At 56.0% G+C, this 115,343-nt stretch carries 95 protein-coding genes and 1 tRNA gene (2 of these 96 only partly in view); 47 read left to right on the top strand and 49 right to left on the bottom strand.

Going from position 1 to position 115,343, the window contains the following annotated elements; translation table 11 throughout:
* The 3 genes in view from gpmI to AC2FLG_RS04095 are tightly spaced (at most 6 nt apart) and all read left to right on the top strand, a layout consistent with a single transcriptional unit that may run on beyond the window.
* A protein-coding gene (gpmI, locus tag AC2FLG_RS04085; RefSeq protein ID WP_496705084.1) for a 2,3-bisphosphoglycerate-independent phosphoglycerate mutase crosses the window boundary here: on the top strand, positions 1–602 show its 3' end. It extends 916 nt beyond the left edge of the window; 602 of the gene's 1,518 nt are visible here — the last part of the coding sequence; its start codon lies off the left edge, out of view; the stop codon is at positions 600–602.
* The gene (locus tag AC2FLG_RS04090; RefSeq protein ID WP_281995101.1) at positions 599–1,729 is read left to right on the top strand and encodes a murein hydrolase activator EnvC family protein; all 1,131 of its coding nucleotides are present in this window, start codon (positions 599–601) and stop codon (positions 1,727–1,729) included. Before gpmI ends, AC2FLG_RS04090 begins: the two co-directional genes overlap by 4 nt.
* A gap of 6 nt (positions 1,730–1,735) precedes the next feature.
* Entirely contained in the window at positions 1,736–3,076 is a 1,341-nt protein-coding gene (locus AC2FLG_RS04095) for a S41 family peptidase (protein ID WP_496705086.1), read from the top strand.
* A gap of 125 nt (positions 3,077–3,201) precedes the next feature.
* Here the strand turns inward: AC2FLG_RS04095 and AC2FLG_RS04100 are convergent, their stop codons facing one another.
* The gene (locus tag AC2FLG_RS04100) at positions 3,202–3,558 is read right to left on the bottom strand and encodes a VOC family protein (protein ID WP_496691585.1); all 357 of its coding nucleotides are present in this window, start codon (positions 3,556–3,558) and stop codon (positions 3,202–3,204) included.
* A gap of 133 nt (positions 3,559–3,691) precedes the next feature.
* Between AC2FLG_RS04100 and AC2FLG_RS04105 the strand changes: the two genes are divergently transcribed.
* The gene (locus AC2FLG_RS04105; protein WP_496705088.1) at positions 3,692–4,390 is read left to right on the top strand and encodes a helix-turn-helix transcriptional regulator; all 699 of its coding nucleotides are present in this window, start codon (positions 3,692–3,694) and stop codon (positions 4,388–4,390) included.
* A 74-nt stretch (positions 4,391–4,464) separates the two neighbouring features.
* Here AC2FLG_RS04105 and AC2FLG_RS04110 read toward each other — a convergent pair whose 3' ends face one another.
* Positions 4,465–4,812 carry a hypothetical protein gene (locus tag AC2FLG_RS04110; RefSeq protein ID WP_496705090.1) on the bottom strand — a complete coding sequence of 116 codons (348 nt, stop codon included), beginning with the start codon at positions 4,810–4,812 and terminating at the stop codon, positions 4,465–4,467.
* A 10-nt stretch (positions 4,813–4,822) separates the two neighbouring features.
* Positions 4,823–5,584: a DUF6478 family protein gene (locus tag AC2FLG_RS04115; protein WP_496705092.1), complete on the bottom strand. Its 762-nt coding sequence runs from the start codon at positions 5,582–5,584 to the stop codon at positions 4,823–4,825.
* Positions 5,585–5,830: 246 nt separating this feature from the next.
* Here AC2FLG_RS04115 and AC2FLG_RS04120 point away from each other — a divergent pair, with 246 nt between their 5' ends.
* The 4 genes from AC2FLG_RS04120 to AC2FLG_RS04135 are packed head-to-tail and all read left to right on the top strand — an operon-like array spanning position 5,831 to position 12,066.
* Positions 5,831–8,929, top strand: a complete 3,099-nt coding sequence (locus AC2FLG_RS04120) for an ABC transporter transmembrane domain-containing protein (protein ID WP_142636344.1) — start codon at positions 5,831–5,833, stop codon at positions 8,927–8,929.
* Positions 8,922–9,818 carry a CPBP family intramembrane glutamic endopeptidase gene (locus AC2FLG_RS04125; protein WP_142636342.1) on the top strand — a complete coding sequence of 299 codons (897 nt, stop codon included), beginning with the start codon at positions 8,922–8,924 and terminating at the stop codon, positions 9,816–9,818. Before AC2FLG_RS04120 ends, AC2FLG_RS04125 begins: the two co-directional genes overlap by 8 nt.
* Positions 9,819–9,877: 59 nt before the next feature.
* The gene (accD, locus tag AC2FLG_RS04130) at positions 9,878–10,795 is read left to right on the top strand and encodes an acetyl-CoA carboxylase, carboxyltransferase subunit beta (protein WP_142636339.1); all 918 of its coding nucleotides are present in this window, start codon (positions 9,878–9,880) and stop codon (positions 10,793–10,795) included.
* A complete protein-coding gene (locus AC2FLG_RS04135; protein ID WP_496705094.1) occupies positions 10,792–12,066 on the top strand; it encodes a bifunctional folylpolyglutamate synthase/dihydrofolate synthase in 1,275 nt (424 codons plus the stop codon). Before accD ends, AC2FLG_RS04135 begins: the two co-directional genes overlap by 4 nt.
* 59 nt (positions 12,067–12,125) lie before the next feature.
* Here the strand turns inward: AC2FLG_RS04135 and zapE are convergent, their stop codons facing one another.
* The gene (zapE, locus tag AC2FLG_RS04140; protein ID WP_496693759.1) at positions 12,126–13,184 is read right to left on the bottom strand and encodes a cell division protein ZapE; all 1,059 of its coding nucleotides are present in this window, start codon (positions 13,182–13,184) and stop codon (positions 12,126–12,128) included.
* 146 nt (positions 13,185–13,330) lie between these two features.
* Here zapE and AC2FLG_RS04145 point away from each other — a divergent pair, with 146 nt between their 5' ends.
* Entirely contained in the window at positions 13,331–14,569 is a 1,239-nt protein-coding gene (locus AC2FLG_RS04145; RefSeq protein WP_496705096.1) for an MFS transporter, read from the top strand.
* Between the two features lies 1 nt (position 14,570).
* On the opposite strand, the gene AC2FLG_RS04150 is transcribed toward AC2FLG_RS04145, so the two are convergent.
* The 5 genes from AC2FLG_RS04150 to AC2FLG_RS04170 form a co-directional block, all read right to left on the bottom strand.
* Positions 14,571–15,191 carry an HAD family hydrolase gene (locus AC2FLG_RS04150; protein WP_496703206.1) on the bottom strand — a complete coding sequence of 207 codons (621 nt, stop codon included), beginning with the start codon at positions 15,189–15,191 and terminating at the stop codon, positions 14,571–14,573.
* 142 nt (positions 15,192–15,333) lie between these two features.
* Positions 15,334–15,789 (bottom strand): YaiI/YqxD family protein, encoded by a 456-nt coding sequence (locus AC2FLG_RS04155; RefSeq protein ID WP_281972917.1) that lies wholly within the window; start codon positions 15,787–15,789, stop codon positions 15,334–15,336.
* On the bottom strand, positions 15,786–17,234 hold the full coding sequence (sthA, locus tag AC2FLG_RS04160; protein ID WP_142636327.1) for a Si-specific NAD(P)(+) transhydrogenase: 1,449 nt from the start codon (positions 17,232–17,234) through the stop codon (positions 15,786–15,788). Before sthA ends, AC2FLG_RS04155 begins: the two co-directional genes overlap by 4 nt.
* Before the next feature lie 3 nt (positions 17,235–17,237).
* The gene (fghA, locus tag AC2FLG_RS04165; RefSeq protein WP_496705098.1) at positions 17,238–18,071 is read right to left on the bottom strand and encodes an S-formylglutathione hydrolase; all 834 of its coding nucleotides are present in this window, start codon (positions 18,069–18,071) and stop codon (positions 17,238–17,240) included.
* Positions 18,072–18,174: 103 nt separating this feature from the next.
* Positions 18,175–19,104 carry an AEC family transporter gene (locus tag AC2FLG_RS04170; protein ID WP_496705100.1) on the bottom strand — a complete coding sequence of 310 codons (930 nt, stop codon included), beginning with the start codon at positions 19,102–19,104 and terminating at the stop codon, positions 18,175–18,177.
* Between the two features lie 193 nt (positions 19,105–19,297).
* On the opposite strand from AC2FLG_RS04170, the gene AC2FLG_RS04175 reads away from it, so the two are divergent.
* From AC2FLG_RS04175 to AC2FLG_RS04205, 7 genes are all read left to right on the top strand, one after another.
* A complete protein-coding gene (locus AC2FLG_RS04175; protein WP_142636321.1) occupies positions 19,298–19,915 on the top strand; it encodes a TetR/AcrR family transcriptional regulator in 618 nt (205 codons plus the stop codon).
* Between the two features lie 368 nt (positions 19,916–20,283).
* On the top strand, positions 20,284–21,867 hold the full coding sequence (locus AC2FLG_RS04180; RefSeq protein ID WP_142636319.1) for an ABC transporter substrate-binding protein: 1,584 nt from the start codon (positions 20,284–20,286) through the stop codon (positions 21,865–21,867).
* Between the two features lie 65 nt (positions 21,868–21,932).
* Complete coding sequence (locus AC2FLG_RS04185; RefSeq protein ID WP_496705102.1) at positions 21,933–23,027, top strand: M24 family metallopeptidase; 1,095 nt, start codon at positions 21,933–21,935, stop codon at positions 23,025–23,027.
* Positions 23,027–24,034, top strand: coding sequence for an ABC transporter permease subunit (locus AC2FLG_RS04190; protein WP_142636316.1), 1,008 nt, complete (start codon positions 23,027–23,029; stop codon positions 24,032–24,034). Before AC2FLG_RS04185 ends, AC2FLG_RS04190 begins: the two co-directional genes overlap by 1 nt.
* A complete protein-coding gene (locus AC2FLG_RS04195) occupies positions 24,034–24,936 on the top strand; it encodes an ABC transporter permease subunit (RefSeq protein WP_185956667.1) in 903 nt (300 codons plus the stop codon). The genes AC2FLG_RS04190 and AC2FLG_RS04195 overlap by 1 nt, the downstream gene beginning before the upstream one ends.
* Before the next feature lie 4 nt (positions 24,937–24,940).
* A complete protein-coding gene (locus AC2FLG_RS04200; RefSeq protein ID WP_142636312.1) occupies positions 24,941–25,918 on the top strand; it encodes an ABC transporter ATP-binding protein in 978 nt (325 codons plus the stop codon).
* Positions 25,915–26,871: an ABC transporter ATP-binding protein gene (locus AC2FLG_RS04205; RefSeq protein ID WP_496697000.1), complete on the top strand. Its 957-nt coding sequence runs from the start codon at positions 25,915–25,917 to the stop codon at positions 26,869–26,871. Before AC2FLG_RS04200 ends, AC2FLG_RS04205 begins: the two co-directional genes overlap by 4 nt.
* Position 26,872: 1 nt before the next feature.
* Here AC2FLG_RS04205 and AC2FLG_RS04210 read toward each other — a convergent pair whose 3' ends face one another.
* The gene (locus AC2FLG_RS04210; RefSeq protein WP_271948861.1) at positions 26,873–27,550 is read right to left on the bottom strand and encodes a GntR family transcriptional regulator; all 678 of its coding nucleotides are present in this window, start codon (positions 27,548–27,550) and stop codon (positions 26,873–26,875) included.
* Positions 27,551–27,707: 157 nt separating this feature from the next.
* Between AC2FLG_RS04210 and AC2FLG_RS04215 the strand changes: the two genes are divergently transcribed.
* Positions 27,708–28,745: a GlxA family transcriptional regulator gene (locus tag AC2FLG_RS04215; protein WP_246097212.1), complete on the top strand. Its 1,038-nt coding sequence runs from the start codon at positions 27,708–27,710 to the stop codon at positions 28,743–28,745.
* Between the two features lie 32 nt (positions 28,746–28,777).
* Here AC2FLG_RS04215 and AC2FLG_RS04220 read toward each other — a convergent pair whose 3' ends face one another.
* The 6 genes from AC2FLG_RS04220 to AC2FLG_RS04245 all read right to left on the bottom strand — a co-directional run bounded on the left by AC2FLG_RS04220 (position 28,778) and on the right by AC2FLG_RS04245 (position 33,513).
* The gene (locus AC2FLG_RS04220) at positions 28,778–29,620 is read right to left on the bottom strand and encodes a fumarylacetoacetate hydrolase family protein (protein ID WP_496705105.1); all 843 of its coding nucleotides are present in this window, start codon (positions 29,618–29,620) and stop codon (positions 28,778–28,780) included.
* A 19-nt stretch (positions 29,621–29,639) separates the two neighbouring features.
* Positions 29,640–30,395, bottom strand: a complete 756-nt coding sequence (locus AC2FLG_RS04225; RefSeq protein WP_496705107.1) for an SDR family oxidoreductase — start codon at positions 30,393–30,395, stop codon at positions 29,640–29,642.
* A gap of 86 nt (positions 30,396–30,481) precedes the next feature.
* Positions 30,482–31,312 carry an amidohydrolase family protein gene (locus AC2FLG_RS04230; protein WP_496705109.1) on the bottom strand — a complete coding sequence of 277 codons (831 nt, stop codon included), beginning with the start codon at positions 31,310–31,312 and terminating at the stop codon, positions 30,482–30,484.
* Entirely contained in the window at positions 31,309–31,737 is a 429-nt protein-coding gene (locus tag AC2FLG_RS04235) for an RbsD/FucU family protein (RefSeq protein ID WP_496705111.1), read from the bottom strand. The genes AC2FLG_RS04230 and AC2FLG_RS04235 overlap by 4 nt, the downstream gene beginning before the upstream one ends.
* Entirely contained in the window at positions 31,727–32,779 is a 1,053-nt protein-coding gene (locus AC2FLG_RS04240; RefSeq protein ID WP_496691606.1) for an aldo/keto reductase, read from the bottom strand. Before AC2FLG_RS04240 ends, AC2FLG_RS04235 begins: the two co-directional genes overlap by 11 nt.
* Complete coding sequence (locus tag AC2FLG_RS04245; RefSeq protein WP_496705113.1) at positions 32,776–33,513, bottom strand: GntR family transcriptional regulator; 738 nt, start codon at positions 33,511–33,513, stop codon at positions 32,776–32,778. The genes AC2FLG_RS04240 and AC2FLG_RS04245 overlap by 4 nt, the downstream gene beginning before the upstream one ends.
* A gap of 83 nt (positions 33,514–33,596) precedes the next feature.
* Between AC2FLG_RS04245 and AC2FLG_RS04250 the strand changes: the two genes are divergently transcribed.
* The 6 genes from AC2FLG_RS04250 to AC2FLG_RS04275 all read left to right on the top strand — a co-directional run bounded on the left by AC2FLG_RS04250 (position 33,597) and on the right by AC2FLG_RS04275 (position 41,370).
* Positions 33,597–35,150: a UxaA family hydrolase gene (locus AC2FLG_RS04250; protein ID WP_496705361.1), complete on the top strand. Its 1,554-nt coding sequence runs from the start codon at positions 33,597–33,599 to the stop codon at positions 35,148–35,150.
* 40 nt (positions 35,151–35,190) lie between these two features.
* Entirely contained in the window at positions 35,191–36,717 is a 1,527-nt protein-coding gene (locus AC2FLG_RS04255; RefSeq protein ID WP_496705115.1) for a sugar ABC transporter ATP-binding protein, read from the top strand.
* On the top strand, positions 36,714–37,721 hold the full coding sequence (locus AC2FLG_RS04260; RefSeq protein WP_496705117.1) for an ABC transporter permease: 1,008 nt from the start codon (positions 36,714–36,716) through the stop codon (positions 37,719–37,721). Before AC2FLG_RS04255 ends, AC2FLG_RS04260 begins: the two co-directional genes overlap by 4 nt.
* A gap of 48 nt (positions 37,722–37,769) precedes the next feature.
* Positions 37,770–38,714, top strand: coding sequence for an ABC transporter substrate-binding protein (locus AC2FLG_RS04265; protein ID WP_142636294.1), 945 nt, complete (start codon positions 37,770–37,772; stop codon positions 38,712–38,714).
* Positions 38,715–38,867: 153 nt separating this feature from the next.
* Positions 38,868–39,515, top strand: coding sequence for a GNAT family N-acetyltransferase (locus AC2FLG_RS04270; protein WP_246097210.1), 648 nt, complete (start codon positions 38,868–38,870; stop codon positions 39,513–39,515).
* An 85-nt stretch (positions 39,516–39,600) separates the two neighbouring features.
* Positions 39,601–41,370, top strand: coding sequence for an adenylate/guanylate cyclase domain-containing protein (locus AC2FLG_RS04275; protein ID WP_281286267.1), 1,770 nt, complete (start codon positions 39,601–39,603; stop codon positions 41,368–41,370).
* 52 nt (positions 41,371–41,422) lie between these two features.
* On the opposite strand, the gene AC2FLG_RS04280 is transcribed toward AC2FLG_RS04275, so the two are convergent.
* The 5 genes from AC2FLG_RS04280 to AC2FLG_RS04300 form a co-directional block, all read right to left on the bottom strand.
* A complete protein-coding gene (locus tag AC2FLG_RS04280) occupies positions 41,423–42,028 on the bottom strand; it encodes a pentapeptide repeat-containing protein (protein ID WP_246097208.1) in 606 nt (201 codons plus the stop codon).
* A 113-nt stretch (positions 42,029–42,141) separates the two neighbouring features.
* Positions 42,142–43,437: a gluzincin family metallopeptidase gene (locus AC2FLG_RS04285; RefSeq protein WP_281972927.1), complete on the bottom strand. Its 1,296-nt coding sequence runs from the start codon at positions 43,435–43,437 to the stop codon at positions 42,142–42,144.
* Positions 43,438–43,481: 44 nt separating this feature from the next.
* Positions 43,482–44,804, bottom strand: a complete 1,323-nt coding sequence (locus AC2FLG_RS04290; RefSeq protein ID WP_496705120.1) for a TfuA-like protein — start codon at positions 44,802–44,804, stop codon at positions 43,482–43,484.
* Positions 44,801–46,006 carry a YcaO-like family protein gene (locus AC2FLG_RS04295; protein WP_496705122.1) on the bottom strand — a complete coding sequence of 402 codons (1,206 nt, stop codon included), beginning with the start codon at positions 46,004–46,006 and terminating at the stop codon, positions 44,801–44,803. Before AC2FLG_RS04295 ends, AC2FLG_RS04290 begins: the two co-directional genes overlap by 4 nt.
* Positions 46,007–46,410: 404 nt before the next feature.
* Positions 46,411–46,495, bottom strand: a tRNA-Leu gene (locus tag AC2FLG_RS04300).
* A 740-nt stretch (positions 46,496–47,235) separates the two neighbouring features.
* Between AC2FLG_RS04300 and AC2FLG_RS04305 the strand changes: the two genes are divergently transcribed.
* The 16 genes from AC2FLG_RS04305 to AC2FLG_RS04380 all read left to right on the top strand — a co-directional run bounded on the left by AC2FLG_RS04305 (position 47,236) and on the right by AC2FLG_RS04380 (position 69,862).
* Positions 47,236–47,640, top strand: a complete 405-nt coding sequence (locus AC2FLG_RS04305; RefSeq protein ID WP_496677113.1) for a hypothetical protein — start codon at positions 47,236–47,238, stop codon at positions 47,638–47,640.
* A gap of 2 nt (positions 47,641–47,642) precedes the next feature.
* Positions 47,643–49,655, top strand: coding sequence for a dynamin family protein (locus tag AC2FLG_RS04310; protein WP_142636261.1), 2,013 nt, complete (start codon positions 47,643–47,645; stop codon positions 49,653–49,655).
* Positions 49,656–49,663: 8 nt separating this feature from the next.
* Positions 49,664–51,379: a dynamin family protein gene (locus AC2FLG_RS04315; protein ID WP_496705124.1), complete on the top strand. Its 1,716-nt coding sequence runs from the start codon at positions 49,664–49,666 to the stop codon at positions 51,377–51,379.
* Between the two features lie 30 nt (positions 51,380–51,409).
* On the top strand, positions 51,410–51,811 hold the full coding sequence (locus tag AC2FLG_RS04320; protein ID WP_496691615.1) for a hypothetical protein: 402 nt from the start codon (positions 51,410–51,412) through the stop codon (positions 51,809–51,811).
* A gap of 22 nt (positions 51,812–51,833) precedes the next feature.
* Positions 51,834–52,706 (top strand): hypothetical protein, encoded by an 873-nt coding sequence (locus AC2FLG_RS04325; RefSeq protein ID WP_496703186.1) that lies wholly within the window; start codon positions 51,834–51,836, stop codon positions 52,704–52,706.
* A 67-nt stretch (positions 52,707–52,773) separates the two neighbouring features.
* Entirely contained in the window at positions 52,774–54,816 is a 2,043-nt protein-coding gene (locus tag AC2FLG_RS04330; RefSeq protein ID WP_496701886.1) for a dynamin family protein, read from the top strand.
* Positions 54,813–56,099 carry a dynamin family protein gene (locus tag AC2FLG_RS04335; protein ID WP_271948831.1) on the top strand — a complete coding sequence of 429 codons (1,287 nt, stop codon included), beginning with the start codon at positions 54,813–54,815 and terminating at the stop codon, positions 56,097–56,099. Before AC2FLG_RS04330 ends, AC2FLG_RS04335 begins: the two co-directional genes overlap by 4 nt.
* A gap of 334 nt (positions 56,100–56,433) precedes the next feature.
* Positions 56,434–58,593 (top strand): serine/threonine protein kinase, encoded by a 2,160-nt coding sequence (locus tag AC2FLG_RS04340; RefSeq protein WP_496705126.1) that lies wholly within the window; start codon positions 56,434–56,436, stop codon positions 58,591–58,593.
* A gap of 202 nt (positions 58,594–58,795) precedes the next feature.
* Entirely contained in the window at positions 58,796–59,767 is a 972-nt protein-coding gene (locus AC2FLG_RS04345) for an FHA domain-containing protein (RefSeq protein WP_496705128.1), read from the top strand.
* A gap of 3 nt (positions 59,768–59,770) precedes the next feature.
* Positions 59,771–60,559, top strand: coding sequence for a PP2C family protein-serine/threonine phosphatase (locus AC2FLG_RS04350; RefSeq protein WP_281995081.1), 789 nt, complete (start codon positions 59,771–59,773; stop codon positions 60,557–60,559).
* Between the two features lie 19 nt (positions 60,560–60,578).
* Complete coding sequence (locus AC2FLG_RS04355; protein ID WP_142636243.1) at positions 60,579–61,820, top strand: transporter substrate-binding domain-containing protein; 1,242 nt, start codon at positions 60,579–60,581, stop codon at positions 61,818–61,820.
* A 44-nt stretch (positions 61,821–61,864) separates the two neighbouring features.
* Entirely contained in the window at positions 61,865–62,971 is a 1,107-nt protein-coding gene (locus AC2FLG_RS04360) for a transporter substrate-binding domain-containing protein (RefSeq protein WP_142636241.1), read from the top strand.
* 258 nt (positions 62,972–63,229) lie between these two features.
* Positions 63,230–64,708: a Y-family DNA polymerase gene (locus AC2FLG_RS04365; RefSeq protein ID WP_496691622.1), complete on the top strand. Its 1,479-nt coding sequence runs from the start codon at positions 63,230–63,232 to the stop codon at positions 64,706–64,708.
* Positions 64,705–68,079 carry an error-prone DNA polymerase gene (locus AC2FLG_RS04370; protein ID WP_496705130.1) on the top strand — a complete coding sequence of 1,125 codons (3,375 nt, stop codon included), beginning with the start codon at positions 64,705–64,707 and terminating at the stop codon, positions 68,077–68,079. The genes AC2FLG_RS04365 and AC2FLG_RS04370 overlap by 4 nt, the downstream gene beginning before the upstream one ends.
* A gap of 155 nt (positions 68,080–68,234) precedes the next feature.
* The gene (locus AC2FLG_RS04375; protein WP_496705131.1) at positions 68,235–69,206 is read left to right on the top strand and encodes an ATP-grasp domain-containing protein; all 972 of its coding nucleotides are present in this window, start codon (positions 68,235–68,237) and stop codon (positions 69,204–69,206) included.
* Positions 69,206–69,862 carry an HAD family hydrolase gene (locus AC2FLG_RS04380; RefSeq protein ID WP_496705133.1) on the top strand — a complete coding sequence of 219 codons (657 nt, stop codon included), beginning with the start codon at positions 69,206–69,208 and terminating at the stop codon, positions 69,860–69,862. Before AC2FLG_RS04375 ends, AC2FLG_RS04380 begins: the two co-directional genes overlap by 1 nt.
* Here AC2FLG_RS04380 and AC2FLG_RS04385 read toward each other — a convergent pair.
* From AC2FLG_RS04385 to AC2FLG_RS04430, 10 genes are all read right to left on the bottom strand, one after another.
* Complete coding sequence (locus AC2FLG_RS04385) at positions 69,837–70,955, bottom strand: glycosyltransferase family 4 protein (RefSeq protein WP_496691626.1); 1,119 nt, start codon at positions 70,953–70,955, stop codon at positions 69,837–69,839. The genes AC2FLG_RS04380 and AC2FLG_RS04385 overlap by 26 nt on opposite strands.
* A 3-nt stretch (positions 70,956–70,958) precedes the next feature.
* A complete protein-coding gene (locus AC2FLG_RS04390) occupies positions 70,959–71,978 on the bottom strand; it encodes a glycosyltransferase family 2 protein (RefSeq protein WP_185956666.1) in 1,020 nt (339 codons plus the stop codon).
* Positions 71,939–72,886 (bottom strand): NAD-dependent epimerase/dehydratase family protein, encoded by a 948-nt coding sequence (locus AC2FLG_RS04395; RefSeq protein ID WP_496705135.1) that lies wholly within the window; start codon positions 72,884–72,886, stop codon positions 71,939–71,941. The genes AC2FLG_RS04390 and AC2FLG_RS04395 overlap by 40 nt, the downstream gene beginning before the upstream one ends.
* Positions 72,887–72,896: 10 nt before the next feature.
* Positions 72,897–74,141 carry a class I SAM-dependent methyltransferase gene (locus AC2FLG_RS04400; protein ID WP_496705137.1) on the bottom strand — a complete coding sequence of 415 codons (1,245 nt, stop codon included), beginning with the start codon at positions 74,139–74,141 and terminating at the stop codon, positions 72,897–72,899.
* Positions 74,141–75,343: a DegT/DnrJ/EryC1/StrS family aminotransferase gene (locus tag AC2FLG_RS04405; RefSeq protein WP_142636227.1), complete on the bottom strand. Its 1,203-nt coding sequence runs from the start codon at positions 75,341–75,343 to the stop codon at positions 74,141–74,143. Before AC2FLG_RS04405 ends, AC2FLG_RS04400 begins: the two co-directional genes overlap by 1 nt.
* Before the next feature lie 24 nt (positions 75,344–75,367).
* On the bottom strand, positions 75,368–76,501 hold the full coding sequence (gene rfbG, locus AC2FLG_RS04410; protein WP_496705139.1) for a CDP-glucose 4,6-dehydratase: 1,134 nt from the start codon (positions 76,499–76,501) through the stop codon (positions 75,368–75,370).
* 8 nt (positions 76,502–76,509) lie between these two features.
* The gene (gene rfbF, locus AC2FLG_RS04415; protein WP_142636222.1) at positions 76,510–77,319 is read right to left on the bottom strand and encodes a glucose-1-phosphate cytidylyltransferase; all 810 of its coding nucleotides are present in this window, start codon (positions 77,317–77,319) and stop codon (positions 76,510–76,512) included.
* Between the two features lie 96 nt (positions 77,320–77,415).
* Positions 77,416–79,050 (bottom strand): glycosyltransferase family protein, encoded by a 1,635-nt coding sequence (locus AC2FLG_RS04420; RefSeq protein WP_496705141.1) that lies wholly within the window; start codon positions 79,048–79,050, stop codon positions 77,416–77,418.
* Between the two features lies 1 nt (position 79,051).
* The gene (locus AC2FLG_RS04425) at positions 79,052–79,474 is read right to left on the bottom strand and encodes a GtrA family protein (protein ID WP_496691638.1); all 423 of its coding nucleotides are present in this window, start codon (positions 79,472–79,474) and stop codon (positions 79,052–79,054) included.
* A gap of 84 nt (positions 79,475–79,558) precedes the next feature.
* Positions 79,559–81,493 carry a polysaccharide biosynthesis protein gene (locus tag AC2FLG_RS04430; RefSeq protein ID WP_185956665.1) on the bottom strand — a complete coding sequence of 645 codons (1,935 nt, stop codon included), beginning with the start codon at positions 81,491–81,493 and terminating at the stop codon, positions 79,559–79,561.
* A 1,020-nt stretch (positions 81,494–82,513) separates the two neighbouring features.
* On the opposite strand from AC2FLG_RS04430, the gene AC2FLG_RS04435 reads away from it, so the two are divergent.
* The 3 genes from AC2FLG_RS04435 to AC2FLG_RS04445 are packed head-to-tail and all read left to right on the top strand — an operon-like array spanning position 82,514 to position 84,722.
* On the top strand, positions 82,514–83,119 hold the full coding sequence (locus tag AC2FLG_RS04435; protein WP_142636214.1) for a sugar transferase: 606 nt from the start codon (positions 82,514–82,516) through the stop codon (positions 83,117–83,119).
* On the top strand, positions 83,116–84,030 hold the full coding sequence (locus AC2FLG_RS04440) for a methionyl-tRNA formyltransferase (RefSeq protein ID WP_496701909.1): 915 nt from the start codon (positions 83,116–83,118) through the stop codon (positions 84,028–84,030). Before AC2FLG_RS04435 ends, AC2FLG_RS04440 begins: the two co-directional genes overlap by 4 nt.
* Positions 84,027–84,722 carry a PIG-L deacetylase family protein gene (locus AC2FLG_RS04445; RefSeq protein ID WP_142636210.1) on the top strand — a complete coding sequence of 232 codons (696 nt, stop codon included), beginning with the start codon at positions 84,027–84,029 and terminating at the stop codon, positions 84,720–84,722. The genes AC2FLG_RS04440 and AC2FLG_RS04445 overlap by 4 nt, the downstream gene beginning before the upstream one ends.
* 31 nt (positions 84,723–84,753) lie before the next feature.
* On the opposite strand, the gene asnB is transcribed toward AC2FLG_RS04445, so the two are convergent.
* From asnB to AC2FLG_RS04460, 3 genes are all read right to left on the bottom strand, one after another.
* On the bottom strand, positions 84,754–86,703 hold the full coding sequence (gene asnB, locus AC2FLG_RS04450; RefSeq protein ID WP_496705144.1) for an asparagine synthase (glutamine-hydrolyzing): 1,950 nt from the start codon (positions 86,701–86,703) through the stop codon (positions 84,754–84,756).
* A gap of 3 nt (positions 86,704–86,706) precedes the next feature.
* The gene (locus tag AC2FLG_RS04455) at positions 86,707–87,831 is read right to left on the bottom strand and encodes a glycosyltransferase (protein WP_496705145.1); all 1,125 of its coding nucleotides are present in this window, start codon (positions 87,829–87,831) and stop codon (positions 86,707–86,709) included.
* A gap of 81 nt (positions 87,832–87,912) precedes the next feature.
* Positions 87,913–89,076: a DegT/DnrJ/EryC1/StrS family aminotransferase gene (locus tag AC2FLG_RS04460; protein WP_496705147.1), complete on the bottom strand. Its 1,164-nt coding sequence runs from the start codon at positions 89,074–89,076 to the stop codon at positions 87,913–87,915.
* Between the two features lie 424 nt (positions 89,077–89,500).
* Between AC2FLG_RS04460 and AC2FLG_RS04465 the strand changes: the two genes are divergently transcribed.
* Positions 89,501–90,733 (top strand): glycosyltransferase family 4 protein, encoded by a 1,233-nt coding sequence (locus AC2FLG_RS04465; RefSeq protein ID WP_496691349.1) that lies wholly within the window; start codon positions 89,501–89,503, stop codon positions 90,731–90,733.
* Positions 90,734–90,757: 24 nt separating this feature from the next.
* On the opposite strand, the gene AC2FLG_RS04470 is transcribed toward AC2FLG_RS04465, so the two are convergent.
* The 15 genes from AC2FLG_RS04470 to AC2FLG_RS04540 form a co-directional block, all read right to left on the bottom strand.
* Positions 90,758–91,594 (bottom strand): sulfotransferase family protein, encoded by an 837-nt coding sequence (locus AC2FLG_RS04470; RefSeq protein ID WP_496705149.1) that lies wholly within the window; start codon positions 91,592–91,594, stop codon positions 90,758–90,760.
* Positions 91,595–91,627: 33 nt separating this feature from the next.
* A complete protein-coding gene (locus AC2FLG_RS04475) occupies positions 91,628–92,791 on the bottom strand; it encodes a glycosyltransferase family 4 protein (RefSeq protein WP_496705150.1) in 1,164 nt (387 codons plus the stop codon).
* Between the two features lie 75 nt (positions 92,792–92,866).
* The gene (locus AC2FLG_RS04480) at positions 92,867–94,078 is read right to left on the bottom strand and encodes a polysaccharide biosynthesis/export family protein (protein ID WP_496705152.1); all 1,212 of its coding nucleotides are present in this window, start codon (positions 94,076–94,078) and stop codon (positions 92,867–92,869) included.
* Entirely contained in the window at positions 94,075–95,352 is a 1,278-nt protein-coding gene (locus AC2FLG_RS04485; protein WP_496705153.1) for an O-antigen ligase family protein, read from the bottom strand. Before AC2FLG_RS04485 ends, AC2FLG_RS04480 begins: the two co-directional genes overlap by 4 nt.
* Entirely contained in the window at positions 95,349–96,695 is a 1,347-nt protein-coding gene (locus AC2FLG_RS04490; RefSeq protein ID WP_496705155.1) for a lipopolysaccharide biosynthesis protein, read from the bottom strand. Before AC2FLG_RS04490 ends, AC2FLG_RS04485 begins: the two co-directional genes overlap by 4 nt.
* A gap of 173 nt (positions 96,696–96,868) precedes the next feature.
* Positions 96,869–98,725: a GumC family protein gene (locus AC2FLG_RS04495; RefSeq protein WP_271948779.1), complete on the bottom strand. Its 1,857-nt coding sequence runs from the start codon at positions 98,723–98,725 to the stop codon at positions 96,869–96,871.
* A 290-nt stretch (positions 98,726–99,015) separates the two neighbouring features.
* Positions 99,016–100,581, bottom strand: a complete 1,566-nt coding sequence (locus AC2FLG_RS04500; protein WP_496689396.1) for a carbamoyltransferase C-terminal domain-containing protein — start codon at positions 100,579–100,581, stop codon at positions 99,016–99,018.
* A gap of 54 nt (positions 100,582–100,635) precedes the next feature.
* Positions 100,636–101,958, bottom strand: a complete 1,323-nt coding sequence (locus AC2FLG_RS04505; protein ID WP_496691356.1) for an alginate O-acetyltransferase AlgX-related protein — start codon at positions 101,956–101,958, stop codon at positions 100,636–100,638.
* Between the two features lie 603 nt (positions 101,959–102,561).
* Positions 102,562–104,778, bottom strand: coding sequence for an NADP-dependent isocitrate dehydrogenase (locus AC2FLG_RS04510; RefSeq protein ID WP_496705157.1), 2,217 nt, complete (start codon positions 104,776–104,778; stop codon positions 102,562–102,564).
* Positions 104,779–104,997: 219 nt separating this feature from the next.
* Entirely contained in the window at positions 104,998–106,023 is a 1,026-nt protein-coding gene (locus AC2FLG_RS04515) for a trans-3-hydroxy-L-proline dehydratase (protein ID WP_496705159.1), read from the bottom strand.
* 11 nt (positions 106,024–106,034) lie between these two features.
* Positions 106,035–107,273 carry an NAD(P)/FAD-dependent oxidoreductase gene (locus AC2FLG_RS04520; protein WP_496705161.1) on the bottom strand — a complete coding sequence of 413 codons (1,239 nt, stop codon included), beginning with the start codon at positions 107,271–107,273 and terminating at the stop codon, positions 106,035–106,037.
* Positions 107,270–108,202, bottom strand: a complete 933-nt coding sequence (locus tag AC2FLG_RS04525) for a 4-hydroxyproline epimerase (RefSeq protein ID WP_496677183.1) — start codon at positions 108,200–108,202, stop codon at positions 107,270–107,272. Before AC2FLG_RS04525 ends, AC2FLG_RS04520 begins: the two co-directional genes overlap by 4 nt.
* Complete coding sequence (locus tag AC2FLG_RS04530) at positions 108,193–109,152, bottom strand: dihydrodipicolinate synthase family protein (protein WP_496705162.1); 960 nt, start codon at positions 109,150–109,152, stop codon at positions 108,193–108,195. The genes AC2FLG_RS04525 and AC2FLG_RS04530 overlap by 10 nt, the downstream gene beginning before the upstream one ends.
* Positions 109,153–109,311: 159 nt before the next feature.
* A complete protein-coding gene (locus tag AC2FLG_RS04535) occupies positions 109,312–110,370 on the bottom strand; it encodes an ABC transporter ATP-binding protein (RefSeq protein ID WP_496705164.1) in 1,059 nt (352 codons plus the stop codon).
* A complete protein-coding gene (locus AC2FLG_RS04540) occupies positions 110,367–111,173 on the bottom strand; it encodes an IclR family transcriptional regulator (RefSeq protein ID WP_496705165.1) in 807 nt (268 codons plus the stop codon). The genes AC2FLG_RS04535 and AC2FLG_RS04540 overlap by 4 nt, the downstream gene beginning before the upstream one ends.
* A gap of 140 nt (positions 111,174–111,313) precedes the next feature.
* On the opposite strand from AC2FLG_RS04540, the gene AC2FLG_RS04545 reads away from it, so the two are divergent.
* From AC2FLG_RS04545 to AC2FLG_RS04560, 4 genes are all read left to right on the top strand, one after another.
* On the top strand, positions 111,314–112,573 hold the full coding sequence (locus AC2FLG_RS04545) for an ABC transporter substrate-binding protein (protein WP_142636170.1): 1,260 nt from the start codon (positions 111,314–111,316) through the stop codon (positions 112,571–112,573).
* Between the two features lie 94 nt (positions 112,574–112,667).
* Complete coding sequence (locus tag AC2FLG_RS04550; protein WP_142636168.1) at positions 112,668–113,591, top strand: carbohydrate ABC transporter permease; 924 nt, start codon at positions 112,668–112,670, stop codon at positions 113,589–113,591.
* A gap of 1 nt (position 113,592) precedes the next feature.
* On the top strand, positions 113,593–114,441 hold the full coding sequence (locus AC2FLG_RS04555; RefSeq protein ID WP_142636166.1) for a carbohydrate ABC transporter permease: 849 nt from the start codon (positions 113,593–113,595) through the stop codon (positions 114,439–114,441).
* Positions 114,442–114,463: 22 nt separating this feature from the next.
* A protein-coding gene (locus tag AC2FLG_RS04560) for an alpha-glucosidase/alpha-galactosidase (RefSeq protein ID WP_496705167.1) crosses the window boundary here: on the top strand, positions 114,464–115,343 show its 5' portion. 461 nt of this gene lie beyond the right edge of the window; 880 of the gene's 1,341 nt are visible here — the first part of the coding sequence; it begins with the start codon at positions 114,464–114,466; the stop codon falls past the right edge of the window.

Consider the following 115,343-nt stretch of genomic DNA (forward strand, 5'->3'; position numbering starts at 1 on the left):
AAATCGTGAATACCCTGGGTGAATGGGTGGCGAAACATGGGCTCAGCCAATTCCGTCTGGCCGAGACCGAGAAATACCCGCATGTGACCTTCTTCCTCAATGGCGGCAAGGAAACGCCCGAGGCGCACGAAGACCGCTTTATGCCGAAATCGCCAAAAGTGGCGACCTACGACCTGCAACCCGAGATGTCATCGGCCGAAGTGACCGCAAAATTCGTCGAAGCCATCGGGGCGGGCTATGATCTGATCATAACCAATTATGCCAATCCGGATATGGTTGGGCATACCGGCGACCTGCAAGCGGCAATCCGCGCCTGTGAGGCTGTGGATCAAGGGCTGGCGCAAGTCGTCGCCGCGTTAGAAAAAGTGGGGGGCGCAATGATTGTAACGGCCGATCATGGAAATTGCGAGATGATGGTCGATCCCGAAACCGGTGGGCCGCATACAGCCCATACGCTGAATCCCGTGCCTGTGGCGTTGGTCGGGGGACCAGCAGGGGTGTCCTTGCGGGATGGTCGCCTGTCCGATCTGGCGCCCACACTGCTGGAACTGATGGCGTTGGATCAGCCCCCTGAAATGACTGGAAAGAGCCTGCTTTCATGACGCTTCGTGCGCTGCTTCTGGCGATTTTCTTTGCATCCAGGGCGGTTGCCCAGACCGACCCCGCGACCGCTGCATTAAATGCAGCGCAGATGCTTGAGCAGGCATCAGTATCGTTGACCGAGGCCGAAAGCGCCCGCGACCGGGTCCGTGCCCTGACCGAAACCATACAGGCTTATGAGGCTGGTCTGTCGGCCATGCGGGATGGCCTACGACGGGCGGCAACACGCGAAGCCCAGCTAACAGCCGAATTGCGCAGTCGGGAAAAGGATGTGGCACAGCTGTTGGGCGTATTGCAAACGATCGAAACCACGGCGCCTCCGGTTCTGATGTTGCACCCGTCGGGGCCGTTGGGCTCGGCCCGGGCCGGTATGATGTTGTCCGAGGTCACACCGGGCCTGAACGCAAAAGCGCAGTCCCTCGCGCGTGATCTTCAGGAAGTACGCACATTGCGACTGCTGCAGCAAAGCGCCTCGGAAACCCTGGTCGAGGGGCTGACCGGCGTACAGAACGCCCGCACCCAGCTCAGCACCGCCATCGCAGACCGAACGGATTTGCCGCGGCGCTTTGTCGAGGACCCGATCCGCACTGCTATCCTGATCTCATCGACTGAAACGCTTGACGGTTTTGCCAGCGGGCTTTCCCAGATCTCCGAAGGGCAAATCGCCGAAACGGATGCGGATATATCAAGTATCAAGGGTCAGATTGCGCTGCCGACGCAGGGCATCATCCTGCACCGGGCAAATGAAACTGATGCGGCCGGTGTCAAACGCCCTGGTATCGTATTGGGCACCCGACCGCGCGCAATAGTCACCTCGCCAACGGCGGCCACGATACGGTATCGCGGGCCACTACTGGAGTTGGGGAATCTGGTGATCCTCGAGCCGCAACCGGGGCTTCTATTTGTCTTTTCCGGGCTACAAGAGGTCTACGGAGAAGCCGGTCAGGTGATTCCCCGGGGGACGCCAGTCGGATTGATGCCTGCAGAATCGAAGGAAATCGGCGCAATTTTGTCAACAAGCGGTGATGGCACTGGAACTGACCGATCAGAAACGCTCTATATAGAGGTAAGACAGGATAACAGCCCCGTGGACCCGGAATCGTGGTTTCGGACCGACAAGGATGGATAAACGAGTATGAAGAAATTTGTGATGGCCGGTTTGGCTGGAACTATAGCAGGCCTGATTGTAACGACGCAGATCGCCGGTCCGTTGCTTGCCCAAGAAGCCGAAAACAAGGCCAGTGTCTATGAACAGCTGGATCTGTTTGGCGATATTTTCGAACGCATCCGCGCGCAATATGTCGAAGAGGTTGAGCCCGAAGACCTGATTGAGGCGGCCATTGACGGTATGCTGACCTCGCTGGATCCGCATTCCAGCTATCTGTCCCCGGATGATGCCGAACAGATGCGGGTCCAGACCCGTGGCGAGTTTGGCGGTCTGGGTATCGAAGTCACGCAGGAAGAGGGCTTTGTCAAAGTTGTCTCGCCGATCGATGATACGCCTGCGGATGAGGCCGGGATCGAAGCCGGAGATTTCATCACCCATGTCGATGGCGAAAGCATACTGGGCCTGACCCTGGACAAGGCGGTCGATCTGATGCGCGGGCCGGTGGGCTCGGAAATCGTGATCACCGTTGTCCGCGAGGGTGAACAGGAACCTTTTGACGTGCCTATCATCCGCGACACGATCAAACTGACGGCAGTACGCGCGCGCACCGAAGGGACCAGTGTGGTTCTGCGTGTGACCACCTTTAACGACCAAACCTATCCCAACTTGCAGGAAGGCCTGGCCGAGCAGATCGAAGAGGCCGGAGGGATCGACAAGGTGAATGGTGTCGTTCTGGACCTGCGCAACAATCCCGGTGGTCTGCTGACACAGGCAATCAAGGTTTCGGACGCATTCTTAAACGAGGGTGAGATCGTATCAACCCGTGGCCGCGATCCAAGCGATGGTGAGCGTTTCAACGCAACTGTGGGTGATCTGGCAGAAGGAAAGCCGATTGTGGTGCTGATCAATGGCGGGTCCGCCTCAGCATCCGAGATTGTAGCCGGCGCGCTGCAGGATCATCGCCGCGCAATCGTTGTGGGAACCAAAAGTTTCGGCAAAGGCTCGGTCCAGACTGTCATGCCACTGCGGAGCGATGGCGCGATGCGTTTGACCACGTCGCGCTACTACACGCCGTCGGGCCGGTCTATTCAGGCGCTTGGTGTCAGCCCCGACATCATCGTTGAACAGCCCCGCCCAGCCCCGGAGACCGAGGAAGGAGAGGCCAATGGGAACACCCGTTCCGAGGCTGATCTGCGTGGCAGTCTGAACAATGACAGCCTGAGCGAGGATGAAATCCGCCAGATCGAAGAAGATAGGGCCAAGGCCGAAGCCACCGCCGAATTGCGGGAAGAGGATTACCAGCTGGCCTATGCCATCGACATCCTCAAGGGGCTGTCAGCCTTCAACCCGGACGGGCCATCGCAATAAAGAAACCGGGCCGCCTAACAGGCGGCCCTTTTCCTGATGGGGCCGCTGCCGATCGAGATAGGGTGGCTGTTTAGAGCCCGATGCCACCTATGTTGTCTCCCAACCAACGTCCGCTCTGTGAAAAGCTAGTCAGAAAAACACATCTTGTTTCCATCCAGGTCTCGAACATATGCAGAGAACTTTGGCCCGCGTTGGTTGGGGGCTCCCTCACAATCACCCCCGAGATCTGTGGCTAAAGCGTGCAGCCTTCTGACTTCTGCGTGGCCACCAACGCAAAATCCAACCATCGTTCCATTACCGTAAGTGGCCGGCAACGTGTCGAAGGGCTTGGCCACGGCGAAGGCAAAATCCTTTCCAAGCCAGTAAGTCATTCTTTCTGAAGGCGACATGCTTTGGAGACCCGATTGCGAAAACAGTGTGTCGTAGAAGGTTCTTGCAGCTGCCATGTCATTCGTTCCGACAACAAAGTAATTCATTTTCATCGATTTAGCTCCTGCAAGTGAGTGGCCTGCGTCAGGCATTGGTTTCAGTGATCCAAGCTATATCGACTAATGTGCCATTTTATGTCTTATTTGATTCATGGCACGGGCTAATACACACAACAGACTGAGGCGATTGGAATTGCTTGCGGTTCAACTCAAGCAAGATGCCCATTGTACGGTTAGAGACTTGGCGCAACAGCATGGTGTCAGTATGCGCACGATAGCCCGCGACCTTGTGCTTATGCGGGACCAAGGCATGCAGATAGACGCTGATCGCGGTCGTGGAGGAGGTGTGCGCCTCGACCGCAACTGGGGCGTTGGTCGCATGAACCTGACATACGCTGAGGCGGTCGATCTGCTAATCAGCATTGCTGTCGCAGAGCAGATGAAATCACCAATGTTGCTTGCGAACTTGGCTTCGGTAAGGCGGCAGCTTGTGGCCTCGTTTTCACCCGAGAAACGCAACAAGGTGAACCAGCTCAAGTCCCGTATTATCATAGGCGTCACGGCTTCGACTTATGTTCAAGCCAGCGCGAGCGCCCCACCAAAAAGGATTGTGCAAGCGGTTCATCAGGCTTTCGTCGATCAGAAGGTCTTGGAGCTGCTATATCAAAGAGAAGACGGTGTTATTTCCAACCGGCAAATTGAGCCTCAGTATCTCTTGTTGAAGTATCCCATTTGGTACGTCGTTGCGATCGACCGTCTGAGAAACGAACCAAGGACATTTCGGTGCGACCGGATGCTTGGGGCCTCAATGGGCGAAACGCGCTTCAAGCTCCTGCCGAAAGAAAAATTTCAACCCTCATTGGTAATTGATGATTCTTCGATGTGATCGGGTCATGGCCAACCGTATGCGGACAATGACGCCTGAATTATAGGCACGCACTTCGTCCGCACTTCTACCGCCTACTGAGACCGGCGAAAGACTCGTTTTAGCATATCAAGCTCTGCCCGCATCAGGTCCAGTTCGGCGCGCAGGTCATCGGCGGCGGCGTTTCCTGCAATGATCGAGAACCCGCCCAGTTTAAACCCTGAAACGGAATCTGAGATTACAAAACTGTGGACCCCGTCAGACAGGGCCACATCAGGCACCTGTACACGAAGCTCCCACCCGGTGTCTGCTGGCGACAGGTAAACCTCATCCAGCGCGTCACCACGGTAGGACACGCTGATCTCGGGCTGCGTATCGGCCTGCAGGTGGCCCATCCAGGTGCCATTTTCCAGGCCCAGTGATGTGAGTATCAGATCGGTCATGGCAAGGTTCTCATAAATCGGCGCGATGGTGGCGACAGACGGTCAGGTCCTGCAACACTATCCGGTTCATCCGAGGATTATCCAGAATGATATCCAGCCAGACTTTGTCCATGCGGCGTTCATTCAGTTGTAAATGTGCAAGATCAAAATCCACGCTGTTAGAAGGACCAGTGGAATCAAGTTTGCGCAGAACCTGTTCGGCGTTTGGGCCGTGTCGAATATTGAGCCGCGCGAACAATTCCTGTGGGCGTTCGGCCTCAATATGGCAATCGACTCGGATCAGATGCTGCCGCGTCAGCTCTTGCACAGCCTCTTGTGGAAGCTCGATAGAGAGAGAGAGAAATGATCCCTCGAACCCAAAAACCTCGACCGCCAAGCTGAACGGTGACAGATCATGCTTGCGCGTGTTCCTGATCTGGCGCGTGCTGATTTCCTGGCGTGGACAGTCGTGAAACAGCGTTGCCTCATCATTGATACGAGCCTTACGCGGGGCCGAGGCGACACCGGGGCGGGGCTGAGGATAGCGCCACAGCTCGGGCCTCCAGCTCCAGTCGGTGCCCAACGGTTTCGGGAAATGGGTTGATCCCGCCACAGGCCGTGTAAGGCGGCTGTTGGCCTGAAGGATCAGCGCATCCAGCTCGGATCGCAAGCGACGTGCATCATCACGCTGCAGCCGCAATTCAGAAAGCACAGCCTCGGGCGCTGCCCGGGCGTCCCGCTGCCAGCGCGTCAGTGCTTTGCGGTGAATATAGCGATCCAGTAGCTTGCCCATGATCCCAATCTATTGCTCCACACATCTTTTGTCGGATATCCACCCGAGGATAAAGCCGATTTGCATCATAGCGTCGGTAAATTACCGAAAATGTGAACACGCTTTTGGCTAGGCAGCAAAGTTGTGACCTGTTACGGAGGGCGCCGTTCTTGCAATCGACCCGGTCAGTGCGTACCGTCTGACACCTGATTGCAGTGGACCATCCGTTACAACCCTATAGCAATATTTCCGAGGCAAAGACGGGGCATGGAACCCACTCTATTCGCATTCATCTGGAAGCATTCCAAGAAACAGCAACTGGTTTTGTTGCTGCTGACATTGTTTTCTTTTCCCTTCCTCTATGCATCACTGGAGCTGCCCAAGCAGATCATTAACGATGCGATTGGTGCACCAGGCAGCTCGGTAACTTTCTTAGGAGTTACGGTGACGCAGGTGCAGTATTTGTTGATTCTGTGTCTGGCCTTTCTGGCGACGGTCATCGCCAGCGGTCTGATGAAAATGCGGATCAACACCATGAAAGGTGTGTTGGCCGAACGCATGTTACGCCGACTGAGGTACACGCTGATCCACCGAACTCTGCGGTTCCCGAAATCCTATTTTGCCACCACCAGTCAGGGCGAGTTGGTGTCGATGATCACGTCCGAAGCTGAACCGATGGGCGGCCTGATGGGGGATGCGATCGCACAACCCGTATTCCAGTTTGGTCAGATGATGACCATTGTGACGTTTCTGTTCATGCAAAGCGTGTGGTTTGGTCTTGCAAGTATTGCGCTGATCCCGCTGCAGGCTTGGTTGATTCCAAAATTGCAGCGCCAGATCAACCTGTTGAACAAAGACCGAATTCAAGAAGTTAGGCGCTTGAGCTCAGAAATCGGCGAAAGCGCAGCCGGGATCAGTGATCTGCGCACCAACGGAGGCTGGCGGCACAGATTGGCCCAGTTCAGCCATCGTTTGGGAACTTTGTTCGAGATCCGATTCAAGATCTATAACAAAAAGTTCTTCATGAAGTTTCTCAACAATCTGATCACTCAGATGACCCCGTTTCTGTTTTATTCGGTGGGCGGATACCTGGCGATCACGGGCGAGGTAACAGTGGGCGCGCTGGTGGCGGCACTGGGAGCATATAAGGATCTTAGCGGACCTTGGAAGGATCTGCTGACCTATTACAATCAGGTTCAGGACATGTCGTTGCGGTGGGAAATCGTGACCGAACGCTTCGCACCCGACAACATGGTGCCCGAAGAGCTGTTCGAGGGCGAGCCTGATTCCATTCCGCATCTGACTGGCGAGATCAAGCTGCAGAATATTACCGTTCGGGATAACGATGGGAAAACTGTTCTCGAGGATATAGACCTCGTCATACCCAAAGGGGCCCGCGTGGCCATCAAATCCTCGAATGCGGCCGAAAGAGGGGCATTGGCTCAGCTGCTGACCCGCGAATTGCTGCCGGTTCAGGGCGACGTCACGATTGCCGGACATGACATCCAATCTTTGCACCAATCCGTCATCGCGGCGCGGATCGGATATGCCTATTCTCGACCATATCTGTTTGATGGGTCGATTGGGGACAACCTGATGATGCCCCTGAAAACACGCCCTCAGCATGAAGCCGACGCCGCCAGGGCCCCTAGCCGCCGCCAGATCGAGGCCGCGCGAGCGGGGAACTCGGTGGATTCGCTGTCAGATGAATGGATTGATCCCGGTCTGGCCGGGCTCAACAACACTGACGACATCCAGGATTGGTGGTTCAAGCTGGTCGAGGCGATGGGAACGGATGAATTCATGTTCCGCCGCACCCTGCGCAGCCAGTTGAATCCGGATCAGCATCCCGAGTTTGTGCAAAATATCATCGACCTCCGTGGCCCCATCCATGACAAGTTGGTGGAAAAAGATCTGGACCGCTTTGTCTACCGGTTCGATCCGGACAGGTTCAACCCAACTGTGCCTTTGGGCGGCAACCTTCTTTATGCGGCACCATCGCAGGAAATCTCGCCGGACATTCTGGCCGGCGATAATCGGTTCATGCAGATGCTGCGTACACATGAGCTTGATGACGACGCTCTGAGTATCTCAAGCGCTGTTCTGGAAACGCTGAACCATGCGTTTGGGCGGGACGGAACCGACCATCCGCTTTTTCTGCGCCTGGGCTTGAGCAAGGATATGTTCCACCGGCTGCTGGCGATCGAAGACAAGCGCAAGGCAAAAGGAGTTGACGAGCTATCGCAGCGCGAACACGCCTTTCTTCTGACTGTTCCGTTCCTGCTGACCGCCGAACAGATTGGCCCTGATTTCCCGGATGAATACAAACAGAAGATTCTGAAAATCCGCACTGAACAGGGCGAAAGGTTACGTGGAAGCCTGCAGGAGATATTTGTACCGGTCACACCGGACACATACATCGCGCGTATGACGGTTATGGAAAATGCGCTTTTCGGGCGGGTGTCTGTGACGGCTGGAGCTCATGCTGACGAGATAGAGGATGTGGTTGCCGAAGTGATCAATGCCGCTGGTCTGCGCAGACAGGCAGCGGCCATCGTCTATGATCTGTCCGCAGGGCTGGGTGGGAACAATCTGACAACCGTCTTTCAGGAACGAATTGCCTTCTCGCGCGCCGGGATTAAACGGCCGGATTTGCTAATCCTGGATAAAGCGTTGGCCAGCCATGACTCTGAGAGCCGTTTACGCACCCGGTTGAAACTGCGCGAACTGCTGCCCGATTCCATCATGATTTTCATGGAGGACAGTTTCGCCCATCCCGAGGCCTATGATCTGTTTGTTGAAATCAAGGATGGCCGCATTGACGGTGTCTCGAAAACGCAGCTCGAACAAGAATCCGGCACCACCGCTGACCTCAGCCGCAAGCTGAAGATTATCTCGTCAACTCCGCTTTTTGCCAATATCGACGGTCGCAACCAGAGATTGCTGGCGTTTTCGGCGCAGTGGTATGATGCTGCCGCTGGTCAGGTCATTTTCTCTCGTGGGCAGGCGCCGGATGCGGCCTATCTGTGCATTTCGGGTCATGCGAAGCTGATGTGGCACGAAGAGGACGGTTCGACCCGGTCCATATCTGTCATTGAACCCGGGCGCCTGATCGGTGACCTGTCTGTTATCACCGGTGAGACCAGGCAGTTGGATCTTGTGGCAGGCGAAAACTGTTCATTCCTGCGGATTGGTGCAGTGGAACTGCGCGCGGTGATCGAAAGCGATGCAAGCGTTGCGGTTCAGTTGCTTGAAACAGTTGCCGGATACCTGACAACCATTTCGGAAAAGATCAACGCCACCAAAGCATCGACCTTGTTCTTCGATGATGAGGACCAGACCGAAAGTTCCCACCAGAATGTCTGAAATCCGCGCGCCCTCTTACGCCCCGCATGAGCAACTGGTCGCCGACGCACGCGACAAACCACAGCTGTGGCGCCTGCTGGCCGGCCTGGCAACAATCGTAGTCGTTGCAACCGTCTTCAATCTGATCCTGTTTGCAGTCGTAACCGTGGCCGGACCGCAGGAATGGGCCAGCGGGTTGATGAACGGCTCGACCCCGATCTCGATGGTGATCCTGCTGTCAAGCTTTGGGTTTGTCACATTTGGTGTGTGGACCGCAGCGCGACAGTTTCAGAAACGGTCCCTGGGTTCTATTTTAGGGACTCGGGGCAAAGCGGCCAGACAGTTCTGGCTTGTGCTGCGCGCCCTGATGGTGCTTGGCGTGGTTATCGTAACCGTGCCGCACGTCATTATGGACGCGCCGCTTGTTCAAAACCTGTCCTTTTCGGTTTGGCTGGTATTCCTGCCTCTGTCGCTATTGGCTGTGTTTGTCCAAATCAGTGCAGAGGAGCTGCTTTTCCGCGGATATATGCAGCAAAGCCTGGCGGCGCGATTCCGTTCTCCGATCATCTGGATGGGGGTACCGTCGCTTCTATTCGCGGTGGGGCACTATTCGCCCGATGCGGCGGGCGGCAATGCAGAGTTGCTGGTGCTGTGGACTGGTCTGTTTGGACTTTTGGCTGCGGATTTGACCGCGCGGGCGGGAACCCTGGGCCCGGCCATAGCGCTGCATTTTTTCAACAATGTCATAGCGCTCTTGTTTGTCTCGCTACCTGACACCCTCAGCGGTCTTGCCTTATTTGTACTGCCCTTTGATATGACCGATACTCTGACATTGCGGCAATGGTTATATGTGGATTTTGCCGTGATGATTGTCAGCTGGTTTATCGCGCGCCTTGCGCTCAGGCGCTGATTGCAATTCTTTCCGTAGCGTCTTATGTGACGTCAACGCCGTACTAGCAAGGTTCCGACATGAACTGGATCACAAACTACGTCCGTCCCCGGATTAATTCGATCTTCTCACGCCGGGAAGTCCCCGAAAACCTTTGGCACAAGTGTGACGAATGCGGCACGATGCTGTTCCACCGCGAATTGGCGGAAAACCAGAATGTCTGCACCCAATGTGATCATCATATGGCGATCACTCCGCGCGACCGGTTCGGGCACCTGTTTGACGGTGGTATATTTACCGAGGTCGATGTTCCCGCTCCCAAAGATGATCCGCTGCAGTTCCGGGACCAGAAGAGATACCCCGACCGAATGAAAGCAGCGCAGAAGAAAACTGGCGAGCAAGAGGCGATGCTGGTCGCCAAAGGTGATATCGGACGTACGCCGATCGTGGCAGCGGCCCAGGATTTCTCGTTCATGGGCGGCTCGATGGGTATGTATGTCGGCAATGCCATCATTGCGGCCGCGCAAGAGGCAGTTAAGTTGAAACGCCCGCTGATCCTGTTCTCGGCAGCGGGTGGCGCTCGGATGCAGGAAGGCATCCTGAGCTTGATGCAGATGCCGCGAACCACCGTGGCGGTTGAGATGCTGAAAGAGGCAAAACTGCCCTATATCGTTGTACTCACCCATCCTACCACCGGAGGCGTGACCGCTTCTTATGCGATGCTGGGCGACGTCCATATCTCGGAACCCAATGCGCTAATCTGCTTTGCAGGCCCGCGCGTGATCGAACAGACCATTCGGGAAAAGCTGCCCGAAGGATTTCAGCGCGCAGAATACCTGCTGGACCACGGAATGCTGGACCGGGTAACGAAGCGTACCGAAATGCGTGACGAATTGATCACGATTACCCGCATGCTGATGAATCAGCCTCCTGCGGTCAAAGGTGATTTGCCCGCGCCCACCCCCGAAGCCCCAGAGAAAGACGCGGATCAGGAATGACTTCGCCATCGTCAGACGTCATCCTTGATCGGATGATGGCGCTGCATCCCAAGATCATTGACCTGACGCTGGATCGGGTGTGGCGTTTGCTTGCCGCACTGGAAAGCCCTCAGACCAAATTGCCTCCGGTCGTTCATATCGCAGGGACAAATGGCAAGGGGTCTACGCAGGCTATGATCCGCGCCGGTATGGAAGGGGCGGGGAAAACGGTTCACGCCTATACCTCTCCGCATCTTGCCCGGTTTCACGAGCGTATTCGGCTGGCAGGTGAGTTGATTTCGGAAGCCGAACTGACAAACGTCCTTGATGAGTGCTATGCCGCCAATGGTGGTGAGAACATCACCTATTTCGAGATTACGACCTGTGCGGCCCTCCTGGCCTTTGCCCGCAAACAGGCTGATTATACCTTGCTTGAGGTCGGCCTTGGCGGGCGCCTGGATGCAACAAACGTGGTGCACGAACCCGCCGTGACGGTTATCACGCCGGTTTCCATCGACCATGAACAGTTTCTAGGCGACACGTTGGGCAAGATCGCTGCCGAAAAAGCCGGGATCATCAAGCCGGGCGTCCCTTGTATCGTCGGCCCACAGCAGGACGAAGCGCTTGAGGTCATCGAATATACAGCGGCCCGTCTGGGCGCCCCATTGCTGGTACACGGTCAGCACTGGCATGTGACCGAGGAAAACGGACGTCTTGTGTATCAGGACGAAATCGGGCTGCGGGATCTGCCGCTGCCCAACCTGCTTGGCGCACATCAAATTCAGAATGCGGGTGCGGCAATAGCGGTATTGCGCCATCTCGAACTTGGTGATCAGGCCTATGAGGCCGCCGTTACCAAGGCCGAGTGGCCAGCACGGATGCAGCGTCTGAAATCCGGCCCGCTTGTTGAACAGGCCGCACAGGCCGAGCTGTGGCTGGATGGTGGGCACAATGCCGCCGCGGGAATTGCGCTTGCTGAAGTGCTGAAAAAATTACCGCAATCTCCGACACATTTGATCTGCGGAATGCTCAACACCAAAGATGTCGCTGGCTATCTTGCACCGCTTGCCACGCAGGCTCAAAGCCTGACCGCAGTGTCGATACCGGGTGAGGCCGCGACGCTTAGCGCTGAAGATACGGCGCAGGCTGCTGACCAGGTTGGCTTGAAAGCCGACACTGCAGAGAGTGTATCCGCGGCCCTGCAGAAAATCACAGACCAAGACCCTCAGGCCCGTATCCTGATTTGCGGGTCACTCTATTTGGCGGGCAACATCCTACGCGAAAATGGATAGGTCTTCACCTGGCCGAAATACCTTGAGGGAGGCGCGCAAAACGTGACAGGGCAGCGCCCCTATGCCCCCCAATCTTCGGCTTGCATCTCGCGCAGTCGCGAGGCAGTGCGTTCGAACTCGAACGTCCCTTCACCCTCGACATACAACATCTCGGGCTCTGCGGCCGCCGAACAGATCAGGCGAACCCGCGCCTCATACAAGGCGTCAATCAACGTCACAAAACGCTTGGCCTCATTGAAATTATTCCGGGACAGGCGCGGGATGTCCTCCAGAACCAGAACTTTGACCGCCTCGGCAACGGCCAGATAATCTGCAGGGCCCAGCATCCGTCCGCACAGATCATAGAAGCTTGCTCGGGCTATCCCGTTCCGAAAGGCCGGCAATTCGACAGCACGGCCATTTACCTGCAACACCAGCGGTTCCGCCGCGCCGCCCGCGAGATCGTTCCAGACGGATCGGATATTCTGTCGAGCCTCGGGGCCGATCGGCGTGAAATAGACTGGCGCACCTTCAAGACGGTTCTGTCGGTAATCAGTGGGCGAGACCAGCTCCCATATCTGAAGCTGTTCCTTGATATGCGCGATGAATGGCAAAAAGAGCTGGCGGTTCAAGCCGTTCTTGTACAATTCGTCCGGGTGCCGGTTGGATGTGGTGATGACCACGACCCCGCCAGCATGCAAAAGATCAAACAGCCGCCCGACGATCATCGCATCGGTGATATCGGTGATCTGCATCTCGTCAAATGCCAGCAGTTTTACGGATTTAACAACCGAGTCCGCGACCGGTGCAAGCGCATCCTCAACTCCGTCCTTACGAGCTTTATGCATTCCCGCGTGGATTTCCTGCATGAAAGCATGAAAATGGACGCGACGGGCGGGGATGTCGCCAAGCGCGTCGACAAACATATCCATCAACATCGACTTGCCACGACCAACTCCGCCCCACAGATAAAGTCCCTGGGGCGGCGGGGGTGTCTTGCGAAAGAAACCACGCTTGACCGGGGTAGCCAAGGCCGCGCGAATGCGTTCGAAATGCGGAAGGACAGCCTCTTGCGCATCGTCCCGCGTCAAAGTGCCATCGGCGATGCGTGTCTCGTAAAGCGATATCAAATCTGACATATCCCGAGGGATACCTTCACCTCTGGGCGTTGAAAAGCAGGCATTTGGAAGATGCATCAATTTTGCTTATCCGCGGCGTCAAAACTCCTGAATTGACCACGGTACAAATTTGGGTACCGTCGCGGCTCGGCCATTCCGAGGATTCAATGCCCCAACACGCGCGCCTGCTAAATCCGATCTTGATCGTCGGCTGCATCATTATCGCAGTCAGTTTTGCAGTGCGGGCATCCTTTGGCGTATTCCAGATCCCCATTGCGACTGAATTCGGCTGGCTGCGCTCCGATTTTTCGATGGCGATTGCGATCCAGAACCTCGCTTGGGGAATTGGACAACCCATTTTTGCCGCCATCGCCGAGAAGGTGGGGGATCGCCGTGCGATTGTGCTCGGGGCATTGACCTATGCATCGGGCATGGTGTTGTCGGCGTGGTCCGTTACCCCTTTCGAGCATCAGATGTACGCCTGGCTTGTGGGCTTTGGGATTGCCGGCACGGGGTTTGGTGTCGTGCTTGCCGTAGTTGGACGGGCGTCCTCTGATCATAACCGCTCTATGTCTCTGGCCGTCGTGACAGCGGCAGGAAGCTTTGGCCAGGTTTTGGGTGCTCCAACGGCGGAATGGCTTTTGTCTTTTATGCCCTGGCAACAGGTTTTCATCGTGTTTGCCGTTGCCATCCTGGCACTGGTCATGACTCTGCCCTTCATGCGCGCGCCCCAAGCCGCAACCAAAGCCGAAATCGAAGAAAGCATGGGGCAAATTCTGGGCAAGGCCTTCCGGGACCCGTCTTATACCCTGATTTTCCTGGGATTTTTCAGCTGTGGTTATCAGCTTGGCTTTATCACAGCGCATTTTCCCGCTTTCGTTACCGAAATGTGCGGCCCGATTCAGCCGGGTGGAATACTGGATTCCATTGGTATAACGACAACTTCCGCATTAGGGGCTGTGTCGATTTCATTGATCGGGTTGGCCAATATCGGAGGGACATTGCTGGCGGGGTGGGCCGGAATGCACTTTCCCAAGAAATACCTTCTGGCCTCTATTTATGCCGCCCGCACGCTTACAGCGGCGGCTTTCATAATCCTGCCGATCACGCCAATCACGGTCGTTGTATTCTCATTGGTCATGGGTTCGCTCTGGCTTGCAACGGTTCCACTGACCTCGGGGCTCGTCGCACATTTGTATGGGTTGCGCTACATGGGTACGCTTTACGGCATCATCTTCTTCAGCCATCAGGTCGGCAGTTTTCTTGGCGTCTGGCTTGGCGGCCGCATGTATGACCAGTACGGAGATTACACCTTTGTCTGGTGGATCGGCGTGGCCATCGGCGCCTTCAGCGCCATCGTTCACCTTCCCATCCGCGAGAACCGGCCGCTACCCGTCGCAGCCTAATCTAGCGGGCCTCTTCGCGGGTCAAAAGCCCCTCTGCCACCAACCGGTCTGCCCATCCTAGCGGGCCCTCAAAATGATGCGTTTGCCAGCCTCGCGCCTGCGCCGTTTCGATATTGTCGATCCGGTCGTCGGTGAACAACAACGTCTCGGGCGCCAGACCACAATCGGCTTCGACCATCTCGTAAATCGGGACATGCGGTTTCACTGTCTGCATGCGACCTGAAACATACAGCCGGTCAAACTCGTTGAGGAATGGATAGACCGTGGTTGCATACTCAAAATTCTGCACCCCGAAATTTGTGAGCGCAAAGACCGAGATGCCTTTGGCCCGCAGCGCACGTTGCAGTCGTACCGAGTGGGGAATTTCGGGCGTGGCCAATTCGATCCATTTGTCGTGCCACATCCGGATTTCATCCCGCCATTGGGGATATTTATCAGCCCAGCCATAGATGGTGTCCGTGAAGTGATGCCCCTGATCAACCAGATCATTCATTCCATGCAGGTCAACCTCGGCAAACATGGCCCGGCGACGGTCTTCACCAATAACCGCATCGTAGTAGCGTTCTGGCTGCCATTCTATCAGGACATTCCCGATGTCGAAAACCACCGCTTCTATTGGCATGAATAATCCTTCTTAGAATCTCTGCTGGGGCTGACTGAATCAATCCTTGCTGCGCTTTTCAAGACAGAAACTGCAGCGCGCAGCGCTGCCCGGCCCAACCGGAGGGGACGCATCTCTAATGCGTCTGTGACGGGCGGGAGGGTCACGCCCTTAGTGCCGCCCGCAATTCCCGTTCCAACGCATCCAAAAACCGGGACCTATCGGCCTTGCCAAAAGGCTTGCCACCGCCCCCTGCGCCCAGAGGGTTTGCCGAACGCAGGTCTGCCATCAGGTCCCGCATCGCCAGTTGCTGGCCAATATTGGCGGCGGTAAAGGCCTCGCCGTTGTGACGTAATACACGCGCACCTGCTTCAACACATTTCGCGGCTAAAGGAATGTCAGAGGTCACAACCACGTCCCCTGTACCACAACGCTCTGCGATCCATTTATCGGCCTCATCCGCACCTGCGGACACGATCACAACCTGTACCAGAGGATTGGCCGAAGGCCTCAGGCCACCGTTCGATACCAGAGCCATCGGAATCTTATGTCGGGTCGCTACACGCTCGGCCTCGGCCTTCACTGGACAGGCATCTGCGTCTATGTACAGGGTTGTCACGCTTTCTTTGCCTGTTTCTCGGCAGGCTTCTTCTTGACTTTGAATTCCTCGGGGATGGGCATCCGGTTGAACGCATCCAGACCAGCGATCTTATAAGCCTCGGCCAAGGTCGGGTAGTTGAATGTGTTTTGAACGAAATAATCCACTGTGCCTTTCAGGTTCAATACAGCCTGTGCGATATGGATCAGCTCAGTCGCGCCTTCGCCTACGATCTGCACACCAAGAACCCGGCGGGTTTTCAGCGAAAACAGCATCTTCAACATGCCATGTTCCAACCCCATGATATGCCCGCGAGAAGTTTCGCGGAATCGCGCGACGCCAACCTCGTAAGGGATATCGCGCTCCTGTAACTCTTCTTCGGACATGCCGCAGGTGGATATCTCGGGCACCGAATAGATGCCGTAAGGGTACCAGGGGCTTTCCGGCAGGGTCGGGGTCTCCAACGCGTGACATGCCGCCACGCGCCCCTGCTGCAGCGAGGTTGATGCCAGCGAGGGATGTCCGATTACATCTCCGGTCGCATAGATATGCGGTACCGCTGTCTGATAGGTCTTGCGATCGACCTCAATCCGGTTGCGGTGATCGGTTGTCAGCCCGACCGCATCCAGATTCAAGGCCGAGGTCGCGCCCATCCGCCCGGCGGCAAACAGCAACATCTCGGCCCGGACATGTCGTCCATTCTCGAGCGTCACTTCTACGTGGCTACCTCCATCTTCGATCTTTTCAACGGCAGAGCCCAGTCGCAAATCCACACCGTTTTCGCGGATTTGGTGGGTAAAGTCGTGGATCAGCCGGCTGTCGATGAAATCCAGAAAGGTCTCGCGGGGTTCAATCAGGGTGACACGTACATCAAGCGCGGAAAACATCGTGGCATATTCCACACCGATTACACCGGCCCCGATCACGCATAGCGAGCGCGGTATCTCGGCCATCTCCAGAAAATCATCGCCATCGACGATGGTCTTCCCGTTGAAGGGCACATAATCGGGACGATAGGTCTTGGTTCCGGTGGCGATCAGGAACTTTGCGGCGGACAGACGTGTGGTTTCGCCTGCGTCGGTTGCAACCTCAATCTCGTGGGGACCGACAAATCTTGCCAGACCATTTAAGGTTTCCACGTGGTTCCGGTTGAACTGATGTTCCAGCACATCGACCTCATGGTCCAGCGTCATGTGCAGCCGAGCCTTGAGGTCTTCGGCCCGGATCTGATCCTTTACCCGGTACGAGCGCCCGTAAAAGCTGCGCTCGCGCCAGCCAGACAGGTTCAGCACTGTCTCGCGGAGAGTTTTTGACGGGATGGTCCCGGTATGGACCGAGACCCCACCCAACCGATCCTTGCGGTCGATAACCAGCACCCGGCGTTTCAACTTGCCTGCCTGAATCGCCGCCGAACGACCGGAAGGGCCGGACCCGACAATGATCAGGTCATAGTCGTATTTGCTCATGCCTCAGTCTCCATACAGTGCTTCGGCGTGGAAAGTGATGTGGTCTTCCATGAAGGTCGACACAAAGAAGTAAGAATGGTCATAGCCGGGCTGCAGACGGAAAACTGCCTGTTGGCGACGTTCGGCTATCGCCTGGGCCAGCGCCTCGGGGCGCAACAGGTCGATGAACTGGTCATTGTCGCCGGTGTCGATCAGGACAGGGCCGTCGAAACCGGTGTTCTTCATCATCAGCGATGCGTCGTGCTTGGCCCATTTGGCCGCGTCATCGCCCAGATATGCCTTCAGTTGTTTGCGGCCCCAATCGGCGCTTGTTGGGTTTGAAATCGGTGCAAATGCCGAAACCGATCGGAACCGGCCCGGTAGGTTCATTGCCAATGTCAGGGCGCCATGGCCGCCCATGGAATGGCCGGTAATGGCCTGGCGGTCTGCGTCGATTGCAAAGGTTTCAACCAGCAGAGCCGGCAATTCCTCGGCCACATAGTCCCACATGTTGAAGTGCGGTGCCCAGGGTGATTGCGTGGCATTCACATAAAACCCCGCGCCCTGGCCCAGATCGTAGTCCTCGTGATCGGCAACGCCTTCGCCGCGCGGGGATGTGTCAGGGAAAACAAGGGCGATACCCTGTTCCGCGGCCCAAGCCTGCGCCCCGGCCTTGGTCATGGCGTTTTCATGGGTACAGGTCAGACCAGACAGATACCATAGAACCGGAACCGGGCCGTCCTTTGCCTCGGCGGGCAGGAACAGTCCAAAAGTCATGTCGCATTGGCAGGCAGCCGAGGCGTGGCGATAGACGCCCTGGACGCCTCCGAAACAAGCGTTTTCCGAAAGGGTTTCCATTTGGTTCCGTCCTTACGTTAGGTTCGCGCCATGGCTATCGTTACTCGGTCCGTGCGTAAAGTCTGTGTTCCTGCGGCCAGCGAGTATTTTCCCTATCTGTGGCTTAGAATGTTCCGGCTATGGCAATCACCAGCGGCAGTGTCAGGATGCTGACCACGGTAGACAAGAGAATTGCGGCCGAAGCCCGATGGGGTGCGACCCCGTAATAGGCCGCCAGCATATAGACATTCCCAGCGACCGGCAGTGCTGCCGCTGCAATGGCAACCGAAGCCGAGAAGCCTTCCGCCGGGATCAGCCAGATTACGAAGACAGCAACGCAGAGCGGATGAATGATCAGCTTGCAAAAACTCAGCCAGGCAGCGATCTGAACACGCTCGGCGGATTTGCTGGCGAGCGATGCCCCTATCGCAAACAAGGCTCCCGGAGTGGCTGCCCCGCCCAGGATTGTCAGAAAATCGTTCAGTGGACCGGGCACGGGAATTTGGAAGGCTGACCACAAAAGCCCCGCTGAAATAGATACGATCATCGGGTTTTTGAGCAAACCGAGGCCAATCAACCGAAATGTTGCCGGCGTCAGCCGCCCATCGCGTCCGGCATTGATCAAAATCACGATCAGCGAGGAAAACACCACAAGGTCGACAGTCAATACCAGCATGACCGGGCCGATTGCTGCTTCGGTGAACAAAAGCGCAAGCATCGGCAGCCCCAGAAAGCCGACATTGCCGATCGCAGCGCATTGGGCCTCGACGGCAGAGGTTGGTATGTCAAGGCCGCGCATCCACGCGATCAGACTGGCCAGAGCATAAACCGTAAGCGTTCCCAGCAGATAGCCCGCGACCAATCTGCCGTCGAATATCTCGGCAAAGGGCAGGGTGGCGGCAAAGCGGAACAACATTGCCGAAAGTGCGAAATAGAACACGAATTTCGTCAGATAGGCCGTGGCTTCTTCCGAGAAGAACCGACTGCGCCCAGCCCAATACCCCAGGCCGATAATCGCAAAGAACGGCAGCGTACGCAGAAAAATATCAGCCATGGCCAGAGTGTTAGCACGGTTTTCTCTGGCGGCAACCCCTGGCCAATCAGGCCCCGCCGAACGAACTACGCGGACTGACCTAACGGAAAAATTACCATAATCCCGCCTGCCCATGGCCGAAATCCTATGCGAATCGTTGTATCTGAACTGATCAGTTTATAGATTCGACGAATCCACCCCTGAAGGAGAGCGCATGTCCGAAGCAACTGCCATTTTGCGAACAGGCCGAAAATTTGATCAGGTCCTGCAAGGAGCCCGATCGGTGTTCATGGCAGATGGTTTCGAAGGAGCTAGCGTAGATGACATTGCGCGCGCGGCGGGTGTTTCCAAGGCGACTTTGTACAGCTATTTCCCGGATAAGCGTCTTCTTTTCATGGAGGTCGCTCAGAACGAATGCTGCCGTATGGCCGAGAATGTCGTTTCGATGGTTGACGATACAAAACCTGCACGCGAGGTGCTGACCATCGCTGCGACCCAGCTGGCCGCATTTCTGGTGTCGGATTTTGCGCAGCAGGTGTTCCGCATCTGCGTGGCCGAGCAAGATCGGTTCCCCGAACTTGGCCGCGCCTTCTATGAGGCGGGGCCGCAAAATGGCACCCGGCAACTTGCAGAATATCTGCAAAAAGCGGTGAATAAAGGCGAATTGGTTATCGAGGACCTTCAATTTGCCGCTGAACAGTTTTCGGAATTGTGCAAGGTCCGCCTTTGGCCCCGATCCACATTCGGCATTCAAAGCAGCTTTTCAGAGGCTGAGATTGAAGAGGTCGCGCTGCAGGCTGTCGACATGTTCATGGCCCGTTACGGCGCCTGACATTTGGGTCGGATCGACTCGATTCAAGATATGGATGTGGAGGTCGATCCCTGAAGCCCGCGGCATTTAGGATTGATGGCATTCAAGAGTTCGGACGCTCCTGCCCGGTGGCTTCGCCACTGCTTGGCTCTAATCGCCAAAGAACCGAAATCAGTTAGAAAACAGGCCCGACCAGGCAAATCATAACGCTGTACCTGCCCTCTTTTTTACTTCCTGATCGCTGGGCGGTGAACTCAGTTGACAATGGATTTTGTATTTTGGATACATTGGGCAGGGATTTCGCGGCGGTGACAGTCATCAAAGATTGTTCTGACTAGAAATTAGAACAACGCGAAAATCTGAAGAAAAAACATTTCTGGGAGAAACTCATGAAACTTAGATTGATGGCCGCAACTGCAGCGATTGCGTTGTCCAGTGCTGCTGCCCAAGCAAATACTTTGGTATATTGCTCGGAAGGATCACCCGAAGGCTTTGACCCGGCGCTATTTACCGCAGGGACAACCTTTGATGCCTCGTCACACCCGATTTACAACCGTCTGCTCGAGTTTGAGACCGGTACTACCAATGTTATCCCCGGTCTGGCGGAAAGCGTTGAGGCCAGCGATGATGGTCTGGAATATACCTTCAAATTGCGTCAGGGCGTCAAATTCCATTCGAATGACGAATTCACGCCGACGCGTGATTTCAATGCTGATGACGTGATCTTCTCGTTCATGCGCCAGAAGGATGAAGGCCATGCCTATAATCAGGTGTCTGGTGGTACCTGGGAATATTTCCAGGGCATGGGTATGCCGGACCTGGTCGAGTCGATTGAAAAAGTCGACGACTACACAGTGAAGTTCACCCTGTCCAAGCCTGAAGCGCCTTTTGTGGCCAACATGGCGATGGACTTCGCCTCGATCCTGTCTGCGGAATATGCGGATGCGATGATGGCCGCGGGTACGCCTGAGAAGCTGAACACAGCACCGATCGGGACTGGTCCGTTCTCGTTTGTAGCCTATCAGAAAGACGCGGTGATCCGCTATGCGCAGAATGCCGACTACTGGAAGGCCCCTGCGGATGTGGAGAACCTGATCTTCGCGATCACGCCGGATGCATCGGTTCGCTATCAAAAGCTGAAAGCGGGCGAATGTCATATCATGCCTTATCCGAACCCGGCCGACATTCAAGCGATGCAGGACGATGCAGATATCAACATGTTGGAGCAGGAAGGCCTGAACGTCGGCTACCTCGCCTACAACACCACCATGGCACCGTTCGACAATCCGAAGGTCCGCAAGGCGCTGAACATGGCGATCGACAAGAATGCGATCATCGACGTCGTGTTCCAGGGCTCGGGCCAAGTTGCCAAGAACCCGATCCCGCCAACCATGTGGGGCTATAACGACGCCATCACCGATGACGCGTATGATCCCGAAGCGGCCAAGGCGATGCTGGAAGCCGAAGGCGTATCCGACCTGTCGATGAAGGTTTGGGCTATGCCGGTACAGCGTCCCTATAACCCGAATGCACGCCGTATGGCCGAGCTGATCCAAGCGGATTTTGCCAAGGTTGGTGTCGACGTCGAAATCGTGTCCTATGAATGGGGTGAATACCTGTCGCGTTCGAAAGATCTGGACCGTGACGGAGCCGTTCTGCTGGGTTGGACCGGTGACAATGGCGATCCAGACAACTTCTTGGCGGTTCTGCTGGGTTGTGACGGACGCGAAGCCTCGAACCGGGCGCAGTGGTGCCACGAGCCCTTCGAAGAGCTGATTCTCAAGGCCAAGCAGTCCACTGATCAGGCCGAACGCACCAAGCTGTACGAAGACGCTCAGGTGGTCTTCAAAGAGCAGGCGCCTTGGGCAACGATCGCACACTCGGTGGTCTTTATGCCGATGCGCAACGAAGTGCAGGGCTATAAAGTGCACCCGCTGGGCGGCCACATCTTCTACGGTGTGAGCGTCGAATAATTCATCACTTACCGACCGGAGCCGCCCGCGTGGCGGCTCCGGTTTCTTATTGGAGGTCGGCCCTGATGCCGAATTTGTCCGAGTACCGTCAACTGGCAAAGGACATGTCAGTTGATGCCGTGGCCCTTGTGCCCGGCCCGAATTTCACCCGCGCATTGGGAAAACCTTTCATGAGCCACGAACGGCCCTTTGTGGTCGTGGTCCCCGGCGAAGGTTCTCCTGCGGCCATCGTTCCCAACCTTGAGCTCGGCAGTTGGGACCTGGTTGGATTTGAAGGCGCCGTTTTCGACTGGTTCGACCAGACCGGGTATGATGACGCCTTTGCAGCCCTCGCCAAGCATATGCCGCTGACATCGCTGGCTGTGGAAGGGCAGGTGATGCGAGTCTTTGTGTCGAAAGCGTTTACCAACGCGTTACCGGACCTGCGGATTGTCGATGCCGAGCGTGAAATTTCTGGCTTGCGCATTATCAAGACAGAAGACGATATCGCAGCGCTTCAAGCCGCGATCGACATCTCTGAACGCGCGTTAGAGCGCGTGATTGCGGATGTGCGCGTCGGTCAGACCGAATTGCAGATTGAACAGGCCTTGATTCAGGCGCTGTTTGCGGAAGGCGCCGCCTCGCTGGCATTTTCGCCGATTGTTGCCGCCGGGGATAACTCGGCGCGGCCCCATGGTAAGGCGCGGGCGGATTACCAGATCAAACCGGGCGATGCGCTTTTGTTTGATTTCGGAGCCCGCAAACATGGGTTTGCCGCCGACATCACCCGCACGTTCTTTGTCGAAGAGGTCTCGGACGAGGGCAGGGCGGTCTATGACACCGTTCTGCGCGCCAATCTGGCAGGATTCAAAGCCTGCCGTCCCGGTGTCACGGCGCATGATATCGACGATGCCGTGATCGGCGTTCTCGAAGCGTCACCCTATGCCGATCGGATCCGCACCAAAACGGGCCACGGTCTGGGCCGCGACGTTCACGAAGCGCCGTATATCATGCGTGGAAACGACCAGAAAATCCTGCCGGGCATGGTTTGGACAAACGAGCCGGGCCTTTACGCGCTGGACAATTTCGGCGTGCGCATAGAAGATGACGTGCTTGTTACAGGGGATGGCTGTCGGTCGCTAACCCACTTTCCCAAAGATCTCACAATCATAGGTCGCTGATGTTTGGCTACTTTCTTTCTCGTCTCGGTATGTTCATTCCGACATTTCTGGGTGTAACGCTTATCTCTTTCATGTTCATTCGCGTTTTGCCTGGTGATCCGATCATCGTCATGGCCGGCGAACGCGGAATGTCCGAGGAACGCTATCAGGAAATGGTGGTCAAACTGGGCTTCGACAAGCCGGTCCTCCAACAATATTGGGACTATCTGACCGGCGTTATGCAGGGCGATCTGGGCGAAAGCTTTGTCACCAAGAAACCGGTCTGGGACGAGTTTTTTGCCCTGTTCCCAGCGACGCTGGAATTGTCGATCTGCGCGATGATCTTCGCGGTGGCCCTTGGGTTGCCCGCCGGTGTCATTGCCGCAGTCAACCGGGGCAAATTCTTTGATCGGGCGCTGATGTCATCTGCGCTGGTGGGATATTCGATGCCGATCTTCTGGTGGGCGCTGCTGCTGATCATCGTGTTCTCGGGCAACCTGGGCTGGACGCCTGTTTCGGGCCGGATCGACCTTCTGTATTACTTCCCCAGCGTGACCGGCTTTATGCTGATCGACAGTCTTTTGTCGGGGCAACCCGGGGCATTCACGTCGGCTGTTCGGCATTTGATTCTGCCAACGATAGTTCTAGGGACGATCCCGCTGGCTGTCATTGCGCGTCAGACGCGCTCGGCGATGCTTGAGGTTCTGGGCGAGGACTACATTCGTACCGCGCGGGCAAAAGGCCTGTCACCCACTCGGATCAACGGGCTGCATGCTCTGCGTAATGCGTTGATCCCCGTGATTACGGTGATCGGCCTGTCGGTTGGAACTTTGCTGGCTGGTGCAATTCTGACCGAGACGATCTTTAGCTGGCCGGGTATCGGCAAGTGGATGGTCGACAGCATCTTCCGGCGCGATTACCCGGTGGTGCAGGGCGGTCTTCTGATGATCGCCGTGATCGTGATGCTGGTGAATCTACTGGTCGATGTCCTTTATGGCATCATCAATCCAAAAATCCGGAGGCGGTGATGGCTGAACTATCTGCAAACGCACCCAAAACCGAAGACCGCCCAAGCGCCTTGCGCGAATTCTGGTTTTATTTCAGTGAAAACCGCGGCGCGGTGATTGGCCTGTGGGTATTCGCGGCCTTTGTCTTTTGCGCTGCCTTCGCACCTTTGCTGGCCCCCTACGATCCAACCGAACAGTTTCGCGAGCATATCCTGCAACCTCCGGCATGGCAGGAAGGCGGCAGTTGGGCCTTCCCGCTGGGAACTGATCCGCTGGGCCGGGATATGCTGTCGCGGCTGATTATGGGATCTCGCTATTCCTTCTTTGTCGGGATCGTCGTGGTTTGTGTGGCCGTGTCAGGCGGTGTGGTTCTTGGCCTGCTTTCCGGGTTTGCACCCAAATGGGTCGATACGATGATCATGCGCGTGATGGATATTATCCTGTCCTTTCCGTCGCTGCTGCTGGCACTGGTTCTGGTCGCCATTCTGGGCCCGTCTCTGACCAATGCAATGATCGCCATCGCCATTGTGTTTCAACCACATTACGTGCGCCTCACCCGCGCCTCGGTTCTGGCCGAACGGCAAAAGGATTATGTGACCTCGGCCCGTGTGGCCGGTGCAAGCAAGGCACGCCTGATGTTCAAAACCGTGCTGCCGAACTGTCTGGCGCCGATCATTGTCCAGGCGGCGCTGTCCTTCTCGACCGCGATTCTGGATGCTGCGGCACTTGGCTTTCTGGGCATGGGGGCGCAGCCGCCCACGCCGGAATGGGGCACAATGCTGGCCGAAGCGCGCGAATTCATTCTGCGCGCCTGGTGGGTGGTAACTTTCCCGGGCCTGGCCATTCTGGTTACGGTGCTGGCAATCAACCTGATGGGCGACGGTCTGCGCGACGCGCTGGACCCCAAGCTGAAACGGAGCTGACGACATGAGCCTGTTGGAAATCCGAAATCTTTCGGTCGAGTTTGCTACTGCGTCGGGTGAGTTCCGCGCTGTGGATGGCGTTGATCTGTCTGTCAACAAGGGCGAGTTGATGGCCATTGTCGGGGAAAGCGGCTCGGGGAAATCCGTATCAATGCTGGCGCTGATGGGGTTGCTGCCATGGACGGCGACAATCACTGCAGATGAAATGAGCTTTGAGGGTCGCGACCTGACCAAAATCTCGGCACGGGATCGGCGCAAGATCATCGGCAAAGATATTGCCATGATCTTTCAAGAGCCGATGTCTTCGCTAAACCCCTGTTTCACGGTCGGTTTCCAGATCAAAGAAGCACTGCGTATCCATCTTGGGCTCAACCGCAAAGACCGTCATCAGCGCGCGATTGAGCTGTTTGACCTGGTGGGTATCCCGGCACCCGAGAGCCGTCTGAATACGTTTCCTCACCAGATGTCGGGCGGCATGAATCAGCGGGTCATGATCGCGATGGCGATTGCCTGCACCCCGAAACTTCTGATCGCGGACGAACCCACTACCGCGCTTGATGTAACAATTCAGGCGCAGATTCTGGATCTGTTGGTCCGATTGCGCGATGAGCAGGGGATGGGCCTTGTTCTGATTACCCATGACATGGGTGTTGTGGCAGAAACCGCCGAGCGGGTTCAGGTCCAATATGCCGGTCAAAAGGTCGAGGAACAGCCGGTACGCGATCTGTTCCGCACACCGCGCCATCCTTATACCTCAGCTTTGCTGAACGCTTTGCCTGAACGGGCAACTTCGAAATTGCTGCCGACGATTCCAGGTGTTGTTCCTGGTCAATTTGACCGTCCCAAAGGTTGCTTGTTCAGCCCGCGATGCCAATTCGCCGATGACTTGTGCCGGAACACGCCACCCGCTCCGCATGGAGCAGATTTCGGCAAGGCCCGCTGTCACCACGTCAAGGAAATCACCGCTGGAGAATTGGCATGACCGCCCCGATCGTTCAGGCAAACGCGTTGGCCCGGCACTATGAGGTCAAAGGGGGATTGCTGTCGAAATCGGCAACGGTCAAAGCCCTTTCCGGTGTGGATTTTGCCCTAGAGCCTGGCAAGACGCTGGCCATTGTAGGAGAGTCCGGGTGCGGTAAATCCACCCTCGCTCGCGTCGTAACGATGATTGAAGAGCCCACTTCGGGAACACTGACCATCGACGGCGTCGATATCACCCCGTCAAAATGGGCTGAGATGCGCAAAAACGTGCAGATCGTGTTTCAGGATCCCTATGGTTCGCTTAATCCGCGACAACGGATCGGTCAGATCCTGCAGGAACCTCTGATCATCAACCGGCCCGATTTGACCGCTGCGGAACGGGAAACTCGCGCGCGCGAAATGATTGATCTTGTCGGTCTGCGCCCCGAGCATTATGATCGCTACCCCCACATGTTTTCGGGCGGCCAACGGCAGCGGATTGCGATTGCCCGAGCCCTGATGCTGAACCCCAAGGTTCTGGTTTTGGATGAACCGGTATCGGCGCTGGATGTTTCGATCCAGTCACAAATCCTGAACCTGCTGGTTGAACTGCAAGAGCGTCTGAACCTGGCCTACCTGTTCATCTCGCATGACCTGTCGGTGGTGAAGCATTTCGCTGATGACGTAATCGTCATGTATCTGGGGCGCGCAGTCGAGAAAGCTCCGAAAGAACAGTTGTTCGCGGCGCCCCGGCATCCTTATTCCAAAGCGTTGTTGTCGACGACACCGCGTGCCGACCCCGAGGCGCGTAAGGAACGGATCAAGCTGGAAGGTGAGTTGCCCTCACCGATGAATATCCCCAAGGGATGTGCCTTTGCTCAGCGATGCTGGCTGGCAACTGACGAATGCCGTGCGGCACCACCCGATCTGCAAGGAACAACCCATCAGGCTGCATGCCTGCATCCGCTGGGTTAGGTTAGCTCTCGGAACTGCGCGTTGCGGTGACCATCGCAAGCAAATGGTCTTTTGTACGCCCAATATGTTGGGTCAACAGCGCGCAGGCTTCCTCAACTTGCCCATTCTCGGCCAGCGTCAGCAGTTGGCGATGGTCCTTTTTCGCGGGCTCGCGTTGTTCCATAACGCTCAGGTGCATACGGACATAGCGATCGGACTGTAGATTGATCCGTTGTAGTATATCATTGGTGATCCCACGGCCTGCTGCAGCGTAAAGCGCATTGTGGTATTCGTAGTTCAAACCACCCCACCGCCCGACATCATAGGCTTCGTAGGACGTTTCCATTTCGTCCAGAAACCTTTCGCATTCGGCAAAATTTGCCTCGGTCATCTGTGGAATTGCACGCCTGAACAGATCGACCTCCAACATTATCCGCAGGTCAAATATCTCACCGATTTCTGACAGCGAATGTCTTGTCACCGCAGCGCCGCGATTGTTGGTCAGCTGCACAAGACCCTCTGCATCAAGCCGTTTTAACGCTTCTCGTATGGGCATGCGTGACACGTCATAGTCTTCTGCCAAGGCTTCTTGACGGATGGCTTCACCTTCTGCCATCTCACCGCTTAGAATACGCTCGCGCAGGTCATTTGTGATGACATCGGGCAAACTTTGCCTGGGAATTGCGCGGGTTCTTGGCATTGTTACAGTCTCTGCTGGTGTAATTTTGTATCCAAAATACAAAATAGACGCCGGTTTTCCAAGAGCCTTGCATTCACTAATGAATATAAAGTGTTGATTGATTTCAAGCCGCCTCGGCTGCCACAATAAAAATGGTCACGTTCTATAAGGATTAAACATGAAAGAGGATCGTATGGATAATCCGCGCTTTTTGCCAAAAGGCGCAATTTCCGTGGACGTTTCCTATGACGGGCCGCCCAAGGCCTTCTATTTTCTGCTTTTACCCAACACGACGATGCTGGCTTTCAGTGCCGCGATTGAGCCTCTGCGCATATCAAATCAACTGTCCAGAAAGCAGCTGTTCGAATGGTACGTGCTCTCCACCGACGGAGAACCCGTGACCTGTTCCAACGGCATACGTGTTCAGGCGGATCACTCGGTTCATGACCTGGAGAAGGGAGCGTTTGTCTTTGTGTGTTCCGGAACGCAACCGATGAGGTCTTTCAACACAAATGTCTTGAACTGGATTCGGCGACAAAAGGCGCATGGATGTGAGTTCGGTGGGATTTGTACCGGTGCATTTGCCTTAGCAAAGGCGGGCGTGATCGGAACCAGAAACTTTACCGTCCATTGGGAAAACCGGCCTGGCTTTTGTGAGAACTTCCCAACGATGGAGCCGACCCAGAACCTCTATGAAATTGACGGGAAACTTAGAACATGCGGGGGCGGGCACGCCAGCACTGACATGATGCTTGAAGTTATCGAGGAATTGTTTGGCAACGCCTTGGCGAACAACGTTTCGGAAATGTGCCTGCACAGAAGGCTGGGAGAAGGCGGCAGCAAACAGGTATCGCCGGTTTCGGCGCTTTTGGGCACGCGAAATGCCAAATTGATCGAAGCGGTGCAAATCATGCGCGAAAATATTGAAACGCAGCTCAGCCTCGAGGCGATAGCGGATCAGGCGTCCCTGTCCCGGCGGCATATGGAGCGGCTGTTCAGGCAGCACACTAACATGTCACCGGGACGGTTCTACAATGAACTCAGGCTGGACCGTGCTTTTGCCCTGTTGAATGAAACAAACCTGAGCGTTTCTGAGATAGCCTTTGCATCCGGGTTTTCCAGTACGGATAGGCTTTCTGTGCATTTCCGGAACCGATTTAGAATTTCACCGCATAATTTCCGGCGATCCTGGTCCGAGGAAACCCACCCGGAATAACTGGATGAGCACCACTTGATAGGTCCCAGGGACTATCCCTGTATAACGTTCTGACGTTGAACCCCCAGACCTTCGATCCCCAGTTCCATCTTGTCTCCAGGTTTGAGGTAAACCTGCGGATTTTGCCCCAGACCCACACCGGGGGGTGTCCCGGTCGAGATCACGTCGCCGGGTTGCAGTGACATGAACTGCGACAGGTGCGAGATCACCGCTGTGACACTGAAATGCATCGTTCTGGTCGAGCCATCCTGATACCGATGCCCGTTCACCTCAAGATACATTGGCAGGTCTTGGGGATCAGGGATTTCGTCCCGTGTCACCAGCCAGGGACCGATTGGGCCGAACGTATCTGCGGATTTACCTTTGACCCACTGACCTGAACGGTGCAGCTGAAAATCCCGTTCTGACAGGTCATTGATCACACAATATCCTGCCACATGGGCCAGTGCTTCATCCTCCGAGATGTATTTTGCTTCTTTTCCGATGACGACGCCCAGTTCCACCTCCCAATCGGTCTTGACTGACCCGCGGGGGATTTCAACGGTGTCATCGGGGCCTATGATGGCGGATGTCGCTTTGAAAAAGACCACCGGCTCAGCAGGTAGGTCCATGCCGCTTTCGGCCGCGTGATCGGCAAAGTTTAAACCGATGCAGATGAACTTGCCGACACGTCCAACACAGGCGCCGATACGGCTGTCGGCATCGACGGGTGGCAGGGTTTCAAGATCCAGCGCGCGCAGCTGTGCAAGGGTTTCATCGCTAAGCGCTTCCCCGGCAATGTCGGCGACGATCCCCGACAGGTCCCGGATAGTGCCGTCTTTATCAACTATGCCCGGCTTTTCCGCGCCTGCTGGGCCGTATCGTAGCAATTTCATTTCACATTCCTCATTTGCTTCAGATCGTCCAGCCGCCATCAATGGCAAAGGGCTGTCCGGTTGTGTATTTGCTGGCATCGCTGGCCAGATAGAGCGCAAGTTCCGCGATCTCATCTGCGGTTCCGATGCGGCCCATGGGTTGCCGCGCAATAAAATCAGTCATTGCTTTCTCGTAATCCCCAGTTGCGCGCAACCGGTCGTGCAAGCTGGGGCTGTCGACAGTGCCGGGGCAGATCGCATTGCACCGGATGCGTTGTGTGACGAAATCGGCTGCGATCGATTTCGTCAGTCCGATTACGGCGGCTTTCGAGGCGCAGTATGCAAACCTGTTTGGAACGCCCTTCAACGAAGAGGCGACCGAAGACATGTTGATGATAGACCCGCCACCATGTTCCAGCATGGTTGGCAGGGCACATTGGATCAGCTGGTACATCGATTTGACGTTCAGCTCAAAACTGAAATCCCAGTCACGTTCATCACATTCCAGAATGGACCCGCCAGCCACATATCCTGCGCAGTTGAACAAAACATCCAACGGGGGCGTGTCCGCGACGAAGGCCTGCACTGCCGCCGCATCGGTTACGTCAAGTTTTACCGACGTAACGCCTTGGATATTTTGCAACTCTGCCAGAGAGGTATCATTGATGTCGCTGGCAAAAACCCGTGCACCTTCGGCGGCGAACAATTCGGCTGTTGCACGCCCGATGCCCTGTCCCGCGGCGGTGATCAGAGCAGTTTTTCCAGCCAGACGGCCAAGGTTTTCGGATGATATCATATCTATTTCACTCTCCTTCTAAAATCCAAGCTTCGGGGAACCACGACGGCAAAATCCCATCGGCATACAGCCTCGGAAAGATCAATCTAGTTCCTGAGGTCATAGGCCTGGGCAGCATTACCGCCCCGTATCGCCTGATGCTCGTGTGGTGACAGACCGGTTAACAGCGTATCGGTCGCCTCGAGCCATCGTTCATAACTGCTGTTTAATGTGCAAACCGGCCAGTCGCTGCCCCAGATCAGGCGATAGGGCCCGAATGTGTTCAGCAGGTGATCCACATAGGGCTTCAAATCTTCTACCGTCCAATTCGCCCCGGCCTCGGTCACCAACCCGGAAAGTTTGCACCAGGCATTTGTATTTCGGGCCAATGTCGACATGTCTTCTTGCCAGCCCTCCATGACTCCCTCCCGGATCAGGGGCTTGGCACCGTGATCAATCACCGTGCGCATATGTGGGTGCCGATCCAGCAGCTGTTGAAGCGGCCCCAGATGTCGCGGCAGGGTCAGCGCATCGAAGGTAAGGTTTGACTGTTGCAGAGAGTCAAAAGCCGGTGTCAGCCCATCCTTGAGCATCCATAATGGGTCGGGAATGTCCTGAACCATGGGGCGCAAACCGACAAAAACCGGGTGGGCAGCCAGTCGTGCGATTTGTTCCGGTGCGTCGGCGGCCTCAAAATCAACCCATCCGACAACGCCTTTTATGAACGGGGCCTGCTCGGCGAGTGACAGCAGATATTCGGTCTCAGCAGCTGTCGGCGCAGCCTGTACCAAGACCGTACCGTCAATTCCCGCTCCTTTCAGCAATGGGGCCAGATCCGCGGGCGCGAAATCCGTGTAAATCGGCCCCAGATCCGGTGTCAGCCAGCCATAGTCTTCGCGCGCCAATGTCCAAAAATGCTGATGGGCGTCGATCTTCATCCAAGAACACCCTTTTTCAGGATGATGTTGCCATACAGCCGACGTTCGCCGGTTTGCACGATCGCAAAAGCTGTGGCCGCCCGGTCGTAAAAGGCGAAACGTTCAAGGCCCTGTATCGTGGCCGGGTGGTCCGCTATTTTGCTGATAATGGTCTGAAAATCGGCTATGGCCTCAGGTATAGCATCCGGATCGCCAACAACCTGCATGGTCAGGGCCGGGTCAGGCACAAATGTGTCCAACGGCATGACAGACAAAATAGCTCTTAGAATTTCGCTGGCGCTTGACCCGTCGGCACGTATGCAGCCCGGCCCAGAGCTGGAGCCGGGGAAATTCGCATCCGCAATCACGATTTCATCGCCATGCCCCATAGCGCGCAGGGTGTACAACAGGTCAGGCGACAGGATGGGATCAATATTACGCAGCATAGGCAGCCTCTCCGGGAAGGGGGGCGTCGGAACGGATCAATCCTTCCGAACACAGATCAGACCAAAGCGCAGCGGGGATTTGACGTTCGAGCAGGGCCGCATTGGCCTGCACCTCGGCAGCATTCACCGCGCCGGGGACAACGGTTTTGACGCAGGGATGGCCAAGGACAAATTGCAAGGCAGCAGCGATCAGTGGCGTATCATGGGCTGAGCAGACAGCCTCGATTTGGCGAACTCGGGCAAGGATGTCCTCGGGAGCATCAGCATAATTGTATTTCGCACCGGGAACAGCGCCGGTTGCCAGGATACCCGAGTTGTACGGCCCGCCAAGAATTATGCCCACGTCCCGCTTTTCGCAAAGGGGTAGAAAGCTGTCTAAAGCGTCTTGTTCCAACAGGGTATAACGGCCTGCCAGAAGAAACCCGTCAAAGTCGCCCAAGCCCAATAATCTTTCGCAGACCTGCCATTCATTTACACCGGCTCCAATGGCGGCAATTTCACCGGCTTCACGAAGTTCGACCAGAGCTTTGTATCCGCCGCCATCGAACAGTTCCCGGATCTTGGCATCAGATGCCTCCTGACTGCCCTGACTGAACGCACAGACGTCATGCACAAGCAGGATATCGGCGCATGAGACACCCAACCGGTCGCGGCTGGCGTCGTAGGATCGCATGACCCCGTCATAGGTATAGTCGAAAACGATACGTTTCTGCGGCACATCAACAAAGGCTTCGGGTGTGACATGATGCGGTGCGCAATCCAGCAGCAGACGCCCGATCTTGGTCGAAAGTTGAATCTCTTCGCGTCCGAACCGGGCAATAGCCTGGCCAAATCGTTGCTCGGAGCGGCCCAACCCATATTGCGGTGCGGTGTCAAAAAATCGGATACCCAAATCAAAGGCTGCCTGCAGCGCAGCCTGCGCATCCTCGTCTGATACTTTGCGATAGAGATTCCCCAAAGGCGCGCCACCAAAACCCATCCGAGTCAGCGGAACGGGTCGCGCCGTGCGGCCATTTAGAAGCTCTGTTGCGGTAACTGTCATCCTGCCTCGCGTATTGGATGAGGGGAGTCCGTGAAAAGGTGGGACTGTTCCTGCTGCAAGCGTTGAATCCGAGGCATCAACTGCCCCAGATGACGTTGCATGGCGTCCTGTGCAGCTTTTTCATCTCTCTCAAGAACCGCGTTGAAAATGGCGCGGTGTTCGGCCAGCGTTTCCACCACCCGGCCCGGGGTAGGCAGCAGCAGCATTCGCGCTCTGGTCACTTGCAGTGAAACGGTTTGCGCGACGTCGCTTAACCTGTTGAATCCTGTGAATTTCATCAGCAGGCCGTGGAATTCTTCATCCGCCTCGTAAAAGCCGGGGACATCTTCATCTTCGATCAGCAGCTCTTGCAGACGCATGTTGCGGCCCAGTATCTTGCGCTGATCCTCGGTCAAATCGCGCGCGACTTTGGCGACCGTCGCAAGTTCAAGTGCTTCACGCAGGAACATGCCCTCGCGAATTTCGGACATCGAGAAATAGGATACGCGCGTGCCGGATTGGGGCACGACATCCACCAGACTCTCGGAAGCAAGTCGGGCAATCGCCTCGGTCACGGGCGCACGCGAAACGCCAAGGCGTTCGCATATCGGCGCCTTCCTGAGGTTGTCGCCCGGCGCGAAGTCCAGCGACAGGATTGCATGCTTGATTGAGAGGTAAACGCGCTGAGACAACGAGCCCTCAGACGTAGAAATATCGCGCAGGTGCAGAGCGTTTATGTCCTGTGGTTTATTCATATTTGGTGACCTAGCATACTAACATGTTAGTTGACAAGTGCGTGTCCGACGATTAGCAGTCGGGATCAGCAAACAGGAAAATGATGCAACCAGATCAGAAAATAAAGGCTTCTGAGCCCGCAGCGCGCGATACAGTCAGGTTGAACCCGGACGACAATATCGTCATTGCACTCCGAGATCTGAAGATCGGCACGCAGCCTTCCGGGCTGAATGTCCCGCTTCGGGATCAGGTTCTGCGTGGGCACAAGATTGCTATTACCCCAATTTCTGCCGGAAAAAACGTCATTCGCTATGGTCAGATCATTGGTCAGGCAAAGGCAGATATCGCAGCCGGAGATCACGTCCATGTCCACAATCTTGGTATGGGGGCCCATCAGCAGGACTATGCCCATGCGACCGCAAATACTCCTTTGCCGCATATCGACGAAGAGCGGAGTTTTCTTGGGTATCACCGGTCCGATGGGAAGGTTGGCACGCGCAATTATATCGGAATTCTGACGACAGTGAATTGTTCGGGTTCAGTAGCCCGGTTCATCGCCGAAGCGGCCTTAAAACGTGGGTTGCTTGACCCATATCCCAACGTGGACGGGGTGGTGCCCATCGTGCATGGCACGGGCTGCGGTATGTCGTCCAAGGATGACGGCTATGCTACGTTGATGCGCACCCTGGCCGGGTACGCCCAGCACCCGAACTTTGCCGGCATTCTGCTGATTGGGCTGGGATGTGAGGTCATGCAAGTGGCCAGTCTGGTTGATGGCCGCCCCATCCGCGAGGACGGTGCCTTGCGCTATATGACCATCCAAAACGAAGGCGGTACGCGCCGCACGATCGAGCGCGGGCTTGCCGAGCTGGAGGGGATCGCGCGGCTGGCCAATCAGGCGGTGCGCAAGCCCGCTCCGATCAGTGCGATTACGGTCGGGATGCAATGCGGTGGCTCGGATGGTTATTCCGGCATCACTGCCAATCCGGCGCTTGGATATGCCTCTGATCTGCTTGTGCGCCATGGCGGAACAACAATCCTATCGGAAACCTCTGAAATTTATGGCGCCGAGCATCTTTTGACCCGGCGCGCAGAAACGCTGGAAATCGGCAAAAAACTGATCGACCGTATTCATTGGTGGGAAGATTACACCAAGCGCAATGGCGGCGAGATGGACAACAATCCAAGCCCCGGAAACAAGCGCGGTGGACTGACGACCATTCTTGAAAAGTCTCTGGGTGCAGTGGCCAAGGGGGGCACAGCCCCGATGCGCGACGTCTACAGATTTGGCGAAATTATCGACAAAAAGGGCTTTGTCTTCATGGACAGCCCTGGGTTCGATCCTTGCTCAGTCACTGGTCAGGTGGCGGCGGGTGCCAATTTGATCGTGTTTACCACGGGCAGGGGGTCGGTCTCCGGATATCAACCCACGCCCTGCATCAAGCTGGCAACAAATTCGGAAATGTACGCCCGCATGTCCGAAGACATGGATCTGAATTGCGGCGACATCGTCACTGACGGGGTCAGTATCGAGGCCAAGGGCGAAGAGTTGTTCGAAATGTTGATCCGTGTCGCATCGGGCGAACAAACAAAAAGCGAAGAGCTTGGTTTTGGGGGCGTTGAATTTGTCCCCTGGCAAATCGGCGCTGTTATGTAGCCGCAGGTTCGTCAGAGGTAGGGGCAAAATGGGAGGAGAGATGGAAAAACTGGTCGAAATGAAGGGGATCGAAAAGTATTTCCCCGGTGTGCACGCGCTGAAATCCGTGCAGTTCGATCTGTTTTCGGGCGAAGTCCACGCGCTTATGGGGGAAAACGGGGCGGGTAAGAGTACGTTGATGAAAATCCTGTCCGGGATCTATCAGCGCGATGGCGGCGACTTGGCCATTCAAGGCAAATCAGCCAGTCCCACATCCCCGCGTGAAGCTCAGAACCTCGGGATCGGGATCATCCATCAGGAACTGAGCCTGATGAATGATCTGACCGTAGCGCAGAACATCTTTATCGGACGCGAGCCCCGGAAACGTTTTGGTCGCCTGGACGAGGCTGCGCTGAACGCTCAAACCGCCGAAATCTTCGGGGCGATGAACCTGAATCTCGATCCCAAAGCGCCGGTCGGCGGGTTGACCATTGCCAAGCAGCAGATGGTCGAAATTGCCAAGGCGCTGTCCTATCGCTCCAAGGTTCTGGTCATGGACGAACCGACCGCGGCCCTGAACGACGCCGAGATTGCCGAGCTGTTCGTCATCATCCGCCGCCTGAGGGCCGAGGGGGTGGGGATTGTCTATATCAGCCACAAAATGGACGAGCTGAAACAAATCGCCGACCGTGTGACTGTCATGCGCGACGGTGAATATGTTGGCACTGTCGGTGCCAGTGACACGCCGATCAGCAAGATCATTGCGATGATGGTTGGGCGCGAAGTATCCGAAGACCCTCTGAATGTGCCGGACCTGAGCGATGCCGAGGTTTCTCTGGAAGTCGCAGGACTGTCGCGAGGCACGGATCTGAAAGATGTCAGCTTTTCGGTCCGGAAGGGTGAAATCTTGGGGTTTGCCGGGCTGATGGGGGCAGGGCGGACCGAGGTGGCCCGAGCAATCTTTGGCGCTGATCCCTTAGATGGCGGCGAAATCCGCGTGCATGGGCACCGCGTTCCCATCCGCTCACCCCAGGACGCGGTGCGCGCCGGGATCGGGTACCTGTCCGAGGATCGCAAGCATTTCGGCCTCGCCACCGGGATGAATGTCCGCGACAATATCGCTCTCGCTTCGATGGATATGTTCACCAGTGCTGCCGGGGTACTAAACGACGGCGAAATCAGCTCGACCGCCAAGGGCTATATTGCCCAGCTTGGCATTCGCACACCCTCGGATGTGCAAGAGGTGCGCCTGTTGTCCGGCGGCAATCAGCAAAAGGTAGTCATCGCAAAATGGCTTTTGCGAGATTGCGACATCCTGATCTTTGACGAACCCACGCGCGGTATTGATGTCGGTGCAAAATCGGAAATCTACAAACTGCTCGAAGAACTGGCCGCGCAGGGAAAGACGATCATCGTGATCTCATCCGAATTGCCGGAAATCATGCGCCTCAGCCACCGCATCGCCGTCATGTGCGAAGGCCGGCTGACCGGAATTCTGCCCGGCGGAAACAACACCACTCAGGAAGACATCATGCATCTGGCCACCCAACGCACGGCGGCGATGCAGGTCACAGGGACAGCAACATGACCACAGCAACGGAAATAGACAAGAAAAAGCCCCTGGCGGGCCTGTCGGAAAGCGGCGCGTATCAAAAGCTGCTGGCCTTTGCCAGTCTCATCGCTCTGTTGATCGGCTTTTCGATCGCATCGCCGAACTTCATGCAAACCTCGAACATGATTGCCATTCTGCAGGCAACTTCGGTCAACGGCGTACTGGCCGTTGCCGCAACTCTGGTGATCATCACGGGCGGAATCGACCTGTCGGTTGGCACTTTGATGACCTTCTGCGCCGTGATTGCGGGCGTAGCCCTGACTTATCTCGGCATGCCCCTGCTTTTGGGTGTTGCGGCAGCCATTGCAGCGGGTGCGTTTTGTGGTCTGTGTTCGGGCACATTTGTGGCCAAAATGAAAATCCCGCCCTTCATCGCGACGCTGGGCATGATGCTGATCCTCAAGGGTCTATCGCTGGTTATCTCGGGCACACGACCGATCTATTTCAATGACACGCCTGGTTTCGATCAGATCTCGCGCGGGTCTCTGATCGGAGAAATCATCCCCTCGGTGCCTATCCCGAACGGCGTGCTGATCTTGTTTTTGGTCGCGGTTGCAGCATCCTATATCCTCAGCCGCACTGTTCTGGGCCGCTATACGTTCGCTTTGGGATCAAACGAAGAGGCGGTCCGCTTGTCGGGTGTCAACACCGACGCCTGGAAGATGCGAATCTACGCGCTGGCCGGGGGAATTTGCGGCATCGGCGGCATCCTGATCGCCTCGCGCCTGAACTCGGCACAACCCGCTTTGGGGCTGGGATACGAACTTGAGGCCATCGCGGCTGTGGTCATTGGTGGAACCTCTCTGTCCGGCGGGCGCGGCACGATCCTGGGAACACTCATCGGCGCGCTTATCATGGCTGTCCTGACCAATGGGCTGCGCGTTCTGTCTGTCGCGCAGGAATGGCAGACCGTTGTCACCGGCGCGATCATCATTCTGGCCGTCTATGCCGACATGGCGCGGCGCAAAAAGACCGGGTGAACAATTTTTAGGACCAAAGAAGATAACGACCAACTGGAGGAGAATATCATGTTAACACGTCGTTTCGTTCTGGGGGCGCTCAGCGCAGCCACCCTCGCAGCTCCGGCCTCGATGGCCATGGCGGAAGAAATCTATATTCCGCTGGTATCCAAAGGGTTCCAGCACCAATTCTGGCAGGCGGTAAAGCAGGGCGCCGAACAGGCAGCCGAAGAGTTTGACGTCACAATCACATTCGAAGGACCGGACAACGAAACGATGGTCGACCGTCAGATCGACATGCTGGCCGCAGCACTGGCAAACAATCCAAAAGCCATCGGCTTTGCCGCACTCGACAGTCAGGCCGCCATTCCGTTGCTGAAGCAGGCAAATGACAAGGGTATCCCGATCATCGCTTTTGACAGCGGTGTCGACAGTGATATTCCTGTTTCTACTGCCACAACCGACAACCTAGCTGCAGCGGGGCTTGCCGCTGACAAAATGGCCGAAAAGATTGGTGGAAAAGGCAAAGTTGCAGTGGTAGCCCACGACCAGACCAGCCGCACTGGCATTGACCGCCGCGATGGATTTGTGAACCGCATTGCGGAAAAATACCCTGATATCGAGGTTGTCACCGTTCAGTACGGGCAGGGAGACCATCTGAAATCAACCGAGGTGACAAAAGCGATCCTCACTGCAAACCCCGATCTGGATGGTATTTTCGGCACCAATGAAGGCTCTGCCATTGGTGTCGTGAACGGGGTTCAGGAATTGGGCACCGAGGGCCTTGTCATCATTGGCTATGACAGCGGCAAAGCCCAAAAAGACGCGATCAAAAGTGGTCTGATGACCGGGGCAATCACCCAGAACCCGGTTGGTATCGGCTATGAAACGGTCAAGGCGGCCGTCGCGGCGATGAAAGGCGAAGAAGTCCCGGCCTTAATCGACACAGGCTTTTACTATTACGATGCTTCCAATATTGACGATCCGAAGATCGCGGCAGTTCTTTACGACTAAGAGCCTGACAGCTTAATACGGACCGGTTCGCCCGATCGGCGGGCCGGTATTTTTGTTTTACTGGGTTGCAACAATCATCTTTTCTGTTTGTGGCGTTTTCATGCTATCCTCTACGGGTTATTTTTTTGATGTTTATTGAAGGTTGAAATTCCGGTGAAAAAAAAGCCCAGCAACAAGACCTATGTCCTGCGTCCTCTGGAAAAATCCGATCTTGAGACAATTCTGCCCTGGTTTCAAAATGTAGAGGATTTAGCCAAATTCGAACGCGTGTCCCGCATCCCTCTTAATCTTGCACAGACAGAGGAAAGCTGGAGCGACATGTTCACCGGCTCAGCCATCGGCCGCAGGTGTTGGTTCGTTGTTGAGAATTCGGCGGGAAAACTGGTCGGCATGAGCGGCCTCGAGGGGATATCGCCGATCAATCGCGATGCTGTCGTTGCGATGTTCGTCGATCATTCGGTGCGCCGCCATGGGGTTGGTATCAGAGCGACGGCTTTGGTCGCCGATTTCGCCTTTCGACAACTGGGGCTGAACCGGCTGACGTCGTATTATAGGGCGGATAATGTCAGCAGCAGAGACTTGGTTGCCAGACTGGGGTGCCAGATCGAGGGGTCGATGCGTCAGGCCTGGTTTGCAGATGGTCAATTTCACGATATGGTTGTGGTCGGGTTGCTGAGCAGCGATTGGTTCGAAAACCGAAATTCACTGGCGAAAGAATTGGGCGGTGAAACCATCGTTAAGCTTGGCAATAATGCCTCGGATTGCTGGTGTTGGCCCCCGCAAGAGACTGGGTCGGACTAAGAGACGTTATTACCAATCATTTCAAATCTTTTTTTGTTATACAAAAGTTAGGGTTCGTTCAGAACTCAGGAATCGAGTACCGCCAGTGAATACAGTTAACCCGAATTCATCAATCACTCAGAAGCTGGGTGCAGTCTTATTTGCAGATGTCGTCGGCTATTCTCGCCTGATGAGTGAGAACGAACTCGACACCTACAACGCTTTGAAGACACTTCTATCGCAGATCGAAGCCGCATGTGCCCGTTATCAGGGGCGTGTTGTCGAAGTGCGCGGTGACGGCATCCTGGCCCTGTTTGAAACAGCGACCAGCGCGGTCGAATTTGGTGTTGAGCTGCACCAAATTTCTGCCCAGCACAACGATTCAGGATCAGATCAACAGCAAATCAAGTTTCGCGTTGGCATCCATCTTGGAGAGATCCTGATAGATGAGCGTGGAATTCATGGCGACAACGTCAACATTGCAGCGCGATTGCAAGAAATTGCGGAACCCGAGCGGGTCTATGTCAGCTCTGCGGTGTATGATCAGGTTTGTAACCGGTTGCGGTATGGGTACGAATTTCTTGGTCCGCAGCATCTGAAGAACATTCTTTCGCCGGTTTCAACCTACTGTGTCCGCAGCGAGGTTGCCGGTGCTACTTTGGCGGGCACTATGCGTCCCGACGCTATTGTCGATCTGTTGGAACGCCCGGACACTCCGTCGGTCGCTGTGCTACCGTTCAGCATCAGCGGCGGGGATGAGTCTGACGGCTGGATTGCCGATGGTCTGACCGACGACATCATTCTGAACCTTTCCAAATTCAGAAACCTTTTCGTCATCGCCCGAAACTCATCATTCTTCTTCAGGGCGCAGTCCATGCCACCGAAGGAAGCCGCAAGAAAGCTGAATGTCCGGTATATCGCCCGTGGCAGTGTGCGTCGCTCTTCCAGTCGAATCCGCATTACTGCGGAACTGGTCGATGCAAACACTGAACGCACGATTTGGGGTGAGCGGTTTGATCGAAACATTGACGATATATTTGATATTCTGGACGAGGTGACTGAATGTATCGTCGCGGCCACGGCCGTAATGATCGAATCCCATGAGCGCCAAGTTATGGTTCAGGCCGTTCCTTCAGATCTGGAGGCATATGGCTCTGTCCTGCAGGGGCAGCAGCACATCTTCAAATACACGCGCAACGACAACCGCAAGGCACAGAATTTCTATCAATCTGCGCTGGAAAGGGACGGCAACTATGCCCGTGCCGCCGCCGCCTTGTCCCGAACGTTGAATCTGGATTGGCGATACTCGTGGACCGAAGATCCAGGCAGTGCATTCGAGCAGGCGCTGTCTTTGGCACAGCGGTCGATCGAATTGGACCCGACAGACGCGCGGGGATTTGGCGAGCTGGGATTTGTCCATCTGTATCGCAAGGAACATAGTGCGGCGCTACAGTCTTACCAACGTGCTTTGGCTCTCAACCCCAATGATGCGGATATGCATTCGGATTTCGCCGATGCGCTTGCACATTCGGGGGAAAATGAGACCGCCATCACGCATCTGCAACAGGCCATGCGTCTGAACCCGTACTTTCCGGATCAGTATCTCTGGCACCTCGGCGGCGCCTATTACAATCTCAGGCGCTATGAAGATGTTATCGAAACCGTCAACAAGATGAACAATCCAACCGAGGGTCAACGGATGCTGGCCGCCAGCCATGCGCAGCTGGGCAACATGGATATGGCACGCATGATTGCTGAAAAGCACCGCGCCGCACACCCGAACTTTTCTTTGTCACGCTGGGCCAAGGTGCTGCCCGACCGTCTGGAAGACGACACGCAGCACTTTGTCGAAGGGCTGAAAAAAGCGGGATTTTAGAACGGAAAAAGGCGCGAGATCCCGCGCCTTCTTTGCTGACTTTGTCCGAAGATCAGTCGCCGCCGCGTACTTTGGCTCCGCTAACCTTGGCGCCACTGACCTTGGCACCGCTGACTTTCGCGCCACTGACCTTGGCACCACTCACTTTGGCACCGCTGACCTTTGCACCGCTGATAGCAGGGCTGTCAAAGCCAAAATAGAGGTCTAGAAGAACCTGTTCGAACTGGCCTGTCATGACATCCATGCGCATGGTCTGATCGGACTTATCATAGCTCCAGAACTTGATACCGTCAGCGACCTGATAGTCCGCCGCCGCAACACCGCCAATCGAAGGATCCGTGGGCGCGCGCGAGGCCTGGTTTGGTGGCTCGCCCTTTTTGGCGACATCTTGACCATCGCCGTGAACCAGGAAAATCACCGGCTCGGGCAGGTCGTAGTAGGTGCCTTCATAGGCAAACCCGTAGATCTTGGCAAATTTGGCTTCGTCATTTCCTGAATTCGCGAGTTGCTCATCAAGATGTTTGTTGTTGCCTTTTCCTCTGCTTTTCTTTTTCGCAGGGTCGTAATCCAAATCGTCGATAACTCTGCCGTAAATCAACACTTCCGAAAAACTGAGCAAGGATTCCGCCATAAACTCATCTCCCAAATATGGGTCCATCACCCGAACCCCCTTCGATTAAATCCCGAGGATGACCGCATCGGTGTCTCCTCAAAAATCACCCCGCCTCTAAATGCCATAAATCTGCCGAAAAAAAAAGAATTTTGCTGTCATCAGTCTGGAACCTGCGTGCGGACGGAGTGTGCGTGACTGTCTTCATCAGGGTCAGGCAGCCGCGGACCGGCAGTTGCCACCCCGATATCACGCATCCGAAAGTTTCCTTCGATGATCCGCCGGAAGGCACCCCCGGTAATTTCCTGATCCACCGCCAGCATGGCCTTTTCGACACCGAAATAGCTGAGCATATCGGCGTCCAACATGCTCCAGGCGTCGGCCAGATAGGTGCCCAGGAAATCGCGCGCCTCAAGAAGTGCTACGCGGAATCCATCGGGGTTTTCGGCATATCGCTTGTCAAAAATACCCTGCATGACCTCGCTGTAATCGGGTGAATCCTCTAGCTGATCGGACAGGTCTTCCTCTGCCTGTGTGATAAGGCCATGAACCAACAGGCGCTCATGATAGATGTCCACCAAAATGTCGAACATTGCACCTGTCAGTGGCTCGGAAAGTGCATGTTCACTGGACCATCCGGCAGCGAATTCCGATAGTGACCGGTTGTTTGCGGCCGTTCTGATCTGTGCATTTTCCGAAAGCTCGGCAAAGCGATTCAGTCGATTGAAGCTGTAGAGATTGCCTTTGGTGTTTTCCAACAGCGCCTCTACCACCGAGCCAAAATGCAAAGATGCCAGAAGCGCCACCATATCGGCGGCGGATTCATGGAACCCGTAATACTCACCCGAGACATCTCCGTCGGTGGGCATGCCCACGACGCTGTAAATGATTGAGTGGCCGATTTCATGTGCGACCACGTCGAAATTCAGGCTGTAGGGGCGATATTCGTCCCCGTGTTCATGGGTGCCCCCGGTTTCAAGGAAACCCCAACCGATATGCGCATTGTCCAGGCTTGGCAGCAGCGACAGTTCGAGCCGGTTAAAATCACGGGCGAAATGCCATGGGATTGGTCGGTCAAAATAGCCCTGCCAGACGTCCATCGTGAAATGCGCCGAGCCAAACAGATGCGCTGCCTCAAAAGCCGGGTCCGACGGGCCAATATGGATAAAGTTACCGAACTCATCAGGCATTGCCGGGGGATGGATATATCCGTTCCAGGGCGGCAGATACATTCCCGGACCATCCGGTCCGGGCACGATGGCCCCATAGGGTGTAGTCTTTCCGACAGGGTTAACCGTGTACATGCGCGGACCCGATGGACCAGGGCCGATACTGCCCTGCGGGGCCGATATTTCGACTAGCTCAAGCTGTGGGTCCTCTTCCAGAAAAGGGGATTGCGGATACAGCAGAAATCGCGTTCCAGGCTCTTCTTCATCAAGGTGATCTGGTAAGTTCACAATACCCCCCTTTCAGGCCACGCCTCGGATCCGCCTTGGGGCGGCTAGTCAACGGTACTATTTAATCCGGCATCCGCGTGACAAAACAAATACTCTGCTTCTATCAAATCAAAAAATGCTTCCCGCCCGGCCAATCCAAGTGAAACTGCATATGATTCAAGATCATCCGGCACTGGTTGGTCAAGCTGTGTTTCAAAATACCACATAACCATAGGTAGGCGCCTGCTTGCGGGACCGCCTCGGGCAGTCAATGATTCAGCTCCCCTTTGTGCCTTGCGATGGGCACGATCCCGCAATTCGGCATAGCTCCCGTCACGGCGCAACTCGCGCAAAAGCGATGACTCAAGGACCGAAGCCCGAGAGGTAATGTGGCCGTGCACCCGAGCGGCATCGGCCAGCATCGCCTCGTATTCCTCGACACTCAGATCATTCTCGTCCAGCCATGCCATCAAAGCGGCGCGGCGCGACAGGCCGGCTTTTTGCCGGTGCGCATCCATTTGTGCCATCAGGGCAGGGCGGTCAGGCTCTTCATCCCGCCGATCAGCCTCTTCCCGCGCCAGCAGAGTCAGCGCGGCCCGTTCACGCAGCCGCGTATACATGTCCGGGTTCAGCCTGACTTCGTCGATAACCGCCTGATCGGCCTTCTGATCGGCATCCACTCGGGCACGCAGCCCTTTCCACATCAGCGTTTCTTCGGTCGGTTGCTGCGTCGCCGGGAAGGGAAGGTCGTTTGCCAGATCTTCGGCCATACGCCCAAGCATCTCAATGGCATCACGCGCTTTTGCATCAACCTTGCCGTTTGGCAGCCAGTCCACAAAACTCTGGATGTCAGAAAGCCCGTTTAACGCGTCAATTATGTTAGGCCAACTGCGCTGACGATAGTTCATGCCTTTGGCAATCCGCAGAACCTCTGCGGCACGTTCAGCGACCAACATGCCTAGATTATGCGCCTCCTCAACCGTTGCTCGGACCGAGACCATGGGTTCGCTCAATGGCAAATAGCCCAATTCTGCCGGGCTGTGCAGGACCGCAACTTCGTCGTCATCCCGCAGGGTTTGGCTGTAGAAATCCTCAAAGATTCGACCCACGCCGATCATACCGAAATCAGCCAACTCTGCCGCGCGCAAAGCACCCATGCTGGCACTGCCATAAACGGGGATTCCCTGATCCATCGCCCAAAGAATCTCTTTATGCCAGACCGACGGGACGCCCTCAAAAAAGCCGTCTATTATCCCGATCGCACGCGGACGATCACGTGCCACGCGATATACGTCCCCCTGCCGGACCGGGGGCAAGATCACAGGGTCCAAGCATTGGGCCACAGCATCGGCTGTCAACGTCGGGCCCACAAAAATAACGACACTCATCCGTATGTTTCCATTACACGCTGCGCGCGTTCCCCGGCGATATAATCGGGGTCGTCATGAGGCGCTTCAAGCCCAGGTATGACAGCTCGGACAACGGCGATCTCATATTCCGGGCGCGATAGATCGACCGTGATCACCTGCGAAATACCTACAGTTTCGAGGCGGGTAGTCAGCAAGTTCAAATCCTCTTGGAATGATCCGGTGGCATATGTCGGAGCATTCGAAAAATCCTGCGTCGCGTCCGAGCTGTCAATCTGATTGCGAATATAGGCACATCTTTCTATCTGCGCCTGGTCAGTAAACTCTTCTGGGTCCAGATCATCACGCGCGCCAGAGATATAGGTGAGGCGGGTTTGTGCCGCTTCGGTCAGGGCCCGCAACAAAGCAATGGCGCGATCTGGATGGCAGCCATCACCGATACCGATGTGGCCGTTCTGCCCGTCCGGCTCGCAGATCGTACAGCGGAAACAGGCGATTCCGATGTCCGAGGTGGTGTCCCAGATGCCCAGGTTCAGGCCCGCTGCCTCAATCATGCTTATTGCGTCCTTGCACCTGTCATCATCGATAGTGTCTGGGTGGATCCGTGCTGGCGCGGACTGAAATTGCCACAGTGTGGTGGCATCGCGTTCGATGAGTTCAAAGATCGCATGGCAACTGGCTTCAAACAGGTTGTTGCCGGATGCCAAACCATTTGTCGTTCTGGGAAAGGCTACCTGCCCAGCCATCGGCAAAGACGTATAATCGGTATCGACCATCTCCATTGGAACCCAACGGGCGCAAGCGGAATTCAAATCCTGACCCTCTACCCACAATCTGTTCGCATCAGGATCAAATCGGCCACCAGTTACCCGAGGTAGCTTATCAACATCCACCACCGGCGCATCGCGCGCTATATCGGTAAATCGTGCCAGACGTTGAGGCGCCGTTACCCGTTCCGCGTGCCAGCTTTCGATCGCTTCCATAACCCCCGACGCTTGCGCGGCCGGGACTGACAATCCCTTGCCGAGCGACACCGAAACCGATCGGGAATTCGGGCGCGCAACCATGACCGTGGGCAATCCGATACGATCCAGGCCGGTTAAGTTCGCAATTCGAGTAATGCCCATTTCACGCAAATAGGGCGTTACGATTTCCAATGTTTGGCTGGGGCTTCGCAGGCGATGAGTATCAAGCACATATTGCTTTTCCGATACGTCAGACATGATGCAACCTTGCCAAAAACAAAAGAAATTGGCCACCAGGCGAAAATACTTGCCGGTGACCGGATCAGCTCAGGATGGGGGATGATTTCATATGGGTCAACTCTGCCGCCCATAATTGTCTCAACACGACAATCTACTTGCTGGACAATGATAAGCGCGGGCGGAACCAACTGTGTCCAGCAGCCAGCGCCTAAAATCGAATTGCAGCGACGATATTCAAAGGATGCCGCATTATTTTAACATAATCTTCATTCTGCGATATTTACTGCGCGACCGGAAACCCAAAATGTCTCGAAAAGCTGTCAGAAGCGCGCCTTCTTTCGTGCGAAGGTCCCAGGGCAATCGGGAAAGTTGCTCTATGGGGTCTAACTTAAAAAATATAATCAATGCAATACACTGAACTATGGTGCGGGTGGAGGGACTTGAACCCCCACGCCTTGCGGCGCCAGAACCTAAATCTGGTGCGTCTACCAATTTCGCCACACCCGCACGACCAGCAGCTGCTGCCGGAATGCCGCTCAATAGCAAAGCTTTTGAACGAGTGCGAGAGGGAAATTGTAGTTTACACGAAGAAAATTGATGCCCGTTTCAGAGCAAATCCAACCTCTGCTCAGAGGCACCACACAACCCGAAAACATATGAAAGACCGCACGACCACACCGACCGGAAAGGCCAATGGACTTGCAGCTGACCAAGCTTTGCCTGACGCCGCCCAAAACAGAAATCTCGTAGACCAGGCAGACCCAAAAAAGACTATGTGAAACATAGCGTCCTGTTAAAATTCACCATTGATGAACCTGCCAAATTTAAACACCCTCACGTTGTGCCGTGTTGTTGTTGCCTTTCCCGAAAGCGCGCTTTGTTTGGGCGATGGATTCTGTCTCATGACAAGATTTTGCCAAATATGGAGCTGACCACATGTATGTAAAACTATAATTTAATAAATAGTTACACTCCATTTGGGGGCCAGTTTTCAAATTCGGCTCGCTGTGAACTTCAGCTGATATGCTCATATTTTTATACGCTTTTTAGTTTAGTAGTGGGCCCCGGCAACTCCGCAGCCATACTTGCGCCACAATTCAAACGCCAAAAAATCTTATTCGCGTCAAAATAAGACCGCCTTGCCAGTAGTTGATGGGTGGAAAGGAGTTAATGAGTCTTTGCCTTCGGGCGTCTTACCAGTTCGTTCGCTCAACTCCAGTACAAGGGTCTTTACCGTGACCAACATGATGAACTCTGCATCTGCCGAGCAAGACGCGATTGGTCTTGCACGCGAAAGTTTTCTTGGTGAACTCAAAACCCTGAATCGCGAACACCCGAATACCGGGTTTGGCATCTCGCTGCGTACGCATTCTGGCGGGCATTATTTGCTTGCCAATTCCCGAATGCCCCTGCCCGAGGTCAAATCCCAGGGTTTCCCAACAGGGCGCAGTGTTGCGTGCCTGGAAAATAGCGACTGCTTCAGCTCGATCGAAGTGCTGGCCGATGCCCGCGCATATGAATCGATCACACCAAGCGCCGAAGCCGCAATTTTGGGCAACGCCCTGAACCTGATCGCCCGGATTGATACGCTGACTAGCGCACCTCACGGGCAGATCGAACCTCATATCGCCGCTACAGGAACCGGAGGCTAACCATGGCGCGTAACGATCATCTTTTGTCTGTTGGAAACGAAGCGCTGACCCCAATGACTTCGGCCATGTCGGCATTGACGACACAGATTGACCAACTGACAGAGGTGGCGGACGCGCGCTCCTCGGCACGTCTTGCGACGCTCAAGACACGCATGGAGAATTTCACTGCCAGCGTCACGCTGGTCGGTCAGGTCAAGGCGGGAAAATCTTCGCTTGTGAACATTCTGTCCGCACGCCCTGCCCTGCTGCCTTCGGATGTGAACCCATGGACCTCTGTGGTTACCACGCTGAACATCAACACCAGAACCCAGGGTGATACAAAATCCCGGTTCACTTTCTTCGAACAAGAGGAATGGGACAATCTGATGGTTGGCGGCGGCCGGCTGGGAGAGCTGGCCAATCGGGCCGGCGCCGACGATGAAATGGACGATATCCGCCGTCAGATCGGCGAAATGAAAGCTAAGTCCGAGGAACGACTGGGTAAGCATTTCGACCTGATTCTGGGGCAAAGCCATCAATACGACTATTTCGATGAGGAACTGATCCAAAGGTATGTGTGTCTGGGTGATGAAGACGACCCGGACATCAACCCCAAGACCGGTCGTTTTGCGGATGTGACAAAGTCGGCTGAGCTGTACATGGACATCCCCCAGTACCCGATTTCCCTCAAGCTGTGCGACACACCGGGTGTAAACGATACGTTTATGGTGCGTGAACAGATCACCCTGCGCAGCCTGCGCGGGTCCGAAGTCTGCATTGTGGTTCTGGCAGCCAGTCAGGCTCTGACCACAATGGACATGGCGCTGATGCGGATCATCGCTCAGTTCGAAAATCGTCAGATTATCCTGTTCGTTAACCGAATTGACGAACTTGCAGATCCGGTCACCCAGGTTCCTGAGATTCGGGATCGGATTCTGGACACGCTGAAACAGAACAATATCGACACCAAGGCAAGTGTCGTGTTCGGCAGCGCCCTGTGGGCCGAGGCCGCGATAACTGGCAATCCCGATATTCTGTCTGAGGAATCCCGGAAAGCCCTGAACACGTTCTATCTGGCGGCCGGGTTTGGCGATCAGGCCCCGTCACTGGACAAGATTTGGGCGTTGTCCGGTTTGCCCGACCTATTGCTGGCGATGAATGAACGCATTGCCGAAGGCGCAGGAACTCGACTTCTGGACCGTGTACGCCACCGGGCGCGCAACATCGCCAGTCAGATCCGGGCGACCGCCGTGGCCAAAAAACTATCCGACAGCGAAGGGATCGTGCGAGAGCTGAACGGGGTAGCACCCGAAGACGCCGTGGCCGAGGTCAACGCAGAGTATGAAAAAAAGGCCGCTGAACTTACTGCTTCCTTGCGCGCGAAAGTGCTTGAGCGTCTGAACTCGGCCGAAGCCAACTTTGTCAAACGTGCCACCGATTCTCTGATCGCGCATCTTGAGCAAAATGGCGAGCAAGGAACGTGGCAGTACGATCCTGCCGGGCTGCGGACCTTGCAAAAAGCGGCCTATTTTAGCTTTGCCCGGTCGATGCGCAAAGAAGTTGGTGCGTTGTATTCAGCGGCAGCCGCTGACATCGAAGCGTTGTATCAAAGCTTGCTGGGCAACCATCTGGGAGAGTTCAGCATCGAGGCACCAATCGTCCCGCGGGTACCACCTCCACTGGGTATCGGACGCACGATTGCCCTGGACTTGCAAAGCACATGGTGGCGCCGCTGGTGGCAACGCCGCAATGGTTTCGAGGCCTATGCGGCGGATTATACGCGCCTGATCACATCAGAGGCGAATTCGATCACCAAGGATATCGAAGAAAACCAGATTGCAGCAGTTCTTGAAAATGTCCGCGCCGCCCTTTCCGACTTTATGCGCGAGCAAAAGGAGACTCTGTTGAACATTTCGGCCTCAGCCGAAAAGGACCCCGGTCGCAGTGCAGCGCTGATGGAGGGGCTGGCCCCTCAGAAATCCCGCGACGATATCCTCGGCGATATCCTGAAAGATCTTAGTAACGAGGCAGCATAAGTAGCGATATGGCAAAAGATTCACAAACCCGCTTCGTCTCTTCAAAAGCATGGGACCGCATTGAGAAATGGTCCCGCAGGAAACCTGTTTTCGCACTTATGGGGGAATTCAGCGCCGGCAAATCAACCTTGATGAACTTTCTGCTGCGCTCGGAGGCACTGCCTACACAGGTTACAGCCACACAGCTGCCACCAGTTTGGTTCAGTTGGGGTAGAAGGTCGGCCTATGTACAACGCCCTGACGGAACTCGCGAAAACATTGACCTGGACCAGCTGGAACAAGTCGGGGTGAATGATGCCCAGTTTATTCGCATATTTCTGGAATCCGACATCCTGGAAGCCGTCGACCTGATTGACACCCCGGGTATTTCCGACCCCAAGATTTCTACTGATGTCTGGCGACGGGCTGTCGGTCAGGCAAATGGCGTTATTTGGTGTACGCACGCCACGCAGGCATGGCGCGAAACGGAACGGGCAACCTGGGTTTCCCTGCCCGAACGGTTGCAACATAATTCATTGCTGCTGGTCACACGTGCAGACGTTTTGGATGTCAAGGATCGCCAAAAGGTCCTTCGTCGTGTGAACCGCGAAGCAGGTCACCTGTTCAACCGTTCGATCCTGTTTTCAGCACGTGATGCCATCATGGCCCGCGACAAAAGTGGGGACGCCGAATTGTGGACCCGCAGTGGCGGTGGCAAGATGGTCGACAGCTTCCTGGAAATCACAGAACTGATCATGGACAGCCGCGCTCATCAGCTGGCGCGTTATCAAATTGACACCAGCTTGTCCGATACTCCTCAGGTACACCCGCTGCGCCCGCGGCGCAATTTCTCGAATGTACAGGGAACCGCTCCGCTGAAGCTGGTAAATCCGCTGCATAAGGGAACAGAGCCCGAGGTGGTGACACAATTCCCCGTGCGCCCTGCCCGGGTCGAACTGCGCCCCGATGAGGTTGAACGTGCCCCGCGCATTGACCCACAAGAGGCCGAACGTCTGCGCGCCGACATGACCTCGGGCGCCGAGATCGTAAAAGAAGAAAAAGAAGACGAATTGCGGGCGTTCTTCCGGGAGACCACTCCCGAGGACTCGGACGTTGCCGATCTGTCCGTTGCTCCTACCGAGGATGATGAAGCAGACCCACAGGCCGTATCCGTCATTGATGAAACTGACTTTGTGGAAGTTCAGCCACTTTCTGCGGAAGCAGAAGTTGCTGAAGAAGAAAACCTGTTCAGTGACGAAGACGAAGCTGACACATTCATGGCCTCTTTGGAGGACCAGCTTACAGATGTTCCGGAGCCCGAAGAGACCATTCAGGCAGAGCCGGAAGAAACCCCGGTCGAACTTTCCGTATCCTCGATCACAGCGTTGATGGCAGAACAATCAGATGATGCCGAGGATGAGTTCGAACCAGAGCCGGAAACCAATGGCCTGGTGAACACTCAGGTTGTCGCCCTGCCAGAGAGCAGACCGGAAATCGCGGGCTCGTTTGAAGACATTGTGAACGTTTCCGTCGACACCCCGCTTAGCGCGGCGGCGATGTGGCGCGAGGTCACGGATGGCGAAGACATGCCCACCAACCCAGAAGCGTTGAAGAAGGTATTTCAAGCATTTCTTGAGGAATTTGACCAAATCACGGCCGAACACAATGCGCGAAAATCAGATAACGCGGTACGGCCCATGGCCAATACCTCTGAAGACACGGGTGTTGAACGACATGTACTTTAGCGGTGAGAAACCTAGGAGACAGGGCAACTGATGTCTATCGAAACAGCATTAAACGATGCGATGGCGACCATACCCGACTGCATAGCAGCCGGGTATGTCGACATGAAGACAGGTATGTTGCTAGGCACCCATGTCACAGACTCGGAAAGTGCCGAAGCCTTGGATACTCTGGCCATTGCGGTGGCCAACCTTTTTCAGGGGCACGGTGTGATCGCGTTTGAGAATCTGCTGCGTTCGACCGACGCCGACGATACGGAAAATCCTGGGTTTGGCGAAATCGCAGTGTTTTCAAAGGATCGGCTGAATATTTTCCTGCGGACCCCGGACTACCCGGACCATGTGGTCTGCTACATCTGTCGCGACAGTGCCAATGTGGGGCTGGCGCTTACTAAATCGCACATAAGCCTGGGGCCGGTTACGGCCGCTGTATAACGGGACCAGAGGGGGTCACGGCATGATGGATACTGACATACTGGACATGCTCGAAGACATCGGGCGGTTGTCGGTCGCCCGTTTGAATCCGACGGTTACATTAGCTGCTGAGACGGCTGAGATTCGTCGTGAAAAGATCCTGCGTACAATTCGCGGAACCATTTTGCCGCGTCGGCTGGAATTTACCGCGGCCAATGGTGATTGTCTGGCAATGGAGGTCAACAGCTCGCGGGTAACTGATGTTTTCCGGGTCCGCTCGGGCATGATACCGGATTTTGAAACTACTCCGCGTGAAGAGCTTGCGACCCGCTTGGCCGAATTGGTGTCCGATATTGCAGCAGCCCCTGCCCCGTTGGAGCTGCTTTCTCTGCAACCGGACACGGCGCTTGAGGTCGATGATGTCGGCGTGACTTTCAGCGAGATTGCAAAGGCTTGCGGCACTATCGAACTGCCGCCCGAGACGGTCGTTTCTTTGGTTCCCGACACGCCTGCCCCGCAAGAAACAGATATTCCAGCGCCCGCCGCCGAGGCGACAGCAGGAACCATTGCCAGCGCGTTTTTTGATGGCGCTGAACGGTTCGCATTGGGACGCGCCGAAGTCGCCTTGGACGGTGCAGCCATATCGCGGCTCGAAGGAGTATGCGACGTCGGGCAACCCATGCACGCCGATCAGGATCTGGTTCGTCAGTTTGCACAGGATCTTGTTGGGTGGGACGGTGACGCCGCCATCGCGCTGGATCATCCTCAGCTGATTGTAATGCGGCCTTCAGGGGGCAAAGGGGATGCGCTTGCCGTTCTGCATGACGGGTCTCAATTTGCGCTGGCCATTCATGAAGCGCGCAAACTGGGAGCCGTCGTAAACCTTTGGAAATCAGTTACGGGATCGGAAAAATGATCCGGTGCCAACAGTTCAATTTTTCAACGAATTCGATCCGTGAAATTAAGTAGTCAGGGTATGTGTTATGAGTGAGAATAATCGTCGCGAGTTACTTCGTATAGCCAACGAGATGAAAGGCGTCAGCAATGACGAAACCGGGCAGTTTATCTCTCGGATCATTGGTGATCTTTCGAACCTGAAGCCCTCGATTGCTTTTGTTGGTCAGATCAAGGCCGGCAAATCCCGACTGATCAATGGTTTTACCGGACAGGCCGAATATCTGCCGTCGGATGTGAACCCTTGGACAACCGTAATCACTGATATGCATTTCGGCCACCCGTCGGGCCGGACGCAAGGTGCCGAGTTCCATTTCTTCGACAACCGTCAGTGGCAGTCCCTGATTGCCGAAGGCGAAGAGCTGCGCAACATGTTCCCCGATGACGAGGACAGTTATAAGCGCGAGATGATCGAAGAACAGGTCGACGCAATGAAGACCCGCGCCAAGCTTCGGCTGGGCGATAGCTATGAACAGCTGCTGGGCCAACATCATGATCTGGAAGACCTGAATTCGGATGATTTGGCACGTTATGTTTGCGCAGGCGATGACCCGACCGAGGGTGGGACACATGATCCGGCATCGGACCGGGGCCTTTACAGCGACATCACCCGAAAGGCCGAGGTCTATTTTGACATCGGACATTTCCCATTTCCGCTTACGGTCACCGATACGCCCGGTGTAAATGACCCTCTGCTGATCCGCGAAGAGATCTCTCGTCAATACCTCAAAGAGTCCGACTTTTTTGTGGTTGTCCTGTCGGCGCATCAGGCGCTTTCTCGGGCGGACTTGAAACTGTTCCGCCTAATGCAAGCGCTGGAGCTGGGCCAGATCGTGGTTTTTATCAACCGCGTGGACGAATTGGGAAATGGTGCCGAAGATGCGTTCAAGGTGCGGGCCGATGTTCTGGACGGGCTTGAGAAGGCGCTTGGGAACTCGAACATTGACGTGCTGACCGGCAGTGCCCAATGGGCGCATTACGCCCTGACCGGTGACGAAGCCGGTATCAATCACGACGATGTCCTGGCCTGGCTGCGCGCGCACCCCGATCAGATGAAGCAATATCTGGACGGTGTCGAAGAGATCAAACAAGGCCCCGGCCCGATCAGCCGCGAAGGTGTTTTGCGCTTTGCCGCTATGATCGCCTCCGGGTTGCCCGATCTGCGCCGGCATGTGACCCGAGCGCTGACAGAAGGCCCGCGCGATGAACAACTGCGTATGGCCTGGCAGCATCTCAACAGCTTTGCCCAAGGTGAATTGGACCGGTCCAAAGCGCATCTGCGCGCGATCGAGAACGACACCACAACCTCGGCAGAAGACGCTGGTGAAAACAACAGGATATTGGCCGATCTGCGGAACTCGGTCAGCGACAAGACCACCAAGATCATTGACGAAATGGATGACGTCCTGGCCAACCTGAGGGGCGTAATGGATGACACCGTGGCCGAGGCCGTGTCGGGCGTTGTTCGCGGCCCGAACGGAGATTCTCCGCTGTTGTCGAAAACCGGAGAAACCGAGCTGAATTTCACTCCGCTGCGTGACCGCATGCGCGAACTTGTTCAGGGGGCCACCCAAGTTGTCCGCCAAAGAATGCTGAGCGAGCTCTACGCAATCGACATGCAAAGCAATGCCACGCTGCGGGCTCTGCCCGGCTGGCAGGACGCAACCGACAACCGGATGAATACCAGCGCAGTTCGCTGGTTCCGTCCGGACACGTCCGCTTTGACCCGTGGCATCACTGTCGAACTTCGGGTAAACTGGTTGTCCCGGCTGATTTCGCGTAAAAGTGTCGTGTCCCGTGCCGAACGCATGATCGTTCAGGAGTTTGAGATGATCGGAGATGATCTGGTGGATACCGCCCGCGGTGATTTGACCGAGCGGCTTAATACTGTGCTGGACCATTATCTGGCCCTGCTCGCCACACATCTTGAACATCGTGCCGGAACCGGCGAAACAAATGCCCGGGCCGAGGCGCAAGCCTCCTTCAACCACGCACAACATATTTCTGACGAGCTGGGCACCCTATTCAGCCAGCATCAAACAGATGAAAGACTAGCAGAGGCAGCGGAATGATCGAATTTCCCGGAACCGACAAGGAAGTGAGGCAGCTCGAGCGCTTTCTGACCGCGACCGAAAGCCTGCCGAGCGACGTGGCGCTCGAAGATATGCGCGCCCGTGCTTTGGCGCATGCCGAACGCTTGTCAAACGCGGTCAATATTGGATTCGCCGGAGAATTTGGGGCGGGAAAATCCAGCCTGGCCAACATGCTGGCCGGGGCAGATATTCTGCCTACCGGGCCGCAACATCTGAAACTGCCGCTCGTTATTGTGGCATATTCCGAAACCCCCGAAACAACTGTCGGGTGGTGGGACCGGGAACCTAAGGTCTATTCTGGAATTGCACTTGAAAAAGCCGCCAAAGACGAACCCGACTTTATCTCTGTTGGATTGAACACCCCTGCCCTGCAAGAGATATCGCTCTACGATCTGCCTGGGTCAGGCGCTTTGGATGATACCTATAAACCGACGCTCGATCTGCTCAAATTTGTGGATTGCGCGATCTGGTGCACCAACGGCACAAATGCATGGCGCGAAACGGAACGCCATCTTTGGGCTAAGGTTCCGGAAGAGTTGCGAGCAAACAGCATATTGGCTGTGACACATACAGATTTGCCTCCGGTACGCGACGCGCTTGACCGGGTGTTGGCCCGCTTGAACAAAGAAAAGCGCAATATGTTCCGCTCGGTTGTGCCGATCGGCACCCCAGTGGCTGTCCGTGCCATGGCGCAAGAGCCAGAACCGGATTTCGCCCTTTGGGAAACCTGCGGTGGACAGGGGCTGGCCGAGCAGGTGCTTGATATTGCTTCGAACCGGCGACAGGCAGACCTGAGTTCGGCGCGCGAAGATCTGGAACAGCACTTTCTACCCTATCTGAAATCGATTGACGTTCAGGTGCCGGACATAGCCGCCCTCGACGCGCCCTCTATGCAGGCTACGCTGGAAAACGTGCTACCCCCTATCGACAATCCGATCCTGGAAGACTGGCTTGCCGCAATTGCCAGTATCTATGAAGACCTGCGGGAAACCTCAAATATGGAGCCTGCGGCTTTCCTGCAAAGCTGTCAGGAAATCGTTGAGGATTTCGCCGAGCGCCTGGAAAACGATGGCGAGATTGACCCGACGGCGGATTGGATTCCGGGTGAGTTCGAAAAGGCCACGGACTTGTTGCTTTTGCTTCAGTTCGAAAGCGGCGTTGCGCCACTGAAGGATGCGATTAGCATCCTGGCACAGCTGAGTGACAACCTTGCTTGGGCCGGCAGCCGGGTTGAATCGGCACAACCAAAGACCGGAACCTGAAATTTCCGCTCAAGGCTGAGCGGCAATTCCGCGAATCGTAGAGGCGATTCCTACGAATCTATTGTTTCGAATTTGTAGACCAATCCTTAAGAATTTGTTTTTAGCTTTCGATTTTATCACAATATATTTCTATATGTAGTATAAACTGTCAAATAAACACTACATATAGATCAATCGCAAAAACGATCCTTAGTGAAGCCATCAGGCGGCCCCAATAAAGTCAAATTTGAATCGTCTAACCGACTTGAGTGTCCTGCGGTTGTTTTTGGTTGTGTGTTTGCGGGCTATTTGCCCAGGTTTTTTGCCGCAAAACGATTAGAACGGGCGGAATGAAATGAGCCATAACCAGGCTGTCGGTGCAACGCACGACGAACCTAAGATTGAAGGACTTGAACCTGGCGCAAAGCTGTTGCGCGGGCAGTATGAGATTCTTCGTTTCCTCAGCAATGGCGGGTTTGGGATTACCTACCTGGCCCGCGACAGCCTAGAGCGCGATGTCGTGATCAAAGAGTGCTATCCGGGCGCTCTGTGCCGTCGGAATGGTGACGCGGTTGAACCCATCAATCCCGACCACAAAGAAGATCTGCGCGCGATCATCGACCTGTTCATTCAGGAAGCGCGCAATCACGCCCGACTGGTTCATCCCAATATCGTTGACGTACATCAGGTCTTTGAAGACAACGACACGGCGTATATCGCAATGGACCTGATCCGGGGTTGCGATCTTCTGGATTATTCCGAGAACCCCGAAAACGACGCGGGCCCGGATTTCATTGTCCAAGTCACCGAGAAAATGCTGTCGGCCGTTTCGTTCATCCACCAAAGCGGAATGCTGCATCGCGATATCTCACCGGACAATATTCTGATTGACCAAAACGGAGACCCGGTCCTCATCGACTTTGGTGCCGCGCGCGAACAGGCAGCCAATCAATCTGCTGCCCTGTTGACTTTGCGCGTTATCAAAGACGGCTATTCCCCGCACGAATTCTATGTACGCGGCGCAGATCAGGGACCCAGCAGCGACCTCTATGTTCTCGCGGCGACGCTTTATCACGCCATCAGTGGCGAACGTCCGATCGACGGGCAAACCCGACTGAATGCCTTCAACAATGGCCAGGATGATCCCTATACGCCCCTCGCAGGTCAGTACAGCGGCTATCCCGATGGGTTCCTTGAAGCGGTCGACAAAGCGATGGAAGTTCACGCAACAGATCGTCTGCAAACGGCCCTGGATTGGCTGCGGATGTTCCGTGGTCCCGGCGTCATGTTTGACTCCTTCGCCTATCGTCCGGTCTCGGTCATCGTGGCGATGGACCGTAAGGACGAAGTCGAAGAGCAAGCCCGGATCAAAGCCGAAAGTGAAAATGCCGAGGCGGTGGTGACTGCCTTGTTGGCTGGGAACCCTGACATTGCCCTGGGTAATGAGGATAAGTCAGAGGGCGATCTGGCCAAGTTTGCACAAAAAGAAGAGGCCGCGGTTGCGGTCGACACGATCGTCAAGAACGGATCAGGCGGCAGCGGTAAAGTCATCGCAGGCGCTGCTGCGGTGGTGGTTGCCTTGGCTGCAGGCGGATTCGTTTTGTTCAGTGGCAGCGAAGAAACCCCCGAACCGACAGCAGCGCCGGTCCAAGTGACCGAGACAGAGGCACCAGCCTCGGAACAGCCGGAAGAAGCCGTGGAAACGGCGGCACCGGCCGCTGCGGAAGAGGTCGTGGAAACGGCAGAACCGGCCGCTGCGGAAGCTGAAGCACCAGAACAAGAAGTCGCAAGCGCAGAACCTGTTGAGCAGACGGATACCCTCACGGCGCAAAACGCCGAAGCGCAACCTGTCGAGGCAGCCCCGGTTGCTGCTGACCCGGTAGAAATCAGCGCTGCTGCTGGCCAACCGGCAGAAACGCAGATTGCGTATTCTCATTGGGATGTGGAAATACCGTTCCAGACTTCGAAACGCCGCGCCTCGACTGGCAGCGTCGTTGTCGTGACCGGCATTGACCCCACGCTGGATACTTCCGTGATCGGAGAATGGGTGCAGCATGGGGCGTCAATTTATACTGTGAATGGAGTGCCGGTCCAGGCAGATGCAAGTTTTGCCGCCCAGATTTTGGATGACCTGAAGGTCGATCCGGATGGGTATATCCGCATCACTGCCCGTTATCGGGAACTCGGAAAAACCCGTGCGCAGAACGGATTGCTGGCCCTGCCCGCCATTCGCATGTTGGGTCTCGAGAATGGTTATGTGTTCACTATCAGGAACAGCAATGGAAACGGCTGGGCAACTGTTGTTGACACTGCACCAGACGCACCCGCAGCAGGCAGCCTGCGCAAAGGCGATGTACTGATCTCGGAAAATCATACCGGTCAGAACATTACCAACCCTGAAGGGCTGGACGCGCTTTTGCAGCTCCTTGTTTCTGAAAACCAGCCCGAAGCCCGCTTTACAGTTCTGCGTAACGGTACTGAAACGGGTGCGGTTATGCCCCTGGTACAGGAGTAATGATCCGGTCTGATTGTGATCTGCCTGTGTGTGTTTGCTGAGAGTGAAGCGAAAGCCATCACTCTGACGGGGACCGGCCCGTCGCAGAAGGTAAATGAGTTTTTTGTTCCCAATCATCAGTGCCTGTGTGCCGAACGTGCAGAGGTGAGTAGCAGCCCCATGGGACGTAGTTCCTGTGCCAAGAAACAAAGGTGTCGACACCATGTTTAAATATAAAAGCCCCCTTAGCCGGCTTCTCGAAGGTGCCGGCAAACCTCAAGAGACCGAAACCGAGGAGGTCGCGTCACCTGAGTCTGATAACGCTGAACCGATTGCGGATTTCAACGCACTTCGTAATGCACTGGCAGGCGGCAACATTGCTGCTGATAGCTACGATGAAAGCGAAGAACTATTACCCGAAGGCAAGATGCCGGTGTTCTCCGAAGCTGAACAAGCCACTGCCGATGAGATTATCGTCGAGGAAGTGGTCGCCGAAGTGCAAAGCGCCACCGAGGTTACAGTTGATGCCGACCCAAAGGACGACGAACCGGTTGTGACACTGCATGTGTCAACCGAAGAACTGACAGCCACGATTGAAGATCCCGCGCCTGAAATGGCGATGGAAGAACCGGTCGTAGACGTAGTCGTCGAGACAGTTGATCCGGAACCAGAAGCGCCTTCTGCCCCGGAGGTCGAGGCACAACCTCAGCCTGCTCCTGCGGCAAAAGAAGACAGACGCAGCCGTGTGAAAACCACCTTCCTGGGCTTCGAGCGCGCGGATACGCATGTTCAGGACCTGATGGAAACAGCCGAGCCGGTGGCTATGGCCAAGACCGAGACCGCGCAGGCGACATTCCCGGTAGGATGGCTTGTTGTAACTTCCGGCCCCGGCCGCGGTTCCAGCGTTACGCTGACAGAAGGCCTGATGCAGATTGGGCGTAATGATGACCAGGCGATCCAGCTGGACTTTGGCGACACTGGGATTTCCCGCAGCAACCATGCGGTAATTGCCTATGACCCGGAAGACCGCAAATGCTATCTGGGCCACGGCGGCAAGGCCAATCTGGTGCGCCTGAACGGCAAACCCGTTCTCAGCACGGTTCCACTCTCCACAGGCGATCTTATCCGGATCAGTGAAACCTCAATCCGTTTTGCAGCCTTCTGCGATGACGGCTTTGATTGGCGGGATGTTTAATTGATGCTGGCGACCCCGGCATATGATCTTGCGCTGATCCTGGATCAGGGTCAGCGCGACACGCAGGAAGACGCGGTCGCGTCGCGTATGTTCGACGCGGCGGATGCGGGCTATGTCATCGTCGCGGACGGAATGGGTGGGCATGCGGCAGGAGAAGTGGCATCCGAGCTGGTGGTCAAAGCCTGGCGCGATGCACTGGATACCGAACTTGAAGCAGACGCTCCGGCTGAGACTGCGCTGATCGACGCCTTACCCTTGGCAGCCATGCAGGCAAATGCCGCGATTTCGACTTACTGCGAGGAGCAGGGTGAAGATTTCAACATGGGATCAACCATGTTGGGAGTTTTGCTGCTGGAAAAGCGCGTCTTCTGGATTTCGATTGGCGACAGCCCCCTATATCTCTATCGCGACCGTACCCTCAGCCAAATCAACGAAGACCATTCGATGGCTCCGATGATTGATGCTCAGGTTGCTGCAGGTACCCTTACGCCAGACCAGGCGTCGTCTCACCCCGACCGAAACCAACTGACTTCGGTGATAATGGGCGCCGCAATTCCCAAGGTCGATTGCCCGGAAGAACCATTGGGTCTTAGCACCGCGGATGTGCTGATCGTGGGAAGTGATGGGCTGCAATATCTGAGCAACACAGAAATTCAGGCAATTCTTGAGGAAAACGAAGATGCGCTGGCTCAAGATATTGCGGATGCGCTGTTGCGGGCACTGAGAACCAGGAACGACCCGGATCAAGACAATACGTCGATTGGCGTCATCAAACTCAGAAGAAACGACTAGAGGCAAAGCAACCGGACCAATGAAACTCCATCTGATCATATCCAGCCTGGCACTAGCTGCCGCGACGGGCGCTGCTTCGGCACAAGAAGCATGCTCAACCTATGAAATCCAGCGAGGCGACAGCCTGCGGGAACTGACCATCGCAGTCTATTCGACCGAAGATTTTCGGATCATCTTCGAGGCAAACCGCGATGTAATCGGAAATAATCCCAATGTCATCCGCGTCGGCGACGTTTTGACCCTTCCGTGTTTGGAAGATATCGGGCGCGCAGCTGCCGTGCCGCAGACAGAGGCCGAAGCAATGGCCGCCGAAATGGCCGCCGAACTTGTCAAGGCTGCGGAAGATCGCGCTGCCAAAGCTATCGCCGAAGCCGAGTCCCGCGTGGCCGAAGCCAAAGCAGAGGCGGTCATCGCCGCCAAGGCTGCGGCCAAGGATGAGATCGAGGCCGCGCGTGCTGAAGGTGCTGCCCTAATCCGCAATGCAGGTACCGGTGAACGTCCTGAAATCCGGGACCGTCAGTTGATTTTGATCACTGGCGGCAACTATTCCCCGTTCACGGATGAAGCTCTGCCGCATCGTGGTCTATATACAAATCTTGTTGAAACCGCGATGTTGCGCGCAGCGCCGGAACAGTCCTACAAGATTCAGTTCGTCAATGACTGGTCTTCACATCTGGATCTGTTGATGCCGACGCTGGCATTTGACGCGACCTTCCCGTGGTCGCGTCCAGATTGTGACGACGCAGATGCACTGTCTGAAAATGACCGTTCACGTTGTGAAACCTACAATTTCTCGAACCCGTTCTATGAAGTTGTGGACACGTTCTTTGCTCGCGAAGGTTCGGGCTATGAAGAGACCCTGACATATGCGGACTTTGCCGGTGCAACCATCTGCCGACCCGAGGGCTGGTCCCTGTCGCATATGGACGCGGTGGGGCTGTACGAGCCCGCGATCACGATGCTGCGCCCGGTTTCGCCGGATGAATGTTTCCATGCATTGATGGATGGAACCGCCGACATTGCCGCAATTGAGGCCCATCTGGCCGTCGAGGCAATCGGTCGGCTGGGTTACGAGCATCGCATTGTAGAAAACCCCAACCTGGCAGCGATCAAGTCTCTTAACATCATGACTCATAAGGATAATCCTGATGGAGAAGCGATCCTTGAAACGCTTAATCAGGGTCTGGCGATCATGCAGCAATCAGGCGAGTGGCGCGACATCGTCTCAACCGCTCTGCGTTATCAAATGGAAAATGGCTAAGGCCCTTATTGGCCTAAACTCAAAAAAGTCTGGAGGAAGTGGACATGTATAAATTTAACCTGAAGAAAGTCGTGATTTCGGCCACCGCCGTCACCGCCCTGAGCGCCGGAGCTGCCGCAGCACAGGAGGCCTGTAGCAACTATACCGTCGCGGATGGTGACACGATGGCGACCATCGCCATCGCGGCTTATGGCACCTCGAACTATCAGCCGATCTTCAACGCCAACCGCAACATCATCACCAACCCAAACGCGCTGGCGCCTGGATTGGTTCTGTCCTTGCCCTGTGAAGACGGCAGTCTGCCGAATGGCCAGTCAGCACAGGAACTGATCGCAGCAGAAGAAAAGCGTGCGGCCAGTGTGAAACGTTCGAACGTCTACGCCCCGCCAATCAAGCTGGTAGCGGGTAACGGATGGGAGCCATTCACGACCGAAAGTCTGAGTGGTGGTGGGATCATGACCCGCCTGGCGACCACAAGTCTTCAGCGTGCCGGCAACAGCCGTGATTTCTCGGTCAGCTTTGTCGACGACTGGACTTCGCATTTGGAAACTCTCTTGCCGCTCGGCGCATTCGACATCTCGATCGCCTGGACAGTTCCAGATTGTACAAATCACACCTATGAGTGGTCTGCAGCGACTGAATCCCGGTGCAACGAGTTTGTTGCTTCGGTTCCGGTCTATGACATCGTCGGCGGTTTCTTCACTCTGCCGGAAAGCGAATACTCACAAGCGACGGCCTTCGAAGACCTCAAAGGTGCAACCCTGTGTCGTATGGACGGCTGGAGCATGGTTGTACTTGAAGAAGTTGGCTTGAATTCCGATAACCTGACGTTGGTTCACCCCAGCTCGGCCCGCGAGTGTCTGGATGCCGTTTTGACCGGCTCAGCCGATGTGGCCGCGTTCGAGGTCGATCTTTTCGCCGCAACCATGAAGGACATGGGCCTGACCTCGGAAGATATCGTAGAAAACCCCTATGTTTCCACGCTGTCCTCGATGAGCTTCCTTGCTCACCGCACCAACCCGTTTGCACGTGAATACATCGCTATGGTCAACAAGGGCCTGAACGAAATGCGTGAATCCGGCGAATGGTACGCGATCATCTCGGACACGCTGCGTGAACAGAACGAAAAGCTGAACGCCGCGTCGAACTAATACCGATACATATGAACAGTCGCAGGGCCGGTCTTTGGACCGGCCCTGTCTTTTTTCAAGATCCAAAGATTTTTGCGACAAGAATGAGAGTCCGAATAATGGCTGCCGCGGTTTGATGCCTAAAAGGGCCGACCTTCCCTTCGAAGCCGAAACAACTTGGTCCCGGTGGCACTATCTGCTGGCGTTTGATCCAAAAGACTCGACTCTGTAAAAGCGGAAGCATAAAAAGAACAAATCAAGAACATATTGGTATCTGGCATGTTCGATGGAATGCAGCGTCGCGTCGTTTCATTGTGGTTTCCTCGGTTGGCAAGCGACCGGGTTCTGCGTCGACGCCTGGTGAATGGGCCCTTTGTCCTGACGCTCAAACAACAGAATGCCAATCGTATTTATTGCCTGAACGCTCAGGCTGCGGAACAGGGGCTGCATCAGGGCATGTCCTATGCGGATGCGCGCGCCTTTTGCCCCGCTTTGCAAAGCTGCACAGCCGATCCTCAGGCCGATATGCGTTTCCTGCACATCCTGCGTCGCTGGGCAACGCGCTATTGCCCCTGGGTGGGGATGGAAGGCGAGGATGGGCTGGTGCTTGACGTCACCGGGTCAGCCCATCTCTTTGGCGGCGAAGAGGCGATGTTGGCTGATATGCGCGGACGGTTTGCGCGCGCAGGGCTCTGGGTGCAGATCGGGTTGGGGGATACGCGCGGTGCGGCTTGGGCGCTTGCCCGTTATAACGAGGGGGTCGCAGCCTCTGGCAATATGCTGACGGCCCTAAAGTTGCTGCCGGTGGCGGCCTTGCGTCTGGATGAGAAGACCTCGGTCGCCTTACAGCGCATGGGCCTGCGCAAAATTGGTACATTGGCGGCAGCACCGCGCGCACCGCTGACACGGCGTTTTGGTCCCGGTCTGCTGCTCAGGCTGGATCAGGCTCTGGGCGCGCAACCCGAAGCAATCACGCCGCTGTCCGATCCCCCCCATTACGCGGTGCGCATGACCCTGCCGGACCCCATCGGATTACTGTCGGACGTGATGGCTGGTACCGAACGGCTGTTGGCCCAGCTCTGCGCCAAGCTGAAGGCGCAAGAGATGGGCGCCCGGAAACTTTGCATGACATTGCGTCGGGTGGACCAGGACTGCCAGCTGGTTGAACTGCGTCTGGCCCGACCTCTGCGCGATCCTCAGCGTATCCTGTCTTTGTTCGAACGCGGTTTGGGGGAAATAGATGCTGGCTTTGGCATTGATCAAATGCGGTTGGAGGCTACCGGGGTTGAAGCGCTGCCAGTACAACAAATCAGCCATGTGTCGGACCACAGCAAGAGCCGGCTGGATGATCTGATCACCCGGCTGGGCACCCGGGTCGGGCTGGAGAACATTCAACGTTTCCTACCTGCGGACAGCCATATTCCCGAGCACAGTTTCATCATCGCGGCCGCCGCCTATTCCAGCCCCTCCAGCGGGTGGAGCAGCCTGAACCCACGACCGCTCTGCCTGTTTCCACCCGAACCGATTGCGGCAACCGGCCCACATCCGCCCGCGCGGTTCCGCTGGAGACGCATGCCCCTGACAACCGGCCATGCCACGGGCCCCGAACGCATCGCGCCCGAGTGGTGGCATCAGGATGAAAGCTGGCGGTCCGGTCTGCGGGATTACTGGCGGGTGGAAACCACGCAGGGGCGCAGGCTCTGGCTGTTTTACACGCCTCAGAATCCGGGCTGGTTTGTACAGGGAGAGTTCGCATGATCACAGCAAACCGCCCGACAGACGCCCTGCACCGCCATATGCCAAAGCCCCATGCACAGGGGCTGGGTTATGCCGAACTCTGTGTCACCACGAATTTCACCTTTCTGACCGGGGCCTCCCACCCCGAAGAGCTTGTCCTGCGCGCCGCCGAGCTGGGATTGTCGGCAATAGCTATCACGGATCACAATTCGTTGGCAGGGGTTGTGCGCGCATGGTCGGCACTGCGAGAGCTTAAACGACAGACCAAACAGCCCCTTCAAATCAGATCTGAATATCGGGTTGATTCCTCCTCCCGGCAAGAGGTTGGCCACAGGCAGGCGCTTCCGAAACCGGACTGTACTGTTCTGCCTAAACTAATTACTGGCTGCCGGCTGCTGCTGCGCGACAGTGCGGTAGATTGGGTGGCGTTGCCCTGTGATCTGGCAGCCTACAAACGCTTGGCCCGCCTGCTGACTCTGGGCAAACGGCGTACAGATAAGGGCGATTGCGAGCTCTATACGCAAGACATGCTGACGGCTTGCAAGGGCATGATCCTGATCGCCCTGCCCCAGACCACCCTGTCAGAGGCCGCATCAGATATTCAGACCGTGCGACGGCGCTTTCCCAATCATGTTTTTCTGGGCGCTGTTCCGCGCTATGACGGCAGCGATCAGGCCTACCTGGCCGAATGCGCCCAACTGGCCCAGAAGAGCTGCGCCCCCATGGTGGCGGTCGGGGATGTTCTGATGCACCGCGCCCACCGCAAGCAACTGGCCGATACCCTGACCTGCATGCGCGAAAATATTACGATTGATCAGATCGGTACACGCGCATTGGCCAATGCCGAACGCCGCCTCAAATCCGGCCATGATCTGGTCCGGCTGTTCCGCCATCACCCCAGCGCCTTGCGGCGCACGATGGAGATTGCCGACAGGTGCAGCTTTGATCTGGCGGAGCTTTCGTATGAATACCCCGATGAGATTGCAAGCGGGGAACATCCGCAAACGCGTCTGGAACGTCTGGCACACGAAGGGTTGCAGCGCCGGTACCCCGAAGGGCCGCCCGACACGGTGGTCGGGCTGATGCGCAAGGAACTGGCGGTGGTCGCGGATCTGCAGTTTCCCGCTTATTTCCTGACTGTACATGACATCGTACAATATGCCCGGTCGCAGGGCATTCTGTGTCAGGGGCGCGGGTCCGCGGCCAATTCGGTGCTCTGTTACCTCTTGGGCATCACGGATGTCAGCCCCAACCAGATCGCCATGGTCTTTGAACGGTTCGTGTCCAGATACCGGGGCGAGCCGCCGGATATTGATGTCGATTTCGAGCATGAGCGGCGTGAGGAGGTGATCCAGTGGATTTACGAGAAATATGGCCGCGAACGTGCTGGTCTTTGCGCAACTGTCATCCATTTCCGCACCCGTGCAGCCATTCGCGAGGTGGGCAAGGTCATGGGGCTGTCGCAGGATGTGACCGCTGGGCTGTCGAGCCAGATCTGGGGCATGAGCAATGGCGGCGTTGATCTGGACCGTATTCGCGAGCTGGGGCTGGACCTCAGCGACCGGCGCCTCATGCAAACCATTCATCTGATTGGCGAAATCATCGGCTTTCCCCGCCATCTGTCCCAGCATGTTGGTGGTTTTGTGATCACCAAAGGACGCCTGGACGAGCTTTGCCCGATTGAAAATGCCGCAATGGAAAACCGCACCGTCATCTGCTGGGACAAAGATGATATTGATGCTCTGAACATCCTGAAAGTCGATGTGCTGGGGCTTGGTATGCTCAGTTGTCTGCGCAAATCCTTTGGCCTGCTGCAACAGCATGAAGGCCAGACCCTGAGCATCGCCAAGGTGCCTCAGGACGACACCGCCACATATGACATGCTCTGCCGGGCGGATGCGATCGGCGTCTTTCAGGTCGAAAGTCGGGCGCAGATGAATTTCCTGCCCCGGATGCGCCCCCGCGAGCTTTATGACCTGATAATCGAAGTTGCCATTGTGCGCCCTGGCCCCATTCAAGGGGATATGGTGAAGCCCTATATCCGGCGACGCAATGGGCTGGAAAACCCCGAACCCTTTGGCCCGAAACTGGAACAGGTGACAGCGCGCACATTGGGCGTCCCCCTGTTTCAGGAACAGGCCATGCAGATTGCCGTGGTCGGGGCCGGATTCACGGCGGAAGAGGCCGACCATCTGCGCCGCTCATTGGCCACGTTCCGGCGAATGGGCACAATCGGCACATTCCGGGATAAATTCATCAATGGGATGCTGGGTAACGGCTATGACATCAAAGTAGCTGAGCAGTGTTTTTCCCAGATCGAAGGCTTTGCCGATTACGGGTTCCCGGAAAGCCATGCGGCGGCCTTTGCCATGCTTGCCTATGTCTCGGCCTGGCTGAAACGCCATCACCCGGCGATCTTTGCCTGCGCGCTTTTGAACTCTCAACCCATGGGGTTTTACGCGCCCGCTCAGATCGTGCGCGACGCCCGCGAGCATGGGGTCGAAATCCGCCCTATCTGCGTCAATCATTCCGAGTGGGACAATATACTGGAACGCCGCCCCGATGGCGCGCTGGCGCTGCGGCTGGGATTCCGCCAGATCAAGGGGTTCAGGGAAGAAGACGCCGGCTGGATTGAGGCCGCCCGCGGCAATGGCTATCAGGATCCAGAGGCGCTGTGGCTGCGTGCGGGGCTGCGGCCTGATGTACTGACGCGCTTGGCCGAGGCAGACGCTTTTTCCGATATGGGGCTGACCCGGCGCGATGCACTCTGGCAGGTCAAAGCCATTCAAAGCCCCAAACCTCTGCCCTTGTTCAATGATCCGATTGACGGGGAAACGGTTCACGAACCCCCGGTCAACCTGCCCGCCATGCAGCTGGGCGAAGAGGTGGTCGAGGATTATGTTGCCACCCGCCTGACCCTGCGGGCCCACCCGATGGAACTGCTGCGCCCCTCTCTGCCAGGGCTGACCACACATGTCGCCTTGTTAGAGGTGCCCCTGGGGCGGCACAGCGTTTGTGGTCTGGTTATCACCCGTCAACGGCCGGGCACGGCGTCGGGTATAATTTTCCTGACGCTAGAGGATGAAACCGGGGTCAGCAATGTGGTGGTCTGGCCCAAGGTTTATGAGCGTTTCCGCCGGGCCGTGATGGGCGGGCGCCTGCTGCGGATCACAGGGTATCTGCAGCGTGAAGGGATTATCGTGCACCTGATCGCCCAGGACGTTCAGGACATGTCACATAAGCTTTCCGAATTGGGGCACCCGCAACCAGAGGTCCTAAGCACCGAAGGGTCCCGCACTGATGATACACCGAAGAAATCCCGCTATCCTGCCAGGGCAATGCACCCACGGGATCAGGCAAAGCGGCTGTTTCCAAGCCGGGATTTTCATTGAACCGCACTGCTGCATATCTCTGGCAGGGTCCGCACTGTCGGATTGCCGCAACTCAAAACAATATTGAGGCAAACTCACCCCTACCCCGTTCACAGGGCAAGACACCCTGTGCTAGGTTAAGCACGTATAATTGTTTATGAATTGGTGAGTTTCCCATGGCGCGAAAATGTCTGGCAATCCTGATTACGTCGGCGGGTCGCCGTGTTGGCCTACTGCAATGCTTCAGGGCGGCTGCGGACCGTCTGGATATAGATCTGACCATCATCGCCTGCGACCTGAACCCAGATGAAAGCGCAGCTTGCGCGCTTGCCGATCACGCCGCCGCCGTGCCGCGATGTGACAGCCCCGACTATGCAACCTCGATCCTCGAGATTGTGCGTCAACACGGGGTCAGCTTGGTGATCCCCACAATCGACCCGGAACTGATGCCCCTGGCACAGGCCGCGCCCGCCTTTGCCAATCTGGGCGCGCGAGTCCATGTCTCGCCAGTGAACGTGATTGAGGTTGTCCGGGACAAGCGCCTGACAATCCAGAAACTGTCCGAAGCCGGGGTTCCAGTTCCGCGCACATTGGATCATCAGGAATTGCTAGAGCGGCCACAAGACATCAGTTGGCCCATCTTTGCAAAGCCAAGTGGCGGCAGTGCAAGCCGGGGGCTGGATGTATTCGAAACCCTCGCTGATGTCCCCTCTGAATTCCCCGAACCGATGATCTTTCAGGACAAGCTGAACGGACCGGAATACACAATCAACATGTTTGTAGATGCCTCGGGTCAGCTCTGCACGGTGATCCCGCATCTGCGCATTCAAATTCGCGCCGGTGAGGTTGAAAAGGGTGAAACCAGGCGACGCAATGATCTGCAAACCATCGCCGAAGGCATTGCACAGGCCCTGCCCGATCTGCGCGGTGTCGCCTGTTTTCAGATCATCGATGACCCAGAACATGGCCCCGCAGTGCTTGAGATCAATGCGCGTTTCGGGGGTGGCTACCCTCTGGCCGATCATGCGGGCGCACAGTTCGCACAGTGGCTTTTGGAAGAGGTCGCCGAATTACCGTCAACCGCTCATAACAACTGGCGCGATGGTGTGAAAATGATGCGATATGACAGTGCGGTGTATCAGGGCTGATGCTGGTATTTGATCTGGACGACACCCTGTATCTGGAGCGAGATTTTGCATTTAGCGGCTATAACTGGCTGAACGGTTGGGTCCACGAAAAAACCGGCGCTGAAGGGTTCGGACAACGGTGTCAGGCCGCGTACAATGCGGGGGAAAGACGACGCATATTCAATGTGGCTTGCGCGCAGACCGGCCTTGATGCGACCGATTCTTTCATACAGGACCTGATCACCAGATACCGATCACACCCGCCCCTCATTTCGCTGTGCGAAGACGCCGAGCGGTTTTTGACAAACGCAGATCAGCCGATGGGGTTGATCACCGACGGGCCCGAAAAGATGCAGCGCAACAAGATCGCCGCGCTGGATCTGGACCGCTTTATTGCGCATATCCGCCCGACCGGTGCCTGGCCGGATGGCTACGGGAAACCGCATCCCCGCGCCTATGAAGAGATGGAATTGGCCGCGCAAAACCCGCGCAGAATGGTCTATGTCGCAGACAATCCGGCCAAGGACTTTATCACCCCGAATGCCCGAGGCTGGCGGACGGTTCAAATCCTCCGGCCCGGAGCGGTTCATGATCCTATTCCACCCAGTACCCAGCATACCGCATATGCCACGGTCACCAGCTTAGACCAGCTTACAGAAGTTCTGTCAGACCTTTAGCCGTGCCGGCTTTGGCAGCAACTCCGATTTGCACATTAGCAATCAAAGAATCCCAGTCCGACAGAACATGCTGCGGTTCCAGCCATTCCCTGTTATGGCGCGCATTCTGACGCATTTTATTCAGTAAGGCATCATCCTTTGACAGGCTGAAAATCGCCTTGGTCAGACCGGCAACATCCTCGGCCGGAACAAGCAATCCGTTTTCCCTGTCGCGGATCAATTCCCGTGGCCCATAGGCGCAATCGAACGATATGACCGGCAGACCTGTGACCGTGGCCTCGGCAACTACATTCGGGAACCCTTCAAAGCGAGACGGGAATACAAGAATATCCGCGTCTTGCATCCAGTCTCCGGGTTTTGGGCTGGCGCCGGGCAATGATACTACATCCGATAAATTCGCAGCAGAGATCTGCTGTTCCAACGCGTCGCGCTCTGGGCCCTCGCCAAAGATCGTCAACCGGATGTCTGGGTTGTCGCGCAGCACTTCGGGCATTGCCCGCAGCAGCATATCGAACCCCTTTTGACGATCCAAACGCCCGACAGCCACAAGCCGGGTCTGTCCGGACCCGATGTGGATCCCCCCCAGCGGAGCACATGGATTGGGGATTACACTGGCCTTTGGGATCAGGTCCGCAGGCAAATCCAAACGCGCACGTTCGGTCTGCATGACAATTCCGGATGCCCCCCGCGCAAGCCTGTTCACCGCTTTCAGCCACATGGGATTTCCGCTTTGAACCAGCGGATTGTTCCGCTCAGAGATCACGACGGGCACCCCGGTTCCACGCGCGGCCAACATGGTCAGCACATTCACCTTGGTCAGAAACGAGATGATCAGATCGGGACGCACAGCCCGGATGACCTTGCGAATATGCAAGTAGCGCCGTGCCTGCGTCAGTCGCCGCGAGATCTTTAGCGGCTGAATCATGTGTAAATGCGCGCACTCAGGATAGGCGAAGTAGGAACCAGAATCCTCTGTCGCCATCCCGGCGACGTGAACCTCATCCCCGGCCGAGATTCGATGCGCGGCGATCATTGCGGCGATCTTTTCCGCACCGCCCGCTCCGAACCCAGCTTGCACCAATAACAGTTTCATTTTTCACTCAGCGGCGCTTTTTACACGATCAGCTTGCTGTACCAGATCCAGAGTTTCCGGACGGTTCAACTCTTGTTCGACAATGGGTCGATTCAAGTCTTTGGACTGCAGGAAAATCCGCCCAATATATTCGCCCATTATTCCCAGGAACATCGCATTCAAGGTCATCGACAGCAGCAACAGGATGGTGGTCGTGGCAAAACCGCCCGGCCAGTTCTGGCCAAAGAACAGCTTGCCGATCACATATCCGATCATCAGCAAAAAAGTCCCTGTGCCAACCGTCAGACTAATCATCGAGGCAAGGCGCAAGGGCAGAAGCGAGTGGTTGATCAACCCGTCGACAGCAAGCGACAGCATGGCCCGAAACGGAAATTTCGACTCGCCAGCGGTGCGCGCATTGCGATCATATTCAAAGCCGATCTGGCGGAAACCCATCCCACTGATTAACCCGCGAACATAAGGAGAGCGATCATCGACCCGGCGCAGCTCGTCCAGAATACGCCGGTCAGTCAGCCGAAACTCGCCCGCATTTCTCGGCAAATCATCATTGCTGATCATATCGATCAACGCATAAAAGCCGCGCCGCGCGGCAGCGACGATGGGTCCGTCCGGCAGGCTACGGCGAATGCCGTATACCACGTGATATCCCTGCCGCCAGGTATCCAGCATCTGCGGGATCAGTTCGGGCGGGTCCTGCATGTCGCAATCCAGTTGGATCGAACAGGCCCCGTTTGCGGATCGATAGGCCGTCAGAACTGATGACTGATATCCCATATTGCGGGCAAATCGGATAACCCGGACACGGGGATCAGCAGCAGCAATATCCGACAGGATTTCAAATGTACGATCCGTGGAATGGTTGTCAGTGAAAATGATCTCGGGCTCATAAGAGGGCAGATCGTCAAACACCTTGGTCACACGTTCATAGGCCGTGCGAACGTTATCTTCTTCGTTCAAAGCGGGGATCAGGATTGAAACCAAAGTCACGCGTTCATCTCCGCTTGTTGTGACTGTTTTGTCCATTGAACCGTCCTTTCAAGGCCTTCACGCAAAGCGATTTTTGCCGACCAGCCATAACGTTTCGCCATCTGTGAAGGATCCGAAACCAACAATACCGGGTCATCCTTCGGCGGCGCAGAGGAAACCATATCCGGAGCTGCTCCGGTCAACACCTGCAACTCTCCTGCGACCGCGGCCATATCCGGAGCATCGCCAGTGACAACATTAATGACCGACCCCGCCTTGTCCGGTGCGTCAGCAATCAGCAGCAGCGCTTCGACTATGTCGTCAATATGTATCAGATCACGCCGATCATGTGGACGATGAAGGAAAACCGGGGCTTTCCGCAACAGGCGGCCAATGGCGTGGGGTATGAAGAAATCTTCTGACTGTCCGGGACCATAGGTCAGCGCCAACCGAGCCGTAACAGCCTTGAACGGCAGCCGGGGCTGAGCCATTTCAATATAGTGCGTTCCGGCCACCAGAGAGGCGCCATAGGAATTTCGCGGGTTCTCTCGCGAAGTTTCGACATAGGGCAGCTTGATATCACCATATTCCGCAATGGATCCGGTGCGCACAAACGCTTTGGGCGGCTGATCACAGATGGCCAAAGCCGACAGGATCGCAACCAGCCTCGAGAGATTTTGCAAAATACTGGCATTCAGATCTGCCAGGTCATCAGTCTCGGCAAATTTTGTCTGCGCGGCGGTGTGCAGAACTACCTCGGGTCGGAACGCATTCGCGACGCGTTTGATCGCGGCAACATCCGAATACCCATCGGTGAAAAAGCGGATTCCCGAAGCACCTTGCAAACGGTCCCGAGAGGAACCCGGCCGCGTAAGCACAGCGACCTCATCGCCCCGGGCCAAGCAGGCCCGAACCAGATGAGAGCCAATGAATCCGCTGGCTCCGGTGATCAATACGCGCGTCATTGTTTCCCCTTCAGGGAATAACTACTGGCATTGGCAAAGGCACGATGAACTTGCCGCCAGCGGCTTCGAAATCAGCCATCTGCTCGCGGATTTCGTCAAAGAAGTTCCAGGCCAAAACCAACAGGTAATCAGGTTTGCGTTCCATGACCGCTTCGGGGGCCAATACAGGAATAAGCTTGCCCGGCGAATACAGGCCCTGTTTCAACGTGTTCCGGTCAACCAAAAAATCCAGAGTTTCCGTGCCGATATCAAAGTAGTTCAACAGCGTGTTACCCTTAGCGGGCGCGCCGTAGCCAGCGATCGTTTTACCCGATGCCTTGAGGTCGGCCAGCATGGAAACAAGGCTGTCCTGCATCGCGTGAACACGCTCGGCAAATGCTTCGTATGCCTCTTTGTTGGTCATACCTGCGGCATCTTCGTCAGCCAGCATATCAGCAACAATCGGCGCCGGGGTTTTGTTCAGCGCGGCGGGTTGCATGAACACGCGCATCGAACCGCCATGAACCGGCAGTTTTGTGACATCCACTACATCGAGTCCAACGGACTGGCCCAGTTTGACGACGGACAGAAGGCTCAGTTCAGAGACATGTTCGTGATAAACATTGTCGAACTCGTTGGTCTCGAGGATCATCTTGCCCCAAGGCACTTCGATGATGAAGACGCCGTCATCTGTCAACAGGTCCAGAACACCTTCGGTAAAGCCGTGCAGATCGTCTATATGGTTGAAGGTATTGGTCGTCGTGATGACGCTGGCCGGCCCTTCGGTTTCACGAATCTGCTGCGCGGTGGCGCGGTTGAAAAAGTCCACATGGACCCGAACGCCCCGTTCGCCGGCAATCTTGGCAAGGTTGGCCGCCGGGTCGATGCCCAATGTGCGCCCGCCCTGATCATTGGCATGGGACAGCATCAGACCGTCATTACAACCGATATCAATGATCAGCCCACCTTGCGCACGCTCTACCGCGACCGAGGCGAGTTCGGCGAAATGTGTATGCATTGTTGCCGCACCGGACGGGACATAAAGATAGTCCGTAAAGAAATCAGCAGGCACCTGATCTGCAACCTGGATCAAGCCACAATCCAGACAGGCCTGAGTATTCAGCGGGAAAGCCGGTTGCGGAACATCCTTTTGCTCGGGCCGTGCGAACATATTGGCGGGCGGGTGATCGCCCATCGGCAGCACAAGCATAAGGTTGGCAGACCGGCAGGTCCGGCAGGTCGTGCGAACAGACGTATTGATGCTTTGATCGTTCATCAGACCAGTGCTCCTTGGAATTTCAATGCAAATTCTTCAAATTTTGCATGCATATAATCGATTTGCGCTTGTATCAGACCATGGTGACAAGCCAGCAAGATACCCCCGCGCATAACCGCATCGGAATTGGGATAGCCCGCGGGATCTGCTCGGTATTCTACTTGCTTCATGGCAGGCTGACGCAGAATGTTTCCGGTAAAGACGGGCCGAGTTTGAATGTCCGAAGTCTCAAGGAATATCTGCATCTCGCGCCGTGTGAATGGGGCACCTTCGCGCAATGTCAGCGGGAAGGCCAGCCAACCGGTGCGCGAGTTCGGCAGTTGTTCAGGCAGGATGAACCAGTCTTCATAGCGGGCAAAAAAGGCGCGATGAGCAGCGAAGGCCTCTTCGCGCACGCGGATGTTGTTGTCCAGTTTGCTCAGCTGCACCAACCCGAATGCCGCGCTGATTTCCGAAGGTTCAACGTTATAGCCAAGATCCTCGAACAGAAATTTGGCATCATACTCGATCCCGTCCAGTTTGACGTTGAACCGGTTCTCGATGGCCTCGGATTCCACAAACAGCGAGGACGACCGCCCCCAGGACCTCAGCAAAAGCGCCTTGCGGCCAAGCTCTTCGTCATTCACGCACAACATGCCGCCATTCCCGGCGCCATTGATGACGTGGCTGCCGTAAAAGCTGGTGGTAGAGACGTCGGAATAGACGCCCGTGCTTGTACCGTCGATGGTCGCGCCCAGCGTGTCGGCGCTGTCTTCAATCACCTTCAGGCCATGCGCATCGGCCAGCTCGCGGATACGGCGCCAATCTGGCAGGTTTCCAATCAGTGACGGGATCATGACGGCAGATGTATTTGGCGTGATCATGCGTTCGATCGCGTCTACGTCGATATTATAGGTCCCGACCGCGGCATCCACAAAGGTCGGGATCAGGCCCTGACGGACAAGCGGAGCAACCGTCGTGGCAAAAGTCAGGGCCGGAGTGATAACTTCGCTGCCCTTTGGCAAGTCCAGAATCTCGACCGCGAGGTAGTTCGCCGATGACCCCGAGTTCACCATGATGCCGTGGCGTTTGGAAAACAAAGCAGCCACTTTTTCCTGCATCTCGCGCACTTTGGGGCCCATCTGGGTGGACGTTTTCAGAACTTCGACAACCGCGTCGATCTCTTCCTGGCCATGCACGGTTTGACCGTAATTCACTCGCATTATTCTTTTCTCCTCAATAACCCGCTATTGCGCGGCGACCGGAGCCCGGTCGAAATCCCGTGAAGACATCAGGTCACTGTAGAACCCGATCTGATTGTTTGTGATCCCACCCATCTCCGCACCGGCGGCATGGGCCTTGTACCAGTCTACTGTCAGGCGAACGGCTTCGGGCAATGTCAGTTGCGGACGCCAACCCAATCCCGTTTGCGCCTTAGTGCTGTCCAGTCGAAGAATACCTGCCTCATGCGGCGCGGCAGATGTCTGTTCAGCAGACGCCATCGAAAACTGTGGAGCTCCGTCGCCCCAGGCATCCTGCATCAAGGTTGCCAACTGCCGGACATCCACCGTCCCCGACACATCAGGGCCAAAATTCCAGGCGCCAGCAAAGCTTTGCCCATCCCGATACATTCGCGCGGCCAAGGCCAGATAGCCCGACAGCGGTTCAAGAACATGCTGCCAGGGGCGCACGCTGAGCGGGTTGCGGATAACCACCGGTTCGCCCGCCTCGGATGCGCGGATCACGTCGGGGATAAGCCGATCTTCGCCCCAGTCGCCCCCTCCGAACACATTCCCGGCCCGGACTGTTGCAAGTTGCGGCCCATCCGCTGATGAAAAGAAGGAATGACCATAAGATTGCGCCACTAGCTCGGTACAGCCCTTCGAGGCGCTATATGGGTCCCTGCCGCCCATCGGATCGTTTTCGCGATAACCCCAGGTCCATTCCTTGTTGTCGTAACATTTGTCACTGGTGACAACGACCACCGCCTTCAGTGAGCGCATCCCCAAAGCGGCATCCAGAACATGGGCCGTTCCAGATACATTGGTCGCAAAGGTTTCGGCAGGATCCCTATAGGACCGGCGCACCAAAGGCTGTGCAGCCATGTGGAACACGATTTCAGTGTCCACCCCTGACAGTGTATCCAGCACCGCCTGACGATTGCGGATATCCGCAATCCGGCTGTCGGTCAGCCCGTCAACAGAACAGGCATCAAAGAATGAATGCCCCTGTTCGGGAGGCAATGACAAGCCTGTCACCTCTGCCCCCAGACGCCTCAGCCATGCACAAATCCACCCGCCCTTGAATCCGGTATGCCCGGTCACAAGAACACGGCGGCCGGCAAAAACGCCATCAAACTGAGAATTGACCTGCCCGCTCACGGTTCACCTCATATCGCCAGAGCTGGGTAGCTCTTGCCCGAACCTTCGTTGAAATTAAGCCAGGGCGGCGTTTCACCTTCGCACAGACCGTCCAGGGTATTCCTGTCGCGCAGGGTATCCATCGGGTGCCAAAACCCATCATGGCGATAGGCCATCAACTCTCCGTCGCGGGCCATCTGGGTCAGCGGGGTCTGTTCCAGCGGCTCATTGTCATCAACCATATAGTCCAAGACGCCCGGCTCGAAGACGAAGAAGCCGCCATTGATCCAGGTTTCGCGATTGCGGACCTTTTCGGTGAAGGCGTCAACCCTGTCGCCCTTGAGCTCGATGTTACCAAACCGCGCCGGGGGCTGAACCGCAGTTACGGTCGCGAGCTTGCCGTGTGATTTGTGGAAATCAATCAGTGCATTGATGTCGATATTTCCCACGCCGTCCGAATAGGTGCACATGAACGGCTCATCAGGAGTCAGCCAATCCTTGAGCCGACGGATACGACCACTGGTCATGGTATGCGCACCGGTGTCGACCACTGACACATTCCACCCGCCCGGAGCAGAAGGGACCAGTTGCAATTCCCCAGTGTCCAACGATACCGATATATTGTTGGCGATCAGGTGATAATTGGCAAAGAACTGCTTCAGCAGCAATGCTTTGTACCCGGCAGCCACAACAAAATCACGATGCCCGAAATGGCTGTAGATATCCATCACGCGTGCGATGATCGGACGCCCGCCCACTTCAACCATGGGCTTGGGAATGGAAACCGTTTCTTCGGCCAGACGCGAGCCTAGTCCACCAGCCAGAAGTACCGTTTTCATTGTCTATCCTTCCTTTATTCGATCAATAGAATTGATGGTCATGTGAATGGGCCCGCCCAGGAAAAATATAGGCAGGTTGAGTCGCGCAGGCACTGGTCATTGTTCAGCCCCTGCAGCTTTCAAGTATACCACACCTTGGCCGTAGCGGTTGTTCAGACCTGATAATTCGACTGGGCGGTAGTTGTTTGCCCGCGCATAGCTCAACAATGGGGCTTCCAGAACGGAATCGTATCCAAGCAGGAAAGCCGAAGGCGGGTTATCTGCAAACAGGGCCGGTAAGTCGTTGGCGCCTGCCATCACGTATTTGCCGGCAAGTTCCGGATCCGTGAAGGGTGCAATTCGGTAAGCGAATGGCCCCGTTGCAAATTCTGGATAAACGCTCAGGCCCGCCTCAAGCGGATAGATCGGCAGCAAAGTCGCGACCGGACCATCAGGCAGTGCGCTGCCTGCCACCGCATCCCGCAGGACAGCGCCGGAACCGGCAAAACGGGCAGAGGTGAACTTCGAAGGCTCTGTCAGCGAGACCAGGCCCATACCGATACGCGGGAGTCCCAGGATGACCATCAAGACAATACCTGCCGCAAGCACAGGCACTGCCTCGTGCCGCCGTGGCGGGTCAAGCCGACGGAACAGAACCGCGAGCAGCAGAGGCAGACAGACCAGAGGCTGGATATAATATTGCGGAAAACCGGGCGTTGGGACAAAAGCCATTGAGGCAGTCAGGATAATGATCGCCAGAACAACACCACCATGCCGCAGTTGCGAGGGCTGCATTTCGTCGACACGCGCACCACCACGCAGGATAATCCAAAGCACGGACAGAATGGCCATAACCATCACCAGGCCCACTCCGGCCACCCATGCCGAATGGGCCAGCATCAACTTGCCCGACAATCTCAGGGCCAGCCCCGGTTCTGTTGCGGCGTTGGCCTCCCAATAGGCGACATGTGGTCCGGTGTGAAACCCCAAGACATGCGCCAGAAAGACGCCCGGATCAGCGAGCAGGAAGGCAAACAGGGGCAAGGCCCCGATCAACCCTCCGATCAGCAGCGGCAGGACCACGGCTTTCAGTCGTCGTGCCATCGAAACATCCGCAGGCAACAAGAATGCGGCAAGAGCAATCGGCGGAATAAACAGTACCGCACTGACCTTCATCCCCGCCGCAATAGACAATGCGACGCCCGATAGGACCAGCGTCAAAAATCGCGGCGCGGGCTTTGACGTCTCGATCAAAAACAGGCCAAGCCCGATGACCGCAAATGGCAGTGGCAACAGATTGTTGGTTGCGGCCATACCGGCACCGGTCAGAAACAGCTCGCATGTCACGATGCCGATAACTGAAAAGACGGCGAGAACCGGCGATCCCGACAAGCGCAGCGTTACCCAGCCAGTCGCAGCGATCAATCCAAGCCAGGCCAGAAACAGGCCGATCCGAGCGGACCCCAACAGGCCGAACTCATCGAACAGAATGCCGGACCCAAGATAATACCACGCCGAATAAGGGACGTGATTGTAGAAGAAGTCCGAATAAAGCTCCCACTCTCCGAGCAAACGTGCCGGAGGGACGAACATCAGCTCATCCCGGCGCAGATCATAGGTCATCAGGCGGCCGAACAAACCGGCAATCAGCAACACAAGCCCCAGACCAGCGGTCACGATCCCAAGCATAGCACCCATGCGCGTACTTGACGGGGTGGTGCCCTTAAAGCTTGATATTCTCGCATCGCTCATCTCAGCCCCTCCGATCCAACGCCTGACCCCGGCCAAGCGCACGCGAAATCATGAGGTAAGACAATATGACAACCGGCCCCAATGCGACCGCCTGTGCCAGATAGGGATCAAGCCCAACCTGCATCAAACCGCGCAAAAGCAGCGCATTCACAAAATACAGCACGACATAAGACATCGCATATAGCGGGAAACGGCGGTATCCTTGCACGCCAAAGACAAACCGGGCGTGGATACAAAAATTCCAGATCACACCCAAAATAAACTGAAGCAGAAGCGCAAGCTGTGGATGCATGCCCGCAAAAATCAAAAGGGCAAACACGCTGTAGCCAAACGCCGTGTTGATCAGGCCGGCCCAGATAAACCGTACCACCTGCGCACGTTCCTCTGACGGCGCAAAAGCCGAGCGTATATTAAGCCTCGCCATCAAATGTTGGCCCTTTCGGCGGAAATATTAAACACAGAAACCAAATTCGGCAAAATAACCGACACCAGAAAAAACAATGCTAAATCAGCTGCCAGCGGGCAGCAGTTCCGGGTTTTCTCCTTCAGACTGACTGACCGCATTTGCTGCGTTTGTGCCAGCGCTTTTGAAAATGGGCTTAGACGAGAATTCCGAAATCGGAACCGGACGCAGGCCATTTGCACCATACCCTGGCACGAGCTCTTTCAGCAGGCGCTTGGCTGCCAGTTCGTCACCTTCTGCCGCAGCCTGTTCCAGTTTCCGGATCATGGCGCGCAGGCGGGCGACGGGAATGCCCTCGGGCCGCGCGGATCCGACGCCCGGAATGCCACATTCGTGGCGCTTCTCAGACGCATCAAACAATTCCTCGAACAGCTTTTCGCCTGGACGAATACCAATGAATTCGATGTCGATATCCTCATAAGGCTTTAGCCCGGCGAGGCGGATCATCCGTTCGGCCAAATCCACGATCTTGACCGGCCGACCCATATCCAGAACGAAAATCTCTCCGTGGCTGCTTTCCATTTTCAACCCACTGGCGGCCGCAACCAGAGTCAGTTGCACGGCCTCACGGATGGTCATGAAGTACCGTTCCATCCGGGGATCGGTCACGGTCAGCGGACCACCGTTCGAGATTTGACGTTGAAACAGCGGGATTAGCGAGCCCGACGACCCCAGAACATTGCCAAACCGTACAGAGAAGAACCGGGTTTCTTCCTCGGTTCCGTTGGTTACACGGTCCTGCGCCTGAACGTAGAACTCAGCAACGCGCTTGGTTGCACCCATCACATTGGTGGTGTTTACAGCCTTGTCCGTGGAAACCTGTACCATCGCGATGGCACCATAGTTCCGGGCCGCATCCGCGACGTTACGGGTTCCGATCACATTGGTCAAAACGCCCTCGCAGGGGTTCATCTCAACCATCGGAACATGCTTCAGGGCGGCGGCATTGAACACCAGCTCGGGGCGATGACGTTCAAAGATGTCATTCACACGCGACGCATTGCGAATGCTTGCGATATACATCCGCCGGGGAACATCTGGAAAGTTCTGCGACAAATCCATGTCGATGGAATAGGCGTTGAACTCGCAATGGTCGATCATCACCAGTTCCGCCGGATCGAAAGAGGCTATCTGACGTGCAAGTTCGCTACCGATCGAACCACCAGCACCGGTCACTAATACGCGGCGCCCACGGAACATCTCGCGCAACATCGAGCGTTCGACAGCTTTTTGTGGCCGCTCGAGAATTTCTTCCGGGTTGATAATACAACCGTTGGCCGCATCCTGGCCTTCTTCCCCAAGACCCGGCACGCGTGAGACAGCGATACCGTTGGATTCACACCAGCTGGTCAGCTTGCGGATGCCGTCACTTTCAAAATGCGTGATCGGTTCGGTCAGGAACAAGCGTCTGGGCAAATGATCCCAGGCTTTAAGCCGCTCGACCACGCGATCGGCATCCAGAAGAGATCCGATAATCTGAACATCGTGGAAATACAGCCCCATGGTATTGCGCGCATCGTCAATAATGCCCACCGGCTGATACTTGGAATGCGTATTCCGCAAAGACCTGACAAACAGATCACAACTTGCACCCGTGCCAACCAAAAGCACCGGAACCTTGTCCTGATGTTCGGCCATCAACCGCGCATTCTGACGATTCAGCTCACGGCTACGGGCAACTACACGCAGGGCACTGAGCAGAAGGATCATCAAGCCAAGCTGAATAATGAAGGCCGCGAAGGGTACAGCCTTGGTCACTTCGAAAACTGCACTGGCAGCCATGAGGCACAGGACCAACATTGTCGATCCCCGCAGGATCAGACGAATGTCTCGCAGTGATGTCGAGCGTGTGTGGCGCCGGTACATGCCCGCAAGCGGGAAAACCGCCAGTCCAATCAGGCTGGACAAGAGCATCAGCGGGAACATGGCTGGCGCCATCTGTTGCGCTACCGTTCCACCATTCGCAAGATTGATTGCCACTACGGCTGAGAAAGACGAAGCAACAATGTCTCCAAAGACTAATCGATGATTGGCACGCAACTCACTAACAATCTGCGTTTGCCAGCAATGAAAACCCGAAACCATTTACCTCACCCCTTTATCTCATCACCGGCTCAATTCCGGTCGAGAATTACTCGTACATCGTTACCCAACAGGATCCTGCAGCATCAAAACATTGCCACAGCTCCCAACTGATCACTCACAGACCGCTTGCAGCTGTCCTATATAAACCAAAGGCTCGCGATCAAATGATCAACCGAAAGCCTTGTACCCGTATCTTTGTTTTGCCCCCTTCACTTGAGCTTGTCTCAATCGCCCAAGTTGAACACACTCACTTCACTCGTTAATAATAATAATTCGCGCAAGTAACAAAATTGTTCCTCTGGTTCGCCGGTTAGCGCAATTTCTTCAATCTCCTTCAACGCTAACATACGTTTCCGCGCCCTCAAAAGTAATTTCTTCACACTTCATTAACGAATTGCAGCGTTTTCTGAAGTACTCTTTGACTGATATTTTGTTGAGGGTTGCAGAATTTCCTCCCTGTTTCGGCTGACTTGAGCGCCGATTGACCTAGCGTAAACAAGAGAAATGCTAATCTCACGGGGAAAATTACAGTCATTTTCTCAATCCGATGAAATCTTCGGGGGCCGCTGTCCGGGTCTCAATATTGCCCAATCGATCCACAATAAGCCCCTATCGGGGCATTGTGAACCAAGACGCAACAAAGATGACAACTCCTTTCGGCCAATCCTCTAATGAGTCGCAGGCCGGTTTTCCTGACAAAGGCTTTGTGAACTTGGCGCATGCTTGGAAAAATTTCCGCATAGTCAGGGTGCCGGTCAGCTCTGCCGCTTGAATCGAGAATCGATTTGGGATCAACTCAGCCCAGACTTCGTATCAGTGCGCCGGAACTTGGATCCGGCCAGCAGGATGATCCGGAGAGATGTTGGTTCTTGGTTTGATATTCGTAGTTTTCAGCTACAGTTCTTGGGTTTGAATATGAACAGATTTCTCGAAATACTGTGTTGCCTGATCGCGGGCACGATCGCGCTGCCCTTTTTTCTGGCGGGTTGTGTGATTGTGCTGTTTTCGGTTGGGCGGCCTTTGTTTTTTGGCCAACGGCGGGCAGGCTGCAACGGGCGCGTCTTTCGCATCTGGAAGCTGAGAACAATGTCCGACACACGCGATCAAAGCGGGGCTTTGCTGCCAGATTCGGAACGTCAGACAAAAACCACCAAGCTTCTGCGCCGCGTAAGGCTGGATGAGATGCCCCAGCTTGTGATCATCTTGCGCGGAGATATGGCCCTTGTTGGCCCCCGTCCCCTGCTTCCCGAAACCATCGAAGAGTTTGGAGACAATGGGCGGGTGCGCTGCACGGTTCGGCCCGGCCTGACAGGGTGGGCTCAGGTCAGCGGCAATACCGCGCTTTCAAATGACGAGAAGCTAAAGCTGGATCTATGGTATGTCGCGCACCGGTCACTATCGCTTGATCTGAAGATATTGTTCGAAACCATTATGGTAGCCTTGGCCGGAGAGCATAAACGCCCTGACCGAATTCAGGCCGCAGACAACTGGCTGGACAGCCGAAAGGAGACACCTGCATGAAGACGGTATTTGTGGGGGCGGTCGAAGGATCGCATGTCGCCTTATCCGCCATATGTGCCCGAGGGTTTGTACCGGATTTGGTGGTGACACTACCGCCGGACTTGTCCCACCGGCACTCTGATTTTGCAGATCTCAAACCCACTGCAGATCGGTATGATATTCCTGTCCACTATACGGCCAAAAGTGACTCGGCCGGAACAATCAAAACCATTCAAGCCGTAAAACCTGATCTGATACTGGTCATCGGGTGGTCTCAGATATGCGGGCCGGAATTTCGGGCCCAGGCAAAGATCGGATGCGTCGGGTTTCACCCATCCGCTCTGCCCCGTCTGCGCGGGCGCGGTGTAATCCCCTGGACTGTCATATTGGGCGAAACCGATGTAGGCGCGTCATTGTTCTGGCTTGGCGAAGGGGCCGATGACGGCCCGATTGCGGCGCAAGCTCGATATGCGGTCGATCCCGACACGGTAACAGCGCGCGAGCTGTATGACCGGGCGCTTCAGGCCCTGACGCAGCTGCTGCCTCAGCTTTTGACACAAATCTCCGAAGGTGACATCCCGGCGGCGCCGCAACCGGAAACCGGGATCAGCCTTTGTGCGCGGCGGCGGCCCGAGGACGGCCTGATCGACTGGACCAGACCGGCGGCAGAGATTAACCGGTTGATACGCGCAGCCGGGCCGCCCTATCCCGGCGCTTACACGTATTCTGCATCCGGTGAGAAGTTGGTCCTGCTGGGTGTACAGAACACCGCCCTGCAGGGCTACTATATCGGCCTGCCTGGTCAGATACAGGCCATCAAAGGAAACCGGTTTACGGTCGCCTGTGGGGATGGGAAATGTCTGGACATCATAAACTGGACCGGCGCCGATGCGCCGCCCGATCTGCACTCAAAGCTCAGGAATTCCGAATGACAGCGCTGACACCTTTTGACGGACAGGACGGACCGGTACTTGTGGTTGCTCCGCACCCGGATGATGAAGTCCTTGGGGCTGGCGGCACCATCGCACGACTGGCAGATGCAGGTCGCGCAGTCCATATCGCGATTGTCACAACGGGTCGGTCGCCCCGGTTCAGCACGGAACAGATCGCCAATGTACAGGCCGAAGCCCGGGCCGCACATGAGCATCTTGGTGTGACGCATACGCACTGGCTGGACTTCCCTGCCGCCGAACTGGCTGAGCACCCCCATGGTGACCTGAACGCAGGTCTGGGGACGCTGATCCGTGACCTCGACCCAAGTGTCATCCTGGCGCCGCATCCCGGCGACATCCATCTGGACCACCAGTTGAGTTTCCTTTCGACTTTGGTGGCAAGCCGACCTTATCAGGACAAATACCCGACGACGATCGCGGCCTATGAGACGCTGTCCGAGACAAATTGGAACGCGCCATATCTGACGCCGCCGTTCGTGCCAAACATGTTTGTGGACATTTCGGATACATTGGAGCGTAAACTGGAAGCCTTCCAGTTATTTGCAAGCCAGGTCAAACAGCCCCCGCACGAGCGTTCGGTTCAGAGCTTGAAAGCGTTGGCAACTTTGCGTGGCGCGACGGTTCACCGGGCCGCGGCTGAGGGCTTTGTCTTGGTCAGGTCGGTTATCTGACTGACCTGATCGCAAAATCGCCAAGCTGCGATCAGCGCATCCACGCTTCGGACCATAGTTGGAACATAAAGACCGTCCACAGCTGAGCACCCCAGTTGCGTTTGCCTGATTGGTGCTCGGCCCAGCATTTTTCCAACGCTGCCTTGTCCACAAAACCCTCAAGCCCGTTCCCATCCAGAAGAATGCTGGAAACACGGGACTTTAGGGGCCCGCGCAGCCAAGCGTTGAGTGGGATACCGAACCCGCGCTTTGGCCGGTCGTACAGCGATTGCGGAACCCGCTTTTTCAAAAGCTCCCGCAACGCCACCTTGCCAGCCTTCCCGTCGCACCGAAGCGAAGCCGAGGAACGCCAGGCGGCCGTTACAACGCGATAGTCCAACAATGGGGCGCGCATCTCAAGCCCGACCGACATCGACGTGCGGTCAGCTTTCACCAGAATATCATCCGGCAGATAATAAAGTGAATCCAACAACATCATGCTGTCCAACCGGCTCAATCCTGCGGGCAAATCATGCGTTCCGATCTCATTGCCCAGCGGGATGCCGGACTTTCCAAGCATACCGGAGGACCAGATCGAAAACTGGGCCTGATAGCGGCACTGGAACTCTCGCCCCTGCAGAACCGGCGCCAGCTTGGCCAGACGATCCGCGCTCAGATCGTCACGCATGCTGCTTGGGGCGAATGGCTTGAGGACAGGCACCAGAGCGCTCAGCACCGATTGCGGCGTCTGCGACAGCGCCTGAATCGCCAGGTCAGGCATCTTGCCCTTCAGGCGTTCAAAGGCCTGCATCCGCACATAGCGGGCATAGCCACCAAACGACTCGTCACCGCCGTCGCCGGACATGACGACTTTAAGCTGCTGGCGCGCCAGTTGCGAAACCAGCAGGGTCGGTAGTTGTGACGGGTCGGCGAAGGGTTCGTCAAACACTTGCGGCAAACCTTCGATGGCTTGAAACGCCATTTCCGGCGTCGCCGTCACCTCGTGATAATCCGTCCCAAGATATTCGGCGATAGCCTTTGCATGCTCGGCTTCGTTGGTGTCTTCGTCATCGAAACGCACGGTAAAGCTGGGCACTTTTCTGTTCGACTGCTCTTGCATCATCGCGGTGATCAGCGACGAGTCGATGCCACCCGACAGGAAGGTCCCAACCGGCACATCCGCAACCATCCGCTCGCCCACCGCGCGCAGCAGTTCGGATTCGATTTCAGCTATTGCTGTTTCATCGTCGGGATATGGGTTTGCGCGCGCCTCGGTGACTACCGCCTCGATATCCCAAAACCGCTCGATCCCTTGCAGAAGCGCATCCAGCGAGGCCGGTGGGGTGTCAAGTTTGATCTCGACCATGGAGCCCGCAGGTAGTTTCAGGACATTTGGGTAAATCGTGCGCGGGGCAGGAATATATCCCAACCGAAGAAACGATCCCAAGGCTGCGCGGTCCACCTCTGCCGGTCCAAATTCCGGATGCGCGCGCAGTGACTTCAATTCGGACCCAAACAGAACGGTTTTCCCAGCCAGGCCCAGATAGAGAGGTTTTTTGCCAATCCGGTCGCGCGCCAGTGTCACGCTCTGGGTTTTCCGGTCAAACACGGCAATGGCAAACATCCCGTGGACGCGGTCCAGTGTCTTGCGGATACCCCAAAGCTGCATCGCCGCCAGCAAAACTTCGGTATCGGATGTGCCCCTGAAGCTTATGCCCAGATCCTGCAATTCCTGACGCAATTCCAGATAGCCATAGATCTCACCATTGAACACAATGGTGAACCGGCCATCGGCGGAATCCATCGGCTGTACCCCGGTTTCCGATAGATCAATAATGGCCAGACGCAGATGCCCCAGGGCCACACCCTGATCTGGGTCCACAAACAACCCGGTTCCATCCGGGCCACGGTGTTCAATCGATTGACACATCCTGACAAGGACGGATGAGGCCTGAGACCGATCAACGGTGCCAAAGTTGATAAATCCGGTGATGCCACACATCGCTCAGATCCCCTTCTGTTCTGGCTGAGAGGCAATCTTTTCGGGATCAAGACTGCCGCTCTCCAAAATGTTCCGATACTGCGCGGCAACGCGGTCAAGCTGGTAGGTATTGGCCACAATCGCCCGGGCTTTTTCTCTTTTTTCCAGATACTCCGGGGCCGACCAATTTGCGGCATGGACCAAAGCGTCTGCAAGCAATTCCGCGTTGCGGGGCGGTACGATCAATCCGCAGTCGCGAATGATCACCGCCGCATCACCCACATCCGTCGACACAACGGGGTGGCCATAGCTCATCGCTTCGACAATGACATTCGGAAACCCTTCGGTTCGGGATGAAAGCACCAGCGCATCAATCCGTTTGTAGAATGCAGCCATATCATGCAGGTCGCCGCACAGCTCTACATTGTCCGCAGTCAGGTTATTGCGCGCCAGCAATGATTGTACTTCGGAGTTTTCAGGCGACATATTCTCTCCGGCCGCGATGATGCGCAGATCGGGGACTGACCGCAGCGCCAGGGACAGAGCCTGGAAAAGGGTTTCGTGATCCTTCTGTGGATGAAACCGCGCCGCGATCCCAAAAACCCTGGGCGGGTCGCTCCGCACCACAGAGGCTTGAGGCATGATCAGACCGTTCGGAATGACGCAAGACCGCGCAGCAGCAAACCCGTTCTTCGTGTGCTGATCCAATGCGCGTTGCGAGTTATAAATGATCCCTGCACACCTGCCCGACAAACGCCGACACAGATCAACGGCAATCCGCGTGCTGCGCGTGAATGAGCTGGTATCGTCCAAAGCCTGCCGCACCGTCCAGTAAATTGGCACCTTTCGACCTGATATCCAGCTGGCAATCAGCCCGATGACCATCGCATGGTACATCCAGCACAGAACTGCCTGCGGTTTATACTGACGGATAAGACGCGATATCTGCAATATCGCGCGGGGCATGGACGACAGTGATCTGGCATTCAATCCGATCAGAACGGCGTTTGGATTTGCACATTGGCTTTTGATCCTGTCCGAAACCTCCGTCAGCGACACCACCAATACCCGATCCCCGGATTTGGCAACCAGCCGCGCCAGCATCGCCTGGGCCCCGCCCTGACCGGAAAAATCGGTGATGACATGCATGATCATCGGTTCAACACCCGAAACTGACAAACCGGGCCGGAACCTTTAGACACACGACCTGGATGCGGCGGTGTGAACTGCCTATGCACGCGCCCGATCTCCGATTTCGCGCACAAGTTCGGCCAGGCCGGCGACGTCTTGATGCGACCAGGTCGGATCGACCAGAAATGCCAGGCTGGTTTCTCCAAGCTCTTTCGCCACCGGCAAGGGATCACCCGGGCCGATGCCAAGGCGGGCGAACATCTCTTCTCTGTATATCTCGGAACAACTGCCCGAGAACGCAGGGAAACCCGCCTCTGAAATCTCGGCGATGATGCGATCGCGGCTCCAATCCGAGGCCAGAGCCTCGGGCCTCACAAACGCATAGAACCGGTAATAGGCATGTGTCAGTTCGGCAGGCGGCACGGGAACCCGAAACGCAGCGCAACCGGAAAGAGCCTGCGCCAGAATCTCGGCGTTTTTGGCTCTATGGGCGCGCCAACCGTCCAGTTTCGCCAGCTGAATGCGCCCGATGGCGGCGGACAGCCCGGTCATCCGCAGATTGGTGCCCGGCTGACCACTATGCAGCCATCGAAACCCCGGAGGGTGGCTTTTGTTGAACACCTGATCATAGCTTTTGCCGTGATCCTTATAGCTCCAGACCCTGGACCACAGTTCATCATCATCGGTGATCAGCATGCCGCCTTCACCGCCGGTTGTGATGATTTTATCCTGACAGAAAGAATACGAGCCGCAGGTGCCAAAGGTTCCCACGTGCTGGTCACCGATCATGGCACCATGCGCCTGCGCACAGTCCTCGATCACCCAGAGGTCCCGACTGCGCGCCAGATCCATGAGACCCGCCATATCCGATGGCCACCCGGCCAGATGGACTGCGATAATCCCCACGGTTCTGTCGGTCAGAACCGGTGCAATCGTTTCTGCGGTGATATTCTGGCTCTCGCGATCCACATCTGCAAATACCGGCTTGCCACCGGCCAGAAGGATCGAACTGGCAGACGCGATAAAGCTACGCGGTGTGACGATAACCTCGTCTCCGGGTCGGATGTTCAACGCCAGCAGCGCGGCGTCCAGAGTGACCGTGCCATTTGCCATAGCGATCGCATGCTGCGCGCCGGTATAGGCGCTGTATTCACGTTCGAACTCTTTGACATCGGGGCCGGTCCAGGCATTCACGCAACCGGATCTTAGCACTGCGCTGACAGCATCAATTTCATCTTCTTCGAAGAATGGCCATTTGGGCATCAGCTGTTTCCCTTCAGATAAGCGGCCAGAGGATAGCCGAGGGAAGATGGGCCAAGCCTATTATTGCTCAAATTTAGACAGCAGGATTTCCGGATCATTTCTTTACCTCACGCCAAACCATCCGAGGAGGTCAGGCAAACTCAACAATTAACAAATTTTTGGCGGCCAGCGCCTGAATTGGAAACAAACTCCGCAGTTTCGGAAATATCTTTTTGTGCCGCGGCAGGCGAAACCTGACCTGAATCGATTGCTTATGCAAGGTTCCAGGTCACTTAACAGCGTGATTTTTCAACAATCAGGCCGCAGACAGTCAGAGGTGAAAAATAGGCAACAATCGGCTTTGGTGACAGCCCCGTTGACAGCTTCGGCGACATGGATCAGCATCGTCTCAACCTTGGTTTTTAAAGTTTGAAATGTTTCTTTGATGAGTGATTTTCCCAACACCGCTTCCGGTGCCCAGGCCGTACCTGCCGAACGTGGTTCGACAACTGGCGGACGCCCAAAAGTTCTGTTTGTCGGCAATCTTACGACCTCTTTGACCAATTTTCGTTATGACCTGCTGAAAGAGCTTGCGGAACGCGCAGACGTACTTGCTTGCGCACCGGAAAACGATGCGGCCACCGAAGCAGCCCTAGCCGAGATCGGCGTGACATTTCGGCAAATCCCTATGGCGCGCGCGGGGTTAAATCCATTTCAGGATCTGTCCACCCTGTTCACACTGATCGGGATCTGCCGGGAAATACGGCCCGATATCGTCTTTGCCTATACGATGAAGCCGATCATCTTCAGCGGCCTTGCGGCGCGGTTGACCGGCGTTCGGCGGCGGTTCGCGATGTGTACCGGGTTAGGTTATGTATTTGCGGATGCCGAACTGACCCTGCGCCGAAAAGTGCTGAGAGCGGTGGCGACAGGCCTTTACCGGTTCGGATTGAAAGGTGCCGACGAAGTTCTGGTTTACAACTCGGTCGACGCCGAGGAGTTTCGCAGCAGACGTTTGCTGGCACCTCAGGCCGCGCTGTCGATTGTGCCCGGTTCCGGTGTCAATCTCGCCAGATACGCAAAATCCCATCAGCCTACGGATCCACCCGTGTTTCTGATGATCGCACGTTTGCTGCGTGACAAGGGCGTGTTCGAATATGCCGAAGCCGCCCGGCAGCTTAGGGAACAATTCCCTGATGTGCGCTGTCAGCTTTTGGGTCCGCTGGATGACAACCCGGACTCGGTCAACGCACAGCAGCTCGAAGAATGGGGCCAGCAGGGGCATATCGAGTATCTAGGCGAAACCAAGGATGTTCGGCCATTTCTCAAGGAATGTTCGGTCTTCGTATTGCCCACCGTCTATCGTGAGGGCATCCCCCGCGCCATTCTTGAGGCGATGTCGACAGGGCGCGCCGTCATTACGACCGATGCCCCGGGATGCGCCGATGCGGTCAGCGACGGGGAAAACGGGTTTATCGTCCCCAAACGCAATCCAGAGGCGCTGGCGGAGGCGATGAGAAAATTCGTTGAAGACCGGAGCCTAATCGAATCCATGGGTCAGGCCGCGCGGGCGCGTGCCGAGCAAGAGTTCGACGTCGCGCGGATCAACACGATCCTGCTGCGGAAGATGGGCCTAATCGACAGCGATACCAAGCTGCCCTCCACTGCCACCGACTGATCCACACCCATTCTAAGCTCACGTCTAATCCGAGAAACTGCGCCACCCGCGGCTGAGACCCGGATCAATAGCATCAAGCTCGGCGACGTCAGGCCTATAGAAATCGGCCATTTTCTGCGCCAATACATCCGGCAATTCAGGATACTCCACCTGCCGCGCCACCGCTTTGCGAATCGCCTTTAACGGCCCCGTATGCCGGATCGGGTCAAGCAACGGTCGAAGCGGCGCCAGAACCCGCCTCAGAGGCAAGGGCACGATTGGCGTATTTTTGTTTTTGACCCTCTCTTCTAGTGGCGGCTCCACGACACCGGAAAAACCGATGTGTTCGGCGACACGGCGTAAGGTTTCTACCGGTTGTGAGATCGTGTTTTCGTAGGCCAGCAACAGAATTTGATCTGTCGGGAACAGATCGTAGAAACGGCGCAGGTGATAGGCATATCTACCATTGTGCAGGAACCTTTCATCACCGGCCTTGTCAGGATCCAGATACCGATGAATGTCGTCCCCGACAGTGCCCCGGCGATACAACATGCAGTAGTCGGAATAGGCCCTTCGAACCGGATCGCGCATCTGCAGGATCAACCTGACATCGGGATAGTCACGGGCAATCCTTTTGGCCGCCTCTGGATGTGTCAGATAGGTATTGCATTTTTCGCCTACGATACTCTGGTCTGAATATCCCTCGTATTGATCGCGATACCAGACCGCCCCCCGGTCATAATGATCCGAGAAATAGTGCAGCTCGGGATCCGGCATGAAAATCTGCGGCGTCGCCGTCAAAGAATTCTGCAACCAGGTGGTCGCACATTTCGCAGCACCGAATATCAGGAAATCTATCTTTCGCTCGTTCGCCAGGCCCATATTATCCTCTAATCCCTACGATCCGCATCGGGATCACGATACCAATTCGCGGTACACGTCGGACACTTCGGCCACGTGTTTATCCAACCCAAAATTATCCTGCACATATTGGTAGGCCGCTTGTGTAACCTGCTGCCTCAGCTCCTGGTCCTCGATCAGAGAAACGATTGGCTCAACAAAGGCTTTGGGGTCTTCTGGATCCACCAGAAAACCGGTTTTGCCATGATCGATTGCCTCGACATTGCCGCCGTGCCGTGTGGCCACAACAGGCAGTCCAAGGTGCATTGCCTCGATCAAGGTACGTCCAAATGGCTCGTTCAAGGCCGGCACAAGGGTGGCATCCATGGCGACCATGCACTTTTCAACATCCTGCCGAAACCCCATCATATGAATCTGCGCGCCCATCCCCTGTTCTCGTGCCACGTCCATGGAGCCTGTGTCCAACCCGTCATCGGGATTGAGTACTTTGCCAAATAGCAGGCCATGTACCGGCCTGTCCCCAATCTGTTTCTGAATGGCCACAAGGCTTTGGACAAAATGAACCGGCCGTTTTCGCGGTTCCAGATGGCCAAAATATCCTAGAAGAACTGCATTTTCCGGCGCACCGATTTCGTTCAGGATCATCCGACGCGCCGCGTCTGGATCCGGGCGCTGAATGCTCAGGTCGAAGGGGCTGCGGATGACCTGAAACTTTTTGTCAACCGAGCGTATCGGGCGCGAGGGTTTCGAAAAATACGACACGCTTAGGATGCGGTTCGAAAACACCGGCGCGACATAGTTAACGCCTACCGCGCGCGGATCCTGCCTGTGGTGCCAGATATGCTTGATCCCCAACCGTCTGGCCGGAAACACCCAATTCACATGCAATCGGCCCTCATTTGTGTGGACGATATCTGGCTTTTTGTCCCGCAAAAACCGGACGAGCTGGCCGTAGGTCCGGGTCCAGTATTCCGGAAAGCCAACATCTGCATCCGTTTTGTTGTTTGGAGGGCCCATAAGCCTGGGGCCCTGCAAAACTTCGACATTCAGACCCAGCGATTGAGCATACTGCCCAACCGACCCAGCTTCGTTGTGGCAAAGGACCAATGGTTCAAACTGATCCCGGTCCAGACAGGACGCAAGTTTGAGCGCGGAAACATGACTGCCGCCCAGATCTGCCCAACCTGCAAAGGGAAATAAAACGCGTATCTTTTTCATTCTGGCCTGCCGCCTTTTTGGCTCAGCGCCGGACATCAGAACCGAGCGCTAAACCATAAATCATTGAACTGAAATCTATTGTGTTTGCGTGACGAAGGTTCGAGAAACCGAAAGCGTATCCCCGGGGGACAAGACAGTGTCACCCGAAATCGCCGTTGCGGCTCCTCCGGCCGCGCGGGTGACCGAGTATACGATCACGATCTCTTCGACCGCATCAACCTCTTCAACAAGGCCAAGCGCTGCCAGCTCGGCCTGCAGGATTTTCGCGGTGCCCAGCCGGGTCTGCAAATCCTCGAGTTCGATCTGCACTAGATTCAGCCGCACCAGCGCATTCGAGCGCGCGGTATCAAGCAACTCCAGCTCATCGCGTTGCGCGCGGTTCAGCTGTTGCCGGGCCAAGCCCAGAGCGATCTCGATATCCACGCTTTTGCTTTCCAGGTCGTTCAGCGAGTTGGACAGAGATGACACGCGGGAACTGACCGTAAGGCCCTTTTTCTGTAGTGCCAGAGCATCATCCAGATCTTTGCGCGTGATCCCGATCTGATTTGCGCGCAATTCCAGCTGCCGTTCGAGGCTATCGATCTGATCTTTGAGGGTTTCCTGTAATTGGATGATGCGTTCACCCTGCCCTTCCCGGGCCTGTTGATCCGCTTGCAGAATCTCCCCCTGCAGACCTTGCGGGGGTTCAATTTTGGCATCACCACCGTCCGGGGTTAGTGTTGACAGATCAGCCAGCAGTCGGCGTTGTTCGGCTTGCAGAGCTTCGATCTGTTCATTGTACAACTGAACTTCACCCTGAACCCGCAATCCGGTAAAGTTCGTTCCTACGTCATTTTGCAACGGCAACCGGTATTCCCCGCCCGCAAGCGCCATCGCCTGCTGCGCGGTCAGTTGTGGCCGATAGGGGTACGAGCCTGGAATCTGGACATCCCCCAATATGTATACAGGCAGATGGCCGATGACTTCGATCGCCAGATGAGGCGGTTCTGCCATCCCCACGCGAGTGCGCATCTGAGTTTCCAGCAGCAGTACCAGTTCTTCGGTCGTTCGCCCTTCAGCATGAACCTGGCCGGCCAGAGGCACCATCAGCATCCCTCCCGAAGAAAGCGCATATTCACCGGAAACGCCTTGCCAGTTCACAAAAGACGCAACCACCGGATCCCAACGCATCGCACGCAAATTGATCTTGTCCTGCGGTGCCAGAACATATTCCTCGGCCTGAAGCGCACCGATAAAACAAGCCGAAGCCGCGATCACAGAAAGCATCAGTTTTTGCAATAATTTCACGACATTCTCCTAAGTGTATTCGTTGGTCCTAACACCGGCAGGCGCGACACGCTAAGCGCAATGGCAAGGACAAAGGGTACGTTCCAGAACCGGGCATAAAAGGTCGTCGCCCCGGCAAGCAGCACGACATACATCAGCATGGCAACGATGGTCAGTGCCCCGACCGATGGCGAGCGGCCGACAGAAATGGCCATCCAGGCCAAGTATATGCTGGCCAAAATAAAGCCGACCATACCGAGCAGAGAAATCAAGCCACCTTCGGACAGAGTCAGCAAATAGGCCGAATGAACCACGATTCCCTGTTCGCTGGCCAGGCTGTACTGGTTTGCACCCAGCCCGATCAACAAAGTGCCACGGGATACCTCGAAAGCCTCTTGCAGCAGGAATAACCGGTCAGAGAACGTGCCCGCCTGACTAATGTCACCTGCAAGAACGGCATTCAGAACTCGTTCGCGAAAGACCTCGGGCAAGAAAAGCTCACCAAAGTTCAGGACCACCAAAACCGCAATCAACGTGCCGACGATCAGGGTCACAACATGACGCGGGGACCCGCTGCTGAGGATAATGGCGACAGTCCCCACTATGGTCACGATCAGACCAGAATTCGAACCGGTCAGGATGACGCCGTAAAACAGGATTGGCAGCCCGATCAGCCCCCAGATGCGGCTGCTTTGCTTCTGCAGGATCAGGCTAAGCAGGAAAACGATGGCCATCGCCAGCATAAGCGCGCATTCATTTGCCCGCTCGACCAGCGAAAGCATCCGACCATTGGCGGATACAAACCGGTGTGTCGGGTCTTCCATGAAATTGATTGCATAGATGCCAAACAGCACAACAATGCCCATACCAATAATAAATGCCTTCATCAGCAGGACGATCTGATCAAAGCTTCGATTGCCGATCAGGATTGGCAGCACGATCAACGAAAAGAAGTACTGAACAAACACGGTCAGCAGCTCGGTCGGATCTCCGTTGATTAACGAACCTATGGTCAGGCCCCCTGTGAAAAACAGGAACGAACTGTACCAGAACCCGCTTGCGGGCCCGAATATCTTAACCGGCAGCTGGCCAGTTGCCAGCATGACAAACCCAGCCAGCACAAAGAAGAAATCCGAGAGGGTGAAATAGACGAAATCCACTCTGAGATAGTTCATCGGCGCCAGAGCTACAGCCGCCATCAGGAAATAGAGAGCTGCCATGTCTACGCTTGGCAAATAGCCGATTCCATTGGTCGGCTTGCCAAAGGAAACTGATTGGGCCGATGCAGGTCTCATGGGCGCACCTGCTCCTTTCCGTGTAATGCAGGGTTCAGCAATGTACGCCGCAAGTGTAACACACACAGCCCTAGCCAGACGGAATTACACAGCACATGCGCCACAGCGGCACCGACCACGCCCAAAACAGAAACCAACGGTGCAATGAGGATCAGAAACAAAATAGTGTTCAACAAACCGATCCGAACCAAAGCCCGGTCTTGCCCCAGGCTCAGCAGTGCAGGGTTCAGCAGTATCCCACCAAGATAAATACCTACCGCGATTGCCTGCACGCGCACGACCGGTAGTGCGGGGGCATAATCCACGCCAAAAATCGCAGTAACGATCGGTTCCAGCATCAAGATCACTGGAATCAAGACAAGGGCAATTACCCCCCAGAACCCGGCGCTGAGACCCGTTAGCATTTTTTGCAAACGGTCAAATTCATTTCGGGCGGCAAACCGGGTGAACTCGGGATAGATCGCCTGGCTTAGCGGCCGTCCAAGACGCAGTGCAGCTTCGCCGCACCGTTTCGCGATATGGTAATATCCCACCATCGTCGGTGAAATCAGAACACCCAATATGATCACGTCCAGGCGCTGCGTGGTCTGACGCAAGATGACAGAGAGATTGCTGTTCCAAACAAAGCGCAGAAACCCGGAATTTTCACCCAGAGTTTGCTTTATTCCAAGCATCGGACGGCCATAGCCATTCCGCGACATTTCTCGCAACCCCGCGGCAAAGGCCAGAACGCCGTCTAAAAGGCTGACAGCAACAAATATCGCGACAAAGCCAGGCAGCCCAAACCCCAGTTGCCAGGCAATCACCCCCAGCACCATCCGCACAGACGCTGCGAAAATATCCAGTTTGGCCAACAGATCGAACCGGTCGAAGGACCGCAACAAAGCCAGCCCGGTTGGCCTCAGCGAAACCAGAATTCCCAGCGATGCGACCGGCAGCACCCATGCAAGATCCTGATCCAGCCCCAGCCATCCGGCGATGATCGGTGCGATTGCGATCGCAGCGCCGGCGGCCAATACGCCCCCAACCACGTCAATCAGGACCGACAGCCCGACAAGTCGGCGAAATCGTTCGCGGTCTTCTTCCTCCAGCGCAGTGCTTCCATATCTAATCACCGCCTGCCAGGGCTCAAGATGAAGGAACCGGGAAACGATCCGCGCATAGGCCTCGCCTATTGCCATTACCCCCAAGCCTGCAGCCCCAAGTGCGCGAGCGGCCACCGGCAGAAACACAAGGCCCAGCAAAGCGACTGCGATCTGAGAGGAAAAGATCCATTTCAGATTGCGCAGTAAACGCCGAAGCACAGCAGTCGGGATTGAGGTTGCGCCGGGCTGAGAGGTCATGTCTGATCCACCCGCCCGCCGCACAAACGACCGGCCAATTCCGCCCCTTGGCGGCTGCCGGTCATTGGACCACGCCGCAAAAGCGTCGCGGGCGCTGTGCCCTCATTTTCGCAAATAAAAACCAATACCCAATCACCAATCTAACAAATCCTACAAGGGTCTGCGAACCGTAATCAGCTGCTTTTCCCAGGCTCATCCGAGTAATGATATGTATAGGCACCATACCCATATTGCCTTTGCTTCCGCATGTTCACACCATTCATGATCGTACCGGAAATCTTGATATTGCTCATCCGCAGCTTTTCGATTGCATCCTTGAGAATTTTTTCGGTGGTCTGCCCCCAGCGCACCACCAGGAACGTACCGTCGACAAGCGGTCCAAGTCGGATCGTGTCATCAATGACCAATGTCGGCGGCGTATCGACCAACACAAGATCGTACTGATTGCGCAACATGCGCCCGTATTCGCCAAGTTGCTGCATCAACTGTTTGCGGGATATTTTTGGACGCAGGTTCAGACTGATCGACGAAACCCCCGGTACCCGTTCGCCATCGACATAAATCTGGCTGGGTTGCACGGCACCGCTCAGCGCGTCCTCGATCTCGACCGGGGCCGCCCCGGTAAGACCGAGTGTTTTTGAGGCACGGCAACGGTGGTTATCCATATCCAACAATAGAACGCGCATCCCATCTGTACCCGCCACTAGGGCCAGCGAAACCGCAACCACGGTCTTGCCTTCTCCAGGAACACCAGAGGTAACCATGACGATGCTGCCGTCATCATTTGTGTTAAACCACATGGTCAAAACACTGCGCAGCGCCTCGACATAAGGCGAGCGGCCCTGATCACGGATAAAGCGCAACAACTCCTGCTGACCATCCGTGTCCGAATCCATCACTGTATCCGGCAGGAAACCCAAATTGGTCAGATCGGTTTGCTGTTCGATCTGGTTTTCGTTGACGATCCGCGTGTTGCTGCCCTCCATCAACAGGGCGATCACAAAGGCCAGAGAGAACCCGACAATCGCGCTGACTGCGACGGCGACTTTGGTATTCGGCCAGAATGCCGAAGTCGGCGCATGAGCAACCGAAACCTGCTGAACCGCCTGGCCAAGAAACTGTTGCTGGGTTTCGAAATCATTCAGTTTTTCAATCGTCGTCTGATACCGGATCCGAAGAAGCTCTAGCGCGCGTTCCATCCGCAGCAATGCTATTTCCGAACCGGTCCGGCTGCGTAATGCCTGTTCAACAACGGCAATCTGGTCAGCAATTTTGTTGACCTCTTCGCTGCTGGCTCCGTTGATCTCATGCACATCTTTTTGCGAGTTCAGCCGCGCAAGTTCCGACCGAAGCCTACCCGGCACGGATTCATCCGCCAGATTTTCTTCAAGAATAAAGGCCGCCATCTGAAGTTCGTCACGGGTCAGTTCGTCACCCAGTTCATTTACGCGGTCCTTAAGAAAAGAAATGGAAGATGAAAGACCTTGCTGCCGCCGCTGCTGCAGGCGAAGGATAAAGGTTTCTGCAACTGTATTGGCAATATCGGCTGCCAGCTGCGGGTCTTCGGCTGTTGAGATGATCTCAATCGCAAGGCTCTCTCCTTGCCGAAGTACGTTATATGTCGACAGTGTATTGTCGATTACACGATTGCGGATAACGGATGTGGATTGCGGATTTGCGGGGTTTTGCGCCCCGGCAAAAGCCTCATTCTCGAACAGGTCCAGCGCCAGGGCGACCTCTGCCGCAAACTCTCGTGACCGCAGGATGTCGATTTCGGTTTCAATCAAAGTGCGGGTCAGCTCGTAGGATTCAAGTTCGACACTGTCGGCGCGGACGCGCATATCCAGAGATGTGAGAACGATTTCGGCGCGGGATTTGTATCTTGGGTCCAGTTGATTGACGACCATAAACGTGCCGACGATCACAGCTGCGGTCACTCCGAGGATCAACTTCAGATGACGGTAAATCATCCGCCATATGCCATCCAGACGCTGCTGGCCAAATTGGTTTGCGATATGGTTTTGATCCATTCTCTATCGTCCCTTGTAGCGACCAAGATCACCGTCGCCTGAAATACAAATCTTTGATGCTGCGCCCATGTTCGAACGAATTCTTATCCTAATGATTGGACAGCTTGGCCATTTTTCCGAGTTTTCTTGTCGTTATTTGCTCAATGTTTCCACACAAGAGACAATAGGCCGGAATCCTTGCTGTTGCAGAAGCTAAGAGGCGGCGTCTTTCAAAGTTTTGCAGACCTGATTCATACGACAAAGTACTTAACCTCCAAAAGTGCGGCGACACCGCAAGCGCGCCAATATTACTAGTTAAACCTGTAAAACGTGTTTCCTGCGACAAAGCCGTCCAGCTTTGCCGATCTTGCATAGTGATGCAGATCACTGGTTTTGTTTATGAACCCCGCTCCGCGAAAGTTCAGTGACGTATTGCACAATACACCCGTGCCCGAAGCCGACTTGAATGCGTTCAGCAGGTCGTAAAAGAAAGCATTCTGATCCCGGCGGACTGTTTGGACCCTTGCTGTTCCGTCTACATGCGTGATCGCGGCCAGGTTCTGATTGGTCACCTTCTGCAGATGCAACATATAAGGCGCGGAGTTTTCCCACTCAAAATGCTGGCTGACATCTTCCTCAAGGCAGGATGGGGCCACGGGGCTTGTATCCGGCCGGTTTTTAGCCCTGTTCAGGCGCACGCGGGATTCGGCCCAGAACGGGGCCGCCAGAATCGAGCGGTTGCCCAATGCGCGCGGACCGATTTCACAGTTCCCTCTGGCCCAACCGATGAGCTCACCGGACATCAACGCGTCCGCGACATCGTTCAGACGCAGCTCGCTGACCCGCATGCCGCTACTGTCGATTTTATCATCCACAAAGGACTGTCCGGAATAAACCGTCCAATCCAGCTTTGCCTGGCCCGTATAGTGGCGCATGGCATCAACCGCAGTTCCTATGGCGCAGCCGGAATCACTGCTGCAAGGTGGTACAAATACATCTCGGAACAAGCCGCAATTCTGCCACTTAGTGTTCCAATCGCAGTTCAATCCACATCCGCCGGCAATCACCAGCGGATAGCCCTCTGTCAGGTTCTGTTCGGCAAAGGCAAGGAACCGTGAAAAAATCGCATCCGAGAGTTTCTGTGCAAGATTGCTGAACTGCTGACTGTGCATTCCGACGTTGAAAAACGGGGAATCGGTCAGACGGTCCTTGCGTAGAATCTCGGCCAATGGCTGATCTGACAAAAGATAATCTATCAGCGCATGTTCATCCGCGTCATGTGAACCGGGCTCTGCATAGGCACATGCCGCCATCATCCTCCCGGGGTCTTCACGCCGTTGTTCACGCGAAAGCACGGGATAATCGGGATCAACCAGTGCGCTCAGGAACGAATATCGGGCACCGGGCCCGGTCATCACCCGACCGACATGAGACAGCTTTAGATCTTCATCAATCTTGTAGAAATCGCCAAGCGTGTCTTCCCAAACCAACACATAACAAGGTTCACCTTGACGAAACGGAGACATCCCATAAGCGCCCCAGATATGTGCCCTTTCATGGGTCGATGAGAAATAGTCGATCTCTTTGCCAAAAAACGTCCGTTTCCCCACGGTCTGAGCATCTTCGCCAATGCCGAAATACCCTGCCCCCGAGGTCGTCACATGTTGTGTTCCGGTCGTTGACCAGCCGCTAAGGGCCAGGATATCAGGCAAGTCCCGGAACCACAGGCCAGAGTCGATAAATGTATCCGGTGTGACTGACGTGTTGCGGGGAAAACTGTCTTTCTCGGATTCATAGGAAAACAGCAGGTTGCCGTTTTGGGCATCAATACCCGCAACCGTACCGTCGTGACCCGACTTGAATGACAAAATCTTCATTTCACACCTCTTTACCGCGCTTGTTGCGCGGTCCTGGCAAAACACACCAATTCGTTACTGTTCTATCAAATTGCGTTGGCGCAGCCCCTCTGTAATTGCCCGAGCGGCCAGTTCTGCGCCTGCTTCGTTGAAATGAGAATCCGGCGCATAATACGATGCCGGATCCTCTTGCATTTCGATAACATCCGTTAAGTCTATCACGTCCAGCCCAGCCTGCGCAGCCGCATCTTTCACCAATACTCGCAGCGGGTCGTGGATAAAGGGCTGGGCGACCAGACCCATATAGCGGCTGACCGTCGGAACATACACAATGGCAATCTCACCATCCCATTCTGATGTAATCTGTTTTGCCCGCATCAGAACATCGGTAAATACCGGATTTTCATCAGTTGCCTTGGGATAGTGAATCCCAAGGATCTCGGCCGTTTTCTGCAATGCCAGAAAGTTTCTGAACACCCGTTGCGCCCGCAGGTAATCGCCCCAGGATAAAGTAGTCTCTGCCCACCATCCGGATATCACCGGTGCGGTTAATTCCGACTGGTCCGGATGCTCGATTGGGCCAAAATCTACAGCCGGGTCTAGTGCTGCGCTCAACCATGGCTTCTCAAGCTCTCGTTCCAGATTGCGCCAGTCATTGCCCGCAAAGAAAGAGAAAAGCGTGAGGTCGGGCTGGAACTCTGGCCCGTACCGGCCCAAAACCGCCAGTTGATACAGCGGGCCAATGCCCCTGTGCCCGGTGTTAAGCAGGTTCGGCATGCCCTGACGCAGCTTATCCGCCAGATGCTCACCCTCTCTCAGGCAGAACCCCTCGGAAAACGAGTCACCCAGCAGCATCACACTCACATCGTTTTCATAGACCGATGGTGGATTGCGAAACCCCAGACGATCCGGCGTGTAGGTCACCGGCTCGCCCAACACCGAGCACAATAGCATCTTGTCACCCGGCATGGGGGCCAGATACGCAGTTTCGAGCAGTTGTGTATCCAGCGCATCGTTTACATGTTTCATTGTCCTGCCCGGAGGCAAGTTTTCCTTGTATTCTTCGACGCTTACCTCATCGCCGACAAATCCGACTAGCCCTAGGCGTCCGGGGATTATTTTGATGGTCAGATAGGCCTCAAATGCAAACAGAGCCGCCAAAAGCGATACCGCGCTCAAACCAACAGTCAGCCTGGCTTCGTTCGACAAGAAGGCCGCGCACAAGGCCAGGGCCAGCCCAATCGCGCCCGGAGCCAGTATGTATCGGATCAACCGCGCTGTTCCATTGGCAAATTCCGCTGAATTTACCAGTGCATATGCGACGACCCCAAAGAAATAGAGAGCGGCGACCAGACATAGGATTGACCCGAAACGCGAACTGCGGGTTTTTTCAGTCATTCCATCTGGTCCCTTTCGACCGATATCGACATTTGCCGTCATTAACGGCGAAACCGGGCGAATTCAGTTGAACCGATTTGCGTATCATCGGCAAGCTTTTCTGCGGCGGCCTGAAAAGCGCAGGAAGCAGACGCATCGCCTGACCCTCTAGAATATGAAAAACGCTCAAAAACAACAGGATAAATACACACAGCACACAACACTCGAATACAAAACAAAACCAGATTTTTTTACCACCGTTATGCCGAAAAGCAAATCACCCGCTCTTTCAACGCCTAGTGGGCGCACGGCGCTATCACATTGCACGCATAATCCGTCCTTGTACGGCCTATTGTTCCCGAATTCAGTACGGCGACATAGTCCTTTCCGTCGCCGGAGGACAATGATTTTGGCGGGTGTATCGTCAGCGGCACAGCAGACGGATGAATATACGGGAAACCCCTAATATCCAGCCAGCAGGGTTTTGTTACAGTTAACGCAACTACACCGGAGAGGCTTCGGCCTCCCCACTCGCTCAAAAAGGGACTGACTTTGGGGGTCGGTCCCTTTTTAGTTTTTACGTCAGGTTCAGAACCCTGCCCAAATCAGGACAGGGCACCTGGATTACCCGTCAATGATACCATTGAGTGTCGCGCTCGGGCGCATGACTGCTGCAGTCTTGGTCGGGTTGGTGTGATAGTAACCACCCAGATCTGCCGCTGCCCCTTGCGCGTTGGCCAGTTCGGATAGGATCTGCTGTTCTTTCGCGGCCAACTCTGCAGCAATCGGCGCGAACTCGGCAGCCAGATCAGCATCATCGGATTGCGCGGCCAGCGCCTCGGCCCAATAGCGCGCGAACCAATAGTGGCTGTCGCGGTTATCCGGTTGCCCGACTTTGCGGCTGGGCGACTTGTTGTTGTCCAGAATGCCCTGCGTTGCGGCCTCGGCAGCGGCGCCAAGAACTCCGGCTTTGGCGTTGCCTTTGCTGTCGGCCAGGAAATTCAAAGACTCGCCAAGCGCGCAGAACTCACCCATCGAGTCCCAGCGCAGGTGGTTTTCCTCAACCAACTGCTGCACGTGTTTCGGGGCAGACCCACCCGCGCCGGTTTCGAACAATCCGCCGCCCTGCATCAGCTTGACGATCGACAGCATCTTGGCCGAGGTGCCCAACTCAAGGATCGGGAACAGGTCGGTCAGATAGTCACGCAGCACGTTGCCGGTGATGGCGATGCTGTCGTTACCGGCGGTGATGGTCTCCAACGACTGGCGGGTCGCCTCACGCGGTGCCAGGATTTGGAACTTGTCCGCCACGCCAGCAGCTTCCAGTGCGGGTTGGACGGATTTGATCAGTTCGGCATCATGGGCACGGTTTGCATCCAGCCAGAAGATCGCCTCGGATCCGGTCAGACGCTGACGGTCCATCGCCAGTTGAATCCAGTTCTCAATCGGAGCCTTCTTCACGGTGCAGGCACGCCAGATGTCGCCCTCTTCAACCGCGTGTTCGTGCAGTGTCTCGCCATTGGCCAGAACGATGCGAATGGTCCCATTCGCAGGCGCCTGGAATGTTGTCGGGTGGCTGCCGTATTCTTCGGCTTTCTGTGCCATCAGACCCACATTGGCCACAGCTCCGACGGTGGCTGGGTTCAGCGCGCCATTGGCTTTGAAGAATTTGACGGATTCATCATAAATAGACGCATAGCAGCGGTCGGGGATCACACAGTTGGTGTCACCCTTGGACCCGGTTTCGTCCCAACCCTTGCCACCAGCACGGATCACGGCAGGCATCGAGGCGTCGATGATCACATCAGACGGCACGTGCAGGTTGGTGATACCCTTGTCGCTGTCAACCATATACATGGACGGGCGGTCGCCCTTGATCGCGTCAATGGCGGCCATGATATCGGCGTTGCCTGCAACCCGCTCCAGCAGATCGCCCAGACCCGAGTTCGGGTTCACACCCAGCGCATCCAGTTCAGCGCCATAGGCCTCGAATACCGGGGCAAGCCACGCCTTAACCGCATAGCCGAAGATGATCGGGTCGCTGACCTTCATCATTGTGGCCTTCAGGTGAAGCGAGAACATGGTGCCGTCTTTTTTGGTGTCTTCGATGGCCTCGGCCAGGAAAGACGACAGCGCATTGACGGACATGAAGGTCGCATCGGCAACGGTGCCCTCGGCCAGCGGCCAGCCGTCTTTCAGAACCGTAGTACTGCCGTCTTGTCCGACAAATTCGATTTTGGCGTCACCGGCTTGCGCCGCAGTGATGGTGGCCGATTTCTCGTTCGCGTAGAAATCATTGCCGGACATGGACGAGACTTTAGTCTTGCTGTCAGCGGCCCATGTACCCATCGAATGCGGGTTCTTCTGGGCATAATTCTTGACGGCGCGCGCGGCGCGACGGTCGCTGTTACCTTCGCGCAGAACCGGGTTCACAGCCGAACCCTTGATAGCATCATACCGCGTGCGGATCGCTTTTTCTTCGTCAGTCGCAGGTTCTTCGGGATAGCTCGGGATGTCATAACCCTGTGCTTGCAACTCTTCGACGGCGGCCACCAGCTGCGGCACCGAGGCCGAGATGTTGGGCAGCTTGATCACATTGGCATCGGGTGTCTTCACCAACTCACCCAATGCGGCCAGATCATCGGTGATGCGCTGCGCATCTGTCAGCTTTTCGGGGAAGGTCGAAATAATCCGCCCAGCAAGTGAAATATCCTTGGTTCCGACGCTGACACCGGCGGCGGATGCAAACTTTCGAATGATGGGTAGGAATGAGGCGCTGGCCAGCTCGGGCGCTTCGTCTACAATGGTATACAATATGTCGAAGTTCGATTTATCTGCCATATTCTTTTACCTTTTTAAGCCTTTCGGGGCGTGCGATCCAAGAGTTGGGGCCACGTCGATGTGGCGCGTAAGGGACGTAACAAGACTGCCGTCCCGGGATGACTCTGTATTGACAGGGCCTCCCTTAAATGACGTTTGGCTTGGGATCAATCGCCAGAGACCGCGCATTTTGACACGGTTTGCGGAAAATCATCAAAACTGCTTGCCAATGGGCAAAATTCAGACGCCCCAAGTATCGCTGAGCTTATATCCGCCCGGCCAGGGATCGTCCGGGTCAAGCATGTGTTGATGTGTACCGGTAATCCATCCGCGGCCACTGATCTCGGGAATGATCGCGGCACGCCCCCCGATCGTTGTGGCCTCGACGATCTGTCCGGTGAAAGACGAGCCTATGATCGAAACCGCCTGGAAAGTTTGCCCGACCGCCATTTCTCCCTTGGCGGCCATCAAGGCCATACGGGCAGAAACTGCGGTACCGGTAGGGGACCGATCAACTTTGCCCGGCTGGATCGCCACAGCGGATTTTCCGCGCAGGCCATTTGCGACCCGCTCGGTCGGGCCACAAAAAGCGCAGAATGAAATGTGATTCCAGTCCGGGTTTTCGGGATGCGTAAACCCAATTTGTTCGTTGGCCGCATTGGTGATCGCTACACCCAACCGCGCAATGTCACGCGCTTCGTCTTGTACAATGTCGAACCCAAGCGCCGCTGCATCGACGACCACGAAACTGTCGCCCCCATAGGCCGTGTCCACGGTCAGGGTACCAAGGCCCGGCACCTCAAGCGGAACGGAGATCCGGTCTGCAAAGCTGGGCAGGTTCTGCACAAATATGCGCTCAGCCTTTCCATTCCGGCATTCGGCACGCACCGAGACCAGCCCGCCCGGTGCCTCAAGCGTCAGATGTGTAACCGGTTCCTGCATCGGAATGATCCCGCTATCCAGCAGCACGGTGCCCACACAGATCGAGTTTGAACCAGACATGGGCGGTGTGTCTTCGGGCTCCATGATAATGAACCCGGCATCTGCCTTCGGATGTTTGGGCGGCACCAACAGGTTCACATGGCGAAACACGCCTCCGCGCGGTTCGTTCAGGACAAAGTTGCGCAGGGACTGGTCGCGGGCGATGAACGACCGCTGCTCCCACAAGGTATCACCGGGTGGCGGAAGAACACCGCCGACGATGACGTCGCCAACCTCGCCCTCGGCATGGGCAGAAATGACGTGGAGGGTTTTGATGCTGCGCACGACCCCCTCCCTCAGAACCGGCCAGCAGCAAAGGGGGCTGGCGATATCGGGGGGGCCTGACGGTCAACCATGGCCCCAACAAGTTCGGCCGTGCCTGCGGATTGGGTCAGCCCAAGATGCCCATGGCCGAACGCATAGAACACGCCGGACGCATTTGGAGAAATACCGATGACCGGGATGCTGTCAGGCATCGACGGCCGGAACCCCATCCATTGCGTGCCTCCTTCGGTCTTGAGGCCGGGTAGAAACTCTTCGGCTTTGTGCAATAACGTGTCGGCTCGTTTGAAATTGGGGGCGAGGTTCAGACCGCCCAACTCGACCGCGCCGCCGATCCTGACGCCATTGTTGATCCGGCTGGCAACGAACCCATGCCGCGAGAAGGACAAGTGCATCCGCAGATCAAATGCACCTTCGGGCAGGGTCGTGTTGTATCCACGCTCGGTTTCAAGCGGGAACCGGTCACCAAGAGTTCTAGCGATGTGATGAGACCATGCGCCAGCAGCCACGACCACTTTCGCCGCGTCCACGGGCCCTTCCGCCGTTTCAAGGCGCATGCCGCTTTGCTGTGGCACTAACGCCTGAATATCGCACCGCTCGATCCGGCCTTGCCGGCTTTGAAAGGTCTGGGCAAGGCGCTCGACCCATTTCTTGGGATCAACGGTATTCAACCAGTTGGGCGTAAATCCTGCATGAGTGAACCGAGGGCTGAGGCCCGGCTGTTTTTCGGCAATCGCCTGAGGGCTTTCCAGCAATTCAAAGTCGATACCATGCTGGCGGCGCACCTCCCAGGCGGGCAGGCTTGCGCGGTATTCGGCCTCGGATTCATAGAGCTGCATCTGACCGTCACGCTGCATCATCGCCTCGCCGTCAACCGCTGGGATCAACCGTTCAAGCGCGGCGCTGGACACTTTCATGAGGCTGGCCTGAGCGGCCAACAGCTCGGCATAGCGACCGGGCTGGCTCGCGCGCCAGAAACGGTACATCCAGGGCGCAATCTGCAATGCATATGCAGGCGGGATCGACAACGGCCCCAACGGGTCCAGCAGCCACTTCGGTGCCTTTTTCATGATGCCGGGCGTTGCCAGAGGCTCAACCTCGGAAAAAGCAAAGGCCCCGGCATTTCCGGCCGAGGTCTGCGCGGCGACGCCTTCCTTGTCCAGGACCAACACGGCATGACCCCGGCGCTGTAGTTCCAGCGCAATGGTCATGCCAATCACACCAGCTCCGATGACGACGATCTGCTGGGTCATACCTCAATCCCCGAACGGAATGGATCAGCCGCTTCAAAAATCAACCGCGACTCCGCCATGACATAGGCCTGCCCGGTGATCGAGGGGATGACACCGCCATTGGACCCAGCCTGATAGGACAAGCGATAGGTGCTGCCGATCACACTTTGCTGGACGATTTCCTCCCCCGGGGCCAATAGACCCTCAGCGGCCAGACAGGCCAGCCGAGCAGAGCTGCCGGTGCCACAGGGCGACCGGTCGTAATTGTCATCCGGGCACAGAACAAAGTTGCGGCTGTGAATCGCGTGCTCGGGCGATGCGTCCTGAAAGATTACATGGTCAATCGGTTCACCCTTCTCACCGCCAACCCCCTGCGCGATCGAGGCTTTGCGGATAGCAACGGCCCTATCGGTCAGTTCCAGAATATTGGCCGGAATGACGGAAAGCGGGCTTGGATCGACGATAAAGAACCAGTTTCCACCATAGGCCACATCCCCTGCAACCTCACCGAAACCGGGCACATGAAGTGAAATGTCGCTGTGAACGCGGCGGCTTTCGATATTCGTGACCGTGACAGTATTTGCATCGTGCAGCTCGACCGTGACAACTCCGGCTGGCGTTTCGATCCGATGTATTCCAACATCGATCCGACCAAGATGCGCCAGTGTCACGGTCAGGCCAATGGTTCCGTGGCCGCACATTCCCAAAACAGCATCGACATCAAAATAGATCACGCCGGTGACACAGGTTGGATCAACCGGTTCCACCAACAAGGCCGCAACCATGGCCGGTTGTCCGCGCGGTTCAAGCATGACCGAACGATAGAAATCCCTGTATTCGGTGTCCAGCCGCCGGGCGCGTTCAGCCAGAGGGCCAGAGCCCAGATCTGGTGCACCATCGAGGATGACCCGGGTCGGTTCTCCTCCGGTGTGGCTGTCGATCACATGCATTCTGCGATCACCCCACCTAGTTTCAACCAATCGGCGAACCAAGCCCCAAACAACGCGTATTGCTGTTCGCAATAATTCCGCTGTGCATCTGTCAGGGCATCAGTTTCATTGAAATGCAGGCGGTATTCCTCTTCCCCGTTCAACACCAGAAGATGCTTGTAATACAGCACAAGATCCGGACCCTCATCAAAACTGGACAGCACCTGAATGGCCTCGGTCAGTTCTTGCGCCCGTAACCGGGCTTCGGCATCGCCCCGCGCGGCCTTTTGAGAAAGCGCAGCCAACAGCAACGCCTCACGTGGGAGGGCCGTTCCGATCCCGGTGATCGACCCGGTTGCACCACAGTTGACGAAACCGTGGTAAACCTCGGTGTCCACACCCACCATCAACGTCACATCATCATCCTGACTCGTGATGTTTTCCGCTGCATAGCGCAGATCGTCCTTGCCTCCGAATTCCTTGAACCCAATGAGGTTAGGGTGTTCGGCGCGCAGGGCAAAGAACAGATCAGCCTTTGTTGCGAAACCATAATATGGGCTGTTGTAGATAATTGCCGGCACGTCCGGCGCAGCAGACAGGATTGCCTTGAAATGGTTCTTTTGCGCAGTTGATGAGCTCCCTCGGGACAGAACCCGGGGAATGACCATCAACCCGACAGCGCCGACCTTTTGCGCATGTGCTGCGTGGGCCTCGGCGGATTTGGTGTTGATTGCCCCGGTTCCGACCACAACCGGCAACCCGGCATCCACCAGACGTTCCACCCCTTCCATGCGCTGTGCATCCGTCAAAAGCGGCCAGTCGCCCATGGATCCGCAATAGACAACCGCAGACATGCCTGCGTCGATCATTTGCTTGCCCTTGCGAACAAGTGCGTCGAAATCCGGCTGCCGATCCGCCGAGCAAGGGGTCATGAGCGCGGGCATCGTACCGCTAAATACATTGGTCGACATACGGTGCTATCCTCTAGTTACAGGGGTCCAGATAGGCGTCATGCGCCCGTTTTCACGCGATAACGGATATTGGATACAAAATCCATACATAATTCGACGCAAAAAGCCCGCGTTGGACCTTTCGTCTGACGCGGGTGTTTTTGACTGTCTAAACGGCGATTATCTCAACCGCAGACCGGTTTCAGGATCAAACAGCATGGTGCGTTCCCGGCGGATCGAAATACCGATGCGTGTACCCTGCTTACTGCGCTCGTCTTCGCGCTCTTCAACGATAAGCTTGTCGCCATTCGATGTCAGCAAATAGGAATAGCTGACGCCGCCAAGCGCCTCGGTCAGATCAACGGTGCAGGTATCGCCCGACCGATCAACCTGAATATGTTCCGGGCGGATACCCAGCGTGACCCGAGACAGACCCAAAGGAACCGATGCTGGGACAGGCAGAGGCTGAGTGATCGCCGGATGAGTCACCTGACCATCAACGATGTCGCAATCCAGAAAATTCATGGCAGGCGAGCCAATGAACCCTGCTACAAACTTGTTATCTGGATCCCGATACAGATCCATCGGCGCACCAACCTGTTCGATCCGACCATCGCGCAGCACCACGATCTTATCGGCCATGGTCATCGCCTCGACCTGATCGTGAGTCACATAGATCATGGTCGCGCCAATTTCATTGTGAAGCCGGGCAATTTCCACACGCATCTCAACGCGCAATTCGGCGTCCAGGTTGGACAGAGGTTCATCGAACAGAAACACCTCGGGGCCGCGCACAATCGCACGCCCGATGGCAACGCGTTGGCGCTGACCACCCGACAGGGCCTTGGGTTTGCGCTTCAGGTACTGGTCCAGCTTCAGGATACCCGAGGCTTCCTGAACCTTCCTGTCGATCTCGGCTTTGGCCACGCCGTTCATCCGCAGGCCAAACCCCATATTCTCGGCCACAGTCATATGCGGGTACAGGGCATAGGTCTGGAACACCATCGCCACGCCCCGTTTCGCAGGGTCCTGATGTGTCACCTCGCGCGCGCCGATGTGAATTTGGCCTTCGGTCGTTTCCTCAAGCCCTGCGATCATCCGCAACAAAGTGGATTTTCCACATCCCGATGGGCCGACAAAGACACAGAATTCACCATCCTCAATTTCGAGGTCGATACCGTGTATCACCTGCGTCTGGCCGTAACGTTTGATCGTTTGGTTCAGAGTTACTCCGGTCATGTCGCTTGTATCCTGTCCTTCTGGCCATCGGGGCGTGTTTCAGGGAACCGCCAGGCCTGAGCTTCGGCCGCGATTTGTTCGGCCACCCGGCGCACGCGGGGAATCCAAGCCTCGAGCTGGTCGAAATTCATCCGCTCGGTCGAGCCGGTCACCGATATTGCACCCAGCATCCGCCCGCCCGGCGTTCGGATCGGGCAGGCAACACAAATGATCCCCGTCTCGTGTTCTTCATCGTCCAGGGCGTAGCCCCGGCTGTGGATCAGCTCTAGATCGGACCGCAGCGCAGCTTCCGAGGCCAAGGTCTTATCCGTAAACCGGTGAAAGCTTTGCTGTGAGATCACCTTGTTCAGCTCAGCCTCGTCCAGAAAGGCCATCATCGCCTTGCCCACACCTGTACAATAGGCCGGTCCGACCTTGCCCGCCTGTGAATACATCTCAACCGGCTGGGCAGCATTGCGCTTATCGACATACAGAACCTGACCAGAATCAAGCTGCGCCAGATGCACAGTCTCGCCCGTTTCACCGCTGAGCCTATCAAGAAACGGCCTTGCGATCGGCGCCAGTGAGCTTTGCGTCCACGCCGCATGGGCCAGCCGAACCAGCCTCAAACCCGGCGCATAGGTCTGCCTATCCGGGTCATAGGACAACATCCCCTGATTGGTAAGGGATTGCAGAAACCGATACAGCGTTGCTTTGGGAAAGCGGCTGCTTTCCAGCAGTTCCGCAAAGCGAATTGGCCGCTGAAACGCGGCCACCTGATCCAGCACGTCACATGCTTTCCCTATCGTTCCATCACCTGCCACGGGCGCTCTGTCTCCTCCGATTAACCTGCGGCCGCAGCCACGAGGGTCTTGACAAGACTAACCGAGTCGATGTGTAGTTTTCAACATATAAAACTAAGTTCCAATATATGGAACTAAAATGGAAGCTAAGGGAGGAAACCATGCATTCCATCTACAAGCGCACCACGGCCGCGCTGGCCATGAGCGTTGCACTTGCTGTTCCCGCCTCTGCCGAGCTTACCGGCGAATTGCGGATATTCCTGGACACATCGAACCCGGCACCCCGGGCCACGATGGAAGCAATGATCGACAGATTTCAGCAACAGCATCCGGATTTGGCCATCGAGACAACGGTGATCGACCGCGAGGCCTACAAAACCCAGATCCGCAACTTCTTGACTGCGGATACGCCGGATGTCGCCACGTGGTACGCGGCGAATCGGATGAAACCCTATGTCGAGGCTGGCCTGTTCGAAGACGTCTCGGACCTGTGGGCGGAACCTGCGATTGCGGACAATCTGGCCTCAACCAAAGGTGCGATGACGATCGACGGCAAACAATGGGGCGTGCCCTACACCTACTATCAGTGGGGCGTTTATTATCGCAAAGACATCTTTGACGAGTTGGGTCTGACCGAGCCCGCAACCTGGGAAGAAGAGCTGGCGAATTGCCAAAAGATCGTCGATTCCGGTCGCGCCTGCTATACGATCGGCACCAAGTTCCTGTGGACTGCCGGTGGCTGGTTCGACTACCTGAACATGCGCACCAACGGCTATGACTTCCACAACCAGCTGGCCAATGGTGAAATCAGCTGGGAGGATGACCGGGTCAAGCAGACCTTCGCCAACTGGAAGCAGCTGATCGATATGGGTGCCTTCATCGACAACCACCAGACCTATAGCTGGCAAGAAGCTCTGCCCTTCATGGTCAACGGTGATGCGGCGGCTTATCTGATGGGCAACTTCGCCGTGGCGCCACTGCGTGAGGCGGGCCTGAGTGACGACCAGCTGGACTTCTACCAGTTTGTTGCCATCAACCCCGATGTCGAACTGGCCGAAGATGCACCGACCGACACGTTCCACATCCCGTCAAACGCGGCGAACAAAGAAGCCGCCCGTGAATTCCTGCGCTTCGTTGTGTCTGCGGATGAACAGACCGAGATCAACAATGGCTCGAATCTCGGCCAGTTGCCGGTCAATGCTCAGTCCTCGGTAGATGCCGACAAGTTCCTGCAGCAGGGCTTTACCATGCTGTCGTCAAACAGCCCGGGCGGAGTCGCCCAGTTCTGGGACCGCGACGCACCGGCAGAAATGGCCAAGGCGTCGATGGAAGGCTTCCAGGAATTCATGGTCAAGCCAGACAATGCGGACAAAATCCTGGCCAAACTCGAACGGGCGCGTCAGCGCATCTACGACAACTGAACCGGTCAGGATTGGCAAAGCCCATCCTGAGCCATGACCTGCGTAAGGCGGGTATCAACCCGCCTTACTCCGCCTACCAGAACCGGGGACGCCCATGACCGCCGTCGATACCCACGAACAGGAAAGCTGGTTCCACCGAAACCAACAGCGCATCGCGCCCTGGTTATTTTTGGCCCCGGGCCTGTTGTTCTTTATGGTCTATGTGATCATTCCGGTCTTTCAGTCCTTCAACCTGTCGCTTTACGAATGGGACGGCCTGGGGGCTGCAGAATATGTCGGATTTCGCAATTATGAAGACCTGTACTGGGAATGGTCGGATCGGGACGCCTTTTACATCTCGCTCAAAAACAACCTGATCTGGTTGCTGCTCTATCTGGCGGCGATTCCGGCGGGTCTGTTCATTGCGCTGTTCCTGAACCAGACGGTCTGGGGCATCCGCCTGTATAAATCCCTGTTTTTCTTCCCCTTCGTGATTTCTCAGGTAGTTGTTGGCCTAGTGTTCACATGGTTCTATGACCCCACATTCGGCCTGTTGAACGAATTCCTCGGATTCTTTGGCATGGGCCCGGTGAACGTGCTGGGCGACGAGCGTTTCGTCACCTATGGCATCATCTTTGCTGGCCTCTGGCCACAAACCGCCTATTGCATGATCCTGTACCTGACCGGCCTCAACGCTGTGGACCCCGAACAGATCGAAGCCGGGCGGCTGGACGGTGCCAAGAGCTGGCGGATGTTGTGGCATATCATCCTGCCGCAACTCCGCCCTGCCACCTTCATTGCCTTTGTCGTCACCATCATTGGTGCGCTTCGCAGCTTTGACCTGATCTCAATCATGACACAGGGCGGTCCGTTCGGATCATCGCGCGTGCTGGCCTATTACATGTTCGAGGTCGCCTTGTCCGAATACGGATTCCGCATGGGATATGGCGCGGCTATCGCGGTGATCCTGTTCCTGATCATGCTGTGTTTCATCGGTTATTTCCTGTGGTCAATGTACCGCGAAGAAAGGGGGCACTGAGATGTTTCCCAAGCCAATCGAAAAACAACCTCGTGCAGCGCAGATCACCTATCAGGCGTTGCTGCCGCTGGCCTTGCTTTTGTGGCTCGGGCCGTTGCTGGCCGTCGCCCTGTTCTCGGTCAAACCCGCCGCGGATTTCACCAATGCCAACTACTGGGGGATGCCGTCCAGCTTTGAGGGTGCATTCAACTATGGGCAGGTGTTTTTCAATTCGGATATGCCGCGCTATCTGATGAATTCCTTCCTGATCACCGTTCCCACGGTCATCGGGTGCGTCGCGCTCAGTAGCATGACGGGGTTTGCACTCGGCATCTACAAATTCAAATCGAACCTTTGGATCTTCTTCCTGTTCGTAGCGGGCAATTTCGTGCCTTTCCAAATTCTCATGGTGCCCGTGCGCGACCTGACGCTGGACCTGGGCCTGTACAACACCAAGACCGGGCTGGTCTTGTTCCACATCGCGTTCCAGACCGGGTTTTGCACCCTGTTCATGCGGAATTTCATCCGCGCCCTGCCCTTTGAACTGATCGAGGCGGCACGGGTCGAAGGGATCAGTGAATGGCGTATCTTCTGGTACGTGGTGCTGCCGCTGATGAAGCCCGCCATTGCGGCGCTCAGTGTGCTGATCTTTACCTTCATCTGGAACGACTATTTCTGGGCAGTAGTGCTGACGCAAGGTGCTGAGAGCCAGCCTGTAACCGCAGGGATCACCAGCTTTAACGCGCAGTTCCGCGCCGCCTATCAGCTGATGAGTGCCGGTTCCATTGTCGCGGCGCTGCCACCGGTTGCTATGTTCTTCCTGATGCAGAAACATTTTATCGCGGGCCTGACACTCGGTGCCGTAAAATAACATCAAGCTAAAGGTTTGCCTGATGACCAAAATCACTTTTATCGGGGCCGGTTCCACGATCTTCATGCGCAATATCGTGGGCGATGCCCTTTTGACCCCCGCCCTGGCCGACAGCCATTTTGCCTTGATGGATATCGACACACAGCGCCTGGCTGAGAGCGAATCTGTGGCCCGCGCCATGGTGCACTCGGTCGGCACGGGGGCTACCATAACCACCCATACCGATCGGCGCGCCGCATTGGAGGGGGCGGATTTCGTGATTACCGCCTTTCAGATCGGCGGGTATGACCCCTGCACAGTGACTGATTTCGCGATCCCCAAGCAATATGGCCTGCGTCAGACCATCGCCGATACGCTGGGCGTGGGCGGGATCATGCGCGGGTTACGCACCGTTCCGGTTCTGTGGGACGTGGCGCAGGATATGATGCAGCTCTGCCCCAACGCGACGCTGTTGCAATATGTGAACCCGATGGCGATCAACACCTGGGCTTTGGCCGAACGGTTTCCGACATTGAAACATGTAGGACTGTGCCATTCGGTGCAAAACACGGTCGAGGAACTGGCCCATGATCTGGAGCTGCCCAAGCAGGAGTTTCGCTATAAGGTCGCAGGCGTCAACCATGTGGCTTTCTTCCTCAAGCTCGAGCATCAGGGCCGCGATCTCTATCCTGCGCTCCGACAGGGATATGCCGGTGGACAACTGCCGAAACCGCCCCTATTGATGCCACGCTGCCCCAACAAGGTCCGATACGAAGTGATGGATCATCTGGGCTATTTCTGCACCGAAAGCTCGGAACATCTGGCCGAATATGTGCCCTGGTTCATCAAGGACGGGCGCGACGATCTGATCGAGCAGTTCTCGATCCCGCTGGATGAATATCCCACCCGCTGCGTCGAGCAGG

This window comes from Ruegeria sp. CDSA193 (genome assembly GCF_059611885.1).

Bases quoted from the DNA above. Each gene is read 5' to 3' on its own strand.
- AC2FLG_RS04090 (WP_281995101.1), top strand. From the start codon at position 599: ATGACGCTTCGTGCGCTGCTTCTGGCGATTTTCTTTGCATCCAGGGCG.
- AC2FLG_RS04095 (WP_496705086.1), top strand. From the start codon at position 1,736: ATGAAGAAATTTGTGATGGCCGGTTTGGCTGGAACTATAGCAGGCCTG.
- AC2FLG_RS04100 (WP_496691585.1), bottom strand. From the start codon at position 3,558: ATGAAAATGAATTACTTTGTTGTCGGAACGAATGACATGGCAGCTGCA.
- AC2FLG_RS04110 (WP_496705090.1), bottom strand. From the start codon at position 4,812: ATGACCGATCTGATACTCACATCACTGGGCCTGGAAAATGGCACCTGG.
- AC2FLG_RS04115 (WP_496705092.1), bottom strand. From the start codon at position 5,584: ATGGGCAAGCTACTGGATCGCTATATTCACCGCAAAGCACTGACGCGC.
- AC2FLG_RS04120 (WP_142636344.1), top strand. From the start codon at position 5,831: ATGGAACCCACTCTATTCGCATTCATCTGGAAGCATTCCAAGAAACAG.
- AC2FLG_RS04125 (WP_142636342.1), top strand. From the start codon at position 8,922: ATGTCTGAAATCCGCGCGCCCTCTTACGCCCCGCATGAGCAACTGGTC.
- accD (WP_142636339.1), top strand. From the start codon at position 9,878: ATGAACTGGATCACAAACTACGTCCGTCCCCGGATTAATTCGATCTTC.
- AC2FLG_RS04135 (WP_496705094.1), top strand. From the start codon at position 10,792: ATGACTTCGCCATCGTCAGACGTCATCCTTGATCGGATGATGGCGCTG.
- zapE (WP_496693759.1), bottom strand. From the start codon at position 13,184: ATGTCAGATTTGATATCGCTTTACGAGACACGCATCGCCGATGGCACT.
- AC2FLG_RS04145 (WP_496705096.1), top strand. From the start codon at position 13,331: ATGCCCCAACACGCGCGCCTGCTAAATCCGATCTTGATCGTCGGCTGC.
- AC2FLG_RS04150 (WP_496703206.1), bottom strand. From the start codon at position 15,191: ATGCCAATAGAAGCGGTGGTTTTCGACATCGGGAATGTCCTGATAGAA.
- sthA (WP_142636327.1), bottom strand. From the start codon at position 17,234: ATGAGCAAATACGACTATGACCTGATCATTGTCGGGTCCGGCCCTTCC.
- fghA (WP_496705098.1), bottom strand. From the start codon at position 18,071: ATGGAAACCCTTTCGGAAAACGCTTGTTTCGGAGGCGTCCAGGGCGTC.
- AC2FLG_RS04170 (WP_496705100.1), bottom strand. From the start codon at position 19,104: ATGGCTGATATTTTTCTGCGTACGCTGCCGTTCTTTGCGATTATCGGC.
- AC2FLG_RS04175 (WP_142636321.1), top strand. From the start codon at position 19,298: ATGTCCGAAGCAACTGCCATTTTGCGAACAGGCCGAAAATTTGATCAG.
- AC2FLG_RS04180 (WP_142636319.1), top strand. From the start codon at position 20,284: ATGAAACTTAGATTGATGGCCGCAACTGCAGCGATTGCGTTGTCCAGT.
- AC2FLG_RS04185 (WP_496705102.1), top strand. From the start codon at position 21,933: ATGCCGAATTTGTCCGAGTACCGTCAACTGGCAAAGGACATGTCAGTT.
- AC2FLG_RS04190 (WP_142636316.1), top strand. From the start codon at position 23,027: ATGTTTGGCTACTTTCTTTCTCGTCTCGGTATGTTCATTCCGACATTT.
- AC2FLG_RS04195 (WP_185956667.1), top strand. From the start codon at position 24,034: ATGGCTGAACTATCTGCAAACGCACCCAAAACCGAAGACCGCCCAAGC.
- AC2FLG_RS04200 (WP_142636312.1), top strand. From the start codon at position 24,941: ATGAGCCTGTTGGAAATCCGAAATCTTTCGGTCGAGTTTGCTACTGCG.
- AC2FLG_RS04205 (WP_496697000.1), top strand. From the start codon at position 25,915: ATGACCGCCCCGATCGTTCAGGCAAACGCGTTGGCCCGGCACTATGAG.
- AC2FLG_RS04210 (WP_271948861.1), bottom strand. From the start codon at position 27,550: ATGCCAAGAACCCGCGCAATTCCCAGGCAAAGTTTGCCCGATGTCATC.
- AC2FLG_RS04215 (WP_246097212.1), top strand. From the start codon at position 27,708: ATGAAAGAGGATCGTATGGATAATCCGCGCTTTTTGCCAAAAGGCGCA.
- AC2FLG_RS04220 (WP_496705105.1), bottom strand. From the start codon at position 29,620: ATGAAATTGCTACGATACGGCCCAGCAGGCGCGGAAAAGCCGGGCATA.
- AC2FLG_RS04225 (WP_496705107.1), bottom strand. From the start codon at position 30,395: ATGATATCATCCGAAAACCTTGGCCGTCTGGCTGGAAAAACTGCTCTG.
- AC2FLG_RS04230 (WP_496705109.1), bottom strand. From the start codon at position 31,312: ATGAAGATCGACGCCCATCAGCATTTTTGGACATTGGCGCGCGAAGAC.
- AC2FLG_RS04235 (WP_496705111.1), bottom strand. From the start codon at position 31,737: ATGCTGCGTAATATTGATCCCATCCTGTCGCCTGACCTGTTGTACACC.
- AC2FLG_RS04240 (WP_496691606.1), bottom strand. From the start codon at position 32,779: ATGACAGTTACCGCAACAGAGCTTCTAAATGGCCGCACGGCGCGACCC.
- AC2FLG_RS04245 (WP_496705113.1), bottom strand. From the start codon at position 33,513: ATGAATAAACCACAGGACATAAACGCTCTGCACCTGCGCGATATTTCT.
- AC2FLG_RS04250 (WP_496705361.1), top strand. From the start codon at position 33,597: ATGCAACCAGATCAGAAAATAAAGGCTTCTGAGCCCGCAGCGCGCGAT.
- AC2FLG_RS04255 (WP_496705115.1), top strand. From the start codon at position 35,191: ATGGAAAAACTGGTCGAAATGAAGGGGATCGAAAAGTATTTCCCCGGT.
- AC2FLG_RS04260 (WP_496705117.1), top strand. From the start codon at position 36,714: ATGACCACAGCAACGGAAATAGACAAGAAAAAGCCCCTGGCGGGCCTG.
- AC2FLG_RS04265 (WP_142636294.1), top strand. From the start codon at position 37,770: ATGTTAACACGTCGTTTCGTTCTGGGGGCGCTCAGCGCAGCCACCCTC.
- AC2FLG_RS04280 (WP_246097208.1), bottom strand. From the start codon at position 42,028: ATGGACCCATATTTGGGAGATGAGTTTATGGCGGAATCCTTGCTCAGT.
- AC2FLG_RS04290 (WP_496705120.1), bottom strand. From the start codon at position 44,804: ATGAGTGTCGTTATTTTTGTGGGCCCGACGTTGACAGCCGATGCTGTG.
- AC2FLG_RS04295 (WP_496705122.1), bottom strand. From the start codon at position 46,006: ATGTCTGACGTATCGGAAAAGCAATATGTGCTTGATACTCATCGCCTG.
- AC2FLG_RS04305 (WP_496677113.1), top strand. From the start codon at position 47,236: ATGAACTCTGCATCTGCCGAGCAAGACGCGATTGGTCTTGCACGCGAA.
- AC2FLG_RS04310 (WP_142636261.1), top strand. From the start codon at position 47,643: ATGGCGCGTAACGATCATCTTTTGTCTGTTGGAAACGAAGCGCTGACC.
- AC2FLG_RS04315 (WP_496705124.1), top strand. From the start codon at position 49,664: ATGGCAAAAGATTCACAAACCCGCTTCGTCTCTTCAAAAGCATGGGAC.
- AC2FLG_RS04320 (WP_496691615.1), top strand. From the start codon at position 51,410: ATGTCTATCGAAACAGCATTAAACGATGCGATGGCGACCATACCCGAC.
- AC2FLG_RS04325 (WP_496703186.1), top strand. From the start codon at position 51,834: ATGATGGATACTGACATACTGGACATGCTCGAAGACATCGGGCGGTTG.
- AC2FLG_RS04330 (WP_496701886.1), top strand. From the start codon at position 52,774: ATGAGTGAGAATAATCGTCGCGAGTTACTTCGTATAGCCAACGAGATG.
- AC2FLG_RS04335 (WP_271948831.1), top strand. From the start codon at position 54,813: ATGATCGAATTTCCCGGAACCGACAAGGAAGTGAGGCAGCTCGAGCGC.
- AC2FLG_RS04340 (WP_496705126.1), top strand. From the start codon at position 56,434: ATGAGCCATAACCAGGCTGTCGGTGCAACGCACGACGAACCTAAGATT.
- AC2FLG_RS04345 (WP_496705128.1), top strand. From the start codon at position 58,796: ATGTTTAAATATAAAAGCCCCCTTAGCCGGCTTCTCGAAGGTGCCGGC.
- AC2FLG_RS04350 (WP_281995081.1), top strand. From the start codon at position 59,771: ATGCTGGCGACCCCGGCATATGATCTTGCGCTGATCCTGGATCAGGGT.
- AC2FLG_RS04355 (WP_142636243.1), top strand. From the start codon at position 60,579: ATGAAACTCCATCTGATCATATCCAGCCTGGCACTAGCTGCCGCGACG.
- AC2FLG_RS04360 (WP_142636241.1), top strand. From the start codon at position 61,865: ATGTATAAATTTAACCTGAAGAAAGTCGTGATTTCGGCCACCGCCGTC.
- AC2FLG_RS04365 (WP_496691622.1), top strand. From the start codon at position 63,230: ATGTTCGATGGAATGCAGCGTCGCGTCGTTTCATTGTGGTTTCCTCGG.
- AC2FLG_RS04370 (WP_496705130.1), top strand. From the start codon at position 64,705: ATGATCACAGCAAACCGCCCGACAGACGCCCTGCACCGCCATATGCCA.
- AC2FLG_RS04375 (WP_496705131.1), top strand. From the start codon at position 68,235: ATGGCGCGAAAATGTCTGGCAATCCTGATTACGTCGGCGGGTCGCCGT.
- AC2FLG_RS04380 (WP_496705133.1), top strand. From the start codon at position 69,206: ATGCTGGTATTTGATCTGGACGACACCCTGTATCTGGAGCGAGATTTT.
- AC2FLG_RS04385 (WP_496691626.1), bottom strand. From the start codon at position 70,955: ATGAAACTGTTATTGGTGCAAGCTGGGTTCGGAGCGGGCGGTGCGGAA.
- AC2FLG_RS04390 (WP_185956666.1), bottom strand. From the start codon at position 71,978: ATGGACAAAACAGTCACAACAAGCGGAGATGAACGCGTGACTTTGGTT.
- AC2FLG_RS04395 (WP_496705135.1), bottom strand. From the start codon at position 72,886: ATGACGCGCGTATTGATCACCGGAGCCAGCGGATTCATTGGCTCTCAT.
- AC2FLG_RS04400 (WP_496705137.1), bottom strand. From the start codon at position 74,141: ATGAACGATCAAAGCATCAATACGTCTGTTCGCACGACCTGCCGGACC.
- AC2FLG_RS04405 (WP_142636227.1), bottom strand. From the start codon at position 75,343: ATGCGAGTGAATTACGGTCAAACCGTGCATGGCCAGGAAGAGATCGAC.
- rfbF (WP_142636222.1), bottom strand. From the start codon at position 77,319: ATGAAAACGGTACTTCTGGCTGGTGGACTAGGCTCGCGTCTGGCCGAA.
- AC2FLG_RS04420 (WP_496705141.1), bottom strand. From the start codon at position 79,050: ATGAGCGATGCGAGAATATCAAGCTTTAAGGGCACCACCCCGTCAAGT.
- AC2FLG_RS04425 (WP_496691638.1), bottom strand. From the start codon at position 79,474: ATGGCGAGGCTTAATATACGCTCGGCTTTTGCGCCGTCAGAGGAACGT.
- AC2FLG_RS04435 (WP_142636214.1), top strand. From the start codon at position 82,514: ATGAACAGATTTCTCGAAATACTGTGTTGCCTGATCGCGGGCACGATC.
- AC2FLG_RS04440 (WP_496701909.1), top strand. From the start codon at position 83,116: ATGAAGACGGTATTTGTGGGGGCGGTCGAAGGATCGCATGTCGCCTTA.
- AC2FLG_RS04445 (WP_142636210.1), top strand. From the start codon at position 84,027: ATGACAGCGCTGACACCTTTTGACGGACAGGACGGACCGGTACTTGTG.
- asnB (WP_496705144.1), bottom strand. From the start codon at position 86,703: ATGTGTGGCATCACCGGATTTATCAACTTTGGCACCGTTGATCGGTCT.
- AC2FLG_RS04455 (WP_496705145.1), bottom strand. From the start codon at position 87,831: ATGCATGTCATCACCGATTTTTCCGGTCAGGGCGGGGCCCAGGCGATG.
- AC2FLG_RS04460 (WP_496705147.1), bottom strand. From the start codon at position 89,076: ATGCCCAAATGGCCATTCTTCGAAGAAGATGAAATTGATGCTGTCAGC.
- AC2FLG_RS04465 (WP_496691349.1), top strand. From the start codon at position 89,501: ATGAGTGATTTTCCCAACACCGCTTCCGGTGCCCAGGCCGTACCTGCC.
- AC2FLG_RS04470 (WP_496705149.1), bottom strand. From the start codon at position 91,594: ATGGGCCTGGCGAACGAGCGAAAGATAGATTTCCTGATATTCGGTGCT.
- AC2FLG_RS04475 (WP_496705150.1), bottom strand. From the start codon at position 92,791: ATGAAAAAGATACGCGTTTTATTTCCCTTTGCAGGTTGGGCAGATCTG.
- AC2FLG_RS04485 (WP_496705153.1), bottom strand. From the start codon at position 95,352: ATGAGACCTGCATCGGCCCAATCAGTTTCCTTTGGCAAGCCGACCAAT.
- AC2FLG_RS04490 (WP_496705155.1), bottom strand. From the start codon at position 96,695: ATGACCTCTCAGCCCGGCGCAACCTCAATCCCGACTGCTGTGCTTCGG.
- AC2FLG_RS04495 (WP_271948779.1), bottom strand. From the start codon at position 98,725: ATGGATCAAAACCATATCGCAAACCAATTTGGCCAGCAGCGTCTGGAT.
- AC2FLG_RS04500 (WP_496689396.1), bottom strand. From the start codon at position 100,581: ATGAAGATTTTGTCATTCAAGTCGGGTCACGACGGTACGGTTGCGGGT.
- AC2FLG_RS04505 (WP_496691356.1), bottom strand. From the start codon at position 101,958: ATGACTGAAAAAACCCGCAGTTCGCGTTTCGGGTCAATCCTATGTCTG.
- AC2FLG_RS04510 (WP_496705157.1), bottom strand. From the start codon at position 104,778: ATGGCAGATAAATCGAACTTCGACATATTGTATACCATTGTAGACGAA.
- AC2FLG_RS04520 (WP_496705161.1), bottom strand. From the start codon at position 107,273: ATGACCCAGCAGATCGTCGTCATCGGAGCTGGTGTGATTGGCATGACC.
- AC2FLG_RS04525 (WP_496677183.1), bottom strand. From the start codon at position 108,202: ATGCATGTGATCGACAGCCACACCGGAGGAGAACCGACCCGGGTCATC.
- AC2FLG_RS04530 (WP_496705162.1), bottom strand. From the start codon at position 109,152: ATGTCGACCAATGTATTTAGCGGTACGATGCCCGCGCTCATGACCCCT.
- AC2FLG_RS04535 (WP_496705164.1), bottom strand. From the start codon at position 110,370: ATGACCGGAGTAACTCTGAACCAAACGATCAAACGTTACGGCCAGACG.
- AC2FLG_RS04545 (WP_142636170.1), top strand. From the start codon at position 111,314: ATGCATTCCATCTACAAGCGCACCACGGCCGCGCTGGCCATGAGCGTT.
- AC2FLG_RS04550 (WP_142636168.1), top strand. From the start codon at position 112,668: ATGACCGCCGTCGATACCCACGAACAGGAAAGCTGGTTCCACCGAAAC.
- AC2FLG_RS04555 (WP_142636166.1), top strand. From the start codon at position 113,593: ATGTTTCCCAAGCCAATCGAAAAACAACCTCGTGCAGCGCAGATCACC.